Source organism: Phenylobacterium sp. (genome assembly GCF_035539035.1).
GTDB lineage: Bacteria > Pseudomonadota > Alphaproteobacteria > Caulobacterales > Caulobacteraceae > Phenylobacterium.
Genome location: NZ_DATLJI010000007.1, coordinates 1 through 108,405, shown reverse-complemented (window position 1 = coordinate 108,405; position 108,405 = coordinate 1). Strand labels below are relative to the sequence as shown.

Below are 108,405 nucleotides of genomic sequence, written 5' to 3'. Positions count from 1 at the left end.
AGGGCGGCGGCTATGGCGGCCAGGAGTACGGCGTTGAGGCCGGCGGTCGGCGCGAGGAGCCCCAGCGCGGCTCCGGGCAGCGGGACCCGGGCCGGCGCGAATTCGAGCAGTGGCGGCCGCACGGCAGCGCCCCCTACGGCGACCTGGAGCTCAACGCGCGGACGAGCGGCGTCGAGGAGTTCGGCGCGCCGCACGACTATGCCTACCACCCGCCGCAGGGCCACGAGTTCGAGCCGGACTATGTGCACTGGCGCGAGGAGCAGCTGCGGCTGCACGACCGCGACTACCAGGAGTGGCGGCGCCACCAGCACCAGCAGCTGGACGACGAGTACCGGAAGTTCCGCACCGAACGGCGCGACACCTTCGGCAAGAACTTCCACGAGTGGCGCTCGCAGCGGAACATGTCCACGGGCATGGGACGCCAGGACATCGCGCCGGGCATGCACGGCCAGCACCGGATGGCCGAGGGCTTCGGCGGCGGCGACGACATGCCGTCCGGCCGGCTGGAGAGCCCGTCGGCGATGACCAACAGCCCGTCCCTCACCCAGACCGGCGGCCAGGCCACGGGGCACGGCGGCGGCGCGCAGGGCTCGGGAGCCGCCGGCGGCTCGGAGTTCGGCAACACCCCGCCCCAGGTCCAGGCCGCGTCCGATGGCGGCGACACTCGCCGCGATGCTGAGGATCGCAAGGACGGCGACAAGGGGCACGAGTCCAAGCACTAGGCCGCGCCCCCGGCCCCGAGGTCCCGGACGGCCCTGAGGCCGTCCGGGACGCGGGGGCTATTTCACGTCGTCGGGATAGACCACGGGCAGGACGATGGCCGAGGGCCGCGTGGCGTCCAGGTAGACGGTGTTCACCGCCACCCGCGGCTTCAGCTTGGCCGCGCCGGGCGCCTCGCCGGTGTTCGGGTTCACCTCGAACCGCGGGGCGTTCGACGAGGTGACGTGGACGGCGATGCGGTGGCCCTTCTCGAAGGTGAGCGCCGTGGGCCAGAGGTCGATCTCGAGCTTCTCGGGCGCGCCGGGCGTCATCATCCGCACCTCGCCCGGCATGCGGCCGGCGCGGAAGCGGGTCCGCACGGGGGCGTCGAGAACCAGCGCCTCGTAGCCGTCGGGATAGACGTCCACGAGCTTGACCACGAAGTCGGTGTCGGGCCCGTCGGTAGCGGCCCAGAGCTCCATCTTCACCGGCCCGGCGATGGCCACGTCCTTCGCCAGCACCGGGGTCTGGAAGCGCAGGTAGTCCTGGCGCTGGCCCACGGCGCGCTGGTCCATGGGGCCGCGCTCGAAGGTGAGGTTGGCGCCGCCGAAGGTCTCCACGGGCCTTCCCGGATCGAACCGGTAGCTGACCTTCTCTTCGGCGTCGGTCGGCGCCCTGGTGGTGAGCGCCCGGCCCTCGGCCAGGTAGTAGCGCACCTCCCGATGGGCCGGCGGCCAGTTGGCGGCGGCGACCATCCGGTTCTTCGGGCTGAGCGCCCCCTTCTTCGCCGCGGCCATCATGAAGTAGCTGACCGGCGGCTCGTCCATGATCCCGTTGTCGATCCCCTTCAGCCAGTGGTCGAACCAGCGGATCTCCTGGTCGCCGGCCAGGCCGATGCGGTCGTTGCCGGGGTATTCCAGGTCGCCCGAGAGCTGGCCGTGGCCGAACGGGCCCATCAGCAGCTTCTGGTTCCCCCGCGCGCCCGGCGCGCCGTGGTTCTGCAGCCACTGGAAGTTGTCGACCGTGCCGCCGTTGAAGATGTCGTACCAGCCGCCGACGTTGAAGATCGGGATGTCGATGTACTTGCGGTTGGCGGTCATGGCGACGCGGTTCCAGCTCACGTCGTCGAAGGCCCGCTGGCGGACGCGGTCGAGCTGCTCCTCGGAGGTCCCCTGCTGGCGCAGCCAGCCGATGGTGTCCTTCTCCTTCAGCACCCCGCCGGGATAGCTGTAGGAGAGCCGGTCGGCGGGGGCCACGACCACATAGGCGGCCACCAGGTGCGGCGGGTTGGCCATGGCCGCGGAGTTGGCCGTGATGCCCAGCGCCGAGCCGCCGGTCATGCCGACCTTGCCGTTGCTCCAGGGCTGGGCCGCCGCCCATTCCACGGTGTCGTAGCCGTCCTCGATGTCGTTCTCGAAGGCCGCGTAGAAGCCCTGGGAGCGGCCCTTCCCGCGCACGTCCTGCAGGACGTAGACGTAGCCGGCGTCGGTGTAGCGCTTCGCCTGCTTGGCGAGGCCCTCGGCCGGGTTGGGATTCTGCTCGGTGCGGCGGCCGTCCTTCAGGTAAGGGGTGCGCGAGAGGATCACCGGCCAGGGCCCCCTCCCCGCCGGCCTGAAGACGTTGGCGGCCAGCCGCGTCCCGTCGCGCATGACGGCGTATTCCTCCGCCGCGCCGGGCGGCAGGCCGGGCCATTCGGCCTCGGCGGCGGCGGGCGCCGGTTGGGCGAGCGCCGGGGCCAGCGGCCCCGCCGCCAGCGAGAGCGCCAGGGCCGAGGCCAGGGCGAGAGGTCTGAGCTTGATCATCGTCTGCGTTTCCCCCCGCGGGTCTTGGCGCCCGCGCAAAATGGCTTTGGTGCAAATGGCGCGGCGGACCGCGCGCTTGGCATCTAACCACGAGGTTGGCGTGCCGTCGCTTGCCGCCGTAAGACCTGCGCATGACCCGCGACGACGCCCGGCGCCTGGACGCCGACGATCCCCTCGCCCGCTTCCGGGACGCGTTCGACCTGCCGGAGGGGATGATCTACCTGGACGGCAATTCGCTCGGCCCGCCGCCGCGGGCGGCGCTCGCCCGGCTGCAGGAGGCCGCCGACCGGGAGTGGGGGCGCGACCTGATCACCAGCTGGAACGTCAACGGCTGGATCGACGCGCCCCTGCGGGTGGGCGGCAAGATCGCCGGCCTGATCGGGGCGAAGCCGAACGAGGTGGCGGCGGCCGATTCCACCTCGGTGAACCTCTTCAAGCTGGCGGCCGGCGCGCTGGGGCTGCGGCCCGGCCGCCGGGTGATCCTCTCGGAGACCGGCAACTTCCCCACCGACCTCTATGTCCTGGAGGGGCTGGCGCGGACCGCGGGCGCGCAGCTGCGCGCCGTGCCGCCGGACACGCTGCTGGACGCCATCGACGGCGACACCGCGGTCGTGGTGCTGACCCACGTGCACTACAAGACCGCCCGCCGCTGGGACATGGCCCAGGTGACCGCCCGCGCGCACCAAGCCGGCGCCCTGATGCTGTGGGACCTCAGCCACTCCACGGGCGCCGTGGCGGTGGACCTGAACGGGGCGAACGCCGACCTGGCGGTGGGCTGCGGCTACAAGTACCTGAACGGCGGTCCCGGCGCGCCGGCCTTCCTGTTCGTGGCCGAGCGGCACCAGGCGCAGATCCGCTCCCCGCTCTCCGGCTGGATGGGCCACGCCGAGCCCTTCGCCTTCGAGGACGGCTACCGCCCGGCCGGCGACATCCGCGCCCAGCTCTGCGGCACGCCGGGGGTACTGGGCATGGCGGCGCTGGAGGCGGCGGTGGACCTGCAGCGGCAGGCCGACCCGGCGGCGGTGGAGGCCAAGGGCCAGGCGCTCTGCGACCTGTTCATCGCCGAGGTGGAGGGCCGGCGCTCAGGGATGGGCGTCCAGCTCGTGACCCCGCGCCAGGCCCCCGAGCGCGGCCTGCACGTCTCCTTCACCCACCCGCACGGCTATGCGGTCGTCCAGGCGCTGATCGCCCGCGGGGTGGTGGGCGACTTCCGGGCTCCCGACGTGATGCGCTTCGGCTTCTCGCCGCTCTATCTCAGCCACGAGGAGGTCTGGCGCGCGGCCGAGATCCTGCACGAGGTGCTGGCGACCGGCGCCTGGGACGACGAGGCCTACCGGACGCGCGCGGCGGTGACCTGAGGTTTCGGCAGAAAAGTGGCGGTGACGGAGGGATTCGAACCCTCGATACGCTTTCACGTATGACGATTTAGCAAACCGTTGCCTTCAGCCACTCGGCCACGTCACCAGATTGTTTTTGTTCGGGTTCGCTCCCGACCTCCGGATCGCCTGGCCGCCGCGCCTGGGCAGGGCGGCAAGGACGTCCCCGAAGGGACGCACCTCATAGCCGAAACGCCCCCGGTCGGGCAACGGCGCTGAGCGTCGAAGGTGACGCGTCAAATTTTCTGGGAATCGGCGAAAGGCGCGGACGAAACGCGCGGGAGGGATCGTTCTGCTGATGACGGCCGCTTCCGTCCCTCTTTGCGCGGCCGTCGCGTCGGGCCCCCGGCCTCCCTATCCCGGAGCGCCGGGGGATTCCGTCCGGGGTCCCCGGCTCAGCCCTGGGCGAGCCACTCGCGGGCCTGACGCTGGGCCTCGGCCACCTCGTCGGAGGCCATCTCGGCGGACAGCTCCTTGCGGTAGACCTTGGCCTCCACCGAGCCGCGCATGGCGGCCAGGTTGAACAGCATGTGGGCCGAGACGTAGTCCAGCGGCGCGCCGCCCTGGCCCGTGGAATAGAGCAGCCCCATGCGGAACAGCTCGTCGCCCGTCGCTTCCGGTCCCGGAAGCGGAAGGCCTTCGCTCGCGATTTCCATGCTCGACGGCATGACCCTAAGTCCCTTCATCAGCCGACGGACCCTTGGCGGGCCCATACTCGGTCTTCTGAGGACATAGAAAACAGGCGTTAGGCTGAACACATGGTTAAGCCGCCTGTTGTGCGATCTTCAGGTTCAGAAGAGCCGCCAAGAATTCGGCCGTTCCACTGGCGAAAATTCTCGGGGGCGAACCCGGCCGGCCGGCCCGCGGGCGCGACCGATGGCCTCACCCCACGTTCCGCGCACGCGGAGCCTCCACCACAGGCGCGCGTTCTTGACCTCGCCGAGCCGCGGGAGGACCCTCCCCCTGCGGCGCGGCGTTTTCGGCCTTTTTCAATCGCTTGCAGCCACGTTCAGCCTCAGTTCAGACGCCGGGGGCCATAGTCGGCGGCAAGCTTCAAGGACCCCGCGGGGAATCGAACCGTCCGCATGAAACGCCTGCTCCTCACGCTCATCGCCGCCGCGACCGTCGCGGGCCCGCTGCCGGGCTCGATGGCGTTCGCCAAGGACGGCGACCGCGGCGGACGCTGGGAACAGCGTGGTGACCGCGGCGGTGGCGGCGGCCGTGGGTGGGAGGACCGGCAGCGTTGGCGCGCGGCCGACGGCCCGGAGCGCGGGCGCGGCCCGGACCGCCGCGACGAGCGACGCGGCGACCGGCGCTTCGAGGACCGCGAGGATGGCCGCAACTACTACGGCCCTCCGCCGGGCGCCTATGCGCCGCCACGGGCCTACGGCCTGCGCCGCGGCGGCTACCTGCCGCCCCAGGCGCAGGGCTCGGAGGTGGAGGACTACGGCCGCTACCGCCTGCGCCCGCCGCCCCGCGGCTTCCGCTGGGTGCGGGTCGGCGGCGCCTACGCCCTGGTCGGCCCCGACGGGCAGATCTTCGACATGATCCGCTAGGGATCAGATCCCGAGCTTCGCCTTCAGGAGCTCGTTGACGGTCCCCGGATTGGCCTTGCCCTGGGTCGCCTTCATCACCTGGCCGACGAACCAGCCGATGGCCTGGGGCTTGTCCTTCACCGCGGCCGCCTGGCCGGGATTGGCGGCGATCAGCTCGTCGATGATCTTCTCCAGCGCGCCGGTGTCGCTGACCTGCTTCAGGCCCTGCTTCTCGACGATCTCCGAGGCGCGGCCGTCGCCCGCCCACATCCGCTCGAACACGTCCTTGGCGATCTTGGAGGAGATCACCCCCTCCTCGATCAGCCGGACCAGCTCGGCGATCTCGTCGGGACGGATCGGGGACTGGGCGATGTCGATCCCGCCGGCGGTGAGCCGGGCGGCCAGGTCGTTGGTCACCCAGTTGGCCACCAGCTTGGCGTCGCGGCCCTTGGCGGCGGCCTCGTAGAACTCGGCGCGGGCCTGTTCGGTGATCAGGACGCCGGCGTCGTAGGCGGTGAGGCCGTACTGCGACTGCAGGCGGGCCTTCTTGGCGTCCGGCAGCTCGGGGAGCTTGGCCTCGATCTCCTTGATCCAGGCCGGGTCCAGCTCCAGCGGCAGCAGGTCGGGATCGGGGAAGTAGCGGTAGTCGTGCGCCTCCTCCTTGGAGCGCATCGACCGCGTCTCGCCCTTCACCGTGTCGAACAGGCGGGTCTCCTGGTCGATCTTGCCGCCGTCCTCGAGGATCTCGATCTGGCGGCGCGCCTCGTACTCGATGGCCTGCTGGATGAAGCGGAACGAGTTGACGTTCTTGATCTCGCAGCGCGTGCCCAGGTGGCTGAAGTCGCCGGTCTCGCGGTACTTCTCGTAGGCCCCGGGGCGGCAGACCGAGACGTTCACGTCGGCCCGCAGGTTGCCCTTCTCCATGTCGCCGTCGCAGGTGCCCAGGTAGACCAGGATGGTGCGCAGCTTCTTCACATAGGCGGCGGCCTCTTCCGAGGTGCGCATGTCGGGGCGCGAGACGATCTCCATCAGCGCCGTGCCGGCCCGGTTCAGGTCGACGTAGGTGAAGTTGGGGTCCTGGTCGTGCAGGCTCTTGCCGGCGTCCTGCTCGAGGTGCAGCCGCTCGATCCGCACGGTGAAGGTGGAGCCGTCGTCGCGCTCGACGATGACCTCGCCCTCGCCGACGATCGGGTCCTTGAACTGGCTGATCTGGTAGCCCTGCGGCAGATCCGGATAGAAGTAGTTCTTCCGGTCGAAGCGGCTCCAGGTGTTGATCTGGGCCTTGAGGCCGAGGCCGGTCTTCACCGCCTGTTCCACGCAGTGGCGGTTGATCACCGGCAGCATGCCGGGCATGGCCGCGTCGACGAGGCTGACCTGCTCGTTGGGGCCGGCGCCGAAGCCCACCGCCGCGCCCGAGAAGAGCTTGGCGTTGGAGGCCACCTGGGCGTGCACTTCCAGGCCCAGGACCGTTTCCCACGGGCCGGTGCGGCCCTCGATCACCTTGGTGTTCTCGCTCATGCGCCGCGTTCTAGTGCGGCCCGGCGCGATGCGGAAGGCGTGGCGAGACGGCACTTGCGCAAACGCCGTAAATTCGGCTCAAGCTTTGGGGACAAGAACACACCCATGGGGGAAGGAACAACGTCATGACCCGCACGATGCTCGCGGCGCTCGCCGCCCTGAGCGCCCTGGCCGCCGCCCCGGCGCTCGCCCAGGGCCAGGCGCCCGCCGCGGCCCAGGCTTCGGCCAGCGCCCAGCCCGCCGCCGCCAAGCTGTCGGTGGAGACCACGCCGATCGAGGCCATCGCCGCCAACGAACAGGGCAAGGCCGCGCTGGAGAAGGTGCTGCCCGGCATCACCAGCCACCCGGCCTACGACCAGTTCAAGGCCTTCACCCTGGCCCAGGTCGCGCCCATGAGCGAAGGCGCCATTGGCGACGCCCAGCTGAAGGCCGTGCAGGCCGAACTCGACAAGATCCCCTAAGGACCAAGGAACCCAGATGAACCGCATGACCATCGCGGGCCTCGCGGCCCTCGCCGCTCTGGCCGCCACGCCGGCGCTCGCCCAGGGCCAGGCTCCCGCCGCCGCCCAGGCCTCCGCCAACGCCCAGCCCTCGGGCGCGCTCTCCGTCGAGACCACCCCGATCGGCGAGATCATCAAGAACGAGAAGGCCAAGGCCGCGCTCGAGGCGGCGCTGCCGGAGATCACCCAGTACTACGACCAGATCGGCGCCATGACGCTGGCTCAGGTCGCGCCGATGAGCCAGGGCGCCATCGACGACGCCAAGCTGAAGGCCATCCAGGCCGAGTTCGACAAGCTGAAGTAACGCTCTGCAGGACCGCCCTCTCCTTCCGGAGAGGGCGCTTCTCCCCGGAAAGGGGCCTCATGAAGCTGCCGCTCGCGTGCCTTGCCCTGGTGCTCACCGCTGGTTCGGCGGCCGCACAGCCGCCTCCGAGTGAAACGGTGGCCACGAGCCAGGCGCTTTCGAACGCCGCGCACAACGCGACGAACAACCAGCAACAGTCCTACGTCACCATGCAGGCGTCGACGACCCAGGGCGTGGCGACGCTCCTGAGTCCCGAACCGGAAAGGGCCGCGCAGGCGCCGGCCTGCGAGGCGGCGGAGTGTCCGAAGCCGCCGCCGCCCGGCCGCGCCGGCTTGGCGAACGACGAGACGCCCGACAAGCAGCCGGACGTCCCGCCGAAGCCCTAGCGGCTCACCACCACTTCTGCGGCCTGGCCTTGAAGTCGGCGGCCTTCTCCAGGGCGCCGCCGAGCGAGAACAGCGTGCCCTCGTCGAGGGCGCGGCCGATGAGCTGCAGGCCGAGCGGCAGGCCCTGGGCGTCGAGGCCGGCCGGCACGCTCATGCCGGGCAGGCCCGCCAGGTTCACCGTCACCGTGAAGATGTCGTTCAGGTACATGGCGACCGGATCGTCCGACTTGTCGCCGAGCTGGAAGGCGGCCGAGGGCGCGGTGGGCGTCAGCAGGGCGTCCACCTTCTCGAAGGCCTTGTCGAAGTCGTCGGCGATGCGGCGGCGGACCTTCAGCGCCTTCAGGTAGTAGGCGTCGTAGTAGCCGGCCGAGAGGACGTAGGTGCCGATCAGGATGCGGCGCTTCACCTCGGCGCCGAAGCCCTCGGCGCGGGTCTTCTCGTAGGTCTCGGTGAGGTTGCCGCCCTCGACGCGCAGGCCGTAGCGCATGCCGTCGTAGCGGGCGAGGTTCGACGAGGCCTCCGCCGGGGCGATGATGTAGTAGGCCGGCAGCGCGTACTTGGTGTGCGGCAGGCTGACCTCGACGATCTCGCAGCCGGCCTCCTTCAGCCAGGCGATCCCCTGCTCCCAGAGCCTCTCGATCTCCGGGGGCATGTTGTCGACGCGGTACTCCTTGGGCACGCCGACGCGCAGCCCCTTCACCGACTTGCCGACGAAGGACGCGAAGTCCGGCGTCTCCACGGCCAGGCTCGTGGAGTCCTTGGGGTCGTGGCCGCACATGGAGGTGAGAAGGAGCGCGGTGTCCTCGACCGTGCGGGCCATCGGGCCGGCCTGGTCCAGCGAGGAGGCGAAGGCGACCACGCCCCAGCGCGAGCAGCGGCCGTAGGTCGGCTTGATGCCCACCGTGCCGGTGAAGGCGGCGGGCTGGCGGATCGAGCCGCCGGTGTCGGTGGCCGTGGCGCCCAGGCAGAGCCCCGCCGCGACCGCCGCCGCCGAGCCGCCGGACGAGCCGCCCGGCGTGAGCTGGGCGTTGCCGCCCGTGGCCCGCCAGGGGTTGACCACCGGCCCGAAGGCCGAGGTCTCGTTGGACGAGCCCATGGCGAACTCGTCCATGTTGAGCTTGCCCAGCATCACCGCCCCGTCGCGCCAGAGGTTGGCGGTGACGGTGGATTCGTACTGCGGGATGAAGCCGCCGATGATGTTCGAGCCCGCCGTCGAGCGGACGCCCTCGGTGCAGAACAGGTCCTTGATGCCGAGCGGCGCGCCGTCCAGGCGGCCGGCCTCGCCACGCGCGCGGCGTTCGTCGGAGGCCCTGGCCATCTCCAGCGCCTTGTCCGGGGTCTCCAGGACATAGGCGTTCAGGGCGCGGGCGGCTTCCACCGCGTCGACGTGGGCCTGGGTGAGCTCCAGCGAGGAGAAGGACTTGTCGGCCAGGCCGTCGAGGGCGGCCTTCAGGGTCAGGGCGGTGAGGTCGGCCATGGCTATTCGACCACCTTCGGCACCACGAAGAAGGCGCCCGCGCGCTTCGGCGCGTTGGCGAGCACGCGCTCGGGATCGCCGCCATCGGTGACCACGTCGTCGCGCATCGGCAGGGTCGCGTGGACGGCCGTGGTCATGGGCTCGACGCCGTCGGTGTCGACCTCGTTGAGCTGCTCGATCCAGTCGAGGATGCCCGACAGCTCCCGAGCCAGCGGCTCCAGCTTCTCCTCGGGCTCGGCGATCCTCGCCAGCCTGGCGACCTTGCGCACGGTCGCCGCGTCGATGGCCATGACCATCCCTCCTAAAACTCAGGCGCGTGGGTTAGCCGTGGCGGGCGTGCTTTTGCAAGCGATCCCTCCTAAAGGGACGCCATGCCCGTCGTCGACCTCCTGGAGCTGCCCGCCGCCACGGCGCCCTACACGCCGCTGGTGGGCCTCGACCTGGGCGAGAAGACCATCGGGGTGGCGGTCTCCGACGCCACGCGCACGGTGGCGAGTCCGCTGGAGCTGATCCGCAAGACGAAGTTCGGCGACGACGCCGCGGCCCTGTTCAGGGCCATGGAGAGCCGCGGGGCCACCGGCATCGTCATCGGCCTGCCGGTGAACATGGACGGCAGCGAGGGCGCCCGCTGCCAGTCCAGCCGCGCCTTCGCCCGCAATCTGCTCAGGCTCAAGGACGTGCCGATCGCCTTCTGGGACGAGCGGATGTCCAGCATGGCGGTCAACAGGATGCTGATCGGCGAGGCCGACCTGACGCGCGCCAAGCGCGCCGAGGTGGTCGACCGCGCCGCCGCCGCCTGGATCCTCCAGGGGGCCCTGGAGCGGCTCAGGAACGCCTAGAGCCCGCCCGCGAACAGGTCCGGCTTGCCGAGCGGGACGCCGCGGTTGCGCAGGATTGCGTAGGCCATCGACAGGTGGAAATAGAAGTTGGTGGTGGTGAAGCCCGCGATCCACTGGCCGACCGGCAGGGTGGGCTTGATCTGGCCGAGGTCGAAGGTCAGCGGGACGTCGTCGCGGCCCTGGAACTGGGCGGGGGTGAGCCCGTCGATGAAGGCCTGGGCCTCGGCCACGCGGGCGAGGATCTCGGCCAGGCCCGGCTCGCCCTCGATGGTCACCGGCTGCGGCAGGTCGGCGGCGCGGGCCAGCCACTGCTGGGTGAACTGGATCACGGTGATCGCCTGCTGGCGCAGGTCGAACATGTCGGGCGCGAGGCTCCAGCGCAGCATCTCGGTCTCCGGCACGCCGGCGGCGGCCGCATGGTCGGCGCCCTTCTTCAGGATGTGCTGCAGGGTGGTCATGCCGCGCGAATAGCCGCGCACGTAGCTGTAGAGATCGACCGTCATTCCGTTTCCCCCGTTGATCGCTCACTCCGGTATGGCGCCGCGGCCGGGCCGGCGAAAGGGGCGCTTCCCTCCCCGCGGAAAGCCACTTAAGAGGGCGCTTTAATGAGCGGCGCCCCCACCGGTCTGAACGAGGTCCTCGGCAGGACCTTCCCGTTTCCGAAGCGGCACTTCCTTTCCGTGATGGACCTGAACGAGGTGGAGGTGGCCGACCTCCTCGACCTCGCCGACGGATTCGTCGCCCTGAACCGCCAGACCTCGAAGAAGCTGGACCTGCTCAAGGGCAGGACGCTGATGAACCTGTTCTTCGAGAACTCCACGCGGACCCAGAGCTCCTTCGAGCTGGCGGGCAAGCGGCTGGGCGCGGACGTGGTCAACATGAGCCCCCGCTCCTCCTCGATCTCCAAGGGCGAGACCCTGATCGACACGGCCGTGACGCTGAACGCCATGCAGCCGGACCTGCTGGTGGTGCGGCATTCCTCGTCGGGGGCCGCCTCCCTGCTGTCGCAGAAGGTCGGCTGCTCGGTGGTCAACGCCGGCGACGGCCAGCATGAGCACCCGACCCAGGCGCTGCTCGACGCGCTGTCCATGCGGCGCGCCTTCGGCCGCATCGCGGGGCTGAAGGTCGCCATCTGCGGGGACATCCTGCACAGCCGGGTGGCCCGCTCGAACATCGCCCTGCTGCAGATGCTGGGCGCGCATGTGCGGCTGGTCGGCCCGCCGACCCTGATCCCGACCCAGGCCGACCGCTGGAACGTCGAGATCTTCCACGACATGCGCAAGGGCATCGCCGGCTGCGACGTGGTGATGATGCTGCGCCTGCAGCTGGAGCGGATGGACGGGGTGATGGCCCCCTCGCAGCGCGAGTACTTCCGCTTCTTCGGCCTCGACCGCGAGAAGCTGGCGCATGCCTCGCCGGACGTGAAGGTGATGCATCCGGGGCCGATGAACCGCGGGGTCGAGATCGATTCCGACGTGGCCGACGACCTTTCGGTGAGCCTGATCCAGGACCAGGTCGAGATGGGCGTGGCCGCGCGCATGGCGGTGCTGACGGCGCTGGCCGCCCGGCTGGACAACCAATGACCGCCGCCCGCCCCCTCGCCTTCACCAATGTCCGGCTGGTGGACCCGGCCTCTCGCTACGACGGCCCGGGCGCGGTGATCGTCACCGAGGGGGTGATCGCCGATGTCGTCCAGGGCGGCGGGCCCGGCGCGCTGTCCGCCGACGTCGAGGTGATCGACGGCCAGGGCAAGCTGCTGATCCCCGGTCTCGTGGACATCCGGGTGAAGACCGGCGAGCCGGGCGCCGAGCCCAAGGAGACCCTGAAGTCGGCGGCGCGCGCGGCGGCGGCGGGCGGGGTGACCTCGATGGTCGTACAGCCGGACACCCATCCGGTCGTGGACGACCCCTCGGTGGTGGACTTCATCCTGCGGCGCGCCCGCGACATCGAGCTGGTCAACGTCTATCCGGCCGGCGCGGCCACCAAGGGCTGCGAGGGCAAGCGGATGGCCGAGATCGGCCTGATGCACGAGGCCGGCTGCCTCTATGTCACCGACGCCGACCGGCCGATCGTCGATTCCAAGGTGTTCCAGCGGGTGCTGGCCTACGCCAAGTCGTTCGGCGTGCTGGTCGCCCACCGGCCGGTCGACCCGTGGCTCGCGGCCGGCGCGGCGGCGACGGCGGGCGAGTTCGCCTCGCGGATGGGCCTGCCCAGCGTCCCGGCGATCGCCGAGCGGATCGGGCTGGAGCGCGACCTGGCGCTGGTGGAGCTGACCGGCGCGCGGCTGCTGGTGGACCAGGTGACGACGGGTGCGGCGCTCGAGGCCCTGCAGCGCGGCCGCGACCGGGGCCTGCCGGTGACCGCCACCACCTCGATCAACCACCTGTCGTTCAACGAGATCGACATCGGCGACTACCGCACCTTCTGCAAGGTGGACCCGCCGCTCCGGGGCGAGGACGACCGCAACGCCCTGATCGAGGCCGTCGCCTCGGGCCTGATCCAGGTGGTGGTCTCGGCCCACGCCCCGGCCCCGGCCGAGGACAAGCGCCTGCCCTACGACGAGGCCGCGCCGGGCGCGGTGGGACTGCAGACCCTGCTGCCGGCGCTGATGACCCTGTTCCACGAGGGGCGCGTGCCGCTGATCGACCTGATCCGCACCGTGACCAGCGCCCCGGCCGACCTGCTCGGCCTGCCGGCGGGCCGGCTGGCCAAGGGCGCGCCGGCCGACCTCGTGCTGTTCGACCTCAACGCGCCGGTGCTGATCGACGCCGACCAGCTGATCTCAAAGTCGAAGAACTCGCCCTTCGACGGCCGGCGGCTGCAGGGCAAGGTGCTCAGGACCCTGGTGGACGGGCGGACGGTGTTCGGCGGCTGAGTTCGCGGTTCGTTCTTGCCCGCCGTGGACGCCACGGCTAGGCTTGCCCGCGCCGTAGCCGGTGACGCCGCCTGCAACCGGCGGTAACTAGGCGCGACGTCTTCTGGGGGATCCGTCCATGTTCGAAGGTCTCAGCCCGACGCTGGTCGCGCTCGCGGTGGTCGGGGGCTACCTGCTGGGGTCGATCCCGTTCGGGGTGATCGCCACACGCATGGGCGGCACGGGCGACGTGCGGTCGATCGGCTCGGGCAACATCGGGGCGACCAACGTCCTGCGCACCGGCCGCAAGGACCTGGCGGCGATCACCCTGCTGGGCGACGGCGGCAAGGGCGCCCTGGCGGTCTTCCTGGCCTGGCTGGCGACCCGCGACCACACCCTGCCCGCGCAGGCGGTGCTGACCTCGCTGGCCGGCTCCGCAGCGTTCCTGGGCCACCTGTTCCCGGTCTGGCTGGGCTTCAAGGGCGGCAAGGGGGTGGCGACCTTCTTCGGCACCCTGATCGCGGCGGCCTGGCCGGTGGGGCTGGCGGCCGGCGCCACCTGGATCGTCATGGCCTTCCTGTTCCGGATCTCGTCGCTGGCGGCGCTCGTGGCCTTGGCGGTGGCGCCGCTCTACGTCTTCGCCTTCGGGCGGCCCACGCCGATCGCGGTGATGGCGCTGTTCATGGGGGTGCTGAGCTACATCCGGCACGCCGAGAACATCCGCCGCCTGCTGAAGGGCCAGGAGCCGCGCATCGGCGGGTCCAAGGCGGCGGCCGAGCCCAAGGCGTGATCCGCGAGCTCTCGGACGCCGAGCGCCGCGACTGGCTGCGGCTGGCGCGCACCGAGAACGTAGGGCCGGTCACCTTCGACCAGCTGATCCAGCGCCACGCCGACGCCGGCGCGGCGCTGGCCGCCCTGCCCGAGCTCGCCCGGCGCGGCGGGCGCATGGGCGGGCTGAGGATCACGACCCCCGACGAGGCGGACAAGGAGCTGGCGGACGGCGACCGCCTCGGCGCGCGGCTGATCGCGTCCTGCGAGCCCGACTTCCCGCAGGCGCTGGCGGCGCTGGACCCGCCGCCGCCGCTGATCTGGACCCGCGGCCGGGTCGAGCTGCTGCACAAGCCTTCGGTGGCCATCGTCGGCGCCCGGGTCGCCTCCGCCGCCGGCCAGCGCTTCGCCCGCGGCCTGGCCGCCGAGCTCGGCCAGGCGGGGCTGGTGGTGGTCTCCGGCATGGCCCGTGGCATCGACGGGGCGGCGCACGAAGCGGCGCTGGCGACCGGCACGGCGGCGGTGCTGGGCGGCGGGGTGGACGACGTCTACCCGGCCGAGCACGCCGGGCTCTACGCCCGGATCGTCCGCGAGGGCTGCGTTGTCTCGGAGAGCGAGCCCGGCCGCACGGCCGTGGCGCGCGACTTCCCGCGCCGCAACCGGATCATCTCGGGCCTTTCCCAGGCCGTGGTGGTGGTGGAGGCCGAGCTGCGCTCCGGCTCGCTGATCACCGCCCGGCTCGCCGCCGAGCAGGGCCGCGAGGTGCTGGCCGTGCCGGGCTCTCCGCTCGATCCCCGGGCCAAGGGCTGCAACGACCTGATCCGCCAGGGCGCGGCGCTGTGCGAGGGCGCCGAGGACGTGCTGCGCGCGCTGGAGGGCCTGCGCGGCTTCCGCGAGCCCGACCGCCGCTACGCCGCCGACCCCGGCCCTCCGCCCGACGACGGCCTGCGGGACCGGGTGGCCGCCCTGCTCTCCCCCACCCCGGTCAGCCGCGACGAGATCGTTCGCGCCGTCGGCGCGCCGGCCCCGGCCGTGTTCGCCGCCTTGGTGGAGCTGTCGCTGGCCGGCCGCGCCGAGCTGCAGCCCGGCGGCATGGTGGCCGCCGGATGAGTCCCGGGGATGACGAGGACGGGAACATTCCCCCAAAGGGGGAAGACGCCGCCCGTCCCGACTGTGCGTCCAAGGACCGTTGACAGGCCGATGGCGCCGCCCCCACCTTCCGCCCTCCCCGAGCCGGGCGTCATCGCCCGCGGAAAGTCAGATTCCCTAAAGATATGAACGTCGTCGTCGTCGAGAGCCCGGCCAAGGCCAAGACCATCAACAAGTACCTGGGCTCCGGCTACACGGTGCTGGCCTCCTATGGCCACGTCCGCGACCTGCCCGCCAAGGACGGCTCCGTGCGCCCGGACGAGGACTTCGCCATGTCCTGGGACGTGGACGCCAAGTCCGCCAAGCGCCTCAACGACATCGCCGACGCCGCCAAGGGCGCCGAGCTGATCATCCTGGCCACCGACCCCGACCGCGAGGGCGAGGCCATCTCCTGGCACGTCCTGGAGGTGCTGCAGAAGAAGCGCGCCCTGAAGGACGCCAAGGTCCAGCGGGTGGTGTTCAACGCGATCACCAAGTCGGCCGTCACCGAGGCGATGAAAAACCCGCGCGACATCGACATGGAGCTGGTCGACGCCTACCTGGCGCGCCGCGCGCTGGACTACCTGGTGGGCTTCACCCTCTCGCCCGTGCTGTGGCGCAAGCTGCCGGGCTCGCGCTCGGCCGGCCGGGTGCAGTCGGTGGCCCTGCGCCTGATCGTCGACCGCGAGCTGGAGATCGAGCGGTTCCGGACCCAGGAGTACTGGACCGTCGACGCCGACGTCTCGGCCGGCGGCGACCCGTTCAACGCCCGGCTGGTGAAGCACGAGGGCAAGCGGCTCTCGAAGTTCGACCTCGGCGACGAGACCTCCGCCTTCGCCGCCCGCGAGGCGGTGAAGGCTGCGACCTTCAAGGTCGCCGCCGTGGAGAAGAAGCCGGCGAGGCGCTCGCCGCCGCCGCCCTTCACCACCTCGACCCTGCAGCAGGAGGCCGCGCGCAAGCTCGGCTTCTCGGCCCAGCGCACCATGCAGGCCGCCCAGAAGCTCTACGAGGGCGTCGACATCGGCGGCGAGACCGTCGGCCTGATCACCTACATGCGGACCGACGGCGTGCAGGCCGCGCCCGAGGCCCTGGACGAGGCGCGCCAGGTGATCGGCGGGCTCTACGGCCGCGAGTACGTCCCCGAGAGCGCGCGGATCTACAAGACCAAGGCGAAGAACGCCCAGGAGGCCCACGAAGCCATCCGGCCGACCAGCCTGGCCCGCAATCCCGGCAAGCTGCGGCTCGAGGGCGATCTCGGCCGGCTCTACGAACTCGTCTGGAAGCGGATGATCGCCTCCCAGATGGAGAGCGCGCGGATCGAGCGCACGACCATCGACCTGGAGAGCGCCGACGGGAAGACCGGCCTGCGCGCCAGCGGCCAGGTGGTGCTCTTCGACGGCTACCTGGCGGTCTACGAGGAAGGGCGCGACGATCCGGACGACGAGGAAGGCGGCCGCCTGCCGCAGGTCGCCGAGGGCGCCGCCGCCAAGGTGGTCTCCGCCAAGGCCGACCAGCACTTCACCGAGCCGCCGCCGCGCTACTCGGAGGCCAGCCTGGTGAAAAAGATGGAGGAGCTCGGCATCGGGCGGCCCTCCACCTACGCCTCGATCCTGACCGTGCTGCGCGACCGGGCCTATGTGCGGATGGAGAAGAACCGCTTCATCCCCGAGGACAAGGGCCGGCTGGTCACCGTCTTCCTGGAGGAGTTCTTCAAGAAGTACGTCGAGTACGACTTCACCGCGGACCTGGAGGAGAAGCTCGACCTGGTGTCGGCCGGCGAGCTCGACTGGAAGGTCCTGCTGCGCGAGTTCTGGCAGGACTTCCACGCCAAGGCCGAGGAGATCGGCCAACTCCGCACCCGCGAGGTGCTGGACGCGCTGGACGGGGCGCTTGCGCCCTTCCTCTATCCGCAGAAGGCCGACGGCTCCGACCCGCGGGTCTGCCCGACCTGCAGCACCGGCCGGCTCAGCCTGAAGACCAGCCGCTACGGGCCGTTCGTGGGCTGCTCGAACTATCCGGAGTGCCGCTACACCCGGCCGATCGCCCAGGGCGAGGACGCCGAGGGCCAGGCGGAGAACGGCGACCGGGAGCTGGGAACCGACCCGGACACCGGGCTCGTGGTCTACCTGAAGAGCGGCCGGTTCGGGCCCTATGTGCAGCTCGGCGAAGGCGACAAGCCCAAGCGCGCCAGCCTGCCCAAGGGCTGGAGCGCGCCGGACATGGACCTGGAGAAGGCGCTCAGGCTGCTGAAGCTGCCGCGCGAGGTGGGCTTGCACCCCGAGGACGGCCAGCCGATCCTGGCCGGCATCGGCCGCTACGGGCCGTTCGTGCAGCACAACGGGACCTACGCGAACCTGTCGGGCGCCGACGAGGTGTTCGAGGTGGGCCTGAACCGCGCGGTGGCGCTCCTGGCCGAGAAGCGGGCCGGCCGCGCCGGGCGCACCGAATCGGCGGCGCTGAAGGAGCTGGGGGCCCACCCCGGCGACGGCCAGCCGGTGCGCGTGCTCTCGGGCCGCTACGGTCCCTACATCAAGCACGGGTCGACCAACGCCAACGTGCCGCGCGGCAAGGAGCCGTCGGCGGTGACGCTGGAGGAGGCGGTGGCCCTGCTCGCCGAGCGCGAGGCCAAGGGCGGCGGCAAGAAGAAGCCGGCCCGCGCGGCCAAGGCCGAGCCCAAGGCCGCCGCCAAGAAGGCGCCCGCGAAGAAGGCGCCCGCGAAGAAGGCGGCCGCGAAAAAGCCTGCGGCCAAGAAGGCCGCGCCTAAGAAGGCGAAGGCGACGGCTTAGAGTCCTCCTCCACCGCTCGTCCCGGCGGAAGCCGGGATCCAAGCGGCGTTGCGGGATCAGGCCCGGCGGCTAACCTCGGACTCGGCTTGGGTCCCGGCTTCCGCCGGGATGAGCGGAGTTGTGGATGCCAACGGCGAAGGCGAACGGGATCGGGCTGTACTACGAGCGGGCGGGGTCCGGCCCGCCGCTGCTGTTCATCTCCGGGACCGGCGGCGACCTGCGCAACAAGCCCAACCAGTTCGACGGGCCCCTGCCCCGCAGCTTTGACATGGTCTCCTACGACCAGCGGGGGCTCGGGCAGTCGGACAAGCCGGACGTCCCCTATTCGATGGCCGACTACGCCGACGACGCCGCGGCCCTGATGGACCACCTCGACTGGGCGGACGCGTACGTCATCGGCGTCTCGTTCGGCGGCATGGTGGCCCAGGAGCTGGTGCTCAGACACCCGCAGCGCGTGCGCCGGCTGGTGCTGGCCTGCACCTCGCCCGGCGGCGCGGGCGGCTCGTCCTTCCCGTTCCACGAGATCGAGCACCTGAAGGGCGTGGCCCGGGCCCGCTACATGATCCCGATCTCCGACACCCGGCGCGACGAGGCCTGGGCCGCGGCCAATCCCGACCCGTACGAAAAGCTCGTGGAGCTCGCCTCGGCCGATCCCTTCGCCGACGAGCCAGGCCACGCCGCGGGCGCGCATCGGCAGCTGGAGGCCCGCGCGGGCCACGACACCTGGGACCGGCTTCCGCAGGTCCGCTGTCCCGTGCTGGTCGCCGCCGGCCGCTATGACGGCATCGCCCCGTTGGACATCCAGGAGCGGCTCGCCGCGCGGATCCCCGGTGCGCGCCTGCAGGTGTTCGAGGGCGGCCACCTGTTCATGATCCAGGACCGCACGGCGACGCCCGCCATGGCCGCCTTCCTGCTGGAAGGCTGAACCGCGAAAGGCCCGCGGCGTTCGTGCTAAGCAACGCCATGGCCCGACCCCGCATCCCCAAAGCCGCCCGATTCCCGCAAGGGCTGCCCGACCGCGACACCCTGCTGAACTACCTGCGCGAGACGGGCGAGGCCGACCGCGCCGCCATCGCCCGCGCCTTCGGCCTGAAGGGGGCGGACCGCCGGGCGCTGCGGGAGATGCTGAAGGAGCTGGAGGACTCGGGCGCGCTGGCGCGGCGCGGCCGCAAGGGCTTCGCCGAGACCGGCGCCCTGCCGGAGGTCGGCGTGGTCGACGTGGTGGAGCGCGATCCCGACGGCGAGCTGCTGGTGAAGCTGGCCAAGGCCGAGGACGCGCCGCTGGTGCTGCTGGCCCCCGACCGCAAGGCCGAGGCGGGCCAGGCGCCGGGCCTGGGCGACCGGCTGCTGGTGCGGTTCGTGCGGGTCGAGAGCGGCGAGTTCGAAGCGCGGCTGATCAAGCGGCTCGGCCAGAGCGCCCACCGCATCCTGGGCGTCGTCCGCAAGGCCCGGCGCGAGGTGCGCGTGGAGCCGGTGGACCGCCGCACCAAGGAGAGCCTGGTGCTCTCGCCCGAGCAGGCCGAGAGCCTGCGCGACGGGGACCTGGTGATCGCCCAGGTGGGCGCCGCCGAGCGCCGCTACGGCCCCAAGAGCGGCAAGCTGCTGGAGGTGGTCGGCCGCGAGGACGAGCCGCGCGCCGCCTCGCTGATCGCCATCCACACCCACGGCATCCCCATGGGCTTCAGCCAGGCGGCCGAGGCCGAGGCGGAAGCCGCCGAGCCGCCGACCCTGGCCGGCCGCGAGGATCTGCGCGACGTCCCCTTCATCACCATCGACCCGGCCGACGCCCGCGACCACGACGACGCGGTCTATGCCGAGCCGGACACCGACGAGAAGAACCCCGGCGGCTGGATCGTCTGGGTGGCCATCGCCGACGTCGCCGCCTACGTGCGGCCCGACAGCGCGCTCGACCGCGAGGCGCGCGACAAGGGCAACAGCGTCTACTTCCCCGACCGCGTGGAGCCGATGCTGCCCGAGCGGCTCTCCAACGGGCTGTGCAGCCTGCGGGAGGGCGAGAACCGCGCCTGCATGGCCGTGCGGATGGTGTTCGGCGCGGACGGCCGCAAGCGCTCGCACCGCTTCGTGCGCGGCCTGATGCGCTCGGCCGCCAAGCTTTCCTACGAGCAGGCCCAGGCCGCCGCCGACGGGACCCCCGACGACAAGACCGGCCCGATCCTGGAGTCGATCATCCGGCCGCTGTGGACCGCCTACGGCGTGATGAAGAAGGGCCGCGACGCGCGCTCGCCGCTGGCCATCGAGAGCATGGAGCGGAAGATCGCCATCAACCGCGAGGGCGAGATCACCTCCATCACGCCCCGCGCGAGCCTCGAGGCCCACCGGCTGATCGAGGAGATGATGATTCAGGCCAACGTCTCGGCCGCCGAGACCCTGGAGCAGAAGAAGACGCCGCAGATCTACCGGATCCACGACGCGCCCAGCCAGGAGAAGCTGCAGGCCCTGGTGGACTTCCTGCAGACCCTGGAGATCAGCTGGACCAAGGGCGAGGCGCCGCGCACCGAGCGCTTCAACCGGCTGCTGGACCAGACCCGCGAGACGCCGCACGCCGAGATCGTCAACGAGGTGGTGCTGCGCAGCCAGATGCAGGCGATCTATTCCACCGAGAACATCGGCCACTACGGGCTGAACCTCGCCAAGTACGCGCACTTCACCTCGCCGATCCGCCGCTACGCCGACCTGATCGTCCACCGGGCGCTGGTCCGGGCCCTGGGCTTCGGCGACGACGGCCTCTCGGACCGCGACATCAGCCAGATGAAGCTCACGGCCGAGATGATCACCGCGTCCGAGCGGCGGGCCATGGCCGCCGAGCGCGACGCCACCGACCGCTACATCGCCGCCTTCCTGTCCGACCGGATCGGGGCGGAGTTCGCGGGCAAGATCACCGGCGTCACCCGCTTCGGGCTGTTCGTGCGGCTGGCCGAGACCGGGGCCGACGGCCTGGTGCCGGTGTCGAAGCTGGGCGGTGAGTACTTCGTCCACGACGACCGGGCGCACGCGCTCGTCGGCGAGCGGACCGGGGCGCGCTGGCCGCTCGGCATGGCGGTGACCGTGCGGCTGGAGGAGGCCACCCCGATCACCGGCGGCCTGCTGTTCGAGATGCTGAGCGAGCCCGCCCCGCCGGACCGCAACGCGCCCCGCCCGCGCCTGGGCGTCCGCGCCCGCGGCGACCGTCGCCCGGGCGGTCCCAAGCCGCACAGCGGCCGGCCCGCGGGGATCAAGACCGGCCGCAAGAAGAAGATGGGCGGCGGCAAGCGGCGCTAGGTCACGGCCGGGCTGACGTTACGTCGCGCTTCCCACGGCTCCGGCGCGGGTCATACAGTTGTTCGCATGAGTGACGCTCCGCCAGATCCGCCAGATCCCCCGGGATTCAAGCCCGAGGGCCCGCCGCGCGTCCCCGGCCAGCGCGCCGTGCGGCCGAAGAACGCCGCCACGGTGATGATCATCCGCCGCGACGCGGCCAAGCCGCGCGTCCTGATGGGCCGGCGCCACGGCGGCCACAGCTTCATGCCCGACCGCTGGGTGTTCCCCGGCGGGCGGATCGACCGGGCGGACTACCGCGCCCCGTTCGCCACCGACCTGCGGCCCGACGTGCAGGCGGTGTTCGACGCCTATCTGAAGCCGGGCCGCGGCCGGGCGCTGGCCCTGGCCGCGGTGCGCGAGACCTGGGAGGAGGCGGGCCTGCTGCTGGCGCGCCCGGGGCCCGAGCGACCCTCCGCCGGCCCCTGGCGGCCGTTCATCGAGCAGGGCGCCCTGCCCGACCTGGAGGCCCTGGACGTCATCGCCCGCGCCATCACCCCGCCGATGGTCGGCAAGCGGTTCGACACCTGGTTCCTGCTGGCCGACGCCGAGCGGCTGATGAGCCTGGACCGCCAGGCCGACTGCGGCGAACTGGACGAGATCGCCTGGGTGGACTTCGACGAGGCCCAGGCGCTGCCCTTGCCCTCGGTCACCCGGATGATGCTGCGCGAGGCCGTGGCCCGCATGGAGGATCCGCAGCGGCCGAAGCCGTTCCTGCGGTTCCGGGCGGGCGGGATGAAGCCCGCACACCTCTAGTGCATTGACTTCCCGCTGCGGATTCGTATTTTCCGCCGCTCTTTCGAACACCCGCCGGCGGTGCCCATCCGCTTTGGCCCCGCCCGAGGACGAGACCCATGGCGAAGCCCGCCTCCATCAAGATCCGCCTGAACTCGACGGCGGACACCGGCTTCTTCTACGTGACCAAGAAGAACGCCCGCACCAAGACCGACAAGATGGTGCTGAAGAAGTACGACCCGATCGTGCGCAAGCACGTCGAGTTCAAGGAAGGCAAGATCAAGTAAGGCGTCGCGCCAGCGCAGACGCAGATGAATGGCCCGGCTCCCGCCGGGCCATTTTCGTTTCAGGGCTGGTCAGCGACGAAGCTCGTCTCGACGCCGTAGCCCACGCCGGACACGCTGGCTTCCCCCATGATCACCTGGGTAAGAGCTTTCACCTGCCCGTTGGAGTTGCGACAGGCCTGCTGGAGCTTCTGGTTCACCGCCGCGACGATGTTGATGCTCCCGCCGTTGTGCCAGGTCCGCAGCTTGTCGGAGTACTGCAGGTCCACCATCAGCGGGTAGTTCCCGGGATACGGACGCGAGATGCTCGACCCGTGCGGAACGTCGAGGAAGCCCGACACGCTGTCTTCGACGCGCCACTGCACCTTCAGCTGCAGGGGAATCGGCACGCCGGCTTCGAGGAACACGCCGTTGTTGACGATGACCACCTCGTTGGTCACCACCGTGCACTCCGCCGCGGCGGACGTCGCCAGGCCCCCCGCGCTCAGGACCGCGGCCACAAGAACTCCAAACCTCATCGAATACCCCCGTTCCGAAAACGGCGGCATGAAGGCCGAGCCGGCCCGCTACAGTCAAGCTGCGTGGGCGATGACCCGGTTGCGGCCGGAGGCCTTGGCCTCGTAGACGGCCTCGTCGGCGCGCTTGAGCAGGCTCTGGGGGGCCTCCTCGCCAGGCAGGCTGGTGGCCACGCCGATCGAGATGGTGACGCTGAGCAGCTCCTTGCCGCCCATCACCCGGAACGGCGAGCCGGCCACGTGCAGCCGGATCCGCTCGGCGATGCGCCGGGCGTCGACCAGCTTGGTGTCGGGCATGACGATCACGAACTCCTCGCCGCCGTAGCGGACGGGCAGATCGACGGCGCGGACGTTGGAGGCCAGCCTGACGGCGAACTCCTTCAGCACCTCGTCGCCGACATCGTGGCCGAAGCCGTCGTTGATCTTCTTGAAGTGGTCGATGTCGAGCACCAGCAGGGACACTGGATTGCCGCCGTGCGCCGCGCGGCGCATCAGCGCCTCGAGCTGGCCGGTCATGTAGCGGCGGTTGTGCAGGCCGGTGAGCTGGTCGGTGACGGCCAGCTCCAGCGAATGGTCGAGGTTGTCGCGCAGGTGCTCGGTGTAGCGCTTGCGGCGGATCTGGGTCTTGGCCCGCGCCGCCAGCTCCTGCGGGTCGATCGGCTTGGCCAGGATGTCGTTGACCCCGATCTCCAGCGCCTTCACCAGCCGCTGCCGCTCGTCGAAGTCGACGATGGCCAGGACCGGCAGGTTGCGGGTGGCCTCGTCCGAGCGCAGCTGGGCGCAGAAGCGCAGGCCATCGAAGGCCTTGGCCCCCGCGTTGACGATCACCAGGTCCACGGGACCGCGGGCCGTCATCAGGGCCTTCTCCGGATCGGTCTCGACGATCGGGCGGTGCTCGATGGAGAGCTCGACGCACACCCGACGGGCCTGGCGCTCCTGGTCGTCGACGATGAGGATGCGCCCGCCGGTCCCGCCCATGCGCGAGACCGCGCCGCCGATCAGGCCCATGCGCCGGCCGGAGGCCTCGCGCTCGCGCAGCTCGTCGATGATCGCCTTCAGCCGGGTCAGGCTGCGCACCCGGGCGAACAGCATGACGTCGTCGATGGGCTTGGTGAGGAACTCGTCGGCCCCGGCCTCCAGCCCCGCCACGCGGTCGGAGCGGCCGTCCAGGGCGGTGACCAGCACCACCGGGATGTGGCGCGTCTCGGGATCGTCCTTCAGCCGCCGGCAGACCTGGAAGCCGTCCATGCCGGGCATCATGACGTCGAGCAGAATGATGTCGGGCTTCTCGGCCGCGGCCATGGCCAGGCCCGTGGGGCCGTCCTGGGCGGTGAGCACCTCGTAGTATTCCGCCGAGAGCTTGGCCTCGAGCAGGCGCACGTTCGCCTCGATGTCGTCGACGACGAGGATCCGCGCGGTCATCGCCTAGTCCAGGAGGCGCTTGATGGTGTCGAGGAAGTGGGACACCGAGATCGGCTTGGAGATGTAGGCCTCGCAGCCGCCCTCGCGGATCCGCTCCTCGTCGCCCTTCATGGCGAAGGCGGTGACGGCGACCACGGGGATGGAGGCGAGGTCCTCGTCCTCCTTCAGCCACTTGGTGACCTCGAGCCCCGAGATCTCCGGCAGCTGGATATCCATGAGGATCAGGTCGGGGCGATGCTCGCGGGCAAGCGACAGCGCCGCGAGTCCTTCGCGGGTCTGGAGGGTTTCGTACCCCTGGGCTTCGAGCAGATCATGAAAGAGCTTCATGTTCAGCTCGTTATCCTCGACGATGAGGACCTTCTTGGGCATTCGGGACCCGGCGCTGTTCCTGAGGAGACCCGCACACGGCGATCCTCATCTCGCGCCCATTGATCAACCGGATATCCTTAAACTTCGTTAGCCGCGTCAGGACGCAAGCCTTGGCAGACCCCGCCGCCCGTTCCGCCCCGCGCCTCGCGGACCTCGGCCTCTCCGTCGAGCGGCCGCTGGTGATCGTCGACGTGGACGAGGTGCTGGGCCTGTTCATGCAGGGGTTCGGGGCCTTCCTGGCCGCCCAGGGCTACGAGTTCCGCGTCGACCGCTTCGCCCTGTTCCAGAACATCTATCGCCCTGGGGCGGCGGAGCACCTGCCGGTGGACGAGGGCAAGCGGCTGTTCGACGAGTTCTTCCGCACGGGCTGCGGCGAGATCGAACCCGCGCCGGGGGCGGTGGAGGCCCTGAAGCGCCTGGGCGGCCGGGCGGAGATCCTGATTCTCTCCAACGCCCCGGCCGACGCCGAGCGGCTGCGCTCGGCCTGGCTGAAGCGGCACGGTCTGCCGCACCCGCTGATCCTCAACACCGGGCCGAAGGGGCCGGTGACCCACGCGCTGGCCTCCCAGACGCCGCAGCCGGCCGCCTTCGTGGACGACCTGCTGCCGAACCTCGATTCGGTGGCCGAGCACGCGCCCTGGGTGGCCACCTTCCAGCACGTGGCCGACGAGCGGCTGCGGCCGCTGGCGCCCCGGTCGGACCGGCACGCCCGGCACGACGACTGGGCGGAGCTGGCAGCGGCCATCGAGGCGGCGATCGCCCGCTAGGGGCGACCGCCGCGCCGGGCGCCTACTTCGCGGCGAAGCAGTAGAACTTGCCCGCGCCGCCGGAGGCCGCGAGGTTCGCCTGGCTGCAGCCGCGGGAGGGGTGGGCCGAGTTCCAGGAGGTGGGGTTGGCGCCCCCGCCGGTGCGGTCGTGGTGGCCGACCTGGGCCGCGCCCTCGCCGTTCGCCGTCCAGTTGGCGCAGGTCAGGTTCGACGCGCCGGTGGCGAGCGTCCCGTCCAGGGCCGAGCCCGTCAGGATGTCGTGCTGGTTGGGCGTGTCGCCGCGGCCGTTGACCACCGCGCCGGCGTCGGTGAGGGAGGTCTGCTTGCCGAGCTTGTTGGTGTCGGAGTGCAGGTCGGCCACGTCGCGGGCCACCATCTCGCCCTTGAAGTTGTACCAGGGGCCGCGGCCGATGCGGTCGCGGGCATTGATCGCGGGTTTGCCGCCGGCGGCGTCGGCGCTGAGATAGGCCCGCCAGGTCTTCTTGCCGGCCCCCACCCGCGCGGCCAGCATCTGGCAGTGCTTGTCGGCGCCGGCCAGGCCGCCGAGGTTCGCCCCGTCGCCGACGCCCTCGCTGGTGATGAAGAAGCTCATCTTGGGATCGGGCTTCGGCTTGTCCTGCGCGTGGACGCCGAACGCGGCGGCCGCCAGCGCAGCCGAGGCCACGACGCCGAGGGCGATGGTCCTGTTCATTTCATGCCTCCCTGTGGAGGCGCGGTTATAGCCTTCCGTAGGGAAAAGCCGAAGGGTCGCAGGCCGGGCTCGGCGCGGCGGGAACAAATCAGGTATCAAGGGCCGATGATCCGCATCGGCGTGGACTTCGGCGGGACCAAGATCGAGGCCGCGGCGCTGGACGCCGAGGGGCGCTTCCAGGCGCGCGTGCGGGCGGCCTCGCCGAAGGACTACGGCGAAGGACTGGACGCCGTGCGCGCCCTGGTGGCCGAGGCCGAGCGGCAGGCGGGGGCGCGCGCCGCCCGCGTGGGCGTCGGCGGTCCGGGCTCGGTGTCGCCGAAGAGCGGTCTGGTGCGCGGCGCCAACTCCACCCAGCTCAACGGCCGCGCCTTTCCCCAGGACCTGGCGCGCACGCTGGGGCGGCCGGTCCGCTACGCCAACGACGCCAACTGCCTGGCCCTCTCCGAAGCGACGGACGGAGCCGGCGCGGGCGCCGGGGTGGTGTTCGCCGCCATCCTCGGCACCGGCGTGGGCGCCGGGGTCGTCGTGGACGGGCGCCTGGTGGAGGGGCGCAACGGCTTCGCCGGCGAATGGGGCCACGCGCCCCTGCCCTGGCCCAGCGCCGAGGAATATCCGGGGCCGCCATGCTGGTGCGGCCGGCGCGGCTGCCTGGAGCTGTGGGTCTCCGGGCCGGGGCTGGCCCGCGACGCCGGGCGGCCCGCGGAAGCGGTCGCCGCCGAGCCCGACGCGGCGCTGGATCGCTACGTCGACCGGCTGGCGCGGGGACTGGCCATGGTGTGCGACGTGCTCGATCCGGACGTGATCGTCCTGGGCGGCGGCCTGTCCAACGTCGACCTGCTCTATTACCGCCTGCCCGGCGCCATCGCCCCACACGTGTTCTCCGACGTCTTCGAGACGCCGGTGCGCCGGGCGGTCCACGGCGACTCGTCGGGCGTGCGCGGCGCGGCCTGGCTGTGGCCGCCGCCATGAGGGCCTTCTGCCGCGACTGCTTCTGCACGGGCCCGCAGGCGGTGCGGCGCTGCCCGTCCTGCGGCTCGCCGCGGGTGGTGGCCCACGAGGAGCTCGAGAGCCTGTCCATCGCCCACATGGACTGCGACGCCTTCTACGCCAGCGTGGAGAAGCGCGACCGGCCCGAGCTGCGCGACCGGCCGGTGATCGTGGGCGGCGGCCGGCGCGGCGTCGTGACCACCTGCTGCTACATCGCCCGGATCTCCGGCGTGCGCTCGGCCATGCCGATGTTCAAGGCGCTGAAGCTCTGCCCCGAGGCCGTGGTCATCAAGCCGGACTTCAGCAAGTACCGCTTCGAGAGCCAGCGGATCCTCGGCCTGGCCGGCGAGCTCACGCCGCTGATCCAGAACCTGAGCCTGGACGAGGCCTGGATGGACCTGTCGGGCACCGAGCGGCTGCACGGCGCGGCGCCGGCCCTGACGCTGGCCCGGCTGCAGGCCAGGATCGAGGCCGAGACCGGGCTGACCGTCTCCATCGGCCTGGCGGCCAACAAGTTCCTGGCCAAGATCGCCTCGGACCTCGACAAGCCGCGCGGCTTCTCGGTGATCGGGGCGGCGGAGGCCGAGAGCTTCCTCAGCAGCCGGCCGGTGGGCATCCTGCCCGGCGTCGGCCCGGCCATGGTCGCCTCGCTGGAGAAGGCCGGCTACCGCACCGTGGGCCACCTCGCCCGCGCCGAGCAGAAGGACCTGGCCTCGCGCTTCGGCGCGCACGGGCTGCGGCTCTTCGAACTGGCGCACGGCCGCGACACCCGGGCGGTCAATCCGCACGAGGCGCGCAAGGGGATCAGCGCCGAGACGACGTTCAACGAGGACCTGTCGGCCCTCTCCGACCTTGAGGACGTCCTGGCCGAGCTCAGCGAGAAGGTCGCGCGCCACGCCCGCAAGGACGGGGTCGCCGGCCGGGTGGTGACGCTGAAGCTCCGGACCACAGACTTCAAGATCCACACCCGGCGCAAGACCATCGCCCTGCCCACCCAGACGGCGAAGACCCTGTTCGCGGTGGGCCGCGAGATGCTGGCCCGGGAGGCGGACGGGCGGCCGTTCCGCCTGATCGGGATCGGCATGGCCGAGCTGGTGGAGGCCGACGCGGTGGAAGGCGACTTCTTCGCCGGAGAGGAGCGTCGGGCTCTGGCCTCCGAGAAGACGCTCGACGCGCTTCGGGCCCGCTTCGGGGCGGGCGCCGTGACGTCAGGCCGGATTCTGCGTGCAAAGGCGGCGCTCAAGGAGGATTGATGGGCGTCATGGCCCCGATCGCGCGCCGCAGGCACAAAAGCCGGCCACCGCGCGGGGGCGTGACACTTGGGCCCTTCCAAATGGAAATGTTTTCCATATCTAATCACTCAAGGACGGGGCGGTGGCCTCGTCAGGAGATCCGTTCGATGAGCGAACGCAAGCAGGGTGATAACGACACCGGCGTTCGGTCGGCCGTGATCACACAGACAAAGCCCAAGACGCAGAAACCCGCGATGTATCGCGTGCTTCTGCTGAACGACGACTACACTCCGATGGAATTCGTCGTTTATGTGCTTGAGCAATTCTTCAATAAGTCGCGCGAAGACGCGACTCGGATCATGCTGCACGTACACCAGCACGGCGTGGGTGTGTGCGGGGTGTTCACGTACGAAGTGGCGGAAACAAAAGTGGCCCAGGTCGTTGATACCGCACGCCGGCACCAGCACCCGCTGCAGTGCACCATGGAAAAGGATTAGAGGCTCTTGCCTTCATTTTCGCGCCAGCTCGAAGAGTCCCTTCATCGCGCCGTCGCCTACGCCAACCAGCGCAAGCACGAATACGCTACGCTTGAGCACTTGCTGCTCTCCCTGGTGGACGACGAAGACGCCGCGGCGGTGATGCGCGCCTGCGACGTGGACCTCGGGTCGCTCCGCACCACCCTGACCAATTACGTCGACAACGAGCTGCGCTCGCTGGTCGTGGACGACGGCGAGGACGCCAAGCCCACGGCGGGCTTCCAGCGCGTGATCCAGCGCGCGGTGATCCACGTGCAGTCCTCGGGCCGCGAGGAGGTCTCCGGCGCGAACGTGCTGGTGGCGATCTTCTCCGAGCGCGAGAGCCACGCCGCCTACTTCCTGCAAGAGCAGGACATGACGCGCTACGACGCGGTGAACTACATCGCCCACGGCATCGCCAAGAAGGCCGGCGCCGGCGAGGCCAAGCCCGTGAAGGGCGCCGAAGAAGAGGACAAGCCCACCGTCAAGACTGGCGGCGAGGCGCTCGAGGCCTACTGCATCAACCTCAACGAGAAGGCCAAGCAGGGTAAGGTCGATCCGCTGATCGGCCGCATGGCCGAGGTCGAGCGCGCGATCCAGGTGCTCTGCCGCCGGACCAAGAACAACCCGCTGCTGGTGGGCGACCCCGGTGTCGGCAAGACCGCCATCGCCGAGGGCCTGGCGCGCAAGATCGTCAACAAGCAGGTCCCCGACGTGCTTGCCGGCTCGACTATCTTCTCGCTCGACATGGGCGCGCTGCTGGCCGGCACCCGCTACCGCGGCGACTTCGAGGAGCGGGTCAAGCAGGTCGTCAAGGAGCTGGAGAACCACCCCGACGCGATCCTGTTCATCGACGAGATCCACACCGTGATCGGCGCGGGCGCCACCTCGGGCGGGGCGATGGACGCCTCGAACCTGCTGAAGCCGGCGCTGGCCTCGGGCACCCTGCGGTGCATGGGCTCCACGACCTACAAGGAGTTCCGCCAGCACTTCGAGAAGGACCGGGCGCTCGTCCGGCGCTTCCAGAAGATCGACGTGAACGAGCCCACGATCGACGACACGATCAAGATCCTGAAGGGTCTGAAGACCTACTACGAGGACTTCCACAAGCTCCGGTACACCAACGACGCCATCAAGGCGGCGGTGGAGCTGTCGGCGAAGTACATCACCGACCGCAAGCTGCCGGACAAGGCCATCGACATCATCGACGAGGCGGGCGCCTCGCAGATGCTGCTGGCCGAGGGCAAGCGGAAGAAGATCATCGGCCTGAAGGAGATCGAGGGCGTCGTCGCCAAGATCGCCCGCATCCCGCCGAAGTCGGTCTCCAAGTCGGACACCGAGGCGCTGAAGCAGCTGGAAGGCGACCTGAAGCGCGCGGTCTACGGCCAGGACGAGGCGATCGACAGCCTGTCGTCGGCCATGAAGATGGCCCGGGCCGGCCTGCGCGACGCCAACAAGCCGATCGGCTGCTACCTGTTCACCGGCCCCACCGGCACCGGCAAGACCGAGACGGCGCGACAGCTGGCCTCCACCCTCGGGATCGAGCTCCTGCGGTTCGACATGTCCGAGTACATGGAGCGCCACACGGTCAGCCGCCTGATCGGCGCGCCTCCGGGCTACGTCGGCTTCGACCAGGGCGGCCTGCTGACCGACGCCGTCGACCAGCATCCGCACGCGGTGGTCCTGCTCGACGAGATCGAGAAGGCGCACCCGGACGTCTACAACATCCTCCTGCAGGTCATGGACCACGGTCAGCTGACCGACTCCAACGGCAAGAAGATCGACTTCCGGAACGTCGTCCTGATCATGACGACCAACGCCGGGGCCTCGGACGCCCAGCGCAACTCCATCGGCTTCGGCCGCGGCAAGGCCGAGGACGAGGTGGACGAGGCGCTGAAGCGGCTGTTCACGCCGGAGTTCCGCAACCGCCTGGACGCCATCGTGCACTTCAAGGCGCTCACCCCGGAGATCATCCGGCAGGTGGTGCAGAAGTTCATCATCCAGCTGGAGGCGCAGCTCGCCGACCGCCACGTCACCATCGAGACGGACGACGAGGCGGCGGACTGGCTGGCCAAGAACGGCTTCGACGAACTCTACGGCGCCCGCCCGCTGGGCCGGGTCATCCAGGAGAACATCAAGAAGCCGCTGGCCGACGAGATCCTGTTCGGCCGGCTGGTCAAGGGCGGCCACGTCCGCGTGGTGCTCAAGGACGGCAAGCTGGGCTTCGAGATCGAGGGCGAGACGCGCGAGCGCGGCGCCCCGGTGATCGAGAACCCGGCCGAGGAGGACGCCGCCGAGCTCACCGAGTAGGCGGCCGATCCGGCGACGAGACAAGAGCCCCGGGCCGCGAGGACCGGGGCTTTTTCGTGCGCCTCAGAGGATGTGCAGCGGCCGGAAGACCCGCTTCAGGACCTCGGCGGCCAGCGGCTTCACGCCCGGGAAGACCGCCCTGCCCCCGCGCCTGGGCCACACCCAGCCGCCGCCCGCGACGTCCGCAGGCAGGCGCAGGGCGAGCCGGCCGGCCTCCACGTCGGAGACCATGGGCGTGTAGTAGAGGCAGTCCTCGAAGTACCAGTGTACGACGAGGGAGCGCCGGGTCGACGCCGGGTCGGTGACCGGAGAGCCGCCGTGGGCCAGGTTGGCCGCCCAGACGAAGGCCCAACCCTTCTTCACCATTGCCAGCTCCTCGGGGAAGCCGCTGGCGGCGAGGCGCTCGGCGAACCGCTTCACGAAGTGGCTCTCGTAGTGCTCCGGCGTGGGCTCGGGCGTATTCACGCCCGCCTCGCGCATGGTCATCACCGGCAGGCGGTGGGAGCCCGGGCGGTAGACCAGGGGCCCCGCCCCCGGCTGCACGTCCTCCAGGGCGATCCATACGCCGCACATGAAGCGCTCGGGCACGCTGTGGAAGTGGATGGTGTCCGGGTGCAGGCCCTGCTGACTGCCCTTCAGGAAGTTGAGGGTCTGGAACGGGAAGCCGCGGCGTCCGTAGGCGGCCTCCAGCAGCCGGCCGACCTTCGGCCAGGCCGCAAGCCGCTTCACCGCCCGCGAGCGCAGCCAGGCGTCCTGGATGCGGTTGGCGCCCGGGCGGCGGGCGAAATAGGGATCGGTGTCGGCCACGGCGCGGTCGCAGAGGCCGCGGGCCTCGTCGCCCAGGTCGACGAGGGCATAGCCCTTCTCCGCCAGGCTGCGGACGAAGGCCTCGGTCTCTGCGTCGAAGCGGTTGGCGGCGAGATAGGCCTCGAGGCCGGCACCCTCGAAGGGCGGGACCGCCGGAGGCCCGCTCACGTGATCTGGGCCGCGATCTGCTGGGCCAGCGCCTTCAGCTCCTCAGGGTCGGCCATCTGGCCGCCGGCGTGACGGCCCACCGGCACGCCCTCCCAGCGCGGGATGATGTGGAAGTGCAGGTGGTAGACCGTCTGGCCGGCCGGCGCGCCGTTGAACTGGGTGATCACCACCCCGTCCGGCTTGAGCGCGGCGCGCACCGCGCGCGCCACCCGCTGGACGCCGAGGATCAGCTCCGAGAGCACCTGCGACTCCTCCTCCAGGAGGTTGCGCGCCGTCGAGTGCTTGGGGATCACCAGGGTGTGGCCCTTCGACTGCGGAAAGACGTCCATGAAGGCGAAGACGTGCTCGTCCTCGAACACCCGCGCGGCAGGCATCTCGCCCCGCAGGATCTTGGCGAAGATGTTGCCGTCGTCGTAGGTCCCGTCCAGGCTCATGGCGTGCTCCCGAGGTGCTTCCAAGCCTCGTAGCAAATCGCCCCCGGGGGTGGAACGACGAGCGAGGCCGGACTCGCCGAACGCCAGAGGCAGGCGCGGTCCTAGTCCTCCTGGCGGAACGGCGAGTACTCCTCCGCCAGCCACTCCATCTCCTGCTCCACGCCCTCGCGCTCCTGGCGCAGGAAGCGCTCGACGGGCTCGCGGAGCGCCGGGTCGGCGATGTAGTGGGCGGAGTAGACAGGCTTCGGCAGATAGCCGCGGGCGATCTTGTGCTGGCCCTGGGCGCCGGCCTCCACGCGCGGCAGGCCGTGGTCGATCGCCCATTCGATGGCCTGGTAGTAGCAGAGCTCGAAGTGGAGGAAGGGCACGTCCTCCACGCAGCCCCAGTTGCGGCCGTAGAGGCAGTCGTCGCCGATCAGGTTGAGCGAGCCCGCGATCCAGCGCCCCCCGCGCCTGGCCATGACCAGCAGCACCCGGTCGGCCATCCGCTCGCCCAGCAGGGAGAAGAACATCCGCGTCAGGTACGGCCGACCCCACTTGCGCGAGCCGGTGTCCATGTAGAAGGCGAAGAAGGCGTCCCAGTGCTCCTCGGTGAGCGCCGCGCCTGTCAGGCAGTGGATCTCCACCTCGGCCTGCGCATCCCGCCGCTCGCGCCGGATGGTCTTGCGGCGGCCCGACGAAAGCGCCCCCAGGAAGGCCTCGAAGTCGGCGTAGCCGCGGTTCTCCCAGTGGTACTGCTGCCCCTCGCGCAGGGCGAGCCCCTGCCCGCCCATCCAGCGCCACTCCGCCTCGGTGGGGAAGTTCACGTGCAGGGAGGAGACCTCGTAGCGCTCGCAGACGGCGAGCGCCCCGCCCAGCAGCAGCGCCCGCCCCTCGTCCGCGTCGATGTCCGGCCGGACCAGCAGCCGCGGCCCGGTGGCCGGCGTGAAGGGCGCCGCCGAGAGCAGCTTGGGATAGTAGCGCCCGCCGGCCCGCTCGTAGGCGTCGGCCCAGGCGTGGTCGAAGACGTACTCTCCCTGGCTGTGGGACTTCAGGTAGAGCGGCATGACCGCCGCCACCCGCCCCGCCTCGTCCTCGACGGAGAGGTGCTGCGGACCCCAGCCGGTCTTCTCGACGGCGCAGTTGGCTTCCTCCGCGGCGTGCAGGAAGTCGTAGAGCATGAAGGGGTTGCCGGCGTAGGCGGGGTTGCTCGCGCAGGCGTTCCAGGCCTCGCGGCCGATTTCGGAGATGCGGCGGCTGAGCCGGACCGCCGGCTTCAGCGTCACGCTCTAAAGCCCTCGAAGATCAGGTTGTCGCAGCCGTCCTTCACCGCTTCCCACTGGGCGGGGTCGCGCACCGTCCAGGCGACGACCGGCATGCCCTGGGCGCGCAGCTCGGCCGCGCGGGGGCTGGGCAGCATGTCGAGGCCGAGCGCCAGGAAGTGCGGCCGGGCGATCGCCACATGCTCGAGGTTGGCGTAGGCGCGGCGCTGGTCCTCGCTGATGTGCGGGGCCTTGCGGTAGGAATAGCTGTCGAGGCCGCGCAGGACGCCCGGGAAGCGATCGGCGAACCAGGCGTGGCTGTAGGGGTTGAAGCCGATCACGCAGAGGGGCCCCGAGTGATCGACGATGATCTCGTGCACCCGCTGCTCCAGCGGCCCGACCCGTCCGGGCGGGGTCTTCAGCTCGATGTGCACCATGGCGCGGTGGCCGATAAGGGCGAGCGTCTCGGCGAGCGTCGGGATGGCCTCGTCCGTGCCGGCGAGGCGAAGGGCGGCGAGGTCGGCGGAGCTGCGGTCGGAGAGCCGGCCTTCGGCGCCGGTCATCCGCTTCAGGTCCTCGTCGTGGAAGACCATGGCCTCGCCGTCGGCGGAGATCTGCACGTCGAGCTCGATCCCGTAGCCGGCGGCGCAGGCGGCCTGGAAGGCGCCCAGCGAGTTCTCCGGCGGGCCGTCGGGGCTCCAGAGCCCGCGATGCGCGATCGGCGGGTGGAAGAGAAGGTCCCAGGCCTCGCCGAAGCGCGCCTTCACGACACCTGCACCACCGCGTCGACCTCCACCGCGAAGCCCAGCGGCAGGCGATAGACGCCCACGGCCGAGCGCGCGTGGCGGCCGGCGTCGCCGAAGGCCTCGACCATCAGGTCGGAGCAGCCGTTCACCACCTGGGGGATGTCGTAGAAGTTCGGGCCCGCCTGGACGAAACCGCCGAGCTTCACCACGCGCACCACCCGGTCGAGGTCCCCGTCGCAGGCGGCTTTCATCTGGGCCAGCAGGTTGATCCCGCACAGCCGCGCGGCGTGGCGCGCCTGCTCGGACCCGACGTCCTCGCCGACGATCCCCTTCACGCCGCCCTCGGCGTCCACCGAGACCTGGCCTGAGATGTGGACGAGGTCGCCGGCGCGCACGAAGGGCACGTAGTTGGCGACGGGCGGATTGGGCCTGGGGAGCGAGATCCCCAGCGCGGCGAGACGGTCTTCAACCTGGGACATGGGAGTGGTCTAGAACACCGCCCCAAACGAGAAAAGGCCCGGACCAGAGGTCCGGGCCTTCCACGTTCCGGGAACCAGGGAGGAAGAGCCCCCGGAAGGTGTCTCTTAGCGGGCGGCCTGCAGGCGCTCGACCATGGCGGTCATGCGCTCGTTCAGGGGCTTCACGCTGTCCTTCACCGAGGCGGAGACCGTCTCGGACATGGCGCCGACCTGGGCCATGTAGGCTTCCAGGGCGCTCTTGGCGAAGGCGGTCTGCAGCTCGATCACTTCCTGCAGGCTCTTGGCGCCGGAGAGCGACTTGGCGGCGGTGACCTGGTTGTCGAAGGCGGTCTTGGAGAAAGCCATCGCCTGCGCGCCGAGCGCTTCGGCGCCCTTGGTGGCGGCGGTCACCGAGGCGACCACGGCTTCGAGGTTCTTCTTGGAGTGGGAATTGGCTTCGTTCAGCGCCGCCAGGGTCTTTTCCACGCCGTCCTTGAAGGCGACGTTGGAAGCGGCGGTGAACTGTTCGACGGTGTTTTTCGCGGTTTCAGCGGCGGACATCGTTGAAACTCCTGGACAAGGGCGGGGAGGACGCGGCGTCATTGCCGCAACGCAAACTGGGATTCGGGGCTCATGCCCCTGAACTCGCAGATGTTGTCTCATGTTGCAGTGCAGCAGTCAAGCGCAAATTGTGCGCTGCACAAAAGTGTCATGCCGCTTTCACAGGCGCCCGGACGACGCCGCGACATTTGCGCCCGTTCAAGCCTTGTTTACTGTCGAGCAAGGGTCCTTGAGGCATGTTAAGCGGGATTCACGGCGGCGGGGGGCCGCCTCAACCCTTTGATTCGACGGACGAAGCATGTTCCAGCACGCCCGCCGCCTGTTTGTCGCTCTAGGCGCCGCCGCAGCCGTCGCGTTTACGACTGCAGCGCCCCCCGCGTACGCGCAGCCGGCCTTCAAGCAGCTCGCGACCGCCTCGCAGACCAAGTACGCCGCGATCGTGGTGGACGCGAAGACCGGCGAGGTGCTCTACGCCAAGCGGGCCGACGCGCCGCGCTATCCGGCGTCGATCACCAAGGTGATGACCCTCTACCTCACCTTCGAGGCGCTGGCCGCGGGCAAGATCCGGCTGGACGACCCGGTGCTGATCTCGCCGCGCGCCGCGGCCCAGTCCCCCACCAAGCTGGGCGTGCCGGCCGGCCAGACGATCACCGTCTCCGAAGCCATGCAGGCGCTGGCCATCAAGTCCGCCAACGACGTGGCCGTGGCCATGGCCGAGAAGCTGGGCGGCACCGAGAGCCGCTTCGCCGCGCTGATGACTCTGCGGGCGAAGGAGCTGGGGATGACCAACACCAACTTCGCCAACGCCTCGGGCCTGCCGGACAGCCGCCAGATCTCCACGGCCCGCGACATCGCCATCCTGTCGCGCGCGGTGATGCGCGACTATCCGCAGTACTACCGGCTGTTCAGCCAGAAGGAGATGACCTTCCGCGGCCAGACGATGCGCAACCACAACGGCCTGCTGCATCGGATGTATGGCGTGGACGGCCTGAAGACCGGCTTCACCAACGCCTCGGGCTTCAACCTCGCGGTCTCGGCGGTGCGCGACAACCGCCGCCTGATCGCGGTGGTGCTCGGCGGCCCGACCACCCGGGCGCGCGACGAGAACGCCCAGGACCTGCTGCTCACCGGCTTCGACGTGATCCGCCGGCGCGACCTCGGCGAGAAGATCACCATCGCCCAGAACCTGTTCGAGCCGGAGCCGACCGGCCGCGTCGAGGGTAGCCTCGAGCAGGGCGACCAGGACCTGAAGATCGTGCTGGCCTCCGCCGCCCCGCCGAGCCGCACCTCGAAGATCGAGGTGGTCGAGCCGCGCTCGAAGAAGAAGGCCGAGGCCCCGGCCGGCGAGTGGGCCGTCCAGGTGGGCGCCTTCAAGGCGCGGTCCGACGCCAAGGAACAGATCGACATCATCGAGAAGCGCTTCGGCAAGCAGGTGGCCGGCGCCAAGCCCGTCACCGACAAGGCCGCAGGCCGCTACCGCTCGCGCTTCGTGGGCCTGAGCGAGGCCAAGGCCAAGAATGCCTGCAAGGCGATCAAGGCCAAGAAGCAGCCCTGCCAGGTGATCGAGCCGAACGCCTGATCCGCGAGAGAGCAACGGAAGAGCCCCGGGCAGGTCCCGGGGCTTTTTTTGTGCGCCCTGCCCGTGCCTATCCCTTCAGGAGGCGGTCGCGGGCGGCGTTGAGCTGGGCGGCGAGCCCGGAGGTGCCGCCCTTGTCCGGGTGCACGCTGCGCATCAGACGCGTGTAGGCGGCCTTGATCTCCTCGGGACCGGCGTCGGCCGGCACGCCGAGGATGGCGCGGGCCTCCTCAGCGCTCATCCGGCCCTTGGCGGCCGGCGCGGCGGCCGGCGTCGTGCGGCGGGTGGAGACGGCGAGCCAGAGCCCCACGACCACCAGGACTATGCCCGAGCCCCAGCGCCCCGTGACGCTGAGCCAGGCTGCGGCGGCGAAGGCGGCGACGGCGAGGGCCGCCGAGATGAACCGCCACTCCCGCCGCTTCAGGACCGGCTTGCCGCGGCCCACGGCGAGAAGAAGCGCGAGCGCGGCGGCCCCGAGGGCGAGATAGAGCATGCGGCTATTCCGCCGCGATCTTCTCCGCCTCGTCCAGCCCCTGGAAGCCCAGCGCCGTCATCAGGGCGCGCAGTTCCTGGCGCGCGGCCACGTGCTGCAGCGACATGGCGACCGGCCGGATGGACGGCGACAGGTCGGCGATGGTCAGGCCGAAGGGAAAGAGCTCGCGGTAGATCACCCGGTCACGAAGGCCCGGGCCGACCCGGAAGCCGACCTTGCGGGACAGCGCGGTCACCCGCTCGTCCAGGCGCTTGCGGTTGCGCGCCTCGGTGGGGGCCAGGCGGTTGCGCAGGACCACCCAGTCGATCTGCTTGCGGTCCACGGTGGCGCGCTGCTTGCGGCAGGCCCAGACGGTCTCCGCGTAGAGGCTGTGGCGGGTGAGCTCCAGCGTCACCGGATCCACGACGCCCAGCATGTCGAAGTCGACGAAGCTGTCGTTCATCGGGGTGACGATGAGGTCGGCCCTGGCGTGGGCGGCGCGGCTGATCGCGGTGTCGGCGCCGGGGGTGTCGATGAGCACGAAGTCGGCGGCCTGCGCCGCCTCGGCGAAGGCCTGCTCGAACCGCGCCAGCTGTTCGGCGTCCGGCGCCTTGGCGAGCGCGTCGCCGGCCGAGCTGATCGCATGCTCGATCGGCATCGGCGCCTCGGCGTTGTGGGCCGCCAGCCACTTGGCCCGGTTGGCGAAGAAGTGGCCCATGGTCTGCTGGCGCAGGTCCAGGTCGAGCACGGCGACCTTGGCCCCGCCGTGCAGGAGGGCGGTGGCGATATGGATGGCGAGCGTGGACTTCCCCGCCCCGCCCTTCTCGTTGCCGACGACGATCACGCTGGCCGACATGAAAACAGCTCCCCGAGGGCCGCGCGACGCGGCCCACACACCCCCTAGGTGAGCCAGGACGCAGAGTCGGGTCAACGCGCACTTCGCCGCCCCCCGGGTGGATGGACGGCGGGCGGGGCCTCCGCCATAAGCCCGGCCATGTCCGATCGCCCGCTGCCCATCGTCCGCACCGTCGCCGACCTGCGCGCGCGGGTGGCCGGCTGGAGGGCGGCGGGCGAGCGGGTGGGCTTCGTGCCGACCATGGGCGCCCTGCACGAAGGCCACCTGTCGCTGGTGCGGCTGGCCCGCCAGCGCGCCGACCGGGCCGTCGCATCGATCTTCGTCAATCCGACCCAATTCGGCCCCAACGAGGACTTCGACGCCTATCCCCGGGGCGAGGCGCGGGACGCGGGCCTACTGGCCGACGCCGGCTGCGACCTGCTGTTCGCGCCCACCGTGGCGGAGATGTACCCGCGGGGCTTCGCGACCACGGTGAGCGTCACCGGCGTCTCCGAGCCGCTGGACGGGGCGGCGCGGCCCGGCCACTTCAACGGGGTGGCCACCGTGGTCACCAAGCTCCTGACGCAATGCGCGCCGGACGTCGCGGTGTTCGGCGAGAAGGACTACCAGCAGCTGCAGGTGATCCGGCGGCTGGTGCGCGACCTCGACCTGCCGGTGGAGATCGTCGGCGGGCCCACGGCCCGGGCCGAGGACGGCCTGGCGCTGTCCTCCCGCAACGCCTACCTGAGCCCGCAGGAGCGCGCGATCGCCGGCCGACTGAACGTCATCCTGCGCGAGGCGGTGAACCGGCTGAAAGCCGGCGAGGCCGTGGCCCCCGTGGAGGCCGACGCGCTCGCCGCCCTCACCGCCGCCGGATTCCAGCAGGTGGATTATGTGGAGGTCCGGGACGCCGACGACCTGGCGCGCCTGGGCCCCGGCCCGGCGGAAGCGCCCGCCCGCATCCTCGCCGCCGCCCGCCTCGGCCGCACGCGTCTGATAGACAACATGGCCGTCTGACCAGCGGAGCTGTGGCGCGTCGCCGCACGGCGGCCTGCGCCGCCCACGCCAAGGCCAAGCTACAAGCCGCGCAATATCCGCAGCTTACGTTTCTGAAGCTGAGCCTTTTCCGAGACTTGGCCGGCCAGGCTGCGACCTTGGGTCGGAACGTCCTGGAAACCCTCAACCGCTACGGTGGCCGCGTACGACGGGGTGTCGGGCGGACCTTCAGCAATGGCCTATCTCAAGTACGACGGCACGCCCGCGAGCGTCACCAGCGCGCCCGCGGCCGACTTCTACGGCCAGGCCGGCGCGGAGACGATGAGCGGCACGGCGGCGGCCGAATCCTTCTGGGGCGCCGACGGCGACCGGATGGCCGGCGGCGCGGGCGACGACACCTACTGGCTGCAGGCCCTGCAGGACCGCCTGCAGGTCGTCGAGCAGGCTGGCGGCGGCGTGGACCGCCTGGCCGGCTGGCAGAACCTGTCGCTGGAGAACTTCGCCAACATCGAGAATCTCTACGTCGGCCTCGACGGGATCTACGGGGCCGGCAACGGGCTCGACAACGTCATCGAGGGCGGCGACGGCGCCCAGCAGCTCTACGGCGGCGGCGGGCAGGACGTGCTGGTCGGCGGCGCCGGCCGCGACGTCTTCATCGTCGTGAAGGGCGAGGGCAACGACGTCATCCAGGACTTCAACGCCGCCCAGGACGTGGTGCGGCTGCGGGCCGGCTTCACCAGCTTCGCCGAGGTGCAGGCGCGGCTGAGCCAGGTGGGCGCGGACGTGAAGCTGGACCTGGGCGGCGGCGACGGCCTGATGTTCCGCAACCTGACCGTGGGCCAGCTCACCGCGTCGAACTTCAAGCTGGGGCTCGACCTCACGGGCTTCACCCAGACCTTCGCCGACGAGTTCAACGGCCTGTCGCTGCGCGATCCGGAGAGCGCGCCGGCCGGAACCTGGCGGACCGAGTACGGCTATCAGGGCACGCAAGGGGTCGGCAGCTACACCCTGGTCTCCAACGACGAGAAGCAGATCTACACCTCGCCCTATTTCCGCGACCACCCCGGCGACTTCGCCGAGACGCCGTTCGCGGTAAACGGCGACGGCACCGTCTCCATCTGGGCCCGGCCGTCGTCCAATCCCGAGATCTTCGGCTACGGCTACACCTCCGGCCTGCTGAGCACCCAGGCCTCGTTCAGCCAGACCTACGGCTACTTCGAGATGCGCGCCGACCTGCCGGACGCCGCGGGCGCCTGGCCCGCCTTCTGGCTGCTGCCGGTGGACGGCTCCTGGCCGCCGGAGCTGGACGTGATGGAGGCGCTGACCTCCGATCCCAACGCCGCCTGGACGACCAAGCACTCGGGCCTGGGGGGCCATACGTCGGAGGGCCGGCAGCACTACGTGCCGGAGACGGGAGACGGCTTCCACACCTACGGCGCGCTTTGGACCGCCACGGAGATCGTCTGGTTCATCGACGGCGTCGAGGTGTTCCGCGCCGCGACGCCGGCCGACATGAACAAGCCGATGTTCATGATCGCCAACCTGGCCCTGGGCGGCTGGGGCGGGCCGATCGACACCGGCGACCTGCCCGCCGAGATGCGCATCGACTACATCCGCGCCTACCAGCTCCCTGCCCCGCCGCCGACGGGCGGCGGTGGAAGCAGCGGCGGCGGCGGCGTCCCTGTGGGCGGCGGCGTTCCGGTGGATCCTGACCGCACCCTCGTGGCCCACGTGGGCGGCGACAGCCTCCAGGGCGGTTCCGGCAACGACCTGCTTACCGGCGGGGCCGGCAAGGACATCCTGCGGGGCGGCTCGGGCATGGACCGCCTGTCGGGCGGCGAGTCGTTCGACGACCTGCATGGCAACGCCGGCGACGACACCGTCGCGGGCGGCGCGGGCGACGACTGGGTGGTGGGCGGCAAGGACACCGACCTGCTGAGCGGCGACGACGGCGACGACATCGTCTACGGGAACATCGGCGCGGACTGGTGCGACGGCGGCGATGGCGCGGACCTGGTCCGCGGCGGCCAGGACGACGACCGGCTGTTCGGCCAGGCTGGAAACGACTGGCTCTCGGGCGACCGCGGCGACGACACGGTGACCGGAGGGGCCGGCGCCGATGTCTTCCATTCCTTCACCGGCGCTGGACTCGACCGCGTCACCGACTTTCGCGCCGCCGACGGCGACCGGGTGCAGCTGGACCCGGGGACGGTCTATTCGGTCGCCCAGGTCGGCGCCGACGTGGTGGTCACCATGGGGGCCGGCGACCAGCTGGTGCTGGAAGGCGTGCAGCTCGCATCGCTGGGCGACGGCTGGATCTTCGGCGCCTAACCACGTTCCGCGACACCCCGCCACGCCTGGTCGCGGCGGCCCGCCGCACGCGTCGCACCCTGCCCCGCGGCGCCCCGCACACCTAAGCTGTGACAAGGCGCCACAGCAGCGCTCCAGATCCGACCCAAGATGACCGCTACAGCAAAGCTTGTATAGCTGCCATTCATAATGGTTACAGCAAAGCCTGTTGGCGAATTTCCACTGTTTATTCGCGCCAGTAGGGAACAGGCTTCACTGTAGAGGCTGCAATCTAGAGTTTTCCGGATCGCCAATACCCGCGCCTGTCAACCCCACCTACGGTCACGGTCTGCGACAACTTTGACAAGGGTTCGGAAAGCTCGTCGTCGCTAGCTTTCGATCCGTCGCAAGGCTGTCGGGGCTGATGCGGCGGCGGCGGGGTCGGGCCCGCCTTCGAGAGACGGGAAAAGAACAAGATGTCCTACTTCAAGTACGACGGCGTTCGCGCCGCCGAGACCGCTGCGCCTGCGTCCGATTTCTGGGGGACGGACGCGATCGAGACGCTGACGGGCAACGCCCAGGCCAATTCGCTCTGGCTCGGCGTGGGCGACACCGCCATCGGCGGGGCCGGCGACGACACCTACTGGCTGCAGGCCCTGAAGGGGCAGTTCACGGTCACCGAAGTGGCCGGCGGCGGCGTCGACAGGGTCGCCGGCTGGCAGAGCATCTATCTCGACGACTACGCCAACTTCGAGAACGTCTACGTCGGCGGCGACCAGACCTACGGCGCGGGCAATGCGCTGGACAATGTCATCGAGGGCGGCGCGGGCGCGCAGCAGCTCTACGGCGGCAAGGGCCAGGACGTCCTGGTCGGCGGCGCGGGCCGCGACACCTTCATCGTCTACAAGGGCGAGGGCAACGACGTCGTCCAGGACTTCAACGCGGCCGAGGACGTGGTCCGGCTGAAGGCCGGCTTCACCAGCTTCGCCGAGGTCCAGGCCCGCCTGAGCCAGGTGGGCGCCGACGTGAAGCTCGACCTGGGCGGCGGCGACGGCGTGATCTTCCGCGGCGCCACCGTGGGCCAGTTCACCGCCTCGAACTTCCAGCTGCAGCTCGACGTGGGCTCTCTGGGCCAACAGACCTTCGCCGACGAGTTCTCGGGCCCGCTGTCGCTGTGGGACGCCCAGAGCAACCCCACCGGCGTGTGGCGGCCGGACTTCGGCTACCAGGGCGAACAGGGCACGGGCAGCTACACCCTGATGTCCAACAACGAGAAGCAGATCTACACCTCGCCCTACTTCCGCGGGCACAACGGCGACTTCTCGGAGAGCCCCTTCGTCTCGAACGCCGACGGCACCCTGTCGATCTGGGCGCGGCCGTCCACGAACGGCGAGATCTTCGGCTACGACTACACCTCGGGCTTCATCTCCACGAAGGAGAGCCACGCCCAGACCTACGGCTACTTCGAGATGCGCGCCGACCTGCCGGACGCCGCGGGCGCCTGGCCGGCCTTCTGGCTGATCCCGGCGGACGGCTCGTGGCCGCCGGAGCTGGACGTGATGGAGGTGCTGACCTCCGACCCGCGCGGGACCTGGACCACCGAGCATTCGGGCCTCGGCGGCCACTCGTCGAACGGCATGCTATCGTTCACGCCGGACACCACCGACGGCTTCCACACCTACGGCGCGCTTTGGACCGCCACGGAGATCGTCTGGTACGTCGACGGCGTCGAGGTGTTCCGCCAAGACACCCCGGCCGACATGCACAAGCCGATGTTCATGATCGCCAACCTGGCCCTGGGCGGCTGGGGCGGGGCGATCAACCAAGGCCAGCTGCCGGCCGAGATGAGGATCGACTACATCCGGGCCTATGAGCTGGGCGACGGCACGACCACCCCGCCGCCGACCACCAGCCCGCCGCCCACCACCCAGCCCACCACCCCGCCGCCGGTCACCGATCCGGGCGCCGGCACGGGCGCGGACGGGGTGGTCCTGACGTCCTCGCAGTACGCCGACACCCTTACCGGCGGCGCGGGCCGCGACACGATCAACGGCGGCCAGGGCCCGGACCAGATGGCGGGCGGCGCGGGCGCCGACACCTTCGCCTTCCAGGCCATGCCGTGGAACGCCGGCCGCATCACCGACTTCCAGGTGGGCGTCGACAAGCTCGACCTCTCCGACCTGTACGCCGGCGGCTATGCGGGCGCGGACCCGGTGGCGGACGGCTACGTCCGCTTCGAGAGCGACGGGGCCGGCGGCGCCAAGGTGATGCTGGACGTGGACGCGGCGGGCTCCGCCAATCCGTGGGCCTATCACGTGGTCACCCTGGCCGGCGTCTCGCCGACCGGCCTGACCGCGGCCCAGGTGTTCAACGGCCAGGCGACCACCGCCCCGCCGCCCGCCGATCCTCCGCCCGTCACCAGCACGCCCGGCGTGGTGCTGACCTCGGCCCAGTACGCCGACACCCTGACCGGCGGCGCGGGGAACGACACCCTGAACGCGGGCCAGGGCCCCGACCGTCTGGTCGGCGGCGCCGGCGCCGACACCTTCGCCTTCGACGGCCTGCCCTGGAACGCCGGCCGCATCGCCGACTTCCAGCTGGGCGTCGACAAGCTCGACCTCTCCGGCCTCTACCTCGGCGGCTACACGGGGACGGATCCGGTGGCGGACGGCTATGTGCGGTTCGAGAGCGACGGCGCCGGCGGCACGAAGGTGATGCTGGACATCGACGCGGCGGGCGCAGCCAATCCGTGGGCCTACACCATCGTCACCCTGGAAGGCGTGTCGCCGACCGGCCTGACCGCCGCCCAGGTGTTCAACGGCCAGCCGGCGGCCGCGACCCCGCCCGCCCCGCCGCCGGCGCCCGTGGTCCCGGGCCTGTCCCTGGTCTCCACCGGCTACGGCGAGACGCTGACGGGCGGCGCCGGGAACGACACCCTGGACGCCGCTCAAGGCCCCGACCGGCTGGTCGGCGGCGCGGGCGCGGACCACTTCGTGTTCGACGCCCTGCCCTGGAACGCCGGCCACGTGGCCGACTTCGCCCCGGGCTCGGACCTGCTCGACCTGCGGCCGCTGTTCGCCCAGGCCGGCTACACGGGCGCGGACCCGCTGGCCGACGGCTATGTGCGGTTCGAAAGCGACGGCGCGGGCGGCACGGTCGTGAAGTTCGACCAGGACGGCCACGGCTCCGCCAACCCGTGGCCCACCACCATCACCACCCTGGACGGCGTGGCGCCTTCGAGCCTCACCGCCGCCGACTGGCTGTTCCACTAGGCCGGCTTTCCCCCGACCAAGCGGACAGAAGCTCCTGACGGGTACGGGTCCGGCCGGACGACCCCGTTCAGGAGCTCAGCGGGCCCCCTCCCGACAAGGGGGCCCGCTTTCTCATGCCTGCCAGGCGCTCAGATCTACCAGGCGCCCAGTTCGCGCAGCTGGCGTGCGAGCTCGGGCGGGGCCTCGCCGAAGGCGTCCAGCGCCAGGTCTTCCGGCGCGTCCTTCACCTCGAGGTAGCGCCAGCCCTGGAACGCGCGGCGCGGGGTCGGCGCCACGCGGACGATCTCCTCGTCCAAGGTGACCTCGCAGCGAGCGTTGACGCCCTCCCCCACGGTGTTCACCGCCAGGATCCGCTGCCGGCAGAGGATGACGCCCTTGAACACCCGGTAGAGCGAGCCGCCGTCGATCATCTCGGCCGCGCGCTTGGGCGTCTGGCGGGTGCGCAGGGTCCAGGGCTGGCCGGGCGCGTAGTGCGTGCGCCGCCAGTCCAGCAGGTCCTCGATGGTGTCCGCGCCGACGCAGAGCTTGATCATGTGCAGGGCCATGGCCCTGACGATTAGGACCGCGCGCTGCGGATGGCCAGTGCGGCGCCGGGCCTCACTCCGCGACCTGCTCGGCCCAGGCCGGCCGGCGGCGCTCGAGGAAGGCGCGGACGCCCTCCTGCCCCTCCGGACCCACCCGGGCCGCGGCGATGCGGTGGGCGGTCAGGTCCATCAGGTCGTGGTCGATCGGCCGGCCATGGACCTCGGAGACCAGCGCCTTGGCGCCGGCCACCGCCAGCGGCCCGCAGGCCATGATCTCGCGGGCGATCCGCTCGCGCGCGGCGTCCAGGGCCGCGGCGTCCGCGACCACTTCGGTGACGAGGCCGATCTTCTCGGCGTAGGCCGCGTCGAACACCCGGGCGGTGGCGAACAGGCCCCGCGCCTGCCGCGGGCCGATGGCCTGGATCACGTACGGGCTGATGGTGGCCGGCACGAGGCCCAGGCGGGCCTCCGAGAAGCTGAACTTCGCATCCGCCGTGGCCACGGCCAGGTCGCAGGCCGCCGCGACGCCCGCGCCGCCGCCGAACGCACCGCCTTCGACGAGGGCGACGGTGAGGGCCGGGATGTCCCAGAGCTGCTTGAGCATCACCGCCAGGTCCATGGCGTCGGCGCGGTTGTCGCCCTCGGACCGGTCGGCGGCCGCGCGCATCCACTCCAGGTCGGCCCCGGCGCTGAACGTGCCGCCCGCGCCGCGCACGAAGACCACCCGCACGCCCTCGGCGCCGGCGAGCGTCCGGAACGCCTCCTCCATGGCCGAGATCAGGTCGGCGTCGAACGCGTTCTTCCGCTGCGGCCGGTTGAGGGTGACGACGACCGCGCCTTCCACCGTGGCGTCGATGCCCACCAAGTTGGAGGTGGCGCTGGTGTCGGGGACTTCGACGAGCGGATCGACGATGGGATTGGTCATGGCGGGTCTCCTCGTACGCCTTCGCGCCCCTAACGCCGCCCGGGGGCGGAAGGTCGCGGCTACGGCCCAGCCATAGCGAGGGCGCGCGGCGGGCGCTAGGCTCCGCATCCGTGGCGAGGCTTCCTGAAATCCCCGATGATTCGGCGCTGGCCCGGCTCTTCAGCCAGGAGCGGGCGCAGGGCGACGCGACCTGGTTCTCGCTGCCCGGGGGCCAGATCCTCTACGCCGCCGGCGATCCGGCCGACCACCTCTATTTCGTGCGCGCCGGGCGGCTGGGCGCCTTCCGCCGCGACGAGGGGCACGAGCCGCAGTTTCTGGGCGTCATCCGCCCGGGCGAGCCGGCCGGCGAGATGGCCCTGATCGCCGGGGCGCCGCACTCCGCCGACGTGGTCGCCCTGCGCGATTCCGAGATCTTCGCCCTGCCCCGCGACGCTTTCTTCGAGGCCTGCGAGGCCGACGCCTCGGTGATGACCGAGCTCGCCCGGCTGATGATCCTGCGCACCCGCCAGGCGCACAGCCGCGGGTCCATGGGCGAGCCTTCGGTGTTCGGCTTCATCCCGGTGGGCCAGCCCGGCCTGCTGCGGCCGTTGGTGGAGCGGCTGGCCCTGGAGATCGCCCGCCTCGACTACTCCGTCACCTGCGTGGGCTCGGAGGCGGCCAGCGCGCCGACGGAATGGTTCTCGGAGGTGGAGCGCACCCACGACTTCGTCCTGTACCTGGCCGAAACCACCGACATCGGCTGGCGGCAGGTGGTCTCCCGGCAGGTGGACCGGCTGTTCCGGGTGGGCCGCGGCGACCGCAAGCCGCCGAAGGTGACGCCCAACGCCTACCTGGCCGCGCCCCTGCAGGCCCAGCAGCTCGTCGACCTCATCCTCCTGCAGCCCGCCACGGCGAAGGCGCCCGAGGGCTCCGAGGCCTGGATGGACGCCGTCCAGCCCGCGCGCCTGTTCCACCTGCGCCGGGACCATGAGGGCGACGTGCAGCGGCTGGCCCGGGTGATCACCGGCCAGTCGGTGGGCCTCGTCCTCTCCGGCGGCGGCGCGCGGGCCTACGCCCACGTGGGCGCGGTCCGGGCGCTGCGCGAGCGCAAGGTGCCCATCGACTTCGTGGGCGGGGTCTCCATGGGGGCCATCGTCGCCGCGGGCCTGGCCATGGGCTGGGACGACGAGGAGCTGCACCGGCGCATCCAGGAGGCCTTCGTCAACTCCAGCCCGCTGGACGACATGGCCCTGCCGATCCTGGCCATGACCCGCGGGGAGAAGGTGTCCGCCCGGCTCGCGCACCACTTCGGCGACACCCAGATCGCCGATCTGTGGCTGCCGTTCTTCTGCCTGTCCTCGAACCTGACCACCGGCGCCTACCACATGCACCGCCGGGGCCTGCTGCGGCAGGCGCTGAGGGCGACCATCTCCCTGCCGGGGGTGCTCCCGCCCGCCACCGAGGACAACAACGTCCTGGTCGACGGGGCGGTGCTGAAGAACTTCCCGGCCGACGTGATGCGGGCCTCCCAGCTCGGCCCCATCGTCGGCGTCGACGTCACCGGCGGGCGCAGCATCACGGCCGACGACGTCGCCCGGCCGGAGAGCGCCTGGCGCTGGCTGCTCTCGGGCCAATGGCGCAAGGGCCCGCCGATCGTCTCCCTGCTGATGCGGGCGGCGACGGTCTCCTCCGGCCGCGACCTGCTCGCCGCGCGGGAGGCCACCGACGTCCTCGTCATGCCGGAGGTGGGCCGGGTGGAAATCCGCGACTTCGCCGCCTACGAGCCGGCCGTGGCCGAAGGCTACCGCGCGATGATCGAGGCGCTCGACAAGCTGGACCGGCCGGTCCAGGAGCTGCGCCGCCGGCCCAGCCTCGAGGAGAGCGCGGCCGCGCCGCGGATGCTCACCGCCGCGGCAGGCTGACGCGTCGGCGAATTTCCCCACGGCGGCGTTTGCGCCCCGGCCCGGCGCGACCCATATTGGATTTCCCTGTTCAACAGCTGAAAGGAGGTGATCCAGTGTCTCATAGTGAAAGCCGTAGCTCGGTGACCGTGACCTGGACCTCCGCTCGTGGGGTCCGCGCCTAAGTCATTGCTTGGCATAGGTCCGGCGCCGCTCTGCGGTCCGACTATGGAAAGGCCGCTCCAGCGATGGGGCGGCCTTTCGCATGTCAGGACGCTGTCGGATCGGAGCGGTAGGGCCGCTCCTGGTAGTCGAACCAGTCGAAATCCGCCGGCCGCCGGCTGCCCGAGGTGTCCTGGCAGGCGACGCCCACGAAGGCGCCGGTGAAGTTGGGCAGGCCCGGCGCCGTCGCCTCGTCCGAGAGGATCGAGGCGTCGAACTGCTCCGGCAGCCAGGCCCAGGGCCCGCCGGCCACGCGCCAGCCGAAGCGCAGCCGCTCGTAATCCACCTCCACCCGCAGCTCGATGGGGCCCGGCGGGATCGAGACCGGCCGGGTGAAGGCGTCGCCCTGCGGCTGGTCCGGCAGCGCCGACATCACCTGCAGGCAGCGGCCCCACTCCGCGTCATGGGTGACGTGGAGATAGTGGAACTTCGTCCCGCCGTAGTAGCAGACCAGCCCCGCCGCCTGCTGGAAGTGGGCGGGCTCGAAGTCCATGAGCGTGGCGGCGCTGTAGCAGAAGCCCTGCTGGCGGCGCGCCACCAGCGCCTGGCGGAAGGTGCTGCCGATGGACTCGCGGCCGAACAGCCGCAGGAAGCCGGGCCGTTCCGTGAGGCTGAACAGCTCGTCGGGCCAGGGCGAGCGGAGCCACTGGAAGTCGATCGGCAGCTCCGGCCCGTCGAAGTCCGCGCGCGCCGGCGCGGCGGGCCAGGGATGTGGCGGCAGGTCCGGCGCGGGAACCTCGAGCTGGGGGATCCCCTCGCCGGCCGTGGTGCGCAGCCAGCCGTCCTCGCCCCAGGCCATGGGCTGGATCGCCGTTTCGCGGCCCAGGACGCAGCGGCCGCGGTTGGGCAGCGGGCGGCCGCACAGGTAGACGGCGTAGGTCCGTCCGTCGGCGGTCTCCACCAGGTCGGCGTGGCCGGCCCGCTGCAGGGGCGCATCGGGCCGGTGGCGCGAGCTCAGCACATGGCGGTCCGGGTGCAGCTCGTAGGGTCCGTCGATCGCGCGCGACCGGGCCATGGTCACGGCGTGGTTCCAGCCGGTGCCGCCCTCCGCCGTGACGAGGTGGTACCAGCCGTCGCGCTTGTAGAGGTGCGGCGCCTCGGTGAGGCCGAGCGCCGTGCCCTCGAAGATCACCTTGCGCTCGCCGATAAGCGCGCGCGCGGCGTGGTCGTACTCCTGCAGCACTATGCCGGCGAAGCGGTTGCGGCCCGGCCGGTGGTCCCAGAGCTGGTTCACGAACCACTTGCGGCCGTCGTCGTCGTGGAACAGCGACGGATCGAAGCCGCTGGCGTTCATGTAGACGGGGTCGGACCACTCCCCATTAATCGTGGGCGAGGTCACCAGGTAGTTGTGGAAGTCGCGCAGCGAGGCGCCCGAGGCCCCGCCGACGGTCGTGCGGCCGTAGCGCTTCACGTCGGTGTAGATCAGCCAGAAGAGCCCGTCGGCATGGGTCAGGCACGGCGCCCAGACGCCGCAGGAGTCCGGGTCGCCCAGCATGTTGAGCTGGCTGGCCCGACGCAGCGGCCGGGTGAGCAGCCGCCAGTTCACCAGGTCCCGCGAGTGGTGGATCTGCACGCCCGGAAACCACTCGAAGGTGGAGGTGGCGACATAGAAGTCCTCCCCCACCCGCACGATGGAGGGATCGGGGTTGAAGCCCGGCAGGATCGGGTTGCGGATCACGGTGTCGGTCATGGTCACGGGTTGGGGATCTGCAGGACCGGCCTGACGATGCGGCCGGGGTCGCGGACCAGGGTCCAGAGCAACACCGCGCCCAGGAGGTCGAGGACGCCGAGCGCGACGAAGAACGGGTCGTAGCCGACGGTGGCGACCAGGCCGCCGATCAGCAGGGAGAAGATCAGCACCCCGAGATTGCCCATGGTGCCGGCCATGCCGGCCACGGTGGCCACCTCGCTGCGGCGGAACAGGTCCGAGGACATGGTGATCACGGTGACGGACAGGGTCTGGTGGGCGAAGCCGCCAAGGCAGAGCAGCGCGATGGCCGCGTAGGGGCTCTCCACCCGGCCGACGAACATCATGCCGGTCATCATCAGCGCGCCCAGGGTGAAGGCGCCGCGGCGGGCGTTGATCAGGCTGACCCCGCGCCGCTGCAGCCAGAGCACGACGGCGGGGCCGAACAGGCAGCCGAGGTCGGCGGCGACGAACGGCAGCCAGGCGAACATGGCGATCTGCTTGAGGTCGAAGCCGCGGGTGGTGGTGAGGTAGAGCGGCACCCAGAACGACAGCGTCCCCCAGGTGGGATCCGCCAGGAACCTGGGCAGCGCGATGCCCCAGAAGTTCCGCTGGACGAGCAGCTTCAGGATCGAGGGACGGCCGGCGTCGCCCTCGAGGTGCGCCTCCTGGCCGGCGGCGATGCGGTCACGCTCGGCCGGCGACAGCGCCTTGTGCCGGTCCGGCGACTGGTAGAACCATAGCCAGAGCGCGACCCAGACGAGGCCCAGCGCCCCGGTGATCACGAAGGCGGCCCGCCAGTTCCAGGTGAGGATGGCCCAGACGGTCAGCGGCGGGGCCAGCATGGCGCCGAGCGACGCGCCGATGTTGAAGACCCCGCCGGCCAGCCCCCGCTCCTTGGCCGGGAACCAGGTGGCGACGGCCTTCATGCCGGCCGGCTGCGCCGAGCCCTCCGCCAGGCCGAGCAGCCCGCGCAGGACGGCGAAGCCCTGCCAGCTGCCGGCCAGGGCATGGGCCATGGAGATCAGCGACCAGGCGCCGGCGAAGATGGCGAAGCCGTGCTTCAGCCCGATGGAGTCCAGCACATAGCCGCAGACCGGCTGCAGCATGATGCCGAGCTGGAAGGCGCTGGTGATCCAGCCGTACTGCTCGACCGTGATGTCGAGGTCGGCCATCAGGGTCGGGGCCGCCACGCCCATGGTCGCGCGGGTCAGGTAGTTGATGATCGCGCCCAGCATGACCAGGCCGATGATCCACCAGCGGAGCGCCTTGAGCGTCGGCATGCGGTTTCCTCGCGCCGCTCTCCCGGCGGCTCGGTGTTACCGCTATCACCGCGAAGGTGGAGCCGTCTAGGGCGCCCAGTTCCTCGCGCGCGCCGCGCGCTCGCCCGCCGCGTCCAGGGGCTCGCCGGCGATCAGCTCGTCCACCGAGGCCAGCACGGCCGGGGGGATGTCGGCGCCCGCGGTCCGGTACTCGGGCGACGGCGCGGCGGTCCAGGCGGTGGTCGTGCGCGCCACCCAGCGGCCGTCGTCACGGCAGGCCAGGCCCGCCAGCCGGTCGGGCTCGCTCTGGAAGGTGCGGCAGTAGGCGCCCTGCCCGTCCCGGAAGCTGAGCCCCACCCGGATCGGACCGGCCTCGCTGGCTAGCCGTTCGTCCAGCGCCTCCGCGAGGTCGGCGCGGGCCGTGACCACCCCGTCGCGGACCGTCAGCCCGCCCCGGTCGTGCGGCGCCGCGAAGCCTACCAGGACCCCCGCCACCAGGCTCGCCGCCATCGCCGCCCAGTGCATCGGACGGAAGCCGCCGCGGTCGTTGGCCGCGGTGGCCGCCAGCACCAGGCGCTCGGGGACCGGCTCATCGACGACGGGGGCGTAGGCGGCGGCGATCCGCTCGCGCAGGCGCCGCTGCTGCTCGACCTGGGCCGCGAGGCTCGGGTCGGCCGCCAGCTCGGCCTCGAACAGCGCCCGGTCGGCGGCGGACAACTCGCCGTCCACATAGGCGATCAGGCGTTCTTCCCGGCTCATCGCGGGCTCTCCTGCAACTCGGCCATCAACGCGGCCCGCCCCCGGAAAAGTCGGCTCGTGAGGGTGCCCTGCGGCACCTCCAGGACCTCCGCCGCCTCGCGGTACGAGAGCCCTTCCACAAGCACCAGGGCGACAGCCAGGCGCTGCTCCTCGGGAAGGCGGGCGATCGCCCGCTCCACATCGCGCGCACCCAGCCGGGCCTCCATGGCGCCGGCGCCATCCTCGCCCACCTGGGCGCCGTCCTCCTCGGGCGCGAACACCGCTCCGCGGCGGGTGCGGGCGCGGGTCTCGTCGATCCAGGCGTTCTTCATGATCCGGAACATCCAACTGTCGAGGCGCGTCCCTGGCTGCCATTGGTCGGTCCGCACCAGGGCGCGCTCGACCGTCAGCTGGACCAGGTCGTCGGCGTCAGCTGTGTCCCGCGTCAACACCCGCGCCAGACGGCGCAGGCGCGGCAGCAACGCGACGATCTGGCTACGGATGTCCGCCAAGGACTTGCCTTCGTCAGGGGTGAGAACGAACCGGATCGGCCGTTTCATCCGTTTAGGTGTAAAGAAGTGCAACGCTCACGTCCCACGGGCGGAGCCATCGGAGCTTCGTACAGATGCGAAAGCCACGCGTCCCCCGCCCGATCGGCCGTACGGCGCTGCTGCTGGGCGCGGCCGTGGTCTTCGGGGCGGCCGGCGCGGCGCTGGCCCAGAACGGGCGCGGCGGCGGGCCACCCGACGGCGGCCCGCCCGGACAGGGCGGCGGCGCGCCACCGGGCCTGGCCGACGGCGGACCGGGCGGTCCCGGCGGCGCCCCCCCTTCCTGGACCGGCGGCGGATCTCCGGGCGCCGGACCTCCCGAAGGCGGCCCTCCCGGCCTGAGCGGCGGCGCGCCGCCCGGCGCGGGCGGCGGCGATCTCGCGGGCTCGGGCGGCGGCCCTCCCGCGTGGGCCGGAAGCGGATCGCCGGGTGGCGGACGGCCTGACGGCGCGCCTCCGGGCCTGGGCGGTGGCGGCGGCGGAGCGCCCGGCGGCGGCCCGGCCGGCGACAGCGGCGGGGGACCTCCGTCCTGGGCCGGCGGATCGCAAGCCGGCGGCCCGCCGGAAGGTGGACCGCCGGGCCTCAGCGCGGGCGCACCGCCCGGCCTCAGCAGCGGTGGGCCGCCAGGTCTTGGCGGCGGCGCATCCCAAGGCGGCGGTCCGCCAGGGCAGTCCGGCAATGGAATCCAGGGCGCCGGCCCGCCGCAGAGCGGCCCCCCCGGCCTGGGCGGCGGCGCGCCTCCGGGACAGACCAACAGCGGATCGCAGGGCGGCGCCCCTCCGGAGGGCGGCCCGCCCGGACTCGGCGGCGGCGGACCTCCCGGACAGTCGGGCGGCGACCCGCCCGGCCTTGGCCCATCCGGAAACGGGCCGCCCGGACAGAGCGGCGACGGCTCGCCGGGCGCCTCGGGCGAGGCCCCAGGCCAGACGGGCGTCGCCCCCGGCCGCGACGATCGCGGCTCCGGCGGCGTTGATGGCCGGGGCCAGACGATGCGCAGCGAGCAGGCCGTCGAGGCGCAGGCCGCGCGCGAGGAGGCGGCGCTGGAGCGCGAGGAGGCTCGCCCCGACCGCGAGGAGACCGCCGTCACGCGGCAGGCGGCCGAGGTCGCCGAGATCATGGCCCGCCCGGCCCAGGAGCTGCCCACGGTCCCGAGCCGAAGCCAGCAGGCGCAGCGGCTGATCCGCGACAATCCCCGCCTCATCGAGGCGGACCCGGCCGGCGATCCGATCGTCCGCGGCCAGGTGCTGGCCATCGCGCCCACGCCCGGCGCCATCTCCAGGGCGCGGAAGGCGGGCTTCCGCATCGCCCGGACCGAGGCCTACGGGGGCCTCGGCCTGCAGGTGGTGGTGCTGACCGCCCCGCGCGGAATGCCGGCCGCCGAGGCCGCCCAGCGGCTCCGCGCGCTCGACCCGGAAGGCGAGTACGAGTTCAACCACCTCTACCAGAAGGGCGGTGCGACCGCCCTGGCGATGGGCGCCGCGCCAGCCGCCAGCCTGGCGCGGGTGCGGCCCGATCCCAGTGTCCGGGTGGGCCTGCTGGACGGAGCCGTGGTCCGCGGCCACCCGACCCTGGCCGGCGCCAAGGTGGTGCAGAAGGCTTTCGTCCCCGGCAAGGCCCGGCCGACGGCGCACGCGACGGCGGTGGCCTCGCTCATCGCCGGCGCCTACGGCCCGTTCCGCGGCGTGGCCCCCGGGGCGACCGTCTACGTGGCCGACGTCTATGGCGCGACGCCCACCGGCGGGTCCGCGGACGCCCTGGTGCGGGCGCTCGCCTGGATGGCCGAGAACCAGGTCCCGGTGATCAACGTCAGCCTGGTGGGCCCCTCCAACCGCCTGCTGTCCGCCGCCGTCCAGTCGCTGACGGCGCGCGGCCACGTGGTGGTCGCGGCGGTGGGCAACGACGGCCCGGCCGCCGGACCGCTCTATCCTGCCGCCTATCCCGGCGTGGTCGCCGTGACCGCCGTGGACGCCCGCCGCCGGGCGCTGCCGGAGGCGGTGCGCGGACCGCACGTGGACTTCGCCGCCCCCGGCGCCGACATGGCCGCCGGCGGCCTCGCCGGGTTCGTGAAGGTGCGCGGCACCTCCTTCGCCGCGCCGATCGCCGCGGGCCGGCTCGCGCAGCTCTTGCGCCGCCCCGATCCCGCCGCCGCCGCGCGCGCGGTCGCGGCCCTGCGCCAGGAATCCACAGACCTCGGCGTGCGCGGGCCCGATCCGGTGTACGGCCAGGGCCTGGTGGCCTTCGAGGTGCGCACCGACCCGCTGGCGGTGGGCGCGCAGCGTACGGCGCTCCGCGGCCGCTGAGCCCGCGCGCTCTTTTTTTCCGAGCGGCTGGATGAATCCGCGCGGCCCCGTCGTTGGACCCGGCGGAAGGTCGACACGCCTCCCGTCAGCCTCAGCGCCCGTGGTCTCCCGTCCGTCGGCGCTGACGCTGCGGCCGACGCGACAGACTTTGGAGAGATCCGACAAGGATCTGTCTGGCGCGAGCCCAGTGGCGGGCCGCCGGCAGAAGACCGGCGGCCCGCAGCGGCGGCCTTTACCTGCGAGGTCATGGACTGGCGACGCCCCGGGGCTATCGTCCCCGGCATGCTCGCAACGCCCAGATCCGTCGGCGACCACCTGCGCGAATGGCGCCAGCGCCGCCGCATGAGCCAGCTCGACCTCGCCCTGGAGGCGGAGATCTCCACCCGGCACCTGAGCTTTGTGGAGACCGGCCGCGCCCAGCCCAGCCGCGAGATGGTGCTGCACCTGGCCGAGCAGCTCGACATACCGCTCCGGGAGAGGAACGTGATCCTCGTCGCCGCTGGCTTCGCGCCGGTGTTCCCCGAGCGGGCCCTCGACGACCCTGCCATGGCCGCCGCGCGGCGGGCGGTGGAGGTGATCCTGGCGGGGCACGAGCCGTACCCGGCCCTGGTCGTCGACCAGCGCTGGAACCTGGTGGCGGCGAACCGGATGGTCGCCCCGCTGCTGGAAGGCGTCGCCGCGGAGCTCCTGGAGGCTCCGGTCAACGTGGTCCGCCTGTCGCTGCGTCCGCAGGGGCTGGCGCCCCGCACGGTCAACGCCGCGGAGTGGCGGACGCACATCCTGGAGCGGCTCCGCCGCCAGGCCGAACTGACCGCCGACCCCGGCCTCATCGAGCTGATCGCCGAGGTGAAGGCCTATCCCGTCCCGCCCGCGCCCGACCGGCGGCCGGAGGACTTCGGCGGCGTGGCCATACCGTTCCAGGTGATGCTAGGGGACCGGATGCTCTCGTTCTTCAGCACCACCACCGTCTTCGGCACGGCCGTGGACATCACCCTCTCCGAGCTGACGCTGGAGACCTTCTTCCCGGCCGACGCCGCCACGGCGGAGGCCCTGCGCCGGGCCCACGCGGCCCTGGCCTGAGCTAGAAGGAGACGCAGGCCGCCTGGGTGATCAGCAGGACGGTCTCCTGGGAGAACCGCTTCTTGTAGGCGTCGCGCACGGCGTTGATCTTCTGCGGCGCGTCGCCCTTCCGGGGCAGGACGATCAGCACGACCTTGGCCGCCTCGCGGATCAGCTGGTTCTCGCTGCCCCGCCACTGGCCGCCGCCGTCCAGGATCGTCAGGCCGTCCGGGAACCGCGGCGTGATCTCCTGGTCGACGAACTGGTCGAAGGCCGCCTCGCTGACCGTGGGGGTCTGGCCGACGCTGCGGCCGAAGAACAGCTGGGCCGTGCGCAGGTGCTCCTGCCCTGCCGGGCAGGCCGGCTCCTGGGGCGCCTCCGCGCGGTCCACGGTCGCGCAGCCGGACAGCGCCAGCGCCAGCAGCAAGCCCCCTGCCCGCCTCATCCGCCGATCAGCTCCCTTCCGATCAGGAAGCGCCGGATCTCGTTGGTCCCGGCGCCGATGTCGTACAGCTTCGCGTCCCGCAGGAATCGCTCGACCGGATACTCCCTCGTATAGCCCGCCCCGCCCAGGGCCTGGATGGCCTCCAGCGACACCTTCACCGCGTTCTCGCTGGCCATAAGGATCGCGCCGGCCGCGTCGAAGCGGGTGGTCAGCCCCGCGTCGCAGGCCTTCGCCACCGCATAGACGTAGGCCCGGGCCGAGTTCAGGGCGACGTACATGTCGGCGACCTTGCCCTGCATGAGCTGGAACGAGCCGATCGGCTTGCCGAACTGCTTGCGCTCGCGGACATAGGGCAAGACCACGTCCAGGCAGGCCTGCATGATGCCGAGCGGCCCCGCCGAGAGCACCGCGCGCTCGTAGTCGAGGCCGCTCATCAGCACGCCCACGCCCCCGTTCTCGGGCCCCATGACGTTCTCCTCGGGCACTTCGCAGTCCTCGAAGACCAGCTCGCCGGTGTCGGAGCCGCGCATGCCCATCTTGTCGAGCTTCTGGCTGACCGAGAACCCCTTGAAGCCCTTCTCGATGAGGAAGGCGGTGATCCCCTTGGAGGACTCCTCGGGGGAGGTCTTGGCGTAGACCACCAGGATGTCGGCGTGCGGCGCGTTGGTGATCCAGAACTTCGTGCCGTTGAGCACATAGCGGTCGCCGCGCTTCTCGGCGCGCAGGCGCATGGAGACCACGTCGGAGCCGGCCCCGGCCTCGCTCATGGCCAGCGAGCCCACGTGCTCGCCGGAGATCAGCTTGGGCAGGTAGCGCCGCTTCTGCTCCTCGGTGCCCCAGCGGCGGATCTGGTTCACGCAGAGGTTGGAGTGGGCGCCGTACGAGAGGCCGACCGAAGCCGAGGCCCGGGAGACCTCCTCCATGGCCACCACGTGCTCGAGGTAGCCCAGGCCGAGCCCGCCATAGGCCTCCTCCACGGTCACGCCATGCAGGCCGAGCTCGCCCATCTGGGGCCACAGCTCGCGGGGGAACTCGTTGGTTTCGTCGATCTTCGCCGCCAGCGGCGCGATCTTGTCGGCGGCGAAGCGCGCCGTGGTCTCGCGGATGGCGTCGGCGGTCTCGCCGAGGCCGAACTCCAGGGAGGGTCCGTGATTGGGGATCATGCGGCGAGCGTTAGCATGCGTCGCCGCGGGTCGCGAAGCCGGGAAGCTTAGATCCGCGGCTTTCCGTCCGCGCGTTCGGCCGCCTGCCCCAGGCGCTGGAGCAGCAGGAACAGGGCGATGGAGAAGAAGCCGACGCCGGCCACGCAGGCGAGCGCCCCAACGACCTTGGGCGACATCCAGGTCGGCTGCCCCACGTCCGCCTGGGCGTTCACCGCCCAGAACAGGCCGCCGGCGAAGAACGCGAGGCCGAGGACCGCCAGGCTGACCAGGGAGAGGTAGCCATCCTTGGGCCGCTGCAGCGGCTGCACCGGAGCCGGGATGAACTCGTAGGGCGCGGTGTCGTCGATCACCACGCGCTCGCGGGCCGCCGCCTCGGCCTCGTCGGTCGAGGGCGCCTCGGCGGCGCGGGCGTCGTTGGCCGGCGCCGGGTGACCGAACAGGTCGGGGCCGGCGGGCTCGTCGGCCAGCCGCTCCGGCTCGTTCTCCACGATCACCAGTTCGGGCGGCTCCTCCGCCTCGGCGGTCGGCGGGACCAGCTCGAAGGGCTCGGCCTCGGGTTCGGCGGCCTCGTCGCCGCCGGTGTCGACGGTGATCGGCGGGGCGAAGTCGGCCTGCGGCCGGGCCTCCTCGGGATGGGCTTCAGGCTCCGGCTCCACCTCGGCTTCGGGGGCCGGCGCGGCGGGCTCGTCAGGGAATACGGTGGCCAGTCGGGCGGTCACCGCCTCGGCGGCGGCCGTCACCGGGCTCTCGCCCTCCGGCGGCAGGGGCCGGGGCGCGGGCTCGTCCTCGCGCAGCACCCGCACGGCCTCGCCCTCGAGCGAGGTGACCACCGGGGCCGGCGGGGCGGCAGGGACCAGGGCATCGGCCTCGACATCGAGGTCGGGCTTCAGCACGGCGGACGGGACCGGAACCCAGGCCTCGCCCGGCGGCGTCAGGAACAGCGCCTTCTCGGCGGCTCGTCGGCGGACCAGGGCGTCGATGAGGATCACCTCGCCCTCGAACCTGGCCTTGCGCCACAGCTCCATGCCGCAGGCCGCCTGGATCAGGGCGCCCTCGTTGATCTGCTTGAGCACGCGGCTGGCGCGGAAGCTCTCGACCCCGATGTTGAAGGCGAAGGCGCAGAGCGCGTCGAACTGGTTCTGGGTGAGCGGGGTGAAGGTGAGCTCGTTCACCGCCTTGGTGACGGCGAGCAGGTCGTAGAGCAGCAGCGCCTCGGCGTCGTCCTCGGAGACCTCGGCCCCCTGGCGCGCCGTCAGCGTATGGCCGTAGCCGATCGTCCAGCGCCCGTCGGGGAGCTGGGCGGCCCTGCGGCGATAGCCCTCGAACCGCTTGATCAGCTCGATCGCGGTCCGGGAGACCTTGTGGCGCGGCTTCATGCCCTCACTGACCCGTTCTGACACAGGCGCCGGAGCGCCCAGCCAGGGTTAAGCAAACCCCGGGCCGAGTGTCGTAACCCGGCTAAGGTTTACAAGAGGATGAGAGCCGCCAGCCCCAGGAAGGCGAAGAATCCGGTGAAGTCCGTCAGGAAGGTGACGAACACCGACGAGGAGACCGCCGGATCGCGGCCGAACCGCTCCAGCGCCAGGGGGATCAGCGCCCCGCCCAGGGAGGCCACGAAGAGGTTGATGATCAGGGCCAGGCCGAACGCCGCCGAGAGCAGCGGATCGCGGAACAGGATGTAGATCACCGCGCCGGTGACCGCCGCCAGCACCGCGCCATTCATGATGCCGACGGTCATCTCGCGCATGACGGTGCGCACCGCGTTGACGGCGGAGAGCTCGCGGCTGGCCAGCGCGCGGACCGCCACGGCCAGCGTCTGGGTCCCGGCGTTGCCGCCGAGCGAGGCCACGATGGGCATCAGGACCGCAAGCGTGACGAGCTTGTCGATCTCGCCCTCGAAGCCGCGGATGACGCTGGCGGCGAGCGCCGCGGTGATGGTGTTGAGCAGGAGCCACGGCAGGCGCGAGCGGACGATGCCCAGCACGCCCGCGTCGCGGCCCGCGTCGGACACGCCGGCCAGCGCCAGGATATCCTCCTCGCGCTCCTCCTGGATGACGCCCACGATGTCGTCGACGGTGATCTGGCCCACCAGCCGGCCGCCCGGCTCCACCACCGGGGCCGAGATCAGGTGGTACTTGTCGAAGATGTAGGCGACCTCTTCCTGGTCCATGTCGACCGGGATTTCGGTGACCGGCTCCATGATCTGCGCCAGCGGGATCTCGCGTCGCGAGCGCAGCAGGTGGCTGACCGGAACGGCGCCGACCGGCTTGTAGCTCGGGTCGACGACATAGATGTCGAAGAACAGCTCCGGCAGGTCGTCCTCCTCCTTGCGGAAGTGGTCGATGGCCTGGCCCACGGTCCAGAACTGCGGCGCGGCGACCACCTCGCGCTGCATCAGGCGGCCGGCGGTCTCGTCCTCGTAGGCGAGCGAGGTCTCGATGGCCGCCCGCTCCACCTCGGGCATGGCGGCGAGGACCTGGGCCTTCTTGTCCTCCTCGAGGTCGTCGACGACGTCGGCGGCGTCGTCGGAGTCCATCTCGCCCAGCGCCTTGGCGAGGATCGCCGGCGAGACGTGCTCCAGCACGTCCTCGCGGATTTCGGTGTCGAGCTCGTTGATGACGTCGCCCAGGACCTCGGGGTCCAGGTGTGGCAGGAGCTCCTCGCGGTCGTCCGCCGAGAGGAAGCCCATCAGGTCGGCGATGTCCTCGGCCCGCAGCGCCCCGAGCAGTTCGCGCAGCCGCTCCGAATCGCCGCGGTCGAGCGCGTCGGCGACCATCCGGACGAATTCGGGATTGAAGGCGTAGTCCTCGCCGAGCGCGAGGTCTTCCAGGTCTTCGTCGGCTTCCATCAGCTCGGGGTCGTCCGTTTCGCGAACCATGCGGACCTCCCCTGCTCTATGTGATGGACGGACTCTTCCTAGCCGATCGAATGACCCTGATTCACTGGTGCGGTCGAGAAGACTCGAACTTCCACGGGTTGCCCCACAGCGACCTCAACGCTGCGCGTCTACCAATTCCGCCACGACCGCTCGTGGTGAGGCGCGGCAGGTAGCAAACGCCGATGGGTTTGTGAAGGGCGGCTTTCGGCCGCTACTGCCCGCCGCCGGCCATGTAGTCGTAGACATTGGCCTCGCGGGTGACCGCGATGGAGATGCGGTCCTCGTTGATCTGGATCTCGCCGCGGTAGACCGGGTGGTTGTTGGCCAGGATCCAGACTTCCTCGTTCACCGTCGCGTCCAGGGGAATCACCGCGCCGCGGCCCATGCGCAGCAGCTGCTGCATGGGGAGCTGGGAGCGCCCAAGCACCACCTGGATCTCGACATTGACCGCCTTGACCTGGCTCACGGACGAACCCCACGCGAAAGACGAACTCGAACCGACGCGCCGGCTTTCGCTTCGCCGGGCAGACGCCCACATTGGTCCAACATGCTTGACCGCACGTTAAATCCCGCCGCCGCCGGCCCGCTTTTCGGCCGGAGCGACGACGCGCCGGCCGGCTGGGCCGTATCGCCGGGACGGGTGGGCTATCCCGAGGCGGTGGCGGCCATGGAGGCCCGCGCCGAGGCCATAGCGGAAGGGCGCGCGGGCGAGCTGGTCTGGCTGCTGGAGCATCCGCCGCTCTACACGGCCGGCGTCTCGGCCAAGGCGGGCGACCTGCTGGACCCGGACCGATTCCCGGTGTTCCGCTCCGGCCGCGGCGGCCAGTTCACCTACCACGGGCCCGGCCAGCGGGTGGCCTACGTCATGCTGGACCTGACGAATCGGCGGCGCGACGTGCGCGCCTTCGTCGCCGCGCTCGAGGCCTGGGTGATCGGGGCGCTGGACGCCTTCAACGTGAAGGGCGAGATGCGCGAGCGCCGCGTCGGCGTCTGGGTCGAGCGCAACGCCCCCGGCGCGCGGGCGCGCGAGGACAAGATCGCCGCCATCGGGGTGAAGCTGCGCCGCTGGGTGTCGTTCCACGGGATCGCGCTCAACGTGGAGCCCGACCTCTCCCACTTCTCCGGCATCGTGCCCTGCGGGGTCACGGAGCACGGGGTGACCAGCCTCGTGGACCTCGGGCTGCCGGTGACCATGGACGAGGCCGACGCGGCCCTGAAGGCGAGCTTCCGGCGGGTGTTCGGCGAGGTCGTGGACGCTGAGCCGCCGCTCTAGGCGGTGACGCCCGTGCGCAGCGGATTGGGACCGTAGCGGTTGGCGCCCTGCTCGCCCGGCATGACGCCGAGCTCGATCGCCGCCCACACGAGAACCAGGAAGAAGACGAAGTCCAGGAAGCCGTTCGGGTGCGGCCAGACGGCCACCACCGAGGCCAGGATCAGCGCCGCCCACCAGCCGGAGCGGCCGCGGTCGTGCAGGCGCTTGGAGAGCACGCAGGCCCCGCAGTAGACCAGCGCCGGATAGACGAACCAGCCGGTCAGCCAGTGCAGCGTCGGCCCCACCAGGGCCTCGTAGACCGCCGCGATCGTCAGCAGCACCAGGGCCGCCAGCCAGGACGGCGCGCGCGCCGCCCGGCCGCTGGCCGAGAAGAAGAGCTCGCCCCAGGCGATCTGGCCGTTCATGGCGCGACTATAGCCGAGCCGACGCTCAGGCGAACTCCACCAGGACCTCGTCGGCCGCGACGCTGTCGCCCGAGCGGGTGTTCACGGCCTTCACGACCCCGTCCACCTCGGCGCGGATGATGTTCTGCATCTTCATGGCCTCCAGCACGGCCACGACCTCGCCGGTCTTGACCTCCTGGCCCGGCGTCACCTCGACGCTGACCACGAGCCCGGGCATGGGCGAGAGGACCATCTTGGAGGTGTCGGCGGCCTTCTTCGGCGGCAGCTTCTCATGCAGCTCGGCCGAGCGCGGCGTGAGCACCAGGACGTGGCCCTGGGCCGCGCGGTGGCGGATGACGAAGCCCTCGGCCGCGGGCCGCACCTGGACGGTGAACGGAATCCCGTCGAGGACGCCTGCGAAGGTCGGCCGGCCCGGGCGCCAGTCCACGCCGGTGAGGCGCAGGGTGCGGCCCTCCCCCAGGAACTCCAGGGCGCCGTCGCTGACCCGCACCGTGCGCTTGTCGCCGTTCTCCACGACGATCCACTCCTGGCGCAGCTGGTCCGGCGCGGAGCGCTTCACGAGCACGCGGTGCATGTGGGTGGCGACCACCGCCATCACGTCGCGCTGGAAAGCCGTGGGCGCGGTCCCGTGGAAGCCGTCGGGGAACTCGTCCTTGATGTAGTTGGTGGAGATCTTGCCCGAGCGGAACCGCTCCTGGTCCATCACCGCGGCCAGGAACGGGATGTTCTGGCCCAGCCCCTCGATGTGGAAGTCCTCCAGCGCCCGCCCCATGGCGTCGATCGCCTTCTCGCGGGTCGGCGCCCAGGTCGACAGCTTCGAGATCATCGGGTCGTAGAACATCGAGATCTCGTCGCCCTCGCGCACGCCGGCGTCGTTGCGGATGACGGTGTCGGCGACCTTGCCCTCGGCCGGCGGGTCGTAGCGGACGAGGCGGCCGATGGACGGCAGGAAACCGCGGTACGGGTCCTCGGCGTAGATCCGGCTCTCGATGGCCCAGCCGTTGATCTTCAGGTCCTTCTGGGCGAACGGCAGCTTCTCGCCGGCCGCCGAGCGGATCATCTGCTCCACGAGGTCGACACCGGTGATCAGCTCGGTCACCGGATGCTCCACCTGCAGGCGGGTGTTCATCTCCAGGAAGAAGAAGCTGCGGTCCTGGCCGGCGACGAACTCCACCGTGCCGGCCGAATCGTAGCCGACGGCCTTGGCCAGAGCGACGGCCTGGTCGCCCATGGCCTTGCGGGTCTTCTCGTCGAGCAGCGGACTGGGCGCCTCCTCGATGACCTTCTGGTTGCGGCGCTGGATCGAGCACTCGCGCTCGAAGAGGTGGACCACGTTGCCGTGCTTGTCGCCCAGCACCTGGATCTCGACGTGGCGGGGGCTCTCGATGAACTTCTCGATGAAGATCCGGTCGTCGCCGAAGCTCGCCTTGGCCTCGGCGCGGACGGCCGGGAAGCCCTCCTCCACGTCCTTGCGGTTCCAGGCGACGCGGATGCCCTTGCCGCCGCCGCCGGCGGAGGCCTTGATCATCACCGGATAGCCGATCTCCTCGGCGATCTTGATGGCGTGCTTGGTGTCGTCGATCTCGCCCACGTGGCCGGGGACCGTCGAGACGCCCGCCTTGGCGGCGAACTTCTTCGATTCGATCTTGTCGCCCATGGCCTCGATGGCCTTGGGGTTGGGGCCGATGAAGACGATGTTCTCGGCCTGCAGCCGCCGGGCGAAGCCGGCGTTCTCGGACAGGAAGCCGAAGCCCGGGTGCACCGCCTGGGCGCCCGTCTCGCGCACCGCATCGACGATCTTGTCGGCCACGAGATAGCTCTCGGAGGCCGGCGCGCCGCCGATGAAGACGGCCTCGTCGGCCATCTCCACGGCCATGGAGTCGGCGTCGGCCTCGGAATAGACGACCACCGTGGCGATGCCCATGCGGCGGCAGGTCTTGATGATCCGGACGGCGATCTCGCCCCGGTTGGCGATCAGGATTTTCTTGAACATTCCGCTCTTTACGCGCCCAGCTTCACGGCCGTCCCGGCCGCCGTGACCATCAGCATGCCGCCGTCGGGACCCAGGGTCTCATAGTCGAGGTCGACGCCGATGACGGCGTCCGCGCCCAGCCGGGACGCCTCGTCCTGCATCTCCTTCAGCGCGATGTCCCGCGCCTCCCGGAGCGCACGCTCGTAGCCGCCGGCCCGGCCGCCGATGATGTTGGTGATGCCCGCGAACAGGTCCCGAAAGATGTGCGCCCCGATGATCGCTTCTCCGCTCACGACCCCCAGGGTGCGGCTGACCCGTCCCTCGGCGACCTCCGGCGTGGTGGCGATGATCATTCTGCTCGTCTCCGGTCTTTCAGCGGCGAAGGGCGGACCTTAGATTGCAGGCCATGAGCACGCCAGCGGTCTCCCCCTCCGGTTTCGATCTGTCGCCGCCTAACGCTGAGGAACGCAAGCGACTGGAGGCCGACCTCACGCGCGAGGAGGCCGACGTCCTGCTGCACCACGGCACGGAGGCTCCGTTCTGCGGCGGGCTGCTCGATCAGAAGGATGACGGCGTCTACTGCTGCCGCCTCTGCGCCCTGCCGCTGTTCCGGCACAGGACGAAGTTCGAGAGCGGCACCGGCTGGCCGTCCTTCTGGGCGCCGTTCGACGAGGCCCATGTGAAGGCGGTGCGCGACACCTCCTACGGCATGATCCGTATCGAGACCCGCTGCGCCCGCTGCGACAGCCACCAGGGCCACGTCTTCCCCGACGGCCCGCCGCCGACCCGGCTGCGCTACTGCATCAACTCCGTGTCGCTGGAGTTCGTGGCCGACGGCGAGCCCCTGCGCGATCCGCTGGGCCGCGGCGACAACGCCCACCTGCAGGCCGCCGAGTAGCTCACTCCGCCTTGGGGCGGCGGCGGCGGCGGGCGATGGCGCCCTTCGGCAGGCTCTGGCGCTCGTCGTCCTCGGCCCACATCAGGTGGTGCAGGATCTGGAACAGGAAGGCCGTGGACCAGCCGATCAGCAGCATGCCGTTGATCGCCTCCAGTACGCCCACGATCCGCCAGGCCTCCGGCAGCAGGGCCCCGGTCTCGCCCACGGTGGAATAGGCGCTGGTGGAGAAGTAGAGCGCCTCCTCCAGGCTGTGGAGCATGCCGAGCTTCCAGTAGATCAGGGCGTAGAGCCAGATCTCCACTCCGTGCAGAACGAAGAGGCCGAGCACGATGCCCAGCGGCACGATCAGGCGGTCCACGGTCACCCAGCGGGTGAGCCGCCTCAGGTGCCAGCGCACCAGGCCCTGCAGCACGTCGAGCCCCACCAGGTGGATCACGATCGTGGCGGAGACGATGACCGTGGCGATCCACAGCTGATGGAAGAGCGTCGGCATGAACGATCCAGTCTCCATGGGCGGCGACAGCCCGCCTTGATCGAGGACAAGCGGCTCAGGCGTCGAGGCGCGCGAGCCAGGGCGAGACGTCTGTGGATAGCCCGCTCATGCGACGATCCGCCCCCAAAGCTTGGCTGGACGACCGGCGTTACCCTGATCGCCTCGTCGAGGAAACACCCCCATGAAGCTCACGCCTGCCGAAGCCCAGGCCCACGCGGACGAGGTCCGCCGGACCAGCCTGACCATCCTGCGCGGCCTGATCCCGGTCGAGACGATCGACCGCTGGAACGCCGCCTTCCAGCCGCTGCTCAAGGAGGCGATCCGCCGCGAGGGCGACGACCCGAACCGGGGCGCCAACCGCTACTATGTCACCCTGCCCTTCGAGGATCTCTGGGCGGACCCGGCGATCATCGACAACGACGCGGTGATGGCCGTGGTCGAGGAGCTGGTCGGGGCCGACGGGGTGATGTGCCAGCTGGCCAGCGACACGCCGTGCCTGGGCTCCGAGCACCAGGAGCTGCACCGCGACACCCAGCTGCTGTTCCCCGAGAGCGGCGTGGAGACCCCGCCCTACCAGCTGGCGGTCAACTTCCCGCTGGTGGACGTGACCGACGAGACGGGGCCGATGGAGTACGCGCCGGGCACCCACATGATGTCCAAGGCCGACGGCATGCGGGCGATCGAGACCGGCGAGATCCCGCTGGTGAAGGGCTACATGAACCGCGGCGACGTGATGATCCGCGACGTGCGGCACATCCACCGCGGCACCCCCAACCCGTCCACGACGCCCAGGCCCATGGTGGTGATCGGCTATTCGCGGCGCTGGCTGTTCCGGCCGGAGGTGAACATCCGCGTTCCCGCCGAGGTGCTGGTCGCCCTGCCCGAGCGGGCGCGGCGCTGGCTGCGCTTCAACCCGGTGTTCGAGACCAGGGCCGAGGCCGCCCAGCGCGAGGAGAGCTACCGGGCGTTCGCCTACTGAGCCGTTGCGCGACAGCCTCGATGCACGGCTGGACGACTATTATGCGCCAGCCGAGGATTCATTAAGAATTACAATGAGAAAGACCGCCCCTGAGGATAGGGGCGGTCCTTCGATAAGTCCAAGATTCGCTAGCTCGTCTTGCGGCCCGCCGTGGACTGGCCGCCGCCCGCGCCGCCGGAGCCGTTGGAGGCCGGCTCGTCGCGGCGCATCTGGGCCTCGACGGCGCTGTCGCCGAAGCCGTGGCCGGAGCCGGTCAGGCCACCCGAGGTGATCCGCAGGTTGTTCTGGACGTGGTGGACGCCCGAGATGTCCTCCACCAGGCGCTCGGCCCGGTGCTTGGATTCACGGTTGTCCACCGTGCCGGTGAGCGTCACCTCGCCGTCCGAGACCTTCACGTCGATCCCGGAGGCGTCGAGCCAGCTGTCGTCGGCCAGACGCTCATGGACGTCGTCGCTGATCCGCTCGTCGGAGCGCTTGTAGCCCTTCGGCCCGCGCCCGCGGTGGCCGCGGTCCTCCATCCGCCATTCGCGGCCGAAGTCCTCGCGGAAGCCGCGGCGCTCGTCCGGGCGGCTGTCGCCCATCAGGTCGTCGCCGCGGAACCAGCTGGCCACCTTCTGGCCGGCCCGGCTCAGGAAGTCGCCGGCGCGGTCCATGCCGCCGCCGCCGCGCTCGTCGCGGTCCCAGTCGCGGCGGCCGCCGTCGCCGTAGCCGCGGTCGTAGTCGTAGCCGCCGGTGCCGCCGGCCCCCACGCCGCCGTAGGCCGGGCGTGCATTGCCGTAACCGTACTGGCCGCCCGATTGGCCGCCGCCGTAGCCGCGGCCGGCGTCATAGCCGCGCGGCACGTCGCCGTACTCGCGCCCGCCCATGCCGTACTCCTCGCGGTAGATCGGCTGGCGCTCGTCGTCGCCGTAGTAGCGGCCGCCCTGGCTGTAGTCCTGGCCGCTGCGGGTGTAGTCCTGGGCGCGGAAGGCGGGGCTCGTGCCGCCATAGTCGCGGTCCTGCCACTGGCGGCCGTGCACCGCGCCCTGGTCCTGGGTGCGGAAGGCCGGGCTCGTGCCGCCGTAGTCGCGGTCCTGCCAGTCGCGCCCGCCGCCGCCCATGCGTCCGCCGCCGCGGCCCTGGTAGCCGGATGGCCGGCCGCCGCCGGCCCCGCGGCCATAGCTCTCGCCGCCGCCGTAGCTCCCGCCCGCGCCGTAGGCCCCGCCGCCGGAGGTCATGCCGGTCCCGCGGGTGTAGTTCTCGCCGGTCTCGCGCTCGCCGAACACCCGGTCGCGGTCGGGACCGGACAGGCGGGCGCCGAACTCGTCGTCGCCGGAGCCGAAGCTGCGGCCCTCAGGCGAGCGGCCGCGGTCATCGTCGTCGCGCCCGTAGTCGCTTCGGCCGTATTCGCCCCGTCCGTACTGTTCGGACCGGCGCCAGTCGCGGTCCCGCATGCGGCGGTCGCGATCGTCCATCCATCTGTCGGCCATGGGGCAGTCCTCCGTGTTTCAGGCTCTCAAGGGCGCAATCGGCCCTGTGGCCACAACACGGGTCGGCCAGGGACGTTCCGGCCGGGGCCGGCGCCTCTCGGCTTCGTGAGAGCTCGGCTACAGCGGGATGTTGTCGTGCTTCTTCCAGGGATTGGAGAGCTGCTTGCCGGCGAGGTTCTTGAGCGCCCGGACGATGCGCCGCCGCGTGCCGTGCGGCATGATCACGTCGTCGATGTAGCCGCGCGAGGCGGCCACGAACGGGTTGGCGAAGCGGGCCTTGTACTCGGCCTCGCGCTCGGCGAGCTGTTCCGGGGTCTGGTTGCGGAAGATGATCTCCACCGCCCCCTTGGAGCCCATGACGGCGATCTCGGCGGTCGGCCAGGCGTAGTTGATGTCGCCGCGGATGTGCTTGGAGCTCATCACGTCGTAGGCGCCGCCGTAGGCCTTGCGGGTGATCAGGGTGATCTTCGGCACCGTGGCCTCGGCGTAGGCGAACAGCAGCTTGGCGCCGTGGCGGATCAGGCCCCCCTGCTCCTGCTTGGTGCCCGGCATGAAGCCCGGCACGTCGACGAAGGTGACGATCGGGATCTCGAAGGCGTCGCAGAAGCGCACGAAGCGCGCGCCCTTGCGGGAGGCGTCGATGTCCAGCACGCCGGCCAGCACCTGCGGCTGGTTGGCGACGATGCCCACCGGCTGGCCGTCCAGGCGGGCGAAGCCGACGATCATGTTCTTGGCGAAGTCGGGGCTGATCTCGAAGAAGTCGGCCTCGTCCACGACCTTCAGGATCAGCTCCTTCATGTCGTAGGGCTTGTTGGGATTGGCCGGGACCAGGGTGTCGAGGCTCGGCTCGTCGCGGTAGGGCTCGTCGAAGCTCTCGCGGACCGGCGGCTTCTCGCGGTTGCAGCTCGGCAGGAAGTCGACCAGCCGGCGGACCTGGGTGAGCGCCTCCAGGTCGTTGTCGAAGGCGCCGTCCGCCACGCCGGACTTCATGGCGTGGACGCGGTAGCCGCCGAGCTCCTCGTGGCTGACGTCCTCGTGGGTGACCGTCTTCACCACGTCGGGGCCGGTCACGTACATGTAGGAGGTGTCCTTCACCATGAAGATGAAGTCGGTGATGGCGGGCGAATAGACGTCGCCGCCGGCGCAGGGGCCCATGATCACCGAGATCTGCGGGATGACGCCCGAGGCCAGGGTGTTCTCGAGGAAGATGTCGGCGTAGCCGGCGAGGCTCTCGACGCCCTCCTGGATGCGGGCGCCGCCGGCGTCGAACAGGCCGATGATCGGGGCGCCCATCTTCAGCGCCTGGCGCTGCACCTTGAGGATCTTCTGGGCGTGGGCCCCGGAGAGCGAGCCGCCGAAGACGGTGAAGTCCTTGGAGAAGACGAACACCGTGCGGCCGTTGATCCGGCCCCAGCCGGTGACCACGCCGTCGCCCGGGATCTTGTTCTCGGCCATGCCGAAGTCGACGGCCCGGTGCTCGACGAACATGTCGAACTCCTCGAAGGAGCCCTCGTCGAGGAGGAGGTCGATGCGTTCGCGGGCGGTGAGCTTGCCCTTGGCGTGCTGGCTGGCGATCCGCTTCTCGCCGCCGCCCTGGCGGGCGTTTTCGCGACGGATTTCGAGTTCTTCGAGGATCTCTTTCAACTCAGGACTCTCCCTACGTGCGGCAAGGCGTAGAGGCGTCCGACGGCGGAGGCAAGGTCACGCGGGGTCAGGCCCCCGGGCGAGGCAGGATCAGGCCCAGAGCGACCGCTGGAAGGCCGTGGCGTCGGCCCCGGCGACCTTCATCACCGCAAGCGCCGCCTGGCCCTGGTAGGCGGCGCCCAGGCTGCGAAGCGTGATCGCCTGCTCGCGGCTGACGGTGAGCGGCGCCACGCCGGCCGCCGCCTCGCGCTGGGAGAAGGGCTTGGTGGTTTCGGGTGAGACGACCGGCTTGCGGATCTCCTCCAGCACCGCGCGCAGGCGCTGGGCCGGATAGGGGGAGTCCACGACCGGCGCCTTGGGCGGCGGCGGCGGGGTGACCGGCGGCTGCACGACGACGGGCGGCGGGGTGACGGGCGGCGGCGTGACCGGAGGCGGCGTCACGGGCGGCTGCACCACCACCGGCGGCGGGGTGACGGGGGGCGGCGTGACGGGCGGCTTGGGCGGCCTGGGCTTCTGGCCCCAGCGGTCGCGCAGGCGGTCCAGAACGTCCTCGATCGCCTCATGGGCGCGCTCGCCCCGGTCGTGACGGCCGTCGTCCCGGTCCGGGAGGCGCGACTGGAGCTGGATCAGCGCGTCCAGGGCGGCCGGCGCGAAGGCGGCGAGCGTCGCCTCGGCCCGGTGCGCGGCGGCGGCCCTCGGCTCGGCCTCGCGGCGCGCAGGGGCGGCCGGCGCCGCGACCGGCGCGACGGCGGGCCTGCGGCCGAAATGGGCCACATCCGCTGCGATCGTGCCGATCCTGAACGCCATTTTGGCCTCCGCGTCATTCCGGCACAGGCGCCGGGGACTTCGGGACCAAAGGAGCAACGCCCGGGCCAGCCGGCGTTCACCATGGGGGTGGCCAAGGGATCAGCGGGCGATCGCGACGGTCTAGGCGTCGCCGTCGCCGTCGTCCGCCGCGGGGCCTGTCTCGTCCGGCCTTGTTCTCGGCGGCGCCTTGGGCTGACGCATCAACAGATAGACGACGGCCGTCATCGCCAGCACGCCGGCCGCTACAACGAAGAACACCAAGAACGAACCCCCCGCTTGGCCGCCCAGCTAGGCGCCGGTCGGTTACAAATGCGTTGCACACGGAACATCCTCCGGGGCGCGTAACCCTTCGTTGCGATTTGCGTGCGAGGCAGGGCGCCTGATGAGAGGCTCCCGACTTGCGTAATTCTGGCATTGCCGGTGCGGCTGCGCTGCTCGCCGCCGCCACGTCCGCCCAGGCCGGCGGTTTCCAGGCCCCCGAGCTTTCGGTCCGCGCCCAGGGCATGTCCAACGCCGGCGCGGCCGCCCTGGCGGGCGCGGACGCCCTGGCCTGGAACCCCGCCGCCATCGCCCGCTCCGGCCGCGAAGGCGTGGCAGGCCTGTCGTTCCGCCAGACCTCCCTCGCGCTTACGGACACCGGCTCGACGCTCACCCGTCCGGGCCAGGCGCCCGTCCCGGCCGGCGGCGCGACCCGCCTGGAGGACGCGGCGGAGGACTTCCGCGCGCCCAGCCTGGCGCTCGCCCTGCCGGTCACCGACCGCATCGCGGTGGGGCTGGCGGTGACCAAGCCGTTCCACCTGCGGCTGGAGTACCCGGTCCCGTCCTTCGTCCGCTACGACCTGCACCGCAACCGCATCGAGATGACGGAGGTGCGGGCCGCGATCGCCGTCCGGGCCGCCGACTGGCTGGACCTCGGCGTCTCGCTGGACGCCCAGGAAACCCGCGCCGCCCTCGACGCGGCCTCGCCGAACCTCGCGCCGGCCTCGCCCGACGCGCTCCAGCAGCTCACCGCCAAGGGCTGGGATCTGGGCTGGGGCGCCGGCGCGCAGGCGCGTTTCGACGATCTCACCCTGGCGGTCGGCTGGCGCAGCGCGATCGAGCGCGACCTCGACGGGCGGCTTTCCATGACCGGCCTCGCCGGCCCGCTCGCGACCGCCAACTTCGACGCGCCCGCGAAGGTGGGCTTCTCGACGCCGTGGACGCTGACCGTGGCCGGCCGCTGGCAGGCGACGCCGGAGCTTGCGCTCCACGCCCAGGCGCAGCGCAGCGGCTGGAGCCGGTACGACAGGATCGACCTGGTCTTCGCCGGCCAGACCGCCGCCATCGTCCAGGCCTACGAGGACACCACAAGCGTCGCCCTGGGCGCCGAGTGGCGCGCGCGGGACGCCCTCACCGTCCGCGCCGGCGTCGGCTTCGATCCGACGCCCACGCCCGACCTGATGCGCGAGCCGGGGGTTCCCGACGCCGACCGCACGACCTACGCCCTGGGCGCCACCTTCGCCCTCTCGCCGGCCGTCGACCTCGACCTCGCCGCCGCCTCCGCCGATTTCGACGCCGCGCGCCTCAACCGCGACCTGGCGTTCTACGCCGGCACGCCCGCCGCCAGCTCGGCGACCCTCCGCGGCGATATCGACCGGGATGAGCTCACCGTGGGCCTGGCGGTCCGCACGCGGTTCTAGACACTCCGCCCAGGCGCGGGATCGAGGCCGCGGAACCAGCGCGCCAGCATCTGCGCCTCGCCGTGCAGGCGCCCGGCCCGCTCGGCGGCCTCGGCGTCGACGCCCCACTTCTCCTCCTGCCAGGACTCGTCCAGGCGGGAGAGCTCGAAGGCCTGCTCGCCGGTCAGCCAGCCGCGCTGCAGGCCGAAGGCGAGCACGGCCGAGCCGAACAGCGCCGCCCCGAAGGCGAGGCCCGTCAGGCCGAAGTCGTCGAGCGCCAGGGCCAGGGTCTTCACCTCGTCGAGGGTGGCCTGCGGCTGGGTCCGGTGGACGATGCCGGCGCAGCGCACGAAGGCCAGGCCCAGGTCCCGCTCCGCGCGGTCGAGCACCGGCCCCCAGCGCTCCTCCTGCCGGCGGACGAGGCCGGCGGGCTCTTCGGCGAAATAGCAGACCAGGTCCGAGCCGGCGTAGTCCGCCACCGACTGGGCGGTGGCGTCGCGCGCCTGGGGGATCGAGTCCAGGGCGGTGTTGGCGAGCCGGGTGGCGTGCATGCCGGCCACCTCGATCGTCTCGCCCTGCCCGGCCCACTCCTGCGCCACCTGGTCGGCGAGCGGCCGGGTGGGCAGGACGAGCTGCGCGCCCTTCGGGGTCCTGACCTTGCGGGCGTCCAGCAGGATGGCGAAGCCGCCGTCGGCCTGCGCGACCGTGACGTCCTTGTAGAACCGCCGGGGCTTCTCCACCGGCTCATGAAATCCACGTTGCATCCGGGGTGAATGGGGAGCCGTGCGCTGGAACGCAACCCCGCTCAGGCCGGGACCACGTCGAAGGCGATGGTCATGCGCCGCTCGTCGGTCGTGAACGGCTCGGTGCCGTGCCACATGTAGGAGGGGAAGAGCACCAGGCGGCCGGGCTGCGGCTTCACCCACCGCTCGGGCGGGAGCGCCGGCTCGGTGCGGAACGGCGGCTGGCCGAAGCGGATCCAGCCGGCCCTGTCCTCGCCGGCCAGGGCCTGGTCGGGGGTCTCCACATAGAAGGCCGAGGAGAGCCAGCCCTCCGGGTGGAAGTGGTCCTTGTGGAAGCCGCCGGGGCGCAGGCGCACCGACCAGGCGCCCTGGATGCGGTAGTCGCCGGTGGCGCGGCGGCGAAGGGGATCGGTCCCCGTGCCCAGCTTCGCGATGTGTTCGCGGATCGGCGCGTCGAGGGCGCGGAAGAAGGCCTGGATGGCCGGATCGTCGGAGCCGGTGAGCAGGTGCATGGTCTGGCTGCCATGCAGCAGGGACTGGTTGGACGGGTGCTCCCGGTAGAGGTGCATGGCCTTCAGGGCCTCGGCGAGGTCGGCGAGGAAGGCCGCGCGGGAGGTCCAGCCGTCCGGCGTCGGCAACTCGTAGACCCCGACCATGGCGTCGTAGTCGTAGAGCTCGGCGTGCAGCGGGTCGCCCACGGCGCGGGCGGCCGTCGCCGCCCAGCCCCACAGGGACTGGTTCTCCGGCGCGATCTCCAGGCCGCGGCGGGCCTTGGCCAGGGCGAGATCCGGGCGTCCCTGGGCCAGGGCGACGATGGCCAGCTGGTTGAGCACGCCCGGATGGTCGGGCCGCTGGCGCTCGGCGGCGAGGGCGAGGCGCTCGGCCTCGTCCAGCCGGTCGGATTCCAGGGCCGCCTGGGCGGCGGCCATGAGGATGAAGGTGTCGTCCGGCAGGCGCTCGGCGGCGCGCGCCAGCAGGTCGGCGGCGCGGCCCTGTTCGCCGGCGGCGGCATAGAGCTTGGCCTTGGCCAGCAGCAGCGGCGGCGGCTCGCCGCCGGCGTGGGCGCAGCGGTCGAGGATGGCGTCGGCGGCGGCCAGGTCGCCGTGGCGCATCCAGACGATGTTGGCGTACTCCGCGGCCGTGGCGGCGTGGCCGGGCGCGCGGCGGAGCGCCTGGCGGTAGGCCTCCTCGGCGGCGTCGAGCTCGCCGGTGGCCAGCCGGGCGCGGGCGAGCACGCCCCAGCTCTGCGCTCCGTCGAGGCCCAGCGCGAAGGCCCGCTCGATCGCCTGGGCGGACTCCGCGCCGCGTCCCAGGTCGCCCAGGGTGGCGCCCAGGTTGTGCCAGGCGACGCCGCTGGCGGGGAAGCCGGCCACGGCGCGGCGGTCGAAGGCGAGCGCCTCCTCGCGGCGGCCGAGCCCCTTCAGGGCCGTGGAATGCAGGGCGAGCGCCCGGTGCGTGGCGTCGGGAGCCTCGGCCAGCGGCGCGGTGATCGCGAGGGCCTCGGCCGCGCGCCCGGCGTCCAGCAGCGCCTTCGCCTGGTCGAGGGTCCCGGCCATCGCCCCTACCGCCGCTTCTGGCCGAACGGCTCGGGATCGGCCTCGTGCTCGTCGAAGCCGAAGCGGTCGAAGCCGGCCCTCAGCTCCGGGCTGATCGGCGCCTCGAGGATCAGGGTTCCGCGCGAGGGGTGCGGCAGGACCAGTCGGCGGGCGTGGAGCTGCAGCTTGAGGCCCTGGGAGAGCGCGACGGAGGTCTCGTTGTTGTACTTCGGGTCGCCGAGGATCGGGTGGCCCAGGGCCAGCATGTGGGCGCGCAGCTGGTGGGTGCGGCCGGTGTGGGGCCAGAGCGCCATCCAGGCGACCTTGTCGGCCGCGCGGCTGAGGGTGACGAACTCGGTCTCGGCGGTCTCGCCGTCGGGGTCCTTGGGATCGGTGGGGACCATCATCTCCCGGTCGCCGACGCCCTTCTTGGCGAGCGGCAGCTCGAGCACGCCCTCCCCCGGCTTCGGCAGGCCGGCGACCAGCGCCCAGTAGGTCTTCTGGGTGCGGCGCCTGGCGAAGGCGCCGGCCAGCTTGGCGGCCGCGCCGGGCGACTTGCCGAGCACCAGGACGCCGGAGGTGTCGCGGTCGAGCCGGTGGACCAGCCTGGGCCGCTCCAGCCCCTCGCCCCAGGCCGACAGCAGGCGGTCGATGTGCTTGGAGGTCTTGGTGCCGCCCTGGACGGCGAGGCCGGAGGGCTTGTTGAGGGCCAGCACCTCCTCGTCCTCGTAGAGCACCAGGGAGCGGGCGAAGGCGGCCTCGCGCGGGTCGAGCTTGCCCTTCTCGTGCGGCGCGGGCGCGTCGGGCAGCGGCGGCACGCGCACCTGGGCGCCGGCGGTCAGCCGGGTGTCGGGCTTGGCGCGGGCGCCGTCGACGCGGATCTGGCCCGAGCGGGTCAGCTTCTGGATCTGGATGTGGTTGAGGTGCGGCCACCGGCGCTTGAACCAGCGGTCGAGGCGCACGCCCTCCTCGCCCTTGTCCACGTAGAGGGTGCGGACCTCCCTCACGCGAACACCCGGCGGGCGGCCAAGAGGCCGGCGAAGAGGGCGAGCGTGGAGAGCACGACGGAGGCCAGGGCGTAGACGGCGGCGGTCGTGAAGGCGCGCTTCTCGAGCATCAGGGCGAGCTCCAGGGAGAAGGCCGAGAAGGTGGTGAAGCCGCCGAGCACGCCGACGCCGAGCAGCAGGCGCCAGCGCTCCTGGTCGAGGCCGCCGCGGTGGGCGAGCACGCCGGCCAGCAGGCCCATAAGCAGGCCGCCGGCGATATTCACCGCGAAGGTGCCGTAGGGCCAGCCGGACCCGAAGGTGCGGAGCGCCTGCACGCCCACCAGATAGCGGGCCATGGCGCCCACGGCGCCGCCGATCCCGACGTAGAGGAGAGTCTGCATCGGGTGGGTTATGCGACGGCGCGGCCGGTCAGGCTAGGTGGCGGTTCCCATCAGCGTGCTGCGGATGGCGCGGGCGTCGTAGACGTCGCCGCCGGGGGGCTTGGGGCCGCGGCCGAGCAGCACCTCGAGGGTGGCGGTCACCGACGGGCCGCCGCCGAGGTTGAAGCCGGTGCCGAGGCCGACGCCGACGCTGGAGCCGCTGCGGTAGCCGTAGTGGCCGCTGCCGCCGCCGACGCCCAGGCTGATGCGCGGGCCGCGGTTCGGCTGGCCCTGCAGGAAGCGGTCGGAGACCCGGAACCAGTCGTAGCCGCCGGCCAGCGCCAGGTCGGCGGCGCGCAGCAGGGCGAGGTCGGTGACCCGGTCGGCCGAGGCGCCGGGGCCGCCGCGGAAGGTGACGCGGTAGCGGTCGGGCTCGATGCGGTATTCGGAATAGCCCACGGCCTGCGGGCCTGTGGCCGGCTGGTAGGTGGTGGGCGTGGTGGCGCAGGCGCCCAGGGAAAGGGCGGCGAGCGCGGGCAGGACGAGGCGTTTCATCGTTCAGGTTCCGGCGGAAAACCTATTGCGGTTCCGCAGCTTGCCGCAGGAAACGGGCAAGTCGGAGGCGGCGTTCCGTCTCAGGCCAGTTTCAGCGCCGCCAGAAGCCCCGCCATGTCGTCGGGAACGGGGGCCTGCAGGCGCATCTCGCCCCCGCCGGGATGGGGGAAGGTGAGCGCGGCGGCGTGCAGCATCAGGCGCGGCGCGGGGTGGCCTGCGACCACCAGGGCGCCGCCGTAGCGGGCGTCGCCGGCGATCGGCCGGCCGAGCGAGGCCAGGTGGACGCGGATCTGGTGCATGCGGCCGGTCTCGGGATCGGCTTCGACGAGGGCCGCGCCGGGCGCCTCGGCCAGGGTCCGGTAGCGGGTGCGGGCGGTCTCGGCGTCCGGATGGTCGGGCGCGCAGACGCGCATATAGGCCTCGCGCCCCGCCTCGTCGCGGCGCAGCGGCGTCTCGATGGACCCCTTCGCAGGCACGGGCGCGCCGGGGGTGACGATGGCGCGGTAGGTCTTCTTGAAGCGGCGCGCCATCATCGCCTTGCCGAGGAAGCCCGCGGCCGGCTTGGTCCTGGCGGTGAGGATCACGCCCGAGGTGTCGCGGTCGAGCCGGTGGATCAGCCGCGGGCGCGCCTTGCCGGGTTTCGCGAAGGCCCACAGCAGTTCGTCCAGGGTGTTCGCCTGGCCCCGGCCACCCTGGCTGGACAGGCCCGAGGGCTTGTTCAGGGCAAGGATGTCGGCGTCCTCGTAGAGCACGAGGGACCGCACGAGCGCGATCTCCTCGGGCGTCAGGCGGACGGGAACGGGCTCTGTCTTGCGGGCCTTCACGAGGCCCGTTTAGCGGAGCACCCCGCGCTTGCCCATCGTCCAGGCGTACCAGGCGAAGACGAGGCAGCTCGCCAGGATGACCATCTGCATGATCATCACCGTCTGGCCCATCACCGCCGCGCCGTCGCTGAGGGCGTAGTTGTAGATCAGGCTGACGACGAAGGCGGCGAGCGAGGCCACGAAGGCGTGCAGGGCCCACTTCGAGCGGGCGAGCAGCAGGACGGCGCCGAGCACCCCGCCCCACACCCCGATCGCCCAGACCGCGCCCATCCAGGCGGGCATGGCGTTGAAGTGGGCGATCTGGGCGTCGGTCATGCCGGCGGTTCGCATGTAGGCCTCGCCCTGAAGCCGCGTCATCACGTAGTCGTAGCCGCCGAACCCGTTCCAGAGCAGGGCGACGAGACCGACGACCCAGAGGTGCCAGGGCGTCGCGCTGCGGGCGGAGCCCGCGTCGTTGGTTGCAGTGGTCATTGGAGCTTCCCCCCTAAGGATGCTGGAGGGAGCCTACGCCGCGCCGCTTGGCAGAACAATGATCGCTGATCAGTCGCCGCCGCCGCGCTCGCGCCGGATGGCCGCCCAGCGGTCCAGCCGCTCCTTGATGCGGGCCTCGGTCCCCTCCCCGCGCGGCCGGTAGAACTGCCGGCGCTCCATGCCGTCCGGGAAGTAGTTCTGGCCGGAGAAGCCCTGCGGGGCGTCGTGGTCGTAGGCGTAGCCCTTGCCGTAGCCGAGCTCCTTCATGAGCTTGGTGGGCGCGTTCAGGATGTGCGACGGCGGCGTCAGGCTGCCGGTCTCCTTGGCCGCCTTCATCGCCGCCTTGTAGGCCACGTAGACGGCGTTGGACTTGGGCGCGGCGGCCAGGTGGACGACGAGCTGGGCGAGCGCGATCTCGCCTTCGGGGGAGCCGAGGAAGTCGTAGGTGTCCTTGGCCGCATTGGCGAGCACGAGGGACATCGGGTCGGCCTCGCCGATGTCCTCGGCGGCGGCGCGGATCAGGCGCCTTGCGATGAACAGCGGGTCCTCGCCGCCCTGCAGCATGCGGGCGAGCCAGTAGAGGGCGGCGTCCGGGTCCGAGCCGCGGATCGACTTATGCAGCGCCGAGACGAGGTTGTAGTGCTCCTCGCGGTCCTTGTCGTAGGCCGGGCTGCGCTTCTGCAGGATCTGGCCCAGCTCCTTGATGGTCAGGGGCTTGGCCGAGCCGATGTTGAACAGGGTCTCGGCCAGCGTCAGCAGGTAGCGGCCGTCGCCGTCGGCCAGCGCCACGAGGGCCTGGCGGGCGTCGGGCTCCAAGGGCAGCGGCCGGCCCTCGAAGGCCTCGGCCTTGGCCAGCAGGGCCTCCAGCGCCGCCTCGTCCAGGCGCTTCAGCACATAGACCTGGCAGCGGGACAGGAGCGCCCCGTTCAGCTCGAAGGAGGGGTTCTCGGTGGTGGCGCCCACCAGGGTGACCACCCCCTCCTCGACGAAGGGCAGGAAGCCGTCCTGCTGGGCGCGGTTGAAGCGGTGGATCTCGTCGACGAACAGCAGCGTGCTCTGGCCGGCCGAGCGGCGGACCTTGGCCTGCTCGAAGGCCTTCTTGAGGTCGGCGACGCCGGAGAACACCGCCGAGAGCTGCTGGAACTCGTAGCCCGCCTCCTTGGCCAGCAGGCGCGCGATGGTGGTCTTGCCCGTGCCCGGCGGGCCCCAGAGGATCATCGAGGACAGCCGTCGGGCCTCGGCCATGCGGCGGATCGGGCCGTCGGGACCCAAGAGGTGGTCCTGGCCGACCACCTCGTCGAGCTTCTGCGGCCGCAGCCGGTCGGCGAGCGGGGACGGGGCGGAGGGCGTCAGGCCCGCGGCTTCGAAGAGGTCAGCCATGGAGGGGGCTTAGCACCGCGGACGGCCGCCCCCAACCAGGCGCCGGTCAGATCAGGTCGCCGCCCGCCGCCGAGGCGGTGGTGCCGTGCGCCTTGAACGCCTTCACGACGTTGCGGCCGGTGGTCCAGCGGTGGACCTCGTCCGGCCCGTCCACCAGCCGCTGGGAGCGGATGTGGGTGTACCAGCGGGCGAGCGGCGTATCGAGGCTGTAGCCCAGCGAGCCGTGCAGCTGGATCGCGGTGTCGACCACATGGTGGACCATGTTGGCGAGGTAGACCTTGGCGATGCCGTTCTCCTGGCGCAGGTCCAGGCCCTTCTCCGCCTTGTAGGCGATGTGCAGCAGCATCAGCCGGCTGATGTAGAGCTGGGTGGCGCACTCGGCGAGCATGAACTGCACCGCCTGGCGCTCGGACAGCGGCTTGCCGAAGGTCTCGCGGCCGATCACCCGCTCGGTGGCCATGTCGAGCGCCCGCTGGGCCATGGCGACGTTGTGCATGCCGTGCCGCAGGCGGCCGTAGGCCAGCCGGTGCTGGCCCATGTTGAAGCCGTTCCCCTCCCCGCCCAGCAGGTTCTCGGCCGGGACAACGAGGTCCCTGATCTCGACCTCGGAGTGGCCGCCGCCCAGCACGTGGGTCAGCGGCCCCTCCAGCGCCATGGTCTGGATGTCGCGCTTGATGTTGTAGCCGGGGTTGGGCAGCTCGACGATGAAGGTGGAGTAGCGCTGGTGGCGCGGCGCGTCGGGGTCGGTCATGGCCATGACCACCGCCAGGTCGGCGACACTGGCGGCCGAGGAGAACCACTTCTCGCCGTTCAGCACATAGGCGTCGTTGCCCTGCTTGACGGCCCGGGTCTGCATGCCGGTGGCGTCGGCGCCGGCCGCCTTCTCGGTCATGGAGTAGCAGACCCGCTTCTCGCCGTTCAGCAGCGGCTTGAGGTACTTCTCCTTCTGGAAGTCGGTGCCGTGCGCCAGGATGGTCATCATGGTGGCGTCGTCGGGACCCTGGGTGTTCATCGACAGCGCGCCCAGGTAGCTCTCGCCCAGCTCCATCTGCACGAGGGCGTTGGCCAGCGGGCCCAGCCCCATGCCGCCGTATTCCTTGGGGATGAACGGGCACCACAGGCCGCGCGCCCGGGCCTTCTCCCGCAGCTCGGCCAGCAGGGTCTTGTAGTCGGCGCCCTCGATAAGCCGCTTCTCGGCCGGGATGCACTCCTCGTGCACCCACTCCCGCACCTTCTGCCGGACCGCCTTGGCGTCCTCGGGGATCTCGAAATCGATGGCCATGGCGTCCTCCGCTGGCTCTGCCTGCGGGGAGCGTGGCGCGGTTGACGCCGTGGCAGGCAAGCGGCGGGGGATGGATGCGGGAGGCTTTGCTCCGGCCCAACCTCGGGCTTAACTCCCGCAACCTCCGCTCATCCCCGCGAAAGCGGGGACCCAGGCTTTTTCCAACGCCGATGTTCGCCGTCTACATCGTTGGCCAGCCAGCGGAACGGCACGCTCTACATCGGGCACACCGACAGCCTGAGCCGTCGCGCGCTGGAGCACCGCGAAGGCGTGCGGCCGGGCTTCACGGCCCGACATGGGGTCAAGCGGCTCGTCTACTACGAGCATTTCGAGACGCGCGAAGGCGCCTTCGCCCGGGAGAGAGCCGTGAAGAAGTGGCGGCGCGCCTGGAAGATCGAGCTGATCGAGCGGTTCAATCCCGGCTGGCGGGACCTGCTGGACGAGCTCGAGCCCGAATGACGGAAAAAAACCTGGGTCCCCGCTTTCGCGGGGATGAGCGGGATGGGAGGCGATCCGCAGGGCAGACGTTCCAACCCACCGCCGCCAGGCGGCCGACCGGAGGTCAGCTACGGGTCGGGACGAGTCCCTTGAGGCCATGGCTGGCATTCTGCCTGGCCCGGCAGGCTCGCGATCGACCATGGACTTAAGGGCGGGAGGGGCGAGGCCGCGCCGATCGAGGAACCCAGGCGGGGTCACCTTCCTCAGCCACGGCAAGAAACCGTGTCGGCCGGGGGGTGCGCACGGGTCCAAACGGAGCGGTCCGGCCCCGTCCTGCGCCCCCTCACCCACCCTCTCCCTCCCGAGCTGCGCTCGGCGGGAGAGGAGCAGGCCTCATCCTGCCATGGCCGGATCTATGGGGGTGCTTGGTGGAATCGCCGCCTCGATCGCCTGGGCCGCATCGAGACAGAGGTCCTCGCGGTACCGGGGCCCGATGATCTGAACGGCGTGAGGGACGCCGTTCACCGGGCCTGTAGGCACGGCGACGGACGGCAGCCCGAGGAGGTTGGGAACCACGGTGCAGCTGAGATCCCGCAACCAGGCTTCGCCGAAGCCTGGCTCGAGGTCTGCGCCCACTGGCCAGGCCGAACGCGCGGCGATGGGGGCCAGGATGAGCGGTGTCTCGGCGAGCAGAGCGCTCCAGGCGCGGTAGAGGGCCGCCCGCTCCATCATGGGATCGGCGCAGATGCGACCCGCCGCCCGCTCCCAGGGACCGTTGAAGTCGGCCCAGAAGCGCTCGAACTCGGCTGAGAGGAAGCCCGGCGGCGGGGTCGCCGCATCCTCCGAGAGGCGGCCGAAGCGGCCCATGATCTGGAAGTAGATCTCGGCCGTGCGGGCGAGCTGGGGGGCCTCGCGCGTCTCGAGTTCATAACCCGCGGCCGCAAGACCCTCCGCGGCGCGATCAACGGCTGCCCCCACGGCCGGTTCGACGCCGAAGCCACCCGGGTCGCGCATCACGGCCACCCGGATCGGGCCTGGGTGCGCCGGCCCCTCTACGGGCGCGGTCACGTGCCAGGGGTCGCTGCCGGAGGACGCCCGGCACATGGGCTCCAGCGCCAGTCGCAGATCCTCGATCCGCCGGGCCATCGGCCCAAACACAGCGAGCAGCTGAAACCCGAACGGGAGGGGTCCCGCGCTCACGACCGGCACGCGACCAAAGGAAGGCTTAAGCGCAGCGACGCCGCAACAAAGCGCAGGCCATCGGAGCGAGCCGGCCCCGTCGCCGCCCAAGCCGAGCGGACTCATGCCACTCGCCACAGCCGCCGCCTCACCGCCGCTCGAGCCGCCCGGCGTAAGCCGCGGGTCCCAAGGGTTGCGCGTAGGGCCATGCAGCGCGTTGGCGGTGTGCCAGCGCATGCCGAATTCCGGCATGTTCGTCCGTCCAACGGGGATGGCGCCAGCCGCCCGAAGCGCGGCCACATGCGGGGCGTCCGCGTGCGCCACGGCCCCCTTCAGCGCCGCGACGCCGTGTGTGGTGGCCGAACCCGCCACGTCGACGTCCTCCTTGACGGTGAACGGGACGCCGCAGAGCGGTCCCACCGCTTCGCCGCGGTCGAGAGCCCTGTCCGAGGCGTCCGCCTGGGACAAGGCCTGGTCGGTCAGCACCGCCGTTACGGCGTTCACCGCCGGGTTCACCGCCTCGATCCGCGCCAGGCAGGACTCGACCGCCTCTCGGCACGAAGCCTCCCGGCTCCGCACCAGCCGCGCCAGTTCCGAGGCCCCCAACCGCCAAAGCTCAGCCATGTCCGGTCCTCCCGCTCAGGCGGAGAGTTTGGACAAACGACCGGTGAGAAACAGACTTGCGCGGATTCCCGACCTGGACCGCCCGATCCAACTTGCTGATTTTGTGACAGAAATTTTTCTTGGAAGGCCAGCCCCGGTCGCTCGATCGATCGCATGGCGCCAGGCCCGCGAGGCGCTGGAGATACGGAGGCGGGGACGGTCACCGCCCCCCGATCAGACCCGGCAGGGGCGTCGTCCTCCGCCGGCTCTGCCCGCGAGCGCGACGAGGTCGACGTCGTGGCGGGCAAGCGGGGCCGCGCCAAGGGCGGAACCCGCCGGCGGCCGGACCACGGGATCGTGCTCACCCGGGGGGGCGATCACGATCCCGCAGCGGCCGACCTAGAACAGCTCGTCGTAGCCGTAGGTGACGCCGCCGGCGTAGGCCTTGTACTCCGAGCCCTGGATCAGGTGACCCGTCGGGACCGCGTCAAGATCGAGGTTCCCGTCGAGGGCGTAGTAGAACTCGCCGCCGCCCGACTGGACGCTGCCGTACTTGATGGCCGCGCCGACCAGCTGGGCGTTGGCCAGGCCCGGGTTCAGGGCGACGATCTGGTCCACCGCGGCGTCGTACCAGGTGTCGAGGTCGTCGTTGACGTGGCCGGGGGTCTCCACCTTGGCGAAGAAGAAGGCGTCGTCGGTCCGATCCTGCGGCGTCAGGTCGAAGTAGAAGGTGACGTGCGAGAGGTCCTTGGGGGCCAGCGGGAAGTGGTCCACGGCCGCGACCGGCGGGTTGACCACCGGTTCGTTCACGCCCGTGACCGTCCATTGAACGCTCGCCGGGGTGGTCACCAGGCCGTCCGAGACGCCGTAGGTCACGGTCACCACCGTCGACTGGCCGGCGGTCAGCGCCTGGAAGGCGGCATGGCCGGGGTCCAGGGTGAAGCTGTGGGTCGCGGCGTCGTAGCTGACGCCCGCCGGCAGGCCGGACGGATCGAACACCACCGTGAGGACAGCGCCGGCGTCGACGTCCGAGGCGTTCTGCAGGGCGTCGAGGGTCACCTTGGCGCCGTCCTCGGTGGCCGCGCCGCTGACCGCGCCCGTGACGACCGGAGCGTCGTTCACGCCCGTCACCGTCCACTGGACGCTGGCCGGGGTCGTGGCCAGGCCGTCCGAGACGCCATAGGCCACCGTCACCGTCGTGGTCTCGCCCTCGGCCAGGCTCTGGTAGGCGGCCGGGTCCAGGGTGAAGGTCCCGCTGCCGGCGTCGAAGGTCACCCCGGCCGGCAGGGTGGCGGGCGCGTCCACCACGGCCAGCACGTCGCCGTTGTCGACGTCCGAGGCGTTGGCCAGGGCGTTCAGCGACGATACGGCGGCGTCCTCGGTGGCCGTACCGAAGACAAGGCCGCTCACCACGGGAACGTCGTTCGCGCCCTTGACGTCGAACGACAGGGTCGAGGTCTCGGCCAGCCGCCCGACCTGGCGCCCGGCCGCGTCGAAGTAGGTCTGGGCGACGCCGTAGGTGACGACGAAGGGGACGCTCTGGCTGGCGCTCAGCGCATCCGCGCCGCTGGCGTCGATGCTGTAGGCGCCATCGGCGTGCAGCACGATGGTCGCGCCGGTGGAGCCGAGCGCATAGGCCTGGCCGAAGGCGAGCCGGGTGGCGCCGCCGTCCAGCGAGGCCCAGGTCAGGGTCTCGGTCATGCGGCCGCCGCCGAGGGTGGACACGGTGTCCTGCAGCACATCGCCAGTGACGACGGTGTCTTCCTGGGCGCCGCCCTGGATCGCCTCGCTCGCGTCCTCCACCGCCACGAACGCCGAACCGGTCAGCTTCACCGAGCCGCCGCGGTCGCCGCCGAGCGGGCCGACCGAGGTCATGCGGACGCCGAAGTCCTGGCCCGCCAGATCGGCCAGCGTCATGCCGGGCAGCTTCAGGGTGAAGCTCGCCGCGCCGACGTCGTCCTTGCCGACGCCCGAGCTGCCGAACTCGACACCGACGTCGTACCCCCTGGCTTCCTGGCCGACGCCGCCGAAGGCCAGCGCGCCGTTCATGTTGTTGTCGCCGCCGCCGACGCCGGTGACGCTGTCGTCGCCGTCGGCCACGGGCGCGGTGGTGACCGAGCCGATCACCGCCCCCGCCTGGGTCTTGGCCACGAGACCGGACACCGAGGCCTGGACGCCCGCGCCGCTGACGAGCGATTCCCTGGCGACATCGAAGAACAGGCCGCGCAGGTCGCCGATCACGCCGCCCGACTGGCCGACCTCGAAGCGGAACTCGCCGGCGGCGACTTCGGTGATCTTGACGGTGACGACGGGCGCAGAACCGCCGCCGAGTTGAACATATGCCGTGGCCACGATTATTTTCCTAATTATCGCAATTGAGCGGACAACGACCGAATGCAGTCAAGGGTTGAACAAGTATTCGACACCTCCCGCCAAGCGGAATCGTCGTCCACGGAGCGGCTCTGCTACATGTGCCCCCGCAGATCGACCATCAACGACCTACTCAAAATGGTGACGGTTGAGTATTTCCGTCGAGTTCAATTCTGAATGGTGGCCGGCGCGAACTCTGGGCCGCGGCGGTTATCCGGAGCGAACCGACTGCAGGGAGAACGCCACAGGATCGCCCCAAGGGGCCGGCAGCGTCGCCCCATGGCCACGCCCGCGATCGCCGAACGCCGCTTCGAAACGCCGGACGGCGCTGTACGCCTGCAGGTCTGGCCGCCGCGGCCGGACGGACAGGACTGGCGCTGCGACTACGCCATACAGGGCGCCGACGGCGAGCACGCCGGCTACGCCATGGGAGTCGATGGTGTGCAGGCGCTGTACCTCGCCCTGCAGAGCGCCCACGTCCATCTGCTGATGACGGAGCACGGGCGGACGGGCCGCCTCACCTGGCTGGAGCAGACCGACCTCGGCCTGCCCCTGCCGGTCTACCTCACGGCCGACGACGTCCGGTCCTCGCCGCCGAGCGCCTGAACCGCGACGCCCGGGAGCGGAGCGGTCGTCGCCGATCAGGCCCGGTAGGTGGCGGTGACGAGCTGGCCGTTGCGCTGGATGGTGATCTGCCAGGCGGGGACGCGGGCGGCGAGCGCGGCGGCGAGGTCGCGGGTGCTGCCGACCTCCCGGCCGTTGACCGCGCGGACGATGTCGCCCGGCCGGAAGCCCGCGCTCATGGCGAAGCCGCGGCCGACGTTGGTGATCAGCACGCCGGGGCCGGCGAAGGCGTCGACGCCCAGCTCCTCGGCCACGGCCGGCGAGAGGTTGACCACGGTGGCGCCGTTCAGCGGGTTCGACCCGCTGATCAGCCGCTCGTCGCGGGCCGGCGTGGCCGGCGCGGGGTCGGCGCGGAGGTTGAGTTGGACGTCCCTGTCGCCACGGCGCACGGTCAGGCGGACCGTGTCCCCCGGCCGCCGGTTGCCGATCGCGTAGTTCAGGCTGGCGGCCTCCACGATGGGCTGTCCGTCGACGGCGGTGACCACGTCGCCCTGGCGCACGCCCGCCCGGTCCGCCGGGCCTCCGGGCCAGACGTCGGCCACCAGGGCGCCGGTGGGCCGGGCGAGGCCAAGCGTGCGGGCGATCTCGGCGTCGACGCTCTGCAGGCGGGCGCCGAACCAGGGGCGGACCACCGCCCGGCCGCCGCCGGCCGCGGTCTCCACCGCCCGGCGCACGACGGCGGCGGGCACGGCGAAGCCGACGCCCGACGAGGTGCCCGAGCGCGACAGGATGAAGCTGTTGATGCCGATCAGGTCGCCGTCCATGTCGACGAGGGCGCCGCCGGAGTTGCCCGGATTGATGGCCGCGTCGGTCTGGATGTAGCTGGTGGCCGCGTCGCCCGTGGGGTCGGCGGTGCGGTTGAGCGCCGAGATGATGCCGTTGGTGACCGTCTGGCCGACGCCGAACGGGTCGCCGATGGCCAGGACCAGGTCGCCCACCTGGGCGTCGCCGGTGTCGTCGATGGCCAGCGTCGGCAGGCGCTCGCCCGCCGGCACGTCGATCTTCAGGACGGCGATGTCGGTGCGCGGGTCGGCCAGCAGGATACGGGCGGTGAACTCGCGGCGGTCGGCGAGCGAGACGGTGATCTCCTGCCCGCCCTGGACCACGTGGTTGTTGGTGACGATCACCCCGTCGGGCCGGACGATGACGCCGGAGCCGAGGGAGCCCTGGACGCGGGCCCGCGGCGCGCCGAGGCCGAACAGCTCCCAGAACGGGTCGGTCTGGGCGCGGACGAGGCGCTTGGAGGAGATGTTGACCACCGCCGGCGCCGCCCGCTGCACCACCGGCGCGAAGGACTGCTTCATGGCCATGGCGCTGGCCGGCGGCGCCCGGTTGGGCTGGGCGAGCGTCGGCTGGGCCACGCCCGCGGCGGGAGCGGCGGCGATGAGAAGCGCCAGGGTGGACACGAGAACGCGGTGGTCGCGCATGATCTCTCCGGAGGACCTCAGAACGCTGCGGAATCTCCCGAGGTTTCAGGCGCAAAAATGGCGGCGCTTCAAGCCCTGGCCGGTTCCGCGGCCGGCGCCTGGGCGACCTTCAGCGTGAGCGCGAACGCCAGCGCCAGCAGGCCGGCGGCCAGGTAGATGGCCAGCCCCGGGGCGTGCAGGGTGGCGTCGTGGCGGACCGACCAGGCGAACACCAGGCCGAACAGCGGCGGGCCGGTGACCGAGGCGATGCCGGTGAGGCTCTGGTTGGCGCCCTGCAGCTGTCCCTGCTCGTGCGGCTGGACGCGGCGGGTCATCAGGCCCTGGAGGCCCGGCATCATGAAGCCGATGCCGGCGAAGATCGGCGCGCCCAGGAGGTAGAGCCAGCCCGTGGACGCCGCGCCGTACCAGGCGAAGCCCAGGACGCCGCACACGGCGCCCAGGAGGACGGCGTTGCGCTCCCCGATCCGGCCGACCACGGGGCCGACCAGGAACATCTGCACGATCACGCCCAGCACGCCGGTCAGCAGGAAGGTGGCGCCCAGGACGCCCGGGCTCCAGCCGTAGCGGTAGGTGGTGTAGAGGACGAAGATGGTCGGCAGCACCATGTGCGAGATCTGGAACAGGAAGCCGACGCCCGCCAGGCCCAGGAGGCCGGGGCGCGAGCGCAGCAGCTTCAGCGCCCCCAGCGGATTGGCCCGGCTCCAGTCGTACGACTTCGCCCGGCGCTCCGGCGGCAGGGATTCCGGCAGGATGAACAGGCCGTAGAGCCAGTTGCCGAAGGTGAGCGCCGCGGCCGCCATGAACGGCAGGCGCAGGTCGAACTCGCCCAGCATGCCGCCAAGCGTCGGGCCGATGATGAAGCCGAAGGAGAAGGCCGACCCCATCCAGCCGAACACCTTGGCCCGGCGCTCCGGCGGGGTGACGTCGGCGAGGTAGGCGTTGGCGGTGGAGAAGCTGGCCGCCGTCGCCCCGTTCAGCACCCGGCCGAGGAACAGCCACCACAGCGTCGGCGCGAACGCCATGAACAGGAAGTCGACGCCCAGGCCGAACAGGGAGAGCAGCAGCACCGGCCGGCGGCCGAAGCGGTCCGACAGCATGCCCAGCATGGGGCCGAAGACGAGCTGCATCAGGCCCCAGGTGGTGGCGAACAGCACGTTCCACTCCGACGCCGCGGCGGTGTCCCCGCCCGCCATCTCGCGGATCAGGTTCGGCAGGATCGGGATCATGATCCCGAAGGAGATCGCGTTGATCAGGGCGCTGCCGAAGATGAAGCCGAAGCCGGCCTGGCGCTGGGGCCGGGCGCGCCCGGCGGCGGTCTCCGGCGGCTGCGGCGCGACCTCGGGCGCGACCTCCGAACCCTGCGGCGGCGTGATCTCGGCCATCGTCTTTCCCCCAGAGCTCCGGCCTTCTGAAGCGCCGGACCATGAAACAAAACAGGAACTCGCGCAACCGCGTTATGCGACCTGCTTCAGCGACCCGAGGAGCGCCTGCCACCACTCGGCGAGGCGGAGCAGCAGGACCTCGTCGGCGAAGCCGTGGCGGGCGGCGCCCTCCGGCACCCGGTCAAGTCCGCGGTGCTCGACGCTGACCCGGGTCTCCTCCCCCACCGGCTCGAAGCGGACCTCGACCTCGGTGGTGAGCTCCGGCGGGAAGTTGGCCTGGCGCCAGGAGAAAACCAGGCGCGACGGCGGCTCCCAGGCGAGCACGCGGCCGATCTCGAAGACCTTGCCGCTGGCGAGCGTCTCGGTGAGCCGGCCGCCCTCCCCCGGCTCGAAGGCCAGGACGCCGGGCGCGCGCGGCGTGGTCTGGAACAGGCTGTTCGGCCGCCACCAGGCGCCGATCTCGCCGGTGAAGGCGGCGAAGGCGCGCTCGGGCGAGGCCTTCACCCTGAGCGCCACATAGACCTTCGACGTCATGCGTCTTTCTCGACATGGGCCTTGAAGGCGGCGAGCTGCCCGCTCCAGAGCCGCTCGCTCTCCTCCAGCCATCGCAGCAGGTGGACCATGGGTTCGGGCCTCAGGGCGTAGATGCGGACGCGGGCGTCGAACTCGGGGTGGGATTCCTCCACGAGGCCGGTGGCGCGCAGGGTCTTCAGGTGGCGGCTCATGGCCGGCGGGCTGAGCTCGAGCGCGCGGGCCAGCTCGCCGGCCGGGCGCGGCCGCTCGGCCAGGAGCTCGACCACCCGGCGGCGGTGGGGATCGGCCAGCGCCGCAAGCGTGCGGTCGACCGCGGCGGCCTCAGTCAAACCCAGCCCTCGATCTTCAGCCCGCTGGCCGCCTCGGCCTCCTCGCGGGTCACCGGCTTCACCGTCTGGCCGACGGTCCAGATGTGGCCCTCCGGGTCGCGGCAGCGGTAGGTGCGATCGCCGTAGAACTGGTCGGCCGGCGCCATGATGATCTCGAAGCCGGCGGCCCGGGCTCGCGCGCAGTGGGCGTCCACGTCCTCGTCCACGTGGATGTGGATGGTCTGGGTGGTCTTGCCGCCGATGGAGGCCGGGCTGCGGGTCTCCTCGGACCATTCGGAGCCGACCATGACCACACTGTCGCCGAAGCGCATCTCGGAGTGGACGAGGTTCCCCTCGGCGTCGTCGATGCGCATGAACAGCTCGAAGCCGAAGGCCCGCTCCAGGAACTCCAGCGCGGCCTTGGGATCGCGGTAGCTGATGGCGGACGTCAGGTTGGGGCGCCGGTTGGACATGGCTCAGGCCTCCTCGAGGGACGTGCGGATCTTGAGGCCGGTGGCGGCCTCCTGCTCGGCGACGGGGACCTCCCGCACCGGCTGGCTGAACACCCAGACGTGGCCCTCCGGATCGAGGACGCGATAGGTGCGGTGGCCGTAGAACTGGTCCGCCGGCGGCTCCAGGATGCGGGCGCCGGCGGCGCGGGCCCGGGCGCAGTGCTCGTCCAGGCCCTGCGCCAGGTGCACGCGGACAAGCTGGGTGCCGATCCCGTCGAGGGAGGCCGGGCTGCGCATGCGGGCCGGCGCGATCTGCGGGCCCTCCCATTCGCCGCCGACGCTGACGAAGCCGCCTTCGAAGGCCAGCTCGGAATAGCCGACATTGCCCTCGGCGTCGGTGACCAGGGTGGTGGTCTCGAAGCCGAAGGCCTGCTCCAGCCAGCGGATGGCGGCCAGGGGCTCCCGGTAGAAGACGGCGGGGATGAACGCGGGACGCGGGGCATCGGCCATGGCGGCGCTCCTTCACGTTTGACGGAATATTTAACGCATAATGCAACCTTCTGGTCAAGCGGCCACGAAAAAGGCCCCGGAACCAGGTCCCGGGGCCTCTTCGATCTCTCTGCAGGCGCGCTTAGGCGTCGGCGAAGTTCTGCTCGGCGGTCGGACCGGAGTCCTTGCCCTTCTCGGCCGGGTCGCGGTCCACGAACTCGATGACCGCCAGCGGGGCGTTGTCGCCGTAGCGGTAGCCGGCCTTGAGCACGCGGATGTAGCCGCCGTTGCGCTCCGCGTAGCGGGGGCCGAGGACGGCGAACAGCTTGCCGACCTGTTCGACGTCGCGGACCTGGCTGATCGCCTGGCGGCGGGCATGCAGGTCGCCGCGCTTGGCCAGCGTCACCAGCTTCTCGACGAAGGGGCGGAGCTCCTTGGCCTTCGGCAGGGTGGTCACGATCTGCTCGTGCTTGATCAGGCTCGCGGACATGTTCGCGAACATGGCGGTCCGGTGGGCGGTCGTACGACCCAGTTTGCGGTGGGCTTTGCCGTGACGCATCTCGATATCTCCTGGGCTCTCAGGGCCCGCCTGGCGCGTCCGGTCGTCTGGACCGCGCCTGCCTAACCAAGTCCCAGCCTGCTCCCGCCTGGGTCAACACGAAGCGCCGGGGCCCTCCACCGCTGTTGCGGCTTCGTCGGGCCCGACCGCGAAAAGCGGCCTGGAACCAGCGCGGTAGCTCCTACATCTGGTCTTCGAACTTCTTCGCCAGCTCTTCGATGTTCTCCGGCGGCCAGTTCGGCACGTCCATGCCGAGGTGCAGGCCCATGCCGGCGAGGACTTCCTTGATCTCGTTGAGCGACTTGCGGCCGAAGTTCGGCGTGCGCAGCATCTCGGCTTCGGTCTTCTGGATCAGGTCGCCGATGTAGACGATGTTGTCGTTCTTCAGGCAGTTGGCCGAACGGACGGAGAGCTCGAGCTCGTCGACCTTCTTCAGCAGCGCCGGGTTGAACGGCAGTTCCGGCTTGGCCTCGCCCTCGACCTTCTTCTTCGGCTCTTCGAAGGTGATGAAGATCTGCAGCTGGTCCTGGAGGATGCGGGCGGCGTAGGCCACCGCGTCCACCGGGCTGACCGCGCCGTTGGTCTCAACTTCCATGACCAGCTTGTCGTAGTCGAGGCTCTGGCCCTGGCGGGTGGGCTCGACGCGGTAGGCGACGCGCTTGACCGGGGAATAGAGGGCGTCGACGGCGATCAGGCCGATCGGGGCGTCCTCGGGACGGTTCATCTCGGCCGGGACATAACCCTTGCCGGTGTTGACCGTGAACTCCATGCGCACCGAGGCGCCGTCGTCCAGCGTGCAGAGCACGTGGTCGCCGTTGAGGATCTCGATGTCGGAGGGAGCGTCGATCTGGCTGGCCGTCACCGCGCCGGGGCCGGTGGCGCGCAGCGTCATGCGCTTGGGGCCCTCGGCGTGCATGCGCACGGCGAGCTGCTTGATGTTGAGGACGATGTCGACGACGTCCTCACGCACGCCTTCCAGCGACGAGAATTCGTGCACGACGCCGTCGATCTGCACGGCCGTCACCGCCGCGCCTTGCAGCGACGACAGGAGCACGCGGCGCAGGCTGTTGCCCAGCGTCACGCCGAAGCCGCGCTCGAGGGGCTCGGCCACCAGACGCGCCTTGCGGGCAGCGTCGGCGCCGGTCTCGATCTGCGGCTTTTCGGGACGGATGAGCTCGTTCCAGTTTCTTTCGATCACGTATGGGTGTCCCTTGGAACGCAGGATCGCCGGCCGCGAACGCGGTCCGGCGCCTTGAATTGCAGTACTTTGTTACTCAGACGCGCCGGCGCTTCGGCGGCCGGCAGCCGTTGTGCGGAATCGGGGTCACGTCGCGGATGGTGGTGATCGTCATGCCCACGGCCTGAAGGGCGCGGAGCGCCGACTCACGGCCCGAACCGGGACCGGAGACGTTCACTTCCAGCGTCTTCACGCCATGCTCGGCGGCCTTCCGGCCGGCGTCCTCGGCCGCCATCTGGGCGGCGTACGGGGTCGACTTCCGGGAGCCCTTGAAGCCCATCATGCCGGCGCTGGACCAGGAGATGGTGTTCCCCTGGGCGTCGGTGATGGTGATCATGGTGTTGTTGAACGAGGCGTTCACGTGCGCCACGCCCGAGGTGATGTTCTTGCGCTCGCGGCGTTTGACGCGCGCCGGTTCCTTGGCCATCGGAGGTACGCTCTCTTATTTCTTCTTGCCGGCGATCGGCTTGGCCGGCCCCTTGCGGGTGCGGGCGTTGGTGTGAGTGCGCTGACCGCGGACCGGCAGGCCCTTGCGGTGACGCAGGCCGCGGTAGCAGGCCAGGTCCATCAGGCGCTTGATGTTGACCGCCGTCTCGCGGCGCAGGTCGCCTTCGACCATGTAGTCACGGTCGATGGTCTCGCGGATCTGCAGCACTTCCTGGTCGGTCAGCTGATTGACGCGCCGGGCGTCCTCGATGCCGACCTTGCTGACGATCTCGCGGGCCTTCGCCTCGCCGATGCCATGGATGTACTGCAGCGCGATCACGACGCGCTTGTTGGTGGGAATGTTGACGCCAGCGATACGGGCCACGTGGAAATCTCTCCTGATCACGCAAGAGAAGCGCGAACGGCGCCCCGGCCCCCTTCGCCCAAAGGCACAGGCCGGCGCGTCCTTCGCGCTCTTTCGCGGAAGCGCCTCGTTATAGGGATCGGCGCGTCTCCGTCAATGCGGAATGCGCCCATTTGTGAACGAATTGTCTCCAGCGCAAGGGCTGCCCCTGCGCGGGCGGAACGATCGGCACAGCCCGGGTCCTCCCGGGATGGTTAAGAGGATGCATGAAGCCATTCGCCGGCGCAATTGCGGCGGGTCGCCGCCGCTGAACCTGAGCCGTCCTCGGCGGTTTGGGTAAGAGGCAGGCCAGAAGGACGGCAGCGTTTGCGAATCCTCATCACCGGCGCGACCGGCTTCATCGGCTCTGCGATCGTCGCCGCCCTGCAGGCCGACGGCCACGAGGTCCTGGGCGTGACCCGGCGGGCGGGCGCGCTCGCGCGACGCGTTCCCGTCAGCCGCTGGATCGAGCTGGACATGGGCCGGGCGACCGCGCCCGAGGCCTGGCGGCCGCACCTCGAGGGGGTTCACGCGGTGATCAACTGCGTGGGCGTGCTGCAGGACAGCGCCGGCGATTCCACGCAGGCGGCGCACCGCGACGGACCCGCGGCCCTGTTCGCCGCCTGCGAGGCGGCGGGCGTGCGCCGGGTGATCCACTTCTCCGCCATGGGCGTCGACAAGGGCGGGCTCTCCGACTTCTCCGAGACCAAGCGGCAGGGCGACGAGGCGCTGACCGCGCGCGACCTGGACTGGGTGATCCTGCGACCCTCGGTGGTGCTCGGCCGGCCCGCCTATGGCGGCAGCGCCCTGTTCCGCAGCCTGGCCGCCCTGCCCTTCCTCCCCCGGCAGGCGGAGGCGGGCGCCCTGCAGGTCGTGCAGCTGGACGACGTCGTCGAGACCGTCCGGTTCTTCATCTCGCCCGAAGCGCCGTCGAAGGTGGCGCTGGAGGTGGCCGGGCCCGAGCGCCTGAGCTTCGAGGCCGTGGTGGGGGCCTACCGCAGGTGGCTGGGCCATCCGCCCGCCCGGCCGGCGCCGGCCCTGTTCACCGGCCTGATGTACCGGCTGGGGGACGTCGCGGGCTGGCTCGGGTGGCGGCCGCCGATCCGCAGCAACGCCCGGCGCGAGATGGTCCGCGGCGCGGTGGGCGACAACGCCGAGTGGATCCGGCTGACCGGCATCCGGCCGAAGTCGCTCGCCGCCGCCCTGGCCGCGGAGCCGGCCTCGGTGCAGGAGCGCTGGTTCGCCAACCTCTACCTGATGAAGGCCCTGGTCTTCGTGGTGTTCGCCGGCTTCTGGCTGGCCACGGCCTATATCTCGCTGGGGCCCGGCTATGGCCTGGGCCTGGAGATCATGCGCCGGACGCCGGCCGCGCCGCTGGCCGAGCCGGCGGTGATCCTGGGCGGGCTGGCGGACCTGGCGATCGGCCTGGCCATCGCGTGGCGCCGGACGACGCGCCTGGGCCTGATCGCGGCGCTCCTGCTGTCGCTCGGCTACCTGGTCACCGGCACCATCCTGGAGCCGATCCTCTGGCTCGAGCCGCTCGGCCCGATGACCAAGATCTTCCCCATCATGGTGCTGAACCTCGTGGCCCTGGCGATCCTGGACGACCGATGATCAGCGCCTACTTCATCCTGAAGTACCTGCACGTGATCGGGGCCACCGTGCTGCTGGGCACCGGCGCGGGCATCGCCTTCTTCATGCTGATGGCGCACCGCACCGGGGACGCCAAGGTGATCGCCGCCACCGCCCGCACCGTGGTGATCGCCGACTTCCTGTTCACGACGACGGCGGTGATCGCCCAGCCGATCACCGGGCTCCTGCTGGCCCGCGAGGTCGGCTACCGGCTGAGCGAGGGCTGGATCGCGCTCTCCATCGCCCTCTACGTCTTCACCGGGGCCTGGTGGCTGCCGGTCGTCTGGATCCAGGCCCGGCTGGGCCGGCTGGCCACCGCCGCGGCCGCCGCCGGAGAGCCCCTGCCGCAGGCCTATCACCGCTGGTTCCGCATCTGGTTCGCGTTCGGCTTCCCGGCCTTCCTGGCGGTGCTGGCCATCTTCTGGCTGATGATCGCCCGGCCGCAGATCGAGCTCTTCCCGTGAGCGCGCTGTCCACCCGCCTGATCCTCGGCGCCCTGGCCGGCCTGACCGGCACGGCGGCGATGACCGCGGCCATGGCGCGCCTGCACCAGCGGCTGCCGCCGGGGGAGCGCTATCCCCTGCCCCCTCGGGAGATCGCGGGCAAGGTCATGGGCGAGCGCCACGGCGAGCGGCGCGACGGCGTCGGCGACTGGGCGGTGCTGGCCCACTTCGGCTTCGGCGCGCTGGCCGGCGCGCTGCTGGCGGCGGCCCGCGTCCCGGCGCGGCCGGTCCCGATGATGGCGGCGGGCGTCGGGGTCTGGGCGGGCAGCTACTTCGGCTGGGTCCCGGCGATGGGCATCCTGAAACCCGCCTCCGAGCATCCGGCCCGGCGCAACGCCCTGATGGCCGGCGTGCACCTGGTGTGGGGCGCGGTCACCGCACTGACGCTCCGCGAGCTCCACCACGCCCGGCGGACCATGTTCGCCGCCGGGCCGCTGAAGGACCGGGCCTCGGGCTAGGCCTTGCAGGCCTCGAGGGCGGCGTCGATGGCGGCGGCGACCTCGTCGATGGAGCCCATGCCGTCCACTTCCACCAGCTTGCCGGCGTTCTCGTAATACGGCAGCAGCGGCGCGGTCTGGGCGTTGTAGGCGCCCAGGCGGACCTTGAAGCTCTCGGGATTGTCGTCGGCCCGGCCGCTCTCGGCGAAGCGACCGGCGATGCGCTGCAGCAGCGCCTCGTCGTCGACCTTCAGGCGGACCACAAGGTCGATCTGGCGGCCGCGGCCCTTCAGCATGATGTCGAGCGCCTGGGCCTGGGCCAGGGTCCGGGGGAAGCCGTCGAAGATCGCGCCGCCGGCCGCCTCGGTCTCGGGCAGGCGGCTCTCGATCAGCTCGATGACGATCTCGTCGGAGACCAGCTCGCCGCGCTCCATGATGCCCGCCACGCGCTGGCCGAGCTCGGAGCCCGAGGCGATGGCGGCGCGCAGCATGTCGCCGGTCGACAGCTGGACCATATTGCGGGTCTCCACCAGGCGCTTGGCCTGGGTGCCCTTCCCCGCCGCCGGCGGCCCGAACAGGATCAGATTCATGTGCGCCCCTCCGCGCCGGCCCTCTTGGCGGGGCCGGCGTTCCTCGACTTGCGCGGCCTCAGCGGCCGCGCGATCCCCGCAGCTTCGATTTCTTGATCAGGCCTTCGTACTGGTGCGCCAGCAGGTGCGACTGGATCTGGGTCACCGTATCCATCGTCACGCTCACCACGATGAGGATCGAGGTGCCGCCCAGGTAGAAGGAGATGTTGTAGAAGCTGATCAGCGCCTCCGGCAGCAGGCACACGATGGTGATGTAGGCCGCGCCGATCACCGTCAGCCGCGTGAGCACGAAGTCCAGGTACTCGGCCGTCCGCTTGCCCGGACGGATGCCGGGCAGGAAGCCGCCGTACTTGCGCAGGTTCTCGGCCGTCTCGTCCGGATTGAACACGATCGAGGTGTAGAAGAAGGTGAAGAAGACGATCAGCGCCCCGTAGAGCAGCATGAACAGCGGGCGGCCGTGCTGCAGCTGGCCCGTGGCCGCCGGCAGCCAGTCCATCCAGGTGGGCAGGTCGCTGTTGGCGGCGAAGCCCATCACCGTCGTCGGCAGCAGCAGCAGCGACGAGGCGAAGATCGGCGGGATCACGCCGGAGGTGTTGATCTTCAGCGGCAGGAACGAGGTGTCGCCGCCGAACATGCGGTTGCCCTGCTGGCGCTTGGGATACTGCACGAGCAGGCGGCGCTGCGAGCGCTCCATGAAGACGATGGCCACGGTGACGCCGATCACCAGGATCGCGATCACCAGCAGCGCGCCGCCGCTCATGGCGCCGGTGCGGGTCATGGAGAAGGCCTGGGCGATGTAGCGCGGCAGCACCGCGACGATGCCCGCGAAGATGATCAGGCTGACGCCGTTGCCGACGCCGCGGCTGGTCACCTGCTCGCCCAGCCACATCAGGAACATGGTCCCGCCGGTCAGGGTGACCACGGTGGAGAGGACGAAGAAGGTGCCGGGGTTGTCGACCAGGCCCGGCGAATTGGCCAGGCCCATGGCGATGCCGAAGGACTGGAACACCGCCAGCACGACGGTCAGGTAGCGGGTGTACTGGTTGAGCGTCTTGCGCCCCGCCTCGCCGCCTTCCTTCTTCAGCTTCTCCCACGGCGGATAGACCGACCCAAGGAGCTGCACGATGATCGACGCCGAGATGTAGGGCATCACGTTCAGGGCGAAGATCGCCATCCGTTCCACGGCGCCGCCGGAGAACATGTTGAACATGCCCAGGATGCCCTGCGCCTGGCCCTGGAAGGCCTGCTGCAGGGCGACGGGGTCGATGCCCGGAATGGGGATGTAGCACCCCAGCCGGTAGACGATCATCGCGCCCAGGGTGAACCAGATGCGCTTATGAAGCTCCGTCGCCTTTGCGAAGGCGCCGAAGTTCATGTTGGCGGCGAGTTGCTCGGCGGCCGAAGCCATTCACCAATTCCCCTGACTCGTGGTCCCGCTCAGATAGGACTCTCCGGCCCCGATAGCGAGGCCGGAATAGTCGCAGGCCCGTGGGCTCAGGCTTCCGCCGCGGCTTCCGGCTTGGTCGTGGTGAGCGTGCCGCCCGCCTTCTCGACGGCCGCGCGGGCCGAGGCGGTGGCGGAATAGACCGTGATGTTGATCTTGGACTTCAGCTCGCCCTTGCCCAGCAGCTTCACGCCGTCCTTGGCGCGGCGCAGGACGCCGGCCTTGATCAGGACGTCGGCGTCGATGGCGGCCTTGGCGTCCAGCTTGCCGGCGGCGATCGCCTGCTCGATCCGCCACAGGTTCACTTCCGCGAATTCCTTGGCGAACGGGTTGTTGAAGCCGCGCTTGGGCATGCGCATGTGCAGCGGCATCTGGCCGCCTTCGAAGCCCGTGATGGCGACGCCCGAACGGGACTTCTGGCCCTTCACGCCGCGACCGGCGGTCTTGCCCTTGCCCGAGCCCGGGCCGCGGCCGACGCGCATGCGGTTCTTGGTGGAGCCTTCGCGCGGGGCGAGTTCGTTCAGCTTCGTCATGTTGCCTCTCCTTGGAGATCTGGCGCCGGGAGGAGCTCCCGACTCGGCGGATGTGCGGCCCTCCCCTTGCGGGCAGGCCAAAACGGATCGAGGGGGTTGAACCCTGCCAGAGCGGCGGATGCAACCCCCTCGACGGTATTGCGGGGCTTCCCGGCGGGAAGCCGGCGGCCCTACTCGACCACTTCCACCATGTGGGCGACCTTGGCGATCATCCCACGGACGGAGGGGGTGTCCTCGAGCGTGGACACGCGGCCCACGCGGTTGAGGCCGAGACCGGCGAGCGTCGCGCGCTGGTCCTTCTTCCGGCGGATCGGGCTGCCGGTCTGGCGAACGGTGACAGTAGCCATGTGACTTATCCTTCCGCGTCCGCGGCGGGCTGGGCCGCCGAGGCGCCGTCGGCGCGGCGGCCGATCACGTCAGAGACCTTCTTGCCGCGCTTGGCGGCGACCTGGCGGGGCGAAGACTGGGCCTTCAGCGCCTCGAAGGTCGCGCGCACCATGTTGTAGGGGTTGGACGAGCCGACCGACTTGCCGACGACGTCCTGCACGCCCAGGGTTTCCAGAACCGCGCGCATCGGACCGCCGGCGATGACGCCGGTGCCCGGAGGCGCCGCACGGACCATGACCTTGCCCGCGCCCCAGCGGCCGTTGCCGTCGTGGTGCAGGGTGCGGCTCTCGCGGAGCGGCACGCGGATCATCGACTTCTTGGCCTCTTCGGTCGCCTTGCGGATGGCTTCCGGCACTTCACGCGCCTTGCCGTGACCGAAGCCCACGCGGCCCTTCTGGTCGCCCACAACCATGAGGGCGGCGAAGGAGAACCGGCGGCCGCCCTTCACGGTGGCCGCGACGCGGTTGATGTGGACCAGCTTCTCGACGATTTCGCTGTCGCGCTCTTCTTCGCGATTGCGACGGTCGCCGCGCTCTTCGTTCCTGCGAGCCATGATCGTTCCTTAGAAATCCAGGCCGGCTTCGCGCGCGGCGTCAGCCAGGGCCTTGACCCGGCCGTGATAAAGGTAGCCGCCACGGTCGAAGACCACGGCCTTCACGCCCTTTTCGATGGCGCGCTGGGCGACCAGGGCGCCCACGCGGGCGGCGGCGTCCTTGTCCGAGCCCTTGGTCTTGTTCTCGCCGCCTTCCAGCGACGAGGCCGCAGCCAGGGTCACGCCGCGCTCATCGTCGATGACCTGGGCGTAGATGTTCTTGGACGAACGGAAGATCGACAGCCGCGGGCGGCCGTTCGCCTGCTTGCGCAGTCGGGTGCGGACGCGTTGCGCGCGGCGCTTGGTGGAGTCGCGAGGGGAGAGCGCCATGGCTACTTCTTCTTGCCTTCCTTGCGGCGGACCTGCTCGCCGGCGTAGCGCACGCCCTTGCCCTTGTAGGGCTCGGGCGGACGGATGCGGCGGATGCGCGCCGCGGTCTCGCCGACCAGCTGCTTGTCGATGCCGGAGATGGTGATCTCGGTCTGCTTGGGCACCGCGAACGAGATGCCCTGCGGCGCCGGAACGTCCACGTCGTGGCTGAAGCCGAGCTGCATGGAGAGCGCCTGGCCCTTCATCGCCGCGCGGTAGCCGACGCCCACCAGCTCGAGCTTGCGCTCGAAGCCCGTGGTCACGCCCGTCACCATGTTGGCGACCAGGGTGCGGGAGAGGCCCCACATCGCCTGGGCGCGGGTGTCGTCGGTGCGCTTGGTCAGCAGGAGCTCCTGCCCTTCCTGGCGCACTTCGATCTCGTCGGCCACGGTCCAGGTGAGCTGGCCCTTGGGCCCCTTCACCGACACCGTCTGGCCTTCGAGGGTCACCGTCACCCCGTTGGGGATGGCGACCGCCTTCTTTCCGATCCGCGACATCTTAGTAGACCCGGCAGAGCACTTCGCCGCCCACGTTGGCGTCACGCGCCGCGGTGTCCGACATGACGCCCTTGGGCGTCGACAGGATCGAGATCCCGAGGCCGTTCTTCACCGGCTTCAGGTCCTTGATCGACGAATAGACGCGGCGGCCCGGCTTGGAGACGCGGCTGATCTCCACGATGACCGGCTGGCCATCGAAGTACTTCAGCTCGATCTCGAACTCGGGGAACGCGCCCGGCTTTTCCACCAGGTGGTAGCCGCGGATGTAGCCCTCGTCGGCCAGCACGTCGAGGAGCCGCGCACGCATCTTGGACGCGGGCGTGGAGACCTTCGAGCGGCCGCGTTGGGCGGCGTTCTTGATGCGGGCGATCAGATCGCCGATGGGGTCGTTGACCATGAGACCCTCTCCTTACCAGCTCGACTTGACGAGGCCGGGGATCAGCCCGTGCGAACCGAGGTCGCGCAGGGAGATCCGGCTCATCCTCAGCTTGCGGTAGTAGGCGCGCGGACGGCCCGTGACTTCGCACCGGTTGCGGATGCGGGTCTTGGACGAGTTGCGCGGCAGTTCCGCCAGCTTCAGCCGGGCTTCGAAACGTTCTTCCAGCGGCAGGCTCTCGTCGTTGGCGATCGCCTTAAGCGCATCGCGCTTGGCGGCATGTTGCTTGACGAGCTGCTTGACGCGTTCGTTGCGGTTGACGGCGCTTTTCTTGGCCATGTGCTCTTTCCTTCCCGCTACGCTTGCACGAACGGGAACTGGAATTCCTTGAGAAGCGCGCGCGCTTCGTCGTCGGTCTTCGCAGTCGTGGCGACGATGATGTCCATGCCCCACATCTGCTCGATCTGGTCGTAGTTGATCTCGGGGAACACGATGTGCTCCTTGAGACCCATGGCGTAGTTGCCACGGCCGTCGAACGAGGTGGGCTTCAGGCCCCGGAAGTCCTTCACGCGCGGCAGCGCGATCGTGATCAGCCGGTCCAGGAATTCGTACATGCGATCCTGGCGCAGGGTGACCTTGGCGCCGATCGTCATGCCCTCGCGCAGCTTGAAGCCGGCGATGGACGTGCGGGCCTTGGTCGCCACCGGCTTCTGGCCGGCGATGCGCGCCAGGTCGGCCATGGCCGACTGGATCTTCTTGGAGTCACCGACGGCTTCGCCGACACCCATGTTCAGGACGATCTTGTCCAGCTTGGGGATCTGCATCTCGTTGGTGTAGCCGAACTGGTCCTTCAGCGCCTTGCGGATGCGCGAACGGTATTCGGTCTTCAGCCGCGGTTCGTAAGCTTGGTCAGCCATTGGTGATCACCTCGCCGGTCGTCTTGGCGATACGGACCTTCTTGTCGCCGTCCACGCGGAAGCCGACGCGGGTCGGCTTGCCGGCGGAATCGACCACGGCCACGTTCGACAGGTGGATCGACGCTTCCTTGTTCTTGATGCCGCCCTGCGGATCGGACTGCGACGGGCGGGTATGGCGCTGAACCATGTTCAGGCCTTCCACGACGACGCGCTCTTCCTTGGGGAGGACTTTCAGGACGGCGCCCTGACGGCCCTTGTCCTTGCCGGCGAGGACCACGACGCGGTCCCCCTTGCGAATCTTGGCAGCCATCACAGCACCTCGGGGGCGAGAGAGATGACCTTCATGTGGTTCTTGGCGCGCAGTTCACGGGGAACCGGGCCGAAGATCCGCGTGCCGATCGGCTCGCCTTGCTTGTTCACGATCACGGCGGCGTTCTTGTCGAAACGGATGACAGAGCCGTCCTTGCGCTTGATCGCCGAGGACGTGCGCACGACGATCGCCTGCAGCACGTCGCCCTTCTTCACGCGGCCGCGCGGAATGGCTTCCTTCACGGACACGACGATGCGATCTCCGACGCTGGCGTAACGGCGCTTCGCGCCGCCCAGCACCTTGATGCACATGACCCGGCGGGCGCCGGAGTTGTCGGCGACGTCCAGGTTAGTTTGCATCTGGATCATGGTCTGATCCCTTACGCTTGCTGCTGGTCCGCGCCGCCCTTAGGCAGCACTTCCCAGGTCTTGGTTTTGGACTTCGGGGCGCACTCGATGATCCGAGCGACCTCGCCGGCCTTGTAGGCGTTGGCCTCGTCATGGGCGTGGTACTTCTTCGACCGACGGACGGTCTTCTTCAGCACCGGGTGCAGGAAGGTCCGTTCGACCTTCACCACCACCGTCTTGTCGCCCTTGTCGGAGACGACAACGCCTTCGAGAATTCGCTTAGGCATTATTCGTATCTCCTCAGGCCTGCGCCTGCTTGGTCCGCAGCACGGTCTGGATGCGCGCGATATCCTTGCGCACCTCGCCCACGCGGTGGGTCTTCTCGATCTGGCCGGTCGCCTTCTGGAAGCGCAGGTTGAACTGCTCCTTCTTCAGGTTGACGAGCTGCTCGGCCAGCTGGTCGGGGGTCATCCCCCGGACGTCGTCGATCTTCATCACGCGTGCTCCGCGGCGGGGGCGTCGATCCGGGTGACGATGCGGGTCTTCACCGGAAGCTTCGCCGCGCCGAGGCGCAGGGCTTCACGGGCCACATCGTCCGGCACGCCGTCGATTTCGAACATGATCCGGCCCGGGTGGACGCGGGCGGCCCAGTACTCGACCGAGCCCTTACCCTTGCCCATCCGCACTTCGGCCGGCTTGTCGGTCACCGGAACGTCCGGGAAGATCCGGATCCAGACCCGGCCCTGACGCTTCATCTGACGCGTGATCGCCCGACGGGCGGCTTCGATCTGGCGCGCCGTGATCCGCTCCGGCTCAACCGACTTCAGACCGTAGGAGCCGAAGTTCAGCGTGAAGCCGCCCTTCGCAACGCCGTGGATCTTGCCCTTGAACTGCTTGCGGTACTTGGTCTTCTTCGGAGAAAGCATGCTTCAGACCCTTAAGCGTTCTGCGGCTCGCCGCGGCGCTCGCGGCGCGGGCCGCGGTCCGGACGGTCGCGGTCACGGCCGCCACCTTCGCCAGCCGGGCCGCTTTCGGTGGCCAGGCGCTTGTCGAGGGCCATCGGGTCGTGCTCGAGCACTTCACCTTTGAAGACCCACACCTTCACGCCGATGACGCCGTAGGTGGTCTTGGCTTCGGTGAAGCCGTAGTCCACGTCGGCGCGCAGGGTGTGAAGCGGCACGCGGCCTTCGCGATACCATTCCATGCGGGCGATTTCCGCGCCGCCGAGACGGCCCGAGACGTTGATCCGCACGCCCTTGGCGCCCAAGCGCATGGCCGACTGCATCGAGCGCTTCATGGCGCGGCGGAAGGCCACACGGCGCTCGAGCTGCTGGGCGATGTTCTCGGCGATCAGCTGGGCGTCGGTCTCCGGCTTGCGGATCTCGACGATGTTCAGGTGGACTTCCGCCCCGCCCGCCATCGCCACGACGTCCTTGCGCAGCTTCTCGATGTCCGCGCCCTTCTTGCCGATGATCACGCCGGGGCGCGCGGCATAGATGGTGATGCGGCACTTCTTGTGCGGACGCTCGATGACGATCCGCGAGACGCCGGCCTGGTACAGGCGCTTCTTCAGCGCGCGGCGGATCTTGATGTCGGCGTGCAGCAGCTTGCCGTACTCGGCGCCGTCGGCGAACCAGCGGCTGTCCCAGGTGCGGTTGATGCCGAGGCGGAGCCCGACCGGATTGACTTTTTGACCCATCAGGCGGCCTCACCCAGCTCGCGGACCACGATGGTGATCTCGGAGAACGGCTTTTCGATCCGAGACGCCCGGCCGCGCGCACGGGCGGCGAAGCGCTTCATGATCAGGTTCTTGCCCACGAAGGCCTCGGCGACGACCAGGTTGTCGATGTCGAGGTTGTGGTTGTTCTCGGCGTTGGAGATCGCCGAGTAGAGCGCCTTGCGCACATCGCGGGCGATGCGCTTGTGGCTGAACTCCAGCTCGTTCAGCGCCCGCTGGACCTTGAGGCCGCGGATCGACTGGGCGACCAGGTTGAGCTTGCGCGCGCTGGTGCGCAGGGTGCGCACCTTCGCCATCGCCTCGATGCCCGTCAGCCGGCGTGCTTTCGCTTGCTTGGACATCGTTACTTCCTCTTGGCCTTCTTGTCGGCCGCGTGGCCCGGGAAGAAGCGGGTGGGCGCGAACTCACCGAGCTTCATGCCGACCATGTCTTCCGACACCAGCACGGGGACGTGCTTCTGGCCGTTGTGCACGCCGAACGTGAGACCCACGAACTGCGGCATGATGGTGGAGCGGCGCGACCAGGTCTTGATCACGTCCTTCCGGCCGGAGCCCTGAGCGGTCTCGGCCTTCTTGAGCAGGTACCCGTCGACGAACGGGCCTTTCCAGACAGAGCGGGTCATGCCTTAGCGAGCCTTCCTGGCGTGACGCGAACGGATGATGAACTTGTCCGTCGCCTTGTTCGTACGGGTCTTGCGGCCCTTCGTCGGCTTGCCCCACGGGGTGACCGGGTGGCGGCCGCCGGAGGTGCGGCCTTCGCCGCCGCCGTGCGGGTGATCGATCGGGTTCATGGCGACGCCGCGGACGTGCGGACGACGACCCTTGTGCCGGTTGCGGCCGGCCTTCCCGAGGACCTCGTTCATGTGGTCGGGGTTGGACACCGCGCCCACCGTGGCCATGCAGCTGTCCTGCACCATGCGCAGCTCGCCCGAGTTCAGGCGGATCTGGGCGTAGCCGGCGTCACGGCCGACCAGCTGGGCGTAGGCGCCGGCCGAACGGGCGATCTGGCCGCCCTTGAGCGGCTTCAGCTCCACGTTGTGGATGATGGTGCCGATCGGCATGCCGCGCAGCGGCATGGCGTTGCCCGGCTTCACGTCGGCCTTCTCGGAGGCGATCACCTGGTCGCCGGCCTTGAGGCGCTGCGGGGCCAGGATGTAGGCGAGCTCGCCGTCGGCGTACTTGACGAGCGCGATGAAGGCCGACCGGTTGGGGTCGTACTCCAGGCGCTCGACAACGCCGGCCACGTCGAACTTGCGACGCTTGAAGTCCACCTTGCGGTAGAGGCGCTTGGCGCCGCCGCCGCGGAAACGCACGGCCACGCGGCCGCCGCCGCCACGACCGCCGGACTTGGTCAGACCCTCGACGAGGGACTTCTCCGGGCGGCCCTTGTGGAGCTCGGACTTGTCGACCAGGACCAGCTGGCGGCGGCCCGGCGACGTCGGATTGTACTGCTTCAACGCCATCGGATCAGAGCCCCGTGGTGATGTCGATCGACTGGCCCTCGGCCAGGGTCACGACAGCTTTCTTGACGTCCGAACGACGGCCCTTGATGCCGCGGAAGCGCTTGGTCTTGCCCTTCACGTTGAGGGTGTTGACCTTGGTCACGTTGACCTTGAACAGCGCTTCGACCGCCGAGGCGATCTCGTCCTTGGAAGCGTCGGCGGCGACGCGGAAGACGACCTTGTTCTGCTCGGAGAGCACGGTGGCCTTCTCGGTGATCACCGGCGACAGGATGGTGTCGTAATGACGGGCGGTGGGTTGCTCGGCCATCACGCGGCCTCCTTAGCCTGGAAGCGCGCGTTGATCGCTTCGACCGCGTCCTTGGTCAGGACGAGGGTGCGGCGACGCAGCACGTCATAGACGTTCAGGCCGGCGTTCGGCAGCACGTCCACGTTCGGGATGTTGCGGGCCGCCAGCTTGAAGTTGTTGTCGACCTCGGCGCCGGCGATCACCAGCGCGTGGGTCACGCCGATCTTGCCGAGCTGCTCGCGGAGGGCGGCCGTCTTGGCCTCCTTCACCGCGACGGTGTCGACGATGATCAGCGAGCCGTCCTTGGCCTTCGAGGACAGCGCGTGGCGCAGGGCCAGGGCGCGGATCTTCTTGGGCAGGTCGAAGGCGTGGCTGCGGACGACCGGACCGTGGGCCCGGGCGCCGCCGACGAACTGGGCCGCTCGGCGCGAGCCGTGACGGGCGCCGCCGGTGCCCTTCTGCTTGTACATCTTCTTGCCCGTACGAGAGACCTCGTTGCGGACCTGAACCTTGTGGGTCCCGGCGCGGCGCTTGGCCAGCTGCCAGGTGACGACGCGCTGCAGGATGTCGCCGCGGATCTCCTCGATGCCGAAGATCTCGTCGGCCAGCTCGATCGAGCCGCCCTTCCCGCCGTCCAGCTTGATGACGTCGAGTTTCATTACGCTTGTTCCCCAGCTTCCGGAGCTTCCGCCGCCGGAGCCTCAGTCGTCGCGGCCTCTTCGGCCGGAGCTTCCTCGGCCGCGGCTTCCACCGGAGTGGGCTCGCCCGACTTGCGGAAGCCGCCCGGCTTCGGGGCGTCGGCCGGCAGGGCCGCCTTCACCGCGTCGCGGATCTTCACGAACGTGCCCTCGGTGCCGGGCACGGCGCCCTTCACCAGGATCAGGTTCCGCTCGGTGTCCACGCGCCAGACGGTGACGTTGAGGGTGGTGACGGTTTCCTGGCCGAGGTGGCCGGCCATCTTCTTGCCCTTGAACGTCCGGCCCGGATCCTGACGCTGACCCGTCGAACCGTGCGAACGGTGCGAGACGGACACGCCGTGGGTGGCGCGCAGGCCGCCGAAGTTCCAGCGCTTCATGGCGCCGGCGAAACCCTTACCGACGGTGACGCCGGTGATGTCCACCTTCTGGCCCGGCACGAAGTGGTCGGCGGTCAGTTCCGCGCCCACGTCGATCAGGTTGTCCTCGGACACGCGGAATTCGGCGATCGTCCGCTTCGGCTCGACCTGAGCCTTGGCGAAGTGGCCGCGCATGGCCTTGGAGGTGTTCTTGGGCTTCTTGGCGCCAGCCCCGAGCTGGAGCGCCACGTAGCCGTCCTTGTCCTTCGTACGCTGGGCGACGACCTGGCAGCCTTCGAGGCTGAGCACGGTCACCGGGACATGGGAGCCCGCTTCGTCGAAGAAGCGCGCCATACCCAGCTTCTTGGCGATCACGCCGGTTCGCATCGGACCGATCCCCTTAGAGCTTGATCTCGACGTCCACGCCGGCAGACAGGTCGAGCTTCATGAGCGCGTCCACGGTCTGCGGAGTGGGGTCGACGATGTCGAGCACGCGCTTGTGCGTGCGGATCTCGAACTGCTCGCGCGACTTCTTGTCGATGTGCGGCGAGCGGTTGACGGTGAATTTCTCGATGCGCGTCGGCAGCGGGATAGGCCCGCGCACGGTGGCGCCGGTCCGCTTGGCGGTGTTGACGATCTCGCGCGTGGAATGGTCCAGCACGCGGTGGTCGAACGCCTTCAGGCGGATGCGGATGTTCTGACGATCCATATCGCTCTTTTCGTTCCCTACAGACGGCGGCCCGTCCGCGTGATCTCGACCATTTCAAAGACCAACCCGAACCCTCGTGAGAGAGCCCGTACGCGTAAGTCCGCTACAAACGACTGAGGCCCGCGCGCAAGCGGCGAGCCTTTCCCGAAACGCTAGGTTTTAGCACTGTCTCAGGTCGTTCCGCGGGCCGCGTCTGCGCCGAAGCGCACAGCCGGTCCAACAGGAGGCGCGTAAATACCTAGGCGACTCGGCTTCGTCAAGCGCCGGCGGGCCGAAACCTGCCCGCCGGGCCCGACGCCCTCGGCGGCGCTCAGCCGCCGATGTTGATGTTCCCGGAGCCCATCACGGTCTTGGAGACCTCGCCCCTCACCTGCTTGACGTGCACGTCGCCGGAACCGGCGATGCGGGCCTTGAGGCTGTCGGCGACGCCGTCGAAGTCGATGTCGCCGGAGCCGGCCACGGAGACAGCCATGGTGGTGGCCCGGCCGCCGCCCACCTTGACGTCACCCGAGCCCGCCACGGAGACGTCCAGGGGGCCGGAGATGGAGGCCACGGCGACGTCCCCGGAGCCGGCGATGTTCACGTCCAGACCGCCGCGGATCTCGGCCGCCGCCATGTCGCCGGAGCCCGCGATCCTGAGCCTCGCCGCGCCCGCCGAGCCCGCCCGGGTGTTGCCCGAGCCGGCCTGGCTGACCTTCAGCCGGCCTTCCGTGTTGGCGATGATCCAGTCGCCGCAGCCGGCGTTGGAGAGGTCCACGCTGCCCGAGCGGCCGATCGCGCCGAACACCGCGCCTTCGGCCTCCAGGCTGACGTCGCGGGGCGTGCGGATCACCACCTGCGGCATGTCGGCGTAGGCGATGTCGCCGACGCCGCGGACGTGCACGACGGTCCGGTCGCCGGCCCCGCGGCAGCCGCGGATCTGGCGGCCCTTGTCGCCGTCGATGACCGTCCGGCCCTGGGCGGTGCGCACCTGCATCGGCAGGCCCGGATGGGTCTTCACCCACTCGACCTTGGTGTCGGTGCGGTTCTCCGGGATCACCGTCACCCGCAGCACCGCGTCCTCGATCTCGACCGAAGCGGCCTGGGCCGCGCCGGCGCAGAGCATCGCGGCGGCGGCGGCGAAGAGAGAAATCGGCAGACGCATGTTCCAGTCCCCATGTCCAAACTCGAGGGGAAGCTAGTCCCGGCCCGTAGTCAAAGCAGCTTAAATCGAGGTCATGACTTTCCGGTCATGGGGGCTTCGCCCGACAAAGAAAAAGGCCGCCGGGGTGTCCCCGGCGGCCTCTTCGTCTTCGTGTCAGGCAGCAGGTGCTACTTGATGATCTTGGCCACGACGCCCGCGCCGACCGTCCGGCCGCCTTCGCGGATCGCGAAGCGCAGGCCCTGGTCCATGGCGATCGGCGTGATCAGCTCGACGAGCAGCTCGGCGTTGTCGCCG

119 protein-coding genes, 2 tRNA genes and 1 pseudogene (1 of these 122 only partly in view) are annotated in these 108,405 nt (G+C 70.8%); 37 read left to right on the top strand and 85 right to left on the bottom strand.

The genetic code is table 11. The annotated features are described in order from the left end of the window. On the top strand, positions 1–722 hold the 3' portion of the coding sequence (locus VM685_RS01725; RefSeq protein WP_325458379.1) for a hypothetical protein. It extends 301 nt beyond the left edge of the window; 722 of the gene's 1,023 nt are visible here — the last part of the coding sequence; its start codon lies beyond the left edge, outside the window; its stop codon occupies positions 720–722. 57 nt (positions 723–779) lie between these two features. On the opposite strand, the gene VM685_RS01720 is transcribed toward VM685_RS01725, so the two are convergent. Further along, positions 780–2,501 (bottom strand): CocE/NonD family hydrolase, encoded by a 1,722-nt coding sequence (locus tag VM685_RS01720; protein WP_325458378.1) that lies wholly within the window; start codon positions 2,499–2,501, stop codon positions 780–782. A gap of 131 nt (positions 2,502–2,632) precedes the next feature. Here VM685_RS01720 and kynU point away from each other — a divergent pair, with 131 nt between their 5' ends. Continuing rightward, positions 2,633–3,859, top strand: a complete 1,227-nt coding sequence (gene kynU, locus VM685_RS01715) for a kynureninase (protein WP_325458377.1) — start codon at positions 2,633–2,635, stop codon at positions 3,857–3,859. A 16-nt stretch (positions 3,860–3,875) separates the two neighbouring features. On the opposite strand, the gene VM685_RS01710 is transcribed toward kynU, so the two are convergent. Together VM685_RS01710 and VM685_RS01705 are read right to left on the bottom strand one after the other, a co-directional pair. Further along, a tRNA-Ser gene (locus tag VM685_RS01710) sits at positions 3,876–3,965 on the bottom strand. A 307-nt stretch (positions 3,966–4,272) separates the two neighbouring features. Continuing rightward, positions 4,273–4,545 carry a sel1 repeat family protein gene (locus tag VM685_RS01705; protein ID WP_325458376.1) on the bottom strand — a complete coding sequence of 91 codons (273 nt, stop codon included), beginning with the start codon at positions 4,543–4,545 and terminating at the stop codon, positions 4,273–4,275. Between the two features lie 417 nt (positions 4,546–4,962). Here VM685_RS01705 and VM685_RS01700 point away from each other — a divergent pair, with 417 nt between their 5' ends. After that, on the top strand, positions 4,963–5,433 hold the full coding sequence (locus VM685_RS01700; RefSeq protein ID WP_325458375.1) for an RcnB family protein: 471 nt from the start codon (positions 4,963–4,965) through the stop codon (positions 5,431–5,433). A 3-nt stretch (positions 5,434–5,436) separates the two neighbouring features. On the opposite strand, the gene gatB is transcribed toward VM685_RS01700, so the two are convergent. Then, positions 5,437–6,930 carry an Asp-tRNA(Asn)/Glu-tRNA(Gln) amidotransferase subunit GatB gene (gene gatB / locus VM685_RS01695; RefSeq protein ID WP_325458374.1) on the bottom strand — a complete coding sequence of 498 codons (1,494 nt, stop codon included), beginning with the start codon at positions 6,928–6,930 and terminating at the stop codon, positions 5,437–5,439. A 125-nt stretch (positions 6,931–7,055) separates the two neighbouring features. Here gatB and VM685_RS01690 point away from each other — a divergent pair, with 125 nt between their 5' ends. The 3 genes from VM685_RS01690 to VM685_RS01680 are packed head-to-tail and all read left to right on the top strand — an operon-like array spanning position 7,056 to position 8,120. After that, positions 7,056–7,391, top strand: coding sequence for a hypothetical protein (locus VM685_RS01690; protein WP_325458373.1), 336 nt, complete (start codon positions 7,056–7,058; stop codon positions 7,389–7,391). Between the two features lie 16 nt (positions 7,392–7,407). Continuing rightward, on the top strand, positions 7,408–7,734 hold the full coding sequence (locus VM685_RS01685; RefSeq protein WP_325458372.1) for a hypothetical protein: 327 nt from the start codon (positions 7,408–7,410) through the stop codon (positions 7,732–7,734). A 59-nt stretch (positions 7,735–7,793) separates the two neighbouring features. After that, positions 7,794–8,120, top strand: a complete 327-nt coding sequence (locus VM685_RS01680; RefSeq protein WP_325458371.1) for a RebB family R body protein — start codon at positions 7,794–7,796, stop codon at positions 8,118–8,120. A gap of 4 nt (positions 8,121–8,124) precedes the next feature. Here VM685_RS01680 and gatA read toward each other — a convergent pair whose 3' ends face one another. Together gatA and gatC are read right to left on the bottom strand one after the other, a co-directional pair. Next, positions 8,125–9,597 (bottom strand): Asp-tRNA(Asn)/Glu-tRNA(Gln) amidotransferase subunit GatA, encoded by a 1,473-nt coding sequence (gene gatA, locus VM685_RS01675; RefSeq protein WP_325458370.1) that lies wholly within the window; start codon positions 9,595–9,597, stop codon positions 8,125–8,127. Positions 9,598–9,599: 2 nt separating this feature from the next. Continuing rightward, positions 9,600–9,887 carry an Asp-tRNA(Asn)/Glu-tRNA(Gln) amidotransferase subunit GatC gene (gene gatC / locus VM685_RS01670; RefSeq protein WP_325458369.1) on the bottom strand — a complete coding sequence of 96 codons (288 nt, stop codon included), beginning with the start codon at positions 9,885–9,887 and terminating at the stop codon, positions 9,600–9,602. Between the two features lie 81 nt (positions 9,888–9,968). Here gatC and ruvX point away from each other — a divergent pair, with 81 nt between their 5' ends. Beyond that, a complete protein-coding gene (gene ruvX, locus VM685_RS01665; protein ID WP_325458368.1) occupies positions 9,969–10,436 on the top strand; it encodes a Holliday junction resolvase RuvX in 468 nt (155 codons plus the stop codon). On the opposite strand, the gene VM685_RS01660 is transcribed toward ruvX, so the two are convergent. Then, positions 10,433–10,939 carry a DUF1993 domain-containing protein gene (locus VM685_RS01660; RefSeq protein ID WP_325458367.1) on the bottom strand — a complete coding sequence of 169 codons (507 nt, stop codon included), beginning with the start codon at positions 10,937–10,939 and terminating at the stop codon, positions 10,433–10,435. The genes ruvX and VM685_RS01660 overlap by 4 nt on opposite strands. 102 nt (positions 10,940–11,041) lie before the next feature. Between VM685_RS01660 and VM685_RS01655 the strand changes: the two genes are divergently transcribed. The 9 genes from VM685_RS01655 to rpmG all read left to right on the top strand — a co-directional run bounded on the left by VM685_RS01655 (position 11,042) and on the right by rpmG (position 22,309). Next, positions 11,042–12,019, top strand: a complete 978-nt coding sequence (locus VM685_RS01655; protein ID WP_325458366.1) for an aspartate carbamoyltransferase catalytic subunit — start codon at positions 11,042–11,044, stop codon at positions 12,017–12,019. Then, a complete protein-coding gene (gene pyrC, locus VM685_RS01650; protein WP_325458365.1) occupies positions 12,016–13,311 on the top strand; it encodes a dihydroorotase in 1,296 nt (431 codons plus the stop codon). The genes VM685_RS01655 and pyrC overlap by 4 nt, the downstream gene beginning before the upstream one ends. A gap of 118 nt (positions 13,312–13,429) precedes the next feature. Next, positions 13,430–14,080 carry a glycerol-3-phosphate 1-O-acyltransferase PlsY gene (gene plsY, locus VM685_RS01645; RefSeq protein ID WP_325458364.1) on the top strand — a complete coding sequence of 217 codons (651 nt, stop codon included), beginning with the start codon at positions 13,430–13,432 and terminating at the stop codon, positions 14,078–14,080. Beyond that, positions 14,077–15,168, top strand: coding sequence for a DNA-processing protein DprA (gene dprA / locus VM685_RS01640; protein WP_325458363.1), 1,092 nt, complete (start codon positions 14,077–14,079; stop codon positions 15,166–15,168). The genes plsY and dprA overlap by 4 nt, the downstream gene beginning before the upstream one ends. 164 nt (positions 15,169–15,332) lie before the next feature. Beyond that, complete coding sequence (topA, locus tag VM685_RS01635) at positions 15,333–17,972, top strand: type I DNA topoisomerase (RefSeq protein WP_325458362.1); 2,640 nt, start codon at positions 15,333–15,335, stop codon at positions 17,970–17,972. 124 nt (positions 17,973–18,096) lie between these two features. Next, positions 18,097–18,897: an alpha/beta fold hydrolase gene (locus tag VM685_RS01630; RefSeq protein ID WP_325458361.1), complete on the top strand. Its 801-nt coding sequence runs from the start codon at positions 18,097–18,099 to the stop codon at positions 18,895–18,897. Positions 18,898–18,935: 38 nt separating this feature from the next. Continuing rightward, entirely contained in the window at positions 18,936–21,251 is a 2,316-nt protein-coding gene (gene rnr / locus VM685_RS01625; RefSeq protein ID WP_325458360.1) for a ribonuclease R, read from the top strand. Positions 21,252–21,317: 66 nt separating this feature from the next. Beyond that, positions 21,318–22,043: an NUDIX hydrolase gene (locus VM685_RS01620; protein WP_325458359.1), complete on the top strand. Its 726-nt coding sequence runs from the start codon at positions 21,318–21,320 to the stop codon at positions 22,041–22,043. Between the two features lie 98 nt (positions 22,044–22,141). After that, positions 22,142–22,309 carry a 50S ribosomal protein L33 gene (rpmG, locus tag VM685_RS01615; RefSeq protein ID WP_012521869.1) on the top strand — a complete coding sequence of 56 codons (168 nt, stop codon included), beginning with the start codon at positions 22,142–22,144 and terminating at the stop codon, positions 22,307–22,309. A gap of 59 nt (positions 22,310–22,368) precedes the next feature. On the opposite strand, the gene VM685_RS01610 is transcribed toward rpmG, so the two are convergent. The 3 genes from VM685_RS01610 to VM685_RS01600 form a co-directional block, all read right to left on the bottom strand. Continuing rightward, a complete protein-coding gene (locus tag VM685_RS01610; protein WP_325458358.1) occupies positions 22,369–22,806 on the bottom strand; it encodes a hypothetical protein in 438 nt (145 codons plus the stop codon). 72 nt (positions 22,807–22,878) lie between these two features. Further along, the gene (locus tag VM685_RS01605) at positions 22,879–24,243 is read right to left on the bottom strand and encodes a PleD family two-component system response regulator (RefSeq protein WP_325458357.1); all 1,365 of its coding nucleotides are present in this window, start codon (positions 24,241–24,243) and stop codon (positions 22,879–22,881) included. Positions 24,244–24,246: 3 nt separating this feature from the next. Beyond that, positions 24,247–24,612: a response regulator gene (locus tag VM685_RS01600; protein ID WP_325458356.1), complete on the bottom strand. Its 366-nt coding sequence runs from the start codon at positions 24,610–24,612 to the stop codon at positions 24,247–24,249. Positions 24,613–24,722: 110 nt separating this feature from the next. On the opposite strand from VM685_RS01600, the gene VM685_RS01595 reads away from it, so the two are divergent. Beyond that, positions 24,723–25,379, top strand: a complete 657-nt coding sequence (locus VM685_RS01595; protein ID WP_325458355.1) for a hypothetical protein — start codon at positions 24,723–24,725, stop codon at positions 25,377–25,379. 22 nt (positions 25,380–25,401) lie between these two features. Here VM685_RS01595 and VM685_RS01590 read toward each other — a convergent pair whose 3' ends face one another. Then, the gene (locus VM685_RS01590) at positions 25,402–26,070 is read right to left on the bottom strand and encodes a hypothetical protein (RefSeq protein WP_325458354.1); all 669 of its coding nucleotides are present in this window, start codon (positions 26,068–26,070) and stop codon (positions 25,402–25,404) included. A 105-nt stretch (positions 26,071–26,175) separates the two neighbouring features. On the opposite strand from VM685_RS01590, the gene VM685_RS01585 reads away from it, so the two are divergent. From VM685_RS01585 to clpA, 4 genes are all read left to right on the top strand, one after another. Then, on the top strand, positions 26,176–27,039 hold the full coding sequence (locus VM685_RS01585) for an ROK family protein (RefSeq protein ID WP_325458353.1): 864 nt from the start codon (positions 26,176–26,178) through the stop codon (positions 27,037–27,039). Further along, positions 27,036–28,310 carry a DNA polymerase IV gene (locus VM685_RS01580; RefSeq protein ID WP_325458352.1) on the top strand — a complete coding sequence of 425 codons (1,275 nt, stop codon included), beginning with the start codon at positions 27,036–27,038 and terminating at the stop codon, positions 28,308–28,310. Before VM685_RS01585 ends, VM685_RS01580 begins: the two co-directional genes overlap by 4 nt. 146 nt (positions 28,311–28,456) lie before the next feature. Continuing rightward, positions 28,457–28,786, top strand: coding sequence for an ATP-dependent Clp protease adapter ClpS (gene clpS / locus VM685_RS01575; RefSeq protein WP_325458351.1), 330 nt, complete (start codon positions 28,457–28,459; stop codon positions 28,784–28,786). A 6-nt stretch (positions 28,787–28,792) separates the two neighbouring features. Further along, the gene (gene clpA / locus VM685_RS01570; protein ID WP_325458350.1) at positions 28,793–31,114 is read left to right on the top strand and encodes an ATP-dependent Clp protease ATP-binding subunit ClpA; all 2,322 of its coding nucleotides are present in this window, start codon (positions 28,793–28,795) and stop codon (positions 31,112–31,114) included. A gap of 63 nt (positions 31,115–31,177) precedes the next feature. On the opposite strand, the gene VM685_RS01565 is transcribed toward clpA, so the two are convergent. The 6 genes from VM685_RS01565 to VM685_RS01540 all read right to left on the bottom strand — a co-directional run bounded on the left by VM685_RS01565 (position 31,178) and on the right by VM685_RS01540 (position 35,529). Beyond that, positions 31,178–32,089: a phytanoyl-CoA dioxygenase family protein gene (locus VM685_RS01565; protein ID WP_325458349.1), complete on the bottom strand. Its 912-nt coding sequence runs from the start codon at positions 32,087–32,089 to the stop codon at positions 31,178–31,180. Beyond that, positions 32,086–32,523 carry an HIT family protein gene (locus tag VM685_RS01560; protein ID WP_325458348.1) on the bottom strand — a complete coding sequence of 146 codons (438 nt, stop codon included), beginning with the start codon at positions 32,521–32,523 and terminating at the stop codon, positions 32,086–32,088. Before VM685_RS01560 ends, VM685_RS01565 begins: the two co-directional genes overlap by 4 nt. A gap of 101 nt (positions 32,524–32,624) precedes the next feature. Continuing rightward, positions 32,625–33,788 (bottom strand): GNAT family N-acetyltransferase, encoded by a 1,164-nt coding sequence (locus VM685_RS01555; protein WP_325458347.1) that lies wholly within the window; start codon positions 33,786–33,788, stop codon positions 32,625–32,627. Further along, entirely contained in the window at positions 33,785–34,531 is a 747-nt protein-coding gene (locus VM685_RS01550; protein ID WP_325458346.1) for a glycerophosphodiester phosphodiesterase, read from the bottom strand. The genes VM685_RS01555 and VM685_RS01550 overlap by 4 nt, the downstream gene beginning before the upstream one ends. Beyond that, complete coding sequence (locus VM685_RS01545; protein ID WP_325458345.1) at positions 34,528–34,989, bottom strand: RidA family protein; 462 nt, start codon at positions 34,987–34,989, stop codon at positions 34,528–34,530. The genes VM685_RS01550 and VM685_RS01545 overlap by 4 nt, the downstream gene beginning before the upstream one ends. Positions 34,990–35,094: 105 nt before the next feature. Further along, positions 35,095–35,529 (bottom strand): TIGR01841 family phasin, encoded by a 435-nt coding sequence (locus VM685_RS01540; RefSeq protein ID WP_325458344.1) that lies wholly within the window; start codon positions 35,527–35,529, stop codon positions 35,095–35,097. 298 nt (positions 35,530–35,827) lie between these two features. Between VM685_RS01540 and VM685_RS01535 the strand changes: the two genes are divergently transcribed. Next, positions 35,828–37,108: a D-alanyl-D-alanine carboxypeptidase family protein gene (locus VM685_RS01535; RefSeq protein WP_325458343.1), complete on the top strand. Its 1,281-nt coding sequence runs from the start codon at positions 35,828–35,830 to the stop codon at positions 37,106–37,108. Positions 37,109–37,175: 67 nt separating this feature from the next. On the opposite strand, the gene VM685_RS01530 is transcribed toward VM685_RS01535, so the two are convergent. Both VM685_RS01530 and VM685_RS01525 read right to left on the bottom strand, forming a co-directional pair. Beyond that, positions 37,176–37,598, bottom strand: a complete 423-nt coding sequence (locus tag VM685_RS01530; RefSeq protein ID WP_325458342.1) for a J domain-containing protein — start codon at positions 37,596–37,598, stop codon at positions 37,176–37,178. Positions 37,599–37,602: 4 nt separating this feature from the next. Beyond that, positions 37,603–38,433 (bottom strand): division plane positioning ATPase MipZ, encoded by an 831-nt coding sequence (locus VM685_RS01525; protein ID WP_325458341.1) that lies wholly within the window; start codon positions 38,431–38,433, stop codon positions 37,603–37,605. 138 nt (positions 38,434–38,571) lie between these two features. Here VM685_RS01525 and panC point away from each other — a divergent pair, with 138 nt between their 5' ends. The 3 genes from panC to VM685_RS01510 all read left to right on the top strand — a co-directional run bounded on the left by panC (position 38,572) and on the right by VM685_RS01510 (position 44,969). Then, positions 38,572–39,429 (top strand): pantoate--beta-alanine ligase, encoded by an 858-nt coding sequence (gene panC, locus VM685_RS01520; protein ID WP_325458340.1) that lies wholly within the window; start codon positions 38,572–38,574, stop codon positions 39,427–39,429. A gap of 213 nt (positions 39,430–39,642) precedes the next feature. Continuing rightward, the gene (locus tag VM685_RS01515; protein ID WP_325458339.1) at positions 39,643–41,739 is read left to right on the top strand and encodes a family 16 glycosylhydrolase; all 2,097 of its coding nucleotides are present in this window, start codon (positions 39,643–39,645) and stop codon (positions 41,737–41,739) included. 434 nt (positions 41,740–42,173) lie between these two features. Beyond that, positions 42,174–44,969, top strand: coding sequence for a family 16 glycosylhydrolase (locus tag VM685_RS01510; protein WP_325458338.1), 2,796 nt, complete (start codon positions 42,174–42,176; stop codon positions 44,967–44,969). Positions 44,970–45,103: 134 nt separating this feature from the next. On the opposite strand, the gene VM685_RS01505 is transcribed toward VM685_RS01510, so the two are convergent. Then, entirely contained in the window at positions 45,104–45,514 is a 411-nt protein-coding gene (locus tag VM685_RS01505) for a DUF1489 domain-containing protein (protein WP_325458337.1), read from the bottom strand. Positions 45,515–45,566: 52 nt separating this feature from the next. Further along, positions 45,567–46,418 carry an enoyl-CoA hydratase-related protein gene (locus VM685_RS01500; protein WP_325458336.1) on the bottom strand — a complete coding sequence of 284 codons (852 nt, stop codon included), beginning with the start codon at positions 46,416–46,418 and terminating at the stop codon, positions 45,567–45,569. Positions 46,419–46,528: 110 nt separating this feature from the next. Here VM685_RS01500 and VM685_RS01495 point away from each other — a divergent pair, with 110 nt between their 5' ends. Then, positions 46,529–48,319 (top strand): patatin-like phospholipase family protein, encoded by a 1,791-nt coding sequence (locus VM685_RS01495; RefSeq protein WP_325458335.1) that lies wholly within the window; start codon positions 46,529–46,531, stop codon positions 48,317–48,319. A gap of 247 nt (positions 48,320–48,566) precedes the next feature. Here VM685_RS01495 and VM685_RS01490 read toward each other — a convergent pair whose 3' ends face one another. The 4 genes from VM685_RS01490 to VM685_RS01475 all read right to left on the bottom strand — a co-directional run bounded on the left by VM685_RS01490 (position 48,567) and on the right by VM685_RS01475 (position 52,767). Further along, positions 48,567–50,210 (bottom strand): glycoside hydrolase family 43 protein, encoded by a 1,644-nt coding sequence (locus VM685_RS01490; RefSeq protein ID WP_325458334.1) that lies wholly within the window; start codon positions 50,208–50,210, stop codon positions 48,567–48,569. A gap of 2 nt (positions 50,211–50,212) precedes the next feature. Then, positions 50,213–51,490, bottom strand: a complete 1,278-nt coding sequence (locus tag VM685_RS01485; RefSeq protein WP_325458333.1) for an MFS transporter — start codon at positions 51,488–51,490, stop codon at positions 50,213–50,215. 66 nt (positions 51,491–51,556) lie between these two features. Next, a complete protein-coding gene (locus tag VM685_RS01480) occupies positions 51,557–52,228 on the bottom strand; it encodes a hypothetical protein (protein ID WP_325458332.1) in 672 nt (223 codons plus the stop codon). Beyond that, positions 52,225–52,767 carry an RNA polymerase sigma factor gene (locus VM685_RS01475; protein WP_325458331.1) on the bottom strand — a complete coding sequence of 181 codons (543 nt, stop codon included), beginning with the start codon at positions 52,765–52,767 and terminating at the stop codon, positions 52,225–52,227. Before VM685_RS01475 ends, VM685_RS01480 begins: the two co-directional genes overlap by 4 nt. Before the next feature lie 977 nt (positions 52,768–53,744). Between VM685_RS01475 and VM685_RS01470 the strand changes: the two genes are divergently transcribed. Next, positions 53,745–55,055 (top strand): S8 family serine peptidase, encoded by a 1,311-nt coding sequence (locus VM685_RS01470; protein WP_325458330.1) that lies wholly within the window; start codon positions 53,745–53,747, stop codon positions 55,053–55,055. 246 nt (positions 55,056–55,301) lie between these two features. After that, complete coding sequence (locus tag VM685_RS01465) at positions 55,302–56,135, top strand: helix-turn-helix transcriptional regulator (protein WP_325458329.1); 834 nt, start codon at positions 55,302–55,304, stop codon at positions 56,133–56,135. A 1-nt stretch (position 56,136) separates the two neighbouring features. Here VM685_RS01465 and VM685_RS01460 read toward each other — a convergent pair whose 3' ends face one another. The 6 genes from VM685_RS01460 to VM685_RS01435 all read right to left on the bottom strand — a co-directional run bounded on the left by VM685_RS01460 (position 56,137) and on the right by VM685_RS01435 (position 61,066). Then, positions 56,137–56,559, bottom strand: a complete 423-nt coding sequence (locus VM685_RS01460; protein ID WP_325458328.1) for a DUF3574 domain-containing protein — start codon at positions 56,557–56,559, stop codon at positions 56,137–56,139. Continuing rightward, a complete protein-coding gene (locus VM685_RS01455) occupies positions 56,556–57,722 on the bottom strand; it encodes an isovaleryl-CoA dehydrogenase (protein ID WP_325458327.1) in 1,167 nt (388 codons plus the stop codon). Before VM685_RS01455 ends, VM685_RS01460 begins: the two co-directional genes overlap by 4 nt. 47 nt (positions 57,723–57,769) lie before the next feature. Further along, positions 57,770–59,098, bottom strand: a complete 1,329-nt coding sequence (locus VM685_RS01450; protein ID WP_325458326.1) for a lysozyme — start codon at positions 59,096–59,098, stop codon at positions 57,770–57,772. An 89-nt stretch (positions 59,099–59,187) separates the two neighbouring features. Continuing rightward, the gene (mgtE, locus tag VM685_RS01445) at positions 59,188–60,600 is read right to left on the bottom strand and encodes a magnesium transporter (RefSeq protein WP_325458325.1); all 1,413 of its coding nucleotides are present in this window, start codon (positions 60,598–60,600) and stop codon (positions 59,188–59,190) included. A gap of 65 nt (positions 60,601–60,665) precedes the next feature. After that, positions 60,666–60,750 (bottom strand) — tRNA-Leu (locus VM685_RS01440). 61 nt (positions 60,751–60,811) lie between these two features. Further along, entirely contained in the window at positions 60,812–61,066 is a 255-nt protein-coding gene (locus tag VM685_RS01435) for a FliM/FliN family flagellar motor switch protein (protein WP_325458324.1), read from the bottom strand. An 81-nt stretch (positions 61,067–61,147) separates the two neighbouring features. Between VM685_RS01435 and lipB the strand changes: the two genes are divergently transcribed. After that, the gene (lipB, locus tag VM685_RS01430; RefSeq protein ID WP_325458323.1) at positions 61,148–61,873 is read left to right on the top strand and encodes a lipoyl(octanoyl) transferase LipB; all 726 of its coding nucleotides are present in this window, start codon (positions 61,148–61,150) and stop codon (positions 61,871–61,873) included. On the opposite strand, the gene VM685_RS01425 is transcribed toward lipB, so the two are convergent. Genes VM685_RS01425 through VM685_RS01415 form a run of 3 tightly spaced genes read right to left on the bottom strand, consistent with a single transcriptional unit; the run spans position 61,870 to position 64,602 of the window. Beyond that, complete coding sequence (locus tag VM685_RS01425; protein ID WP_325458322.1) at positions 61,870–62,277, bottom strand: DUF805 domain-containing protein; 408 nt, start codon at positions 62,275–62,277, stop codon at positions 61,870–61,872. The genes lipB and VM685_RS01425 overlap by 4 nt on opposite strands. A 25-nt stretch (positions 62,278–62,302) precedes the next feature. Beyond that, on the bottom strand, positions 62,303–64,270 hold the full coding sequence (locus VM685_RS01420; protein ID WP_325458321.1) for an acetyl/propionyl/methylcrotonyl-CoA carboxylase subunit alpha: 1,968 nt from the start codon (positions 64,268–64,270) through the stop codon (positions 62,303–62,305). Between the two features lie 8 nt (positions 64,271–64,278). After that, positions 64,279–64,602, bottom strand: coding sequence for a heavy metal-binding domain-containing protein (locus VM685_RS01415; RefSeq protein WP_325458320.1), 324 nt, complete (start codon positions 64,600–64,602; stop codon positions 64,279–64,281). Between the two features lie 53 nt (positions 64,603–64,655). Here VM685_RS01415 and msrB point away from each other — a divergent pair, with 53 nt between their 5' ends. After that, positions 64,656–65,147: a peptide-methionine (R)-S-oxide reductase MsrB gene (gene msrB, locus VM685_RS01410; RefSeq protein ID WP_325458319.1), complete on the top strand. Its 492-nt coding sequence runs from the start codon at positions 64,656–64,658 to the stop codon at positions 65,145–65,147. Position 65,148: 1 nt separating this feature from the next. Here msrB and VM685_RS01405 read toward each other — a convergent pair whose 3' ends face one another. Then, positions 65,149–65,640: an ion channel gene (locus VM685_RS01405; protein ID WP_325458318.1), complete on the bottom strand. Its 492-nt coding sequence runs from the start codon at positions 65,638–65,640 to the stop codon at positions 65,149–65,151. A 181-nt stretch (positions 65,641–65,821) separates the two neighbouring features. On the opposite strand from VM685_RS01405, the gene VM685_RS01400 reads away from it, so the two are divergent. Next, the gene (locus VM685_RS01400) at positions 65,822–66,619 is read left to right on the top strand and encodes a phytanoyl-CoA dioxygenase family protein (protein WP_325458317.1); all 798 of its coding nucleotides are present in this window, start codon (positions 65,822–65,824) and stop codon (positions 66,617–66,619) included. 128 nt (positions 66,620–66,747) lie between these two features. On the opposite strand, the gene VM685_RS01395 is transcribed toward VM685_RS01400, so the two are convergent. The 4 genes from VM685_RS01395 to VM685_RS01380 form a co-directional block, all read right to left on the bottom strand. Continuing rightward, complete coding sequence (locus tag VM685_RS01395; protein ID WP_325458316.1) at positions 66,748–68,088, bottom strand: BON domain-containing protein; 1,341 nt, start codon at positions 68,086–68,088, stop codon at positions 66,748–66,750. Positions 68,089–68,205: 117 nt separating this feature from the next. Beyond that, positions 68,206–69,732, bottom strand: a complete 1,527-nt coding sequence (locus VM685_RS01390; RefSeq protein ID WP_325458315.1) for an acyl-CoA carboxylase subunit beta — start codon at positions 69,730–69,732, stop codon at positions 68,206–68,208. Positions 69,733–69,822: 90 nt separating this feature from the next. Continuing rightward, complete coding sequence (locus VM685_RS01385; protein ID WP_325458314.1) at positions 69,823–70,539, bottom strand: hypothetical protein; 717 nt, start codon at positions 70,537–70,539, stop codon at positions 69,823–69,825. A 120-nt stretch (positions 70,540–70,659) separates the two neighbouring features. Then, positions 70,660–70,800, bottom strand: a complete 141-nt coding sequence (locus VM685_RS01380; protein WP_325458313.1) for a hypothetical protein — start codon at positions 70,798–70,800, stop codon at positions 70,660–70,662. A 137-nt stretch (positions 70,801–70,937) separates the two neighbouring features. Between VM685_RS01380 and VM685_RS01375 the strand changes: the two genes are divergently transcribed. Next, on the top strand, positions 70,938–72,218 hold the full coding sequence (locus VM685_RS01375) for an OmpP1/FadL family transporter (protein WP_325458312.1): 1,281 nt from the start codon (positions 70,938–70,940) through the stop codon (positions 72,216–72,218). On the opposite strand, the gene VM685_RS01370 is transcribed toward VM685_RS01375, so the two are convergent. The 9 genes from VM685_RS01370 to VM685_RS01330 form a co-directional block, all read right to left on the bottom strand. Then, a complete protein-coding gene (locus VM685_RS01370; protein ID WP_325458311.1) occupies positions 72,215–72,961 on the bottom strand; it encodes an ATP12 family chaperone protein in 747 nt (248 codons plus the stop codon). The genes VM685_RS01375 and VM685_RS01370 overlap by 4 nt on opposite strands. Positions 72,962–73,002: 41 nt before the next feature. Continuing rightward, positions 73,003–74,496 carry a putative 2OG-Fe(II) oxygenase gene (locus VM685_RS01365; RefSeq protein ID WP_325458310.1) on the bottom strand — a complete coding sequence of 498 codons (1,494 nt, stop codon included), beginning with the start codon at positions 74,494–74,496 and terminating at the stop codon, positions 73,003–73,005. A gap of 5 nt (positions 74,497–74,501) precedes the next feature. Next, on the bottom strand, positions 74,502–75,482 hold the full coding sequence (locus VM685_RS01360) for an RluA family pseudouridine synthase (RefSeq protein WP_325458309.1): 981 nt from the start codon (positions 75,480–75,482) through the stop codon (positions 74,502–74,504). Then, positions 75,479–75,862, bottom strand: a complete 384-nt coding sequence (crcB, locus tag VM685_RS01355) for a fluoride efflux transporter CrcB (protein WP_325458308.1) — start codon at positions 75,860–75,862, stop codon at positions 75,479–75,481. Before crcB ends, VM685_RS01360 begins: the two co-directional genes overlap by 4 nt. 33 nt (positions 75,863–75,895) lie before the next feature. Further along, entirely contained in the window at positions 75,896–76,396 is a 501-nt protein-coding gene (locus VM685_RS01350) for a CC0125/CC1285 family lipoprotein (protein WP_325458307.1), read from the bottom strand. Between the two features lie 80 nt (positions 76,397–76,476). Beyond that, positions 76,477–77,220: an RluA family pseudouridine synthase gene (locus tag VM685_RS01345; protein ID WP_325458306.1), complete on the bottom strand. Its 744-nt coding sequence runs from the start codon at positions 77,218–77,220 to the stop codon at positions 76,477–76,479. A gap of 9 nt (positions 77,221–77,229) precedes the next feature. Then, positions 77,230–77,691 (bottom strand): hypothetical protein, encoded by a 462-nt coding sequence (locus VM685_RS01340; RefSeq protein ID WP_325458305.1) that lies wholly within the window; start codon positions 77,689–77,691, stop codon positions 77,230–77,232. A 69-nt stretch (positions 77,692–77,760) separates the two neighbouring features. Beyond that, the gene (locus VM685_RS01335; protein ID WP_325458304.1) at positions 77,761–79,071 is read right to left on the bottom strand and encodes a replication-associated recombination protein A; all 1,311 of its coding nucleotides are present in this window, start codon (positions 79,069–79,071) and stop codon (positions 77,761–77,763) included. Between the two features lie 46 nt (positions 79,072–79,117). After that, a complete protein-coding gene (locus VM685_RS01330; RefSeq protein WP_325458303.1) occupies positions 79,118–80,353 on the bottom strand; it encodes an acyl-CoA dehydrogenase family protein in 1,236 nt (411 codons plus the stop codon). Between the two features lie 189 nt (positions 80,354–80,542). On the opposite strand from VM685_RS01330, the gene VM685_RS01325 reads away from it, so the two are divergent. Further along, positions 80,543–80,812 carry a GIY-YIG nuclease family protein gene (locus tag VM685_RS01325; RefSeq protein WP_325458302.1) on the top strand — a complete coding sequence of 90 codons (270 nt, stop codon included), beginning with the start codon at positions 80,543–80,545 and terminating at the stop codon, positions 80,810–80,812. 372 nt (positions 80,813–81,184) lie between these two features. On the opposite strand, the gene VM685_RS01320 is transcribed toward VM685_RS01325, so the two are convergent. Together VM685_RS01320 and VM685_RS01315 are read right to left on the bottom strand one after the other, a co-directional pair. Next, positions 81,185–82,594, bottom strand: a complete 1,410-nt coding sequence (locus VM685_RS01320) for an amidase (RefSeq protein ID WP_325458301.1) — start codon at positions 82,592–82,594, stop codon at positions 81,185–81,187. A 378-nt stretch (positions 82,595–82,972) separates the two neighbouring features. Further along, positions 82,973–84,925 carry a VCBS domain-containing protein gene (locus VM685_RS01315; RefSeq protein WP_325458300.1) on the bottom strand — a complete coding sequence of 651 codons (1,953 nt, stop codon included), beginning with the start codon at positions 84,923–84,925 and terminating at the stop codon, positions 82,973–82,975. Positions 84,926–85,222: 297 nt separating this feature from the next. On the opposite strand from VM685_RS01315, the gene VM685_RS01310 reads away from it, so the two are divergent. Then, a complete protein-coding gene (locus VM685_RS01310) occupies positions 85,223–85,549 on the top strand; it encodes a DUF6968 family protein (RefSeq protein WP_325458299.1) in 327 nt (108 codons plus the stop codon). Positions 85,550–85,584: 35 nt separating this feature from the next. On the opposite strand, the gene VM685_RS01305 is transcribed toward VM685_RS01310, so the two are convergent. From VM685_RS01305 to rpsM, 10 genes are all read right to left on the bottom strand, one after another. Further along, positions 85,585–86,994, bottom strand: coding sequence for a Do family serine endopeptidase (locus tag VM685_RS01305; RefSeq protein ID WP_325458298.1), 1,410 nt, complete (start codon positions 86,992–86,994; stop codon positions 85,585–85,587). Positions 86,995–87,062: 68 nt separating this feature from the next. Next, positions 87,063–88,376 carry a TCR/Tet family MFS transporter gene (locus VM685_RS01300; RefSeq protein WP_325458297.1) on the bottom strand — a complete coding sequence of 438 codons (1,314 nt, stop codon included), beginning with the start codon at positions 88,374–88,376 and terminating at the stop codon, positions 87,063–87,065. A gap of 72 nt (positions 88,377–88,448) precedes the next feature. After that, entirely contained in the window at positions 88,449–88,910 is a 462-nt protein-coding gene (locus VM685_RS01295) for an SRPBCC family protein (RefSeq protein ID WP_325458296.1), read from the bottom strand. Continuing rightward, positions 88,907–89,239, bottom strand: a complete 333-nt coding sequence (locus tag VM685_RS01290; RefSeq protein WP_325458295.1) for a metalloregulator ArsR/SmtB family transcription factor — start codon at positions 89,237–89,239, stop codon at positions 88,907–88,909. Before VM685_RS01290 ends, VM685_RS01295 begins: the two co-directional genes overlap by 4 nt. Continuing rightward, a complete protein-coding gene (locus VM685_RS01285; protein WP_325458294.1) occupies positions 89,236–89,691 on the bottom strand; it encodes a VOC family protein in 456 nt (151 codons plus the stop codon). Before VM685_RS01285 ends, VM685_RS01290 begins: the two co-directional genes overlap by 4 nt. A gap of 3 nt (positions 89,692–89,694) precedes the next feature. Continuing rightward, entirely contained in the window at positions 89,695–90,180 is a 486-nt protein-coding gene (locus tag VM685_RS01280) for a VOC family protein (RefSeq protein WP_325458293.1), read from the bottom strand. A gap of 121 nt (positions 90,181–90,301) precedes the next feature. After that, the gene (gene rplQ / locus VM685_RS01275) at positions 90,302–90,718 is read right to left on the bottom strand and encodes a 50S ribosomal protein L17 (protein ID WP_325458292.1); all 417 of its coding nucleotides are present in this window, start codon (positions 90,716–90,718) and stop codon (positions 90,302–90,304) included. 181 nt (positions 90,719–90,899) lie between these two features. After that, positions 90,900–91,916, bottom strand: a complete 1,017-nt coding sequence (locus VM685_RS01270; protein WP_325458291.1) for a DNA-directed RNA polymerase subunit alpha — start codon at positions 91,914–91,916, stop codon at positions 90,900–90,902. A gap of 76 nt (positions 91,917–91,992) precedes the next feature. Beyond that, positions 91,993–92,382 (bottom strand): 30S ribosomal protein S11, encoded by a 390-nt coding sequence (rpsK, locus tag VM685_RS01265; RefSeq protein ID WP_056018114.1) that lies wholly within the window; start codon positions 92,380–92,382, stop codon positions 91,993–91,995. 15 nt (positions 92,383–92,397) lie between these two features. Further along, positions 92,398–92,766 (bottom strand): 30S ribosomal protein S13, encoded by a 369-nt coding sequence (gene rpsM / locus VM685_RS01260; RefSeq protein WP_296451334.1) that lies wholly within the window; start codon positions 92,764–92,766, stop codon positions 92,398–92,400. A 345-nt stretch (positions 92,767–93,111) separates the two neighbouring features. Here rpsM and VM685_RS01255 point away from each other — a divergent pair, with 345 nt between their 5' ends. From VM685_RS01255 to VM685_RS01245, 3 genes are read left to right on the top strand one after another with little or no spacing between them, the layout of a single operon-like run. Continuing rightward, entirely contained in the window at positions 93,112–94,398 is a 1,287-nt protein-coding gene (locus tag VM685_RS01255; RefSeq protein WP_325458290.1) for an SDR family oxidoreductase, read from the top strand. Continuing rightward, positions 94,395–94,880 carry a DUF2269 domain-containing protein gene (locus tag VM685_RS01250; protein ID WP_325458289.1) on the top strand — a complete coding sequence of 162 codons (486 nt, stop codon included), beginning with the start codon at positions 94,395–94,397 and terminating at the stop codon, positions 94,878–94,880. Before VM685_RS01255 ends, VM685_RS01250 begins: the two co-directional genes overlap by 4 nt. Further along, positions 94,877–95,377: a hypothetical protein gene (locus VM685_RS01245; RefSeq protein WP_325458288.1), complete on the top strand. Its 501-nt coding sequence runs from the start codon at positions 94,877–94,879 to the stop codon at positions 95,375–95,377. Before VM685_RS01250 ends, VM685_RS01245 begins: the two co-directional genes overlap by 4 nt. Here VM685_RS01245 and VM685_RS01240 read toward each other — a convergent pair. From VM685_RS01240 to tuf, 25 genes and pseudogenes are all read right to left on the bottom strand, one after another. Next, complete coding sequence (locus VM685_RS01240; RefSeq protein ID WP_325458287.1) at positions 95,374–95,946, bottom strand: adenylate kinase; 573 nt, start codon at positions 95,944–95,946, stop codon at positions 95,374–95,376. The two genes, VM685_RS01245 and VM685_RS01240, sit on opposite strands and share 4 nt — an antisense overlap. Before the next feature lie 58 nt (positions 95,947–96,004). Continuing rightward, entirely contained in the window at positions 96,005–97,354 is a 1,350-nt protein-coding gene (gene secY, locus VM685_RS01235; protein ID WP_325458286.1) for a preprotein translocase subunit SecY, read from the bottom strand. A gap of 86 nt (positions 97,355–97,440) precedes the next feature. After that, the gene (gene rplO / locus VM685_RS01230) at positions 97,441–97,923 is read right to left on the bottom strand and encodes a 50S ribosomal protein L15 (RefSeq protein ID WP_325458285.1); all 483 of its coding nucleotides are present in this window, start codon (positions 97,921–97,923) and stop codon (positions 97,441–97,443) included. Positions 97,924–98,093: 170 nt separating this feature from the next. Next, the gene (rpmD, locus tag VM685_RS01225; protein WP_395672706.1) at positions 98,094–98,270 is read right to left on the bottom strand and encodes a 50S ribosomal protein L30; all 177 of its coding nucleotides are present in this window, start codon (positions 98,268–98,270) and stop codon (positions 98,094–98,096) included. Positions 98,271–98,275: 5 nt separating this feature from the next. Then, a complete protein-coding gene (rpsE, locus tag VM685_RS01220) occupies positions 98,276–98,863 on the bottom strand; it encodes a 30S ribosomal protein S5 (protein ID WP_325458284.1) in 588 nt (195 codons plus the stop codon). A gap of 9 nt (positions 98,864–98,872) precedes the next feature. After that, the gene (gene rplR, locus VM685_RS01215; RefSeq protein WP_325458283.1) at positions 98,873–99,232 is read right to left on the bottom strand and encodes a 50S ribosomal protein L18; all 360 of its coding nucleotides are present in this window, start codon (positions 99,230–99,232) and stop codon (positions 98,873–98,875) included. 2 nt (positions 99,233–99,234) lie between these two features. After that, a complete protein-coding gene (rplF, locus tag VM685_RS01210; RefSeq protein ID WP_325458282.1) occupies positions 99,235–99,768 on the bottom strand; it encodes a 50S ribosomal protein L6 in 534 nt (177 codons plus the stop codon). A 1-nt stretch (position 99,769) separates the two neighbouring features. Beyond that, a complete protein-coding gene (rpsH, locus tag VM685_RS01205) occupies positions 99,770–100,165 on the bottom strand; it encodes a 30S ribosomal protein S8 (protein ID WP_325458281.1) in 396 nt (131 codons plus the stop codon). 12 nt (positions 100,166–100,177) lie between these two features. Next, a complete protein-coding gene (gene rpsN / locus VM685_RS01200; protein ID WP_325458280.1) occupies positions 100,178–100,483 on the bottom strand; it encodes a 30S ribosomal protein S14 in 306 nt (101 codons plus the stop codon). Between the two features lie 17 nt (positions 100,484–100,500). After that, positions 100,501–101,061: a 50S ribosomal protein L5 gene (gene rplE / locus VM685_RS01195; protein ID WP_325458279.1), complete on the bottom strand. Its 561-nt coding sequence runs from the start codon at positions 101,059–101,061 to the stop codon at positions 100,501–100,503. Beyond that, positions 101,054–101,371: a 50S ribosomal protein L24 gene (gene rplX, locus VM685_RS01190; protein ID WP_325458278.1), complete on the bottom strand. Its 318-nt coding sequence runs from the start codon at positions 101,369–101,371 to the stop codon at positions 101,054–101,056. Before rplX ends, rplE begins: the two co-directional genes overlap by 8 nt. After that, on the bottom strand, positions 101,371–101,739 hold the full coding sequence (gene rplN, locus VM685_RS01185; RefSeq protein WP_325458277.1) for a 50S ribosomal protein L14: 369 nt from the start codon (positions 101,737–101,739) through the stop codon (positions 101,371–101,373). The genes rplX and rplN overlap by 1 nt, the downstream gene beginning before the upstream one ends. An 11-nt stretch (positions 101,740–101,750) precedes the next feature. Continuing rightward, a complete protein-coding gene (rpsQ, locus tag VM685_RS01180) occupies positions 101,751–102,005 on the bottom strand; it encodes a 30S ribosomal protein S17 (RefSeq protein ID WP_325458276.1) in 255 nt (84 codons plus the stop codon). 13 nt (positions 102,006–102,018) lie between these two features. Then, positions 102,019–102,213, bottom strand: coding sequence for a 50S ribosomal protein L29 (gene rpmC / locus VM685_RS01175; RefSeq protein ID WP_325458275.1), 195 nt, complete (start codon positions 102,211–102,213; stop codon positions 102,019–102,021). Continuing rightward, positions 102,213–102,644, bottom strand: a complete 432-nt coding sequence (rplP, locus tag VM685_RS01170) for a 50S ribosomal protein L16 (protein ID WP_325458274.1) — start codon at positions 102,642–102,644, stop codon at positions 102,213–102,215. Before rplP ends, rpmC begins: the two co-directional genes overlap by 1 nt. 11 nt (positions 102,645–102,655) lie before the next feature. Further along, positions 102,656–103,417, bottom strand: coding sequence for a 30S ribosomal protein S3 (gene rpsC / locus VM685_RS01165; protein ID WP_325458273.1), 762 nt, complete (start codon positions 103,415–103,417; stop codon positions 102,656–102,658). Then, on the bottom strand, positions 103,417–103,797 hold the full coding sequence (rplV, locus tag VM685_RS01160) for a 50S ribosomal protein L22 (protein ID WP_325458272.1): 381 nt from the start codon (positions 103,795–103,797) through the stop codon (positions 103,417–103,419). The genes rpsC and rplV overlap by 1 nt, the downstream gene beginning before the upstream one ends. A 2-nt stretch (positions 103,798–103,799) precedes the next feature. After that, positions 103,800–104,078: a 30S ribosomal protein S19 gene (gene rpsS / locus VM685_RS01155; protein ID WP_111458899.1), complete on the bottom strand. Its 279-nt coding sequence runs from the start codon at positions 104,076–104,078 to the stop codon at positions 103,800–103,802. A gap of 3 nt (positions 104,079–104,081) precedes the next feature. Further along, entirely contained in the window at positions 104,082–104,918 is an 837-nt protein-coding gene (gene rplB / locus VM685_RS01150; protein WP_325458271.1) for a 50S ribosomal protein L2, read from the bottom strand. A 4-nt stretch (positions 104,919–104,922) separates the two neighbouring features. Then, on the bottom strand, positions 104,923–105,225 hold the full coding sequence (locus VM685_RS01145; protein WP_325458270.1) for a 50S ribosomal protein L23: 303 nt from the start codon (positions 105,223–105,225) through the stop codon (positions 104,923–104,925). Further along, entirely contained in the window at positions 105,225–105,863 is a 639-nt protein-coding gene (gene rplD, locus VM685_RS01140) for a 50S ribosomal protein L4 (RefSeq protein WP_325458269.1), read from the bottom strand. The genes VM685_RS01145 and rplD overlap by 1 nt, the downstream gene beginning before the upstream one ends. Continuing rightward, entirely contained in the window at positions 105,863–106,645 is a 783-nt protein-coding gene (gene rplC / locus VM685_RS01135) for a 50S ribosomal protein L3 (RefSeq protein ID WP_325458268.1), read from the bottom strand. Before rplC ends, rplD begins: the two co-directional genes overlap by 1 nt. A 13-nt stretch (positions 106,646–106,658) precedes the next feature. Further along, on the bottom strand, positions 106,659–106,967 hold the full coding sequence (gene rpsJ, locus VM685_RS01130) for a 30S ribosomal protein S10 (protein WP_012521787.1): 309 nt from the start codon (positions 106,965–106,967) through the stop codon (positions 106,659–106,661). 310 nt (positions 106,968–107,277) lie between these two features. After that, complete coding sequence (locus VM685_RS01125; protein WP_325458267.1) at positions 107,278–108,111, bottom strand: GIN domain-containing protein; 834 nt, start codon at positions 108,109–108,111, stop codon at positions 107,278–107,280. A gap of 167 nt (positions 108,112–108,278) precedes the next feature. Beyond that, positions 108,279–108,405, bottom strand: a pseudogene (gene tuf / locus VM685_RS01120) (elongation factor Tu); the annotation flags it as partial.

Coding starts and splice junctions, on each gene's coding strand:
- VM685_RS01720 (WP_325458378.1), bottom strand. CDS start 2,501: ATGATCAAGCTCAGACCTCTCGCCCTGGCCTCGGCCCTGGCGCTCTCG.
- VM685_RS01295 (WP_325458296.1), bottom strand. CDS start 88,910: ATGACGTCGAAGGTCTATGTGGCGCTCAGGGTGAAGGCCTCGCCCGAG.
- lipB (WP_325458323.1), top strand. CDS start 61,148: ATGCTTGACCGCACGTTAAATCCCGCCGCCGCCGGCCCGCTTTTCGGC.
- VM685_RS01620 (WP_325458359.1), top strand. CDS start 21,318: ATGAGTGACGCTCCGCCAGATCCGCCAGATCCCCCGGGATTCAAGCCC.
- rplV (WP_325458272.1), bottom strand. CDS start 103,797: ATGTCCAAGCAAGCGAAAGCACGCCGGCTGACGGGCATCGAGGCGATG.
- VM685_RS01590 (WP_325458354.1), bottom strand. CDS start 26,070: ATGAACAGGACCATCGCCCTCGGCGTCGTGGCCTCGGCTGCGCTGGCG.
- VM685_RS01490 (WP_325458334.1), bottom strand. CDS start 50,210: ATGACCGACACCGTGATCCGCAACCCGATCCTGCCGGGCTTCAACCCC.
- rpmG (WP_012521869.1), top strand. CDS start 22,142: ATGGCGAAGCCCGCCTCCATCAAGATCCGCCTGAACTCGACGGCGGAC.
- msrB (WP_325458319.1), top strand. CDS start 64,656: ATGAGCACGCCAGCGGTCTCCCCCTCCGGTTTCGATCTGTCGCCGCCT.
- rplR (WP_325458283.1), bottom strand. CDS start 99,232: ATGGCGCTCTCCCCTCGCGACTCCACCAAGCGCCGCGCGCAACGCGTC.
- rpsQ (WP_325458276.1), bottom strand. CDS start 102,005: ATGCCTAAGCGAATTCTCGAAGGCGTTGTCGTCTCCGACAAGGGCGAC.
- VM685_RS01330 (WP_325458303.1), bottom strand. CDS start 80,353: ATGGCCATCGATTTCGAGATCCCCGAGGACGCCAAGGCGGTCCGGCAG.
- rplP (WP_325458274.1), bottom strand. CDS start 102,644: ATGCTTTCTCCGAAGAAGACCAAGTACCGCAAGCAGTTCAAGGGCAAG.
- gatB (WP_325458374.1), bottom strand. CDS start 6,930: ATGAGCGAGAACACCAAGGTGATCGAGGGCCGCACCGGCCCGTGGGAA.
- VM685_RS01655 (WP_325458366.1), top strand. CDS start 11,042: ATGAGCGGCGCCCCCACCGGTCTGAACGAGGTCCTCGGCAGGACCTTC.
- rplB (WP_325458271.1), bottom strand. CDS start 104,918: ATGGCGTTGAAGCAGTACAATCCGACGTCGCCGGGCCGCCGCCAGCTG.
- rpsH (WP_325458281.1), bottom strand. CDS start 100,165: ATGGTCAACGACCCCATCGGCGATCTGATCGCCCGCATCAAGAACGCC.
- gatA (WP_325458370.1), bottom strand. CDS start 9,597: ATGGCCGACCTCACCGCCCTGACCCTGAAGGCCGCCCTCGACGGCCTG.
- VM685_RS01580 (WP_325458352.1), top strand. CDS start 27,036: ATGAGGGCCTTCTGCCGCGACTGCTTCTGCACGGGCCCGCAGGCGGTG.
- rpsC (WP_325458273.1), bottom strand. CDS start 103,417: ATGGGTCAAAAAGTCAATCCGGTCGGGCTCCGCCTCGGCATCAACCGC.
- VM685_RS01540 (WP_325458344.1), bottom strand. CDS start 35,529: ATGTCCGCCGCTGAAACCGCGAAAAACACCGTCGAACAGTTCACCGCC.
- topA (WP_325458362.1), top strand. CDS start 15,333: ATGAACGTCGTCGTCGTCGAGAGCCCGGCCAAGGCCAAGACCATCAAC.
- VM685_RS01545 (WP_325458345.1), bottom strand. CDS start 34,989: ATGTCCCAGGTTGAAGACCGTCTCGCCGCGCTGGGGATCTCGCTCCCC.
- VM685_RS01700 (WP_325458375.1), top strand. CDS start 4,963: ATGAAACGCCTGCTCCTCACGCTCATCGCCGCCGCGACCGTCGCGGGC.
- VM685_RS01145 (WP_325458270.1), bottom strand. CDS start 105,225: ATGGCCGAGCAACCCACCGCCCGTCATTACGACACCATCCTGTCGCCG.
- VM685_RS01395 (WP_325458316.1), bottom strand. CDS start 68,088: ATGGCCGACAGATGGATGGACGATCGCGACCGCCGCATGCGGGACCGC.
- rplD (WP_325458269.1), bottom strand. CDS start 105,863: ATGAAACTCGACGTCATCAAGCTGGACGGCGGGAAGGGCGGCTCGATC.
- rpsK (WP_056018114.1), bottom strand. CDS start 92,382: ATGGCCAAGGAACCGGCGCGCGTCAAACGCCGCGAGCGCAAGAACATC.
- VM685_RS01420 (WP_325458321.1), bottom strand. CDS start 64,270: ATGTTCAAGAAAATCCTGATCGCCAACCGGGGCGAGATCGCCGTCCGG.
- VM685_RS01485 (WP_325458333.1), bottom strand. CDS start 51,490: ATGCCGACGCTCAAGGCGCTCCGCTGGTGGATCATCGGCCTGGTCATG.
- VM685_RS01350 (WP_325458307.1), bottom strand. CDS start 76,396: ATGAAACGCCTCGTCCTGCCCGCGCTCGCCGCCCTTTCCCTGGGCGCC.
- kynU (WP_325458377.1), top strand. CDS start 2,633: ATGACCCGCGACGACGCCCGGCGCCTGGACGCCGACGATCCCCTCGCC.
- VM685_RS01400 (WP_325458317.1), top strand. CDS start 65,822: ATGAAGCTCACGCCTGCCGAAGCCCAGGCCCACGCGGACGAGGTCCGC.
- VM685_RS01455 (WP_325458327.1), bottom strand. CDS start 57,722: ATGATCCCCAATCACGGACCCTCCCTGGAGTTCGGCCTCGGCGAGACC.
- VM685_RS01515 (WP_325458339.1), top strand. CDS start 39,643: ATGGCCTATCTCAAGTACGACGGCACGCCCGCGAGCGTCACCAGCGCG.
- VM685_RS01320 (WP_325458301.1), bottom strand. CDS start 82,594: ATGGCTGAGCTTTGGCGGTTGGGGGCCTCGGAACTGGCGCGGCTGGTG.
- VM685_RS01425 (WP_325458322.1), bottom strand. CDS start 62,277: ATGAACGGCCAGATCGCCTGGGGCGAGCTCTTCTTCTCGGCCAGCGGC.
- VM685_RS01510 (WP_325458338.1), top strand. CDS start 42,174: ATGTCCTACTTCAAGTACGACGGCGTTCGCGCCGCCGAGACCGCTGCG.
- VM685_RS01385 (WP_325458314.1), bottom strand. CDS start 70,539: ATGGCGTTCAGGATCGGCACGATCGCAGCGGATGTGGCCCATTTCGGC.
- VM685_RS01470 (WP_325458330.1), top strand. CDS start 53,745: ATGCGCAGCGAGCAGGCCGTCGAGGCGCAGGCCGCGCGCGAGGAGGCG.
- rpsJ (WP_012521787.1), bottom strand. CDS start 106,967: ATGGATCGTCAGAACATCCGCATCCGCCTGAAGGCGTTCGACCACCGC.
- gatC (WP_325458369.1), bottom strand. CDS start 9,887: ATGGCCATCGACGCGGCGACCGTGCGCAAGGTCGCCAGGCTGGCGAGG.
- VM685_RS01300 (WP_325458297.1), bottom strand. CDS start 88,376: ATGGCCGAGATCACGCCGCCGCAGGGTTCGGAGGTCGCGCCCGAGGTC.
- rpsS (WP_111458899.1), bottom strand. CDS start 104,078: ATGACCCGCTCTGTCTGGAAAGGCCCGTTCGTCGACGGGTACCTGCTC.
- VM685_RS01690 (WP_325458373.1), top strand. CDS start 7,056: ATGACCCGCACGATGCTCGCGGCGCTCGCCGCCCTGAGCGCCCTGGCC.
- VM685_RS01500 (WP_325458336.1), bottom strand. CDS start 46,418: ATGACCAATCCCATCGTCGATCCGCTCGTCGAAGTCCCCGACACCAGC.
- VM685_RS01250 (WP_325458289.1), top strand. CDS start 94,395: ATGATCAGCGCCTACTTCATCCTGAAGTACCTGCACGTGATCGGGGCC.
- VM685_RS01630 (WP_325458361.1), top strand. CDS start 18,097: ATGCCAACGGCGAAGGCGAACGGGATCGGGCTGTACTACGAGCGGGCG.
- VM685_RS01705 (WP_325458376.1), bottom strand. CDS start 4,545: ATGCCGTCGAGCATGGAAATCGCGAGCGAAGGCCTTCCGCTTCCGGGA.
- VM685_RS01605 (WP_325458357.1), bottom strand. CDS start 24,243: ATGACCGCGCGGATCCTCGTCGTCGACGACATCGAGGCGAACGTGCGC.
- clpS (WP_325458351.1), top strand. CDS start 28,457: ATGAGCGAACGCAAGCAGGGTGATAACGACACCGGCGTTCGGTCGGCC.
- rpmC (WP_325458275.1), bottom strand. CDS start 102,213: ATGAAGATCGACGACGTCCGGGGGATGACCCCCGACCAGCTGGCCGAG.
- VM685_RS01365 (WP_325458310.1), bottom strand. CDS start 74,496: ATGGCCGGGACCCTCGACCAGGCGAAGGCGCTGCTGGACGCCGGGCGC.
- VM685_RS01280 (WP_325458293.1), bottom strand. CDS start 90,180: ATGGCCGATGCCCCGCGTCCCGCGTTCATCCCCGCCGTCTTCTACCGG.
- VM685_RS01125 (WP_325458267.1), bottom strand. CDS start 108,111: ATGCGTCTGCCGATTTCTCTCTTCGCCGCCGCCGCCGCGATGCTCTGC.
- rpsN (WP_325458280.1), bottom strand. CDS start 100,483: ATGGCCAAGAAAAGCGCCGTCAACCGCAACGAACGCGTCAAGCAGCTC.
- VM685_RS01505 (WP_325458337.1), bottom strand. CDS start 45,514: ATGGCCCTGCACATGATCAAGCTCTGCGTCGGCGCGGACACCATCGAG.
- VM685_RS01475 (WP_325458331.1), bottom strand. CDS start 52,767: ATGAAACGGCCGATCCGGTTCGTTCTCACCCCTGACGAAGGCAAGTCC.
- VM685_RS01660 (WP_325458367.1), bottom strand. CDS start 10,939: ATGACGGTCGATCTCTACAGCTACGTGCGCGGCTATTCGCGCGGCATG.
- VM685_RS01285 (WP_325458294.1), bottom strand. CDS start 89,691: ATGTCCAACCGGCGCCCCAACCTGACGTCCGCCATCAGCTACCGCGAT.
- rplN (WP_325458277.1), bottom strand. CDS start 101,739: ATGATCCAGATGCAAACTAACCTGGACGTCGCCGACAACTCCGGCGCC.
- VM685_RS01535 (WP_325458343.1), top strand. CDS start 35,828: ATGTTCCAGCACGCCCGCCGCCTGTTTGTCGCTCTAGGCGCCGCCGCA.
- VM685_RS01370 (WP_325458311.1), bottom strand. CDS start 72,961: ATGCAACGTGGATTTCATGAGCCGGTGGAGAAGCCCCGGCGGTTCTAC.
- VM685_RS01450 (WP_325458326.1), bottom strand. CDS start 59,098: ATGAAGCCGCGCCACAAGGTCTCCCGGACCGCGATCGAGCTGATCAAG.
- VM685_RS01530 (WP_325458342.1), bottom strand. CDS start 37,598: ATGCTCTATCTCGCCCTCGGGGCCGCCGCGCTCGCGCTTCTTCTCGCC.
- rplO (WP_325458285.1), bottom strand. CDS start 97,923: ATGACGAAGCTGAACGAACTCGCCCCGCGCGAAGGCTCCACCAAGAAC.
- rplX (WP_325458278.1), bottom strand. CDS start 101,371: ATGGCTGCCAAGATTCGCAAGGGGGACCGCGTCGTGGTCCTCGCCGGC.
- VM685_RS01340 (WP_325458305.1), bottom strand. CDS start 77,691: ATGACCACTGCAACCAACGACGCGGGCTCCGCCCGCAGCGCGACGCCC.
- rplC (WP_325458268.1), bottom strand. CDS start 106,645: ATGCGAACCGGCGTGATCGCCAAGAAGCTGGGTATGGCGCGCTTCTTC.
- VM685_RS01560 (WP_325458348.1), bottom strand. CDS start 32,523: ATGAGCCTGGACGGGACCTACGACGACGGCAACATCTTCGCCAAGATC.
- VM685_RS01335 (WP_325458304.1), bottom strand. CDS start 79,071: ATGGCTGACCTCTTCGAAGCCGCGGGCCTGACGCCCTCCGCCCCGTCC.
- VM685_RS01405 (WP_325458318.1), bottom strand. CDS start 65,640: ATGCCGACGCTCTTCCATCAGCTGTGGATCGCCACGGTCATCGTCTCC.
- VM685_RS01680 (WP_325458371.1), top strand. CDS start 7,794: ATGAAGCTGCCGCTCGCGTGCCTTGCCCTGGTGCTCACCGCTGGTTCG.
- VM685_RS01465 (WP_325458329.1), top strand. CDS start 55,302: ATGGACTGGCGACGCCCCGGGGCTATCGTCCCCGGCATGCTCGCAACG.
- rplQ (WP_325458292.1), bottom strand. CDS start 90,718: ATGCGTCACGGCAAAGCCCACCGCAAACTGGGTCGTACGACCGCCCAC.
- VM685_RS01415 (WP_325458320.1), bottom strand. CDS start 64,602: ATGATCATCGCCACCACGCCGGAGGTCGCCGAGGGACGGGTCAGCCGC.
- VM685_RS01600 (WP_325458356.1), bottom strand. CDS start 24,612: ATGCCCAAGAAGGTCCTCATCGTCGAGGATAACGAGCTGAACATGAAG.
- ruvX (WP_325458368.1), top strand. CDS start 9,969: ATGCCCGTCGTCGACCTCCTGGAGCTGCCCGCCGCCACGGCGCCCTAC.
- crcB (WP_325458308.1), bottom strand. CDS start 75,862: ATGCAGACTCTCCTCTACGTCGGGATCGGCGGCGCCGTGGGCGCCATG.
- panC (WP_325458340.1), top strand. CDS start 38,572: ATGTCCGATCGCCCGCTGCCCATCGTCCGCACCGTCGCCGACCTGCGC.
- rpmD (WP_395672706.1), bottom strand. CDS start 98,270: ATGGCTACTGTCACCGTTCGCCAGACCGGCAGCCCGATCCGCCGGAAG.
- VM685_RS01460 (WP_325458328.1), bottom strand. CDS start 56,559: ATGAGGCGGGCAGGGGGCTTGCTGCTGGCGCTGGCGCTGTCCGGCTGC.
- rplE (WP_325458279.1), bottom strand. CDS start 101,061: ATGGCTGACCAAGCTTACGAACCGCGGCTGAAGACCGAATACCGTTCG.
- plsY (WP_325458364.1), top strand. CDS start 13,430: ATGTTCGAAGGTCTCAGCCCGACGCTGGTCGCGCTCGCGGTGGTCGGG.
- VM685_RS01240 (WP_325458287.1), bottom strand. CDS start 95,946: ATGAATCTGATCCTGTTCGGGCCGCCGGCGGCGGGGAAGGGCACCCAG.
- rplF (WP_325458282.1), bottom strand. CDS start 99,768: ATGTCGCGGATCGGAAAGAAGGCGGTCGCCATCCCCAACGGGGTGACG.
- rnr (WP_325458360.1), top strand. CDS start 18,936: ATGGCCCGACCCCGCATCCCCAAAGCCGCCCGATTCCCGCAAGGGCTG.
- VM685_RS01525 (WP_325458341.1), bottom strand. CDS start 38,433: ATGTCGGCCAGCGTGATCGTCGTCGGCAACGAGAAGGGCGGGGCGGGG.
- rpsE (WP_325458284.1), bottom strand. CDS start 98,863: ATGGCTCGCAGGAACGAAGAGCGCGGCGACCGTCGCAATCGCGAAGAA.
- VM685_RS01480 (WP_325458332.1), bottom strand. CDS start 52,228: ATGAGCCGGGAAGAACGCCTGATCGCCTATGTGGACGGCGAGTTGTCC.
- VM685_RS01685 (WP_325458372.1), top strand. CDS start 7,408: ATGAACCGCATGACCATCGCGGGCCTCGCGGCCCTCGCCGCTCTGGCC.
- VM685_RS01310 (WP_325458299.1), top strand. CDS start 85,223: ATGGCCACGCCCGCGATCGCCGAACGCCGCTTCGAAACGCCGGACGGC.
- pyrC (WP_325458365.1), top strand. CDS start 12,016: ATGACCGCCGCCCGCCCCCTCGCCTTCACCAATGTCCGGCTGGTGGAC.
- mgtE (WP_325458325.1), bottom strand. CDS start 60,600: ATGGTTCGCGAAACGGACGACCCCGAGCTGATGGAAGCCGACGAAGAC.
- secY (WP_325458286.1), bottom strand. CDS start 97,354: ATGGCTTCGGCCGCCGAGCAACTCGCCGCCAACATGAACTTCGGCGCC.
- VM685_RS01585 (WP_325458353.1), top strand. CDS start 26,176: ATGATCCGCATCGGCGTGGACTTCGGCGGGACCAAGATCGAGGCCGCG.
- VM685_RS01305 (WP_325458298.1), bottom strand. CDS start 86,994: ATGCGCGACCACCGCGTTCTCGTGTCCACCCTGGCGCTTCTCATCGCC.